This is a genomic window from Dyadobacter fermentans DSM 18053 (assembly GCF_000023125.1).
In the GTDB taxonomy this organism is placed as follows: domain Bacteria; phylum Bacteroidota; class Bacteroidia; order Cytophagales; family Spirosomataceae; genus Dyadobacter; species Dyadobacter fermentans.
On sequence record NC_013037.1, the window covers coordinates 5292168 to 5407510 of the forward strand.

General features: G+C 50.4%; 102 protein-coding genes (1 of these 102 only partly in view). 57 read left to right on the forward strand and 45 right to left on the reverse strand.

Going from position 1 to position 115343, the window contains the following annotated elements:
* The 4 genes from DFER_RS21810 to DFER_RS21825 all read right to left on the reverse strand — a co-directional run.
* Nucleotides 1–240, reverse strand: partial view of a polyphosphate kinase 2 family protein gene (locus tag DFER_RS21810; RefSeq protein WP_015813823.1) — the 5' end (the start) only. 654 nt of this gene lie to the left of the window's left edge; the window shows 240 of its 894 coding nt (coding positions 1–240); it begins with the start codon at nt 238–240; its stop codon lies beyond the left edge, outside the window.
* Between the two features lie 29 nt (nt 241–269).
* The gene (gene rdgB, locus DFER_RS21815) at nt 270–845 is read right to left on the reverse strand and encodes an RdgB/HAM1 family non-canonical purine NTP pyrophosphatase (protein WP_041735401.1); all 576 of its coding nucleotides are present in this window, start codon (nt 843–845) and stop codon (nt 270–272) included.
* Between the two features lie 144 nt (nt 846–989).
* A complete protein-coding gene (locus tag DFER_RS21820) occupies nt 990–1898 on the reverse strand; it encodes an FKBP-type peptidyl-prolyl cis-trans isomerase (RefSeq protein ID WP_015813825.1) in 909 nt (302 codons plus the stop codon).
* A gap of 47 nt (nt 1899–1945) precedes the next feature.
* Nucleotides 1946–2980 carry a DHH family phosphoesterase gene (locus tag DFER_RS21825; protein ID WP_015813826.1) on the reverse strand — a complete coding sequence of 345 codons (1035 nt, stop codon included), beginning with the start codon at nt 2978–2980 and terminating at the stop codon, nt 1946–1948.
* 204 nt (nt 2981–3184) lie between these two features.
* Here DFER_RS21825 and DFER_RS21830 point away from each other — a divergent pair, with 204 nt between their 5' ends.
* Entirely contained in the window at nt 3185–3604 is a 420-nt protein-coding gene (locus DFER_RS21830) for a nucleoside-diphosphate kinase (RefSeq protein WP_015813827.1), read from the forward strand.
* Between the two features lie 75 nt (nt 3605–3679).
* On the opposite strand, the gene DFER_RS21835 is transcribed toward DFER_RS21830, so the two are convergent.
* Nucleotides 3680–4093 (reverse strand): fasciclin domain-containing protein, encoded by a 414-nt coding sequence (locus tag DFER_RS21835; RefSeq protein WP_229206076.1) that lies wholly within the window; start codon nt 4091–4093, stop codon nt 3680–3682.
* Nucleotides 4094–4290: 197 nt separating this feature from the next.
* Between DFER_RS21835 and DFER_RS21840 the strand changes: the two genes are divergently transcribed.
* From DFER_RS21840 to DFER_RS21875, 8 genes are all read left to right on the forward strand, one after another.
* Nucleotides 4291–4926, forward strand: coding sequence for a 3-keto-disaccharide hydrolase (locus tag DFER_RS21840; protein WP_015813829.1), 636 nt, complete (start codon nt 4291–4293; stop codon nt 4924–4926).
* A gap of 198 nt (nt 4927–5124) precedes the next feature.
* Nucleotides 5125–6573, forward strand: coding sequence for a histidine kinase (locus tag DFER_RS21845; RefSeq protein WP_015813830.1), 1449 nt, complete (start codon nt 5125–5127; stop codon nt 6571–6573).
* On the forward strand, nt 6557–7339 hold the full coding sequence (locus DFER_RS21850; RefSeq protein WP_015813831.1) for a LytR/AlgR family response regulator transcription factor: 783 nt from the start codon (nt 6557–6559) through the stop codon (nt 7337–7339). The genes DFER_RS21845 and DFER_RS21850 overlap by 17 nt, the downstream gene beginning before the upstream one ends.
* Before the next feature lie 317 nt (nt 7340–7656).
* The gene (gene uppS, locus DFER_RS21855; protein WP_015813832.1) at nt 7657–8409 is read left to right on the forward strand and encodes an undecaprenyl pyrophosphate synthase; all 753 of its coding nucleotides are present in this window, start codon (nt 7657–7659) and stop codon (nt 8407–8409) included.
* Nucleotides 8410–8415: 6 nt separating this feature from the next.
* Entirely contained in the window at nt 8416–11013 is a 2598-nt protein-coding gene (bamA, locus tag DFER_RS21860) for an outer membrane protein assembly factor BamA (RefSeq protein ID WP_015813833.1), read from the forward strand.
* Nucleotides 11014–11067: 54 nt separating this feature from the next.
* Nucleotides 11068–11703, forward strand: a complete 636-nt coding sequence (locus DFER_RS21865; RefSeq protein ID WP_015813834.1) for an OmpH/Skp family outer membrane protein — start codon at nt 11068–11070, stop codon at nt 11701–11703.
* Nucleotides 11704–11714: 11 nt separating this feature from the next.
* Nucleotides 11715–12359 (forward strand): OmpH/Skp family outer membrane protein, encoded by a 645-nt coding sequence (locus DFER_RS21870; RefSeq protein WP_015813835.1) that lies wholly within the window; start codon nt 11715–11717, stop codon nt 12357–12359.
* 275 nt (nt 12360–12634) lie between these two features.
* A complete protein-coding gene (locus DFER_RS21875; RefSeq protein ID WP_015813836.1) occupies nt 12635–14236 on the forward strand; it encodes a hypothetical protein in 1602 nt (533 codons plus the stop codon).
* A 32-nt stretch (nt 14237–14268) separates the two neighbouring features.
* Here DFER_RS21875 and DFER_RS21880 read toward each other — a convergent pair whose 3' ends face one another.
* On the reverse strand, nt 14269–14991 hold the full coding sequence (locus tag DFER_RS21880; protein WP_015813837.1) for a lipoprotein signal peptidase: 723 nt from the start codon (nt 14989–14991) through the stop codon (nt 14269–14271).
* 51 nt (nt 14992–15042) lie between these two features.
* Nucleotides 15043–16245 (reverse strand): proline dehydrogenase family protein, encoded by a 1203-nt coding sequence (locus tag DFER_RS21885; protein WP_015813838.1) that lies wholly within the window; start codon nt 16243–16245, stop codon nt 15043–15045.
* 188 nt (nt 16246–16433) lie between these two features.
* On the opposite strand from DFER_RS21885, the gene DFER_RS21890 reads away from it, so the two are divergent.
* Nucleotides 16434–17528: a chorismate mutase gene (locus DFER_RS21890; protein WP_015813839.1), complete on the forward strand. Its 1095-nt coding sequence runs from the start codon at nt 16434–16436 to the stop codon at nt 17526–17528.
* A gap of 69 nt (nt 17529–17597) precedes the next feature.
* Here DFER_RS21890 and DFER_RS21895 read toward each other — a convergent pair whose 3' ends face one another.
* Complete coding sequence (locus DFER_RS21895; RefSeq protein WP_015813840.1) at nt 17598–18239, reverse strand: SGNH/GDSL hydrolase family protein; 642 nt, start codon at nt 18237–18239, stop codon at nt 17598–17600.
* Nucleotides 18236–18841 carry a thymidine kinase gene (locus DFER_RS21900; protein WP_015813841.1) on the reverse strand — a complete coding sequence of 202 codons (606 nt, stop codon included), beginning with the start codon at nt 18839–18841 and terminating at the stop codon, nt 18236–18238. Before DFER_RS21900 ends, DFER_RS21895 begins: the two co-directional genes overlap by 4 nt.
* Nucleotides 18842–18944: 103 nt before the next feature.
* On the opposite strand from DFER_RS21900, the gene DFER_RS21905 reads away from it, so the two are divergent.
* Nucleotides 18945–20057: a DUF8457 domain-containing protein gene (locus DFER_RS21905; protein WP_015813842.1), complete on the forward strand. Its 1113-nt coding sequence runs from the start codon at nt 18945–18947 to the stop codon at nt 20055–20057.
* A 58-nt stretch (nt 20058–20115) separates the two neighbouring features.
* Here DFER_RS21905 and DFER_RS21910 read toward each other — a convergent pair whose 3' ends face one another.
* Both DFER_RS21910 and DFER_RS21920 read right to left on the reverse strand, forming a co-directional pair.
* Entirely contained in the window at nt 20116–20961 is an 846-nt protein-coding gene (locus DFER_RS21910) for a hydroxymethylglutaryl-CoA lyase (protein ID WP_015813843.1), read from the reverse strand.
* A 773-nt stretch (nt 20962–21734) separates the two neighbouring features.
* Nucleotides 21735–22796, reverse strand: a complete 1062-nt coding sequence (locus tag DFER_RS21920; protein WP_015813844.1) for an NAD-dependent epimerase/dehydratase family protein — start codon at nt 22794–22796, stop codon at nt 21735–21737.
* Between the two features lie 240 nt (nt 22797–23036).
* Between DFER_RS21920 and DFER_RS21925 the strand changes: the two genes are divergently transcribed.
* Genes DFER_RS21925 through DFER_RS21945 form a run of 5 tightly spaced genes read left to right on the forward strand, consistent with a single transcriptional unit; the run spans nt 23037 to nt 31301 of the window.
* Entirely contained in the window at nt 23037–23765 is a 729-nt protein-coding gene (locus DFER_RS21925; protein WP_015813845.1) for a hypothetical protein, read from the forward strand.
* Nucleotides 23762–26533, forward strand: a complete 2772-nt coding sequence (locus DFER_RS21930; protein ID WP_015813846.1) for a TonB-dependent receptor — start codon at nt 23762–23764, stop codon at nt 26531–26533. Before DFER_RS21925 ends, DFER_RS21930 begins: the two co-directional genes overlap by 4 nt.
* A gap of 14 nt (nt 26534–26547) precedes the next feature.
* Complete coding sequence (locus DFER_RS21935; protein ID WP_015813847.1) at nt 26548–27678, forward strand: DUF4249 domain-containing protein; 1131 nt, start codon at nt 26548–26550, stop codon at nt 27676–27678.
* A gap of 21 nt (nt 27679–27699) precedes the next feature.
* Complete coding sequence (locus DFER_RS21940) at nt 27700–28881, forward strand: DUF4249 domain-containing protein (RefSeq protein WP_229206077.1); 1182 nt, start codon at nt 27700–27702, stop codon at nt 28879–28881.
* A 23-nt stretch (nt 28882–28904) separates the two neighbouring features.
* The gene (locus DFER_RS21945) at nt 28905–31301 is read left to right on the forward strand and encodes a hypothetical protein (protein WP_015813849.1); all 2397 of its coding nucleotides are present in this window, start codon (nt 28905–28907) and stop codon (nt 31299–31301) included.
* Here DFER_RS21945 and DFER_RS21950 read toward each other — a convergent pair.
* Nucleotides 31298–31759 carry an Lrp/AsnC family transcriptional regulator gene (locus DFER_RS21950; protein WP_015813850.1) on the reverse strand — a complete coding sequence of 154 codons (462 nt, stop codon included), beginning with the start codon at nt 31757–31759 and terminating at the stop codon, nt 31298–31300. The two genes, DFER_RS21945 and DFER_RS21950, sit on opposite strands and share 4 nt — an antisense overlap.
* 171 nt (nt 31760–31930) lie before the next feature.
* Between DFER_RS21950 and DFER_RS21955 the strand changes: the two genes are divergently transcribed.
* Both DFER_RS21955 and kbl read left to right on the forward strand, forming a co-directional pair.
* Nucleotides 31931–32881 (forward strand): NAD-dependent epimerase/dehydratase family protein, encoded by a 951-nt coding sequence (locus tag DFER_RS21955; RefSeq protein WP_015813851.1) that lies wholly within the window; start codon nt 31931–31933, stop codon nt 32879–32881.
* 201 nt (nt 32882–33082) lie between these two features.
* Nucleotides 33083–34270 carry a glycine C-acetyltransferase gene (gene kbl / locus DFER_RS21960; protein WP_015813852.1) on the forward strand — a complete coding sequence of 396 codons (1188 nt, stop codon included), beginning with the start codon at nt 33083–33085 and terminating at the stop codon, nt 34268–34270.
* A gap of 67 nt (nt 34271–34337) precedes the next feature.
* On the opposite strand, the gene DFER_RS21965 is transcribed toward kbl, so the two are convergent.
* Nucleotides 34338–35138 carry a transglutaminase-like domain-containing protein gene (locus DFER_RS21965; protein WP_015813853.1) on the reverse strand — a complete coding sequence of 267 codons (801 nt, stop codon included), beginning with the start codon at nt 35136–35138 and terminating at the stop codon, nt 34338–34340.
* A 183-nt stretch (nt 35139–35321) separates the two neighbouring features.
* On the opposite strand from DFER_RS21965, the gene DFER_RS21970 reads away from it, so the two are divergent.
* The 4 genes from DFER_RS21970 to DFER_RS21985 are packed head-to-tail and all read left to right on the forward strand — an operon-like array spanning nt 35322 to nt 38889.
* Nucleotides 35322–35855 (forward strand): YceI family protein, encoded by a 534-nt coding sequence (locus DFER_RS21970; protein WP_015813854.1) that lies wholly within the window; start codon nt 35322–35324, stop codon nt 35853–35855.
* Between the two features lie 10 nt (nt 35856–35865).
* A complete protein-coding gene (locus DFER_RS21975; protein WP_015813855.1) occupies nt 35866–37224 on the forward strand; it encodes a neutral/alkaline non-lysosomal ceramidase N-terminal domain-containing protein in 1359 nt (452 codons plus the stop codon).
* Between the two features lie 12 nt (nt 37225–37236).
* Nucleotides 37237–38322, forward strand: a complete 1086-nt coding sequence (locus DFER_RS21980; RefSeq protein ID WP_041735406.1) for a Gfo/Idh/MocA family protein — start codon at nt 37237–37239, stop codon at nt 38320–38322.
* A 9-nt stretch (nt 38323–38331) separates the two neighbouring features.
* Complete coding sequence (locus DFER_RS21985) at nt 38332–38889, forward strand: acyl-CoA thioesterase (RefSeq protein ID WP_041735409.1); 558 nt, start codon at nt 38332–38334, stop codon at nt 38887–38889.
* Here the strand turns inward: DFER_RS21985 and DFER_RS21990 are convergent.
* Entirely contained in the window at nt 38886–40457 is a 1572-nt protein-coding gene (locus DFER_RS21990; RefSeq protein ID WP_015813858.1) for a helicase HerA-like domain-containing protein, read from the reverse strand. The genes DFER_RS21985 and DFER_RS21990 overlap by 4 nt on opposite strands.
* A gap of 266 nt (nt 40458–40723) precedes the next feature.
* On the opposite strand from DFER_RS21990, the gene DFER_RS21995 reads away from it, so the two are divergent.
* The 3 genes from DFER_RS21995 to DFER_RS22005 all read left to right on the forward strand — a co-directional run bounded on the left by DFER_RS21995 (nt 40724) and on the right by DFER_RS22005 (nt 44675).
* Nucleotides 40724–41683, forward strand: coding sequence for an alpha-E domain-containing protein (locus DFER_RS21995; RefSeq protein ID WP_374754550.1), 960 nt, complete (start codon nt 40724–40726; stop codon nt 41681–41683).
* 362 nt (nt 41684–42045) lie between these two features.
* Nucleotides 42046–43449 carry a phosphoglucosamine mutase gene (gene glmM, locus DFER_RS22000; protein WP_015813860.1) on the forward strand — a complete coding sequence of 468 codons (1404 nt, stop codon included), beginning with the start codon at nt 42046–42048 and terminating at the stop codon, nt 43447–43449.
* A 77-nt stretch (nt 43450–43526) separates the two neighbouring features.
* On the forward strand, nt 43527–44675 hold the full coding sequence (locus DFER_RS22005; protein WP_015813861.1) for a cysteine desulfurase family protein: 1149 nt from the start codon (nt 43527–43529) through the stop codon (nt 44673–44675).
* Between the two features lie 34 nt (nt 44676–44709).
* On the opposite strand, the gene hemH is transcribed toward DFER_RS22005, so the two are convergent.
* From hemH to DFER_RS22060, 12 genes are all read right to left on the reverse strand, one after another.
* A complete protein-coding gene (gene hemH, locus DFER_RS22010; protein WP_015813862.1) occupies nt 44710–45783 on the reverse strand; it encodes a ferrochelatase in 1074 nt (357 codons plus the stop codon).
* A gap of 75 nt (nt 45784–45858) precedes the next feature.
* Nucleotides 45859–46806: an N-acetylornithine carbamoyltransferase gene (locus DFER_RS22015; RefSeq protein WP_015813863.1), complete on the reverse strand. Its 948-nt coding sequence runs from the start codon at nt 46804–46806 to the stop codon at nt 45859–45861.
* A 70-nt stretch (nt 46807–46876) separates the two neighbouring features.
* On the reverse strand, nt 46877–48013 hold the full coding sequence (locus DFER_RS22020) for an aspartate aminotransferase family protein (RefSeq protein ID WP_015813864.1): 1137 nt from the start codon (nt 48011–48013) through the stop codon (nt 46877–46879).
* Nucleotides 48014–48028: 15 nt separating this feature from the next.
* The gene (locus DFER_RS22025; protein WP_015813865.1) at nt 48029–48415 is read right to left on the reverse strand and encodes a type II toxin-antitoxin system VapC family toxin; all 387 of its coding nucleotides are present in this window, start codon (nt 48413–48415) and stop codon (nt 48029–48031) included.
* Nucleotides 48394–48621 carry a hypothetical protein gene (locus DFER_RS22030; protein WP_015813866.1) on the reverse strand — a complete coding sequence of 76 codons (228 nt, stop codon included), beginning with the start codon at nt 48619–48621 and terminating at the stop codon, nt 48394–48396. Before DFER_RS22030 ends, DFER_RS22025 begins: the two co-directional genes overlap by 22 nt.
* A 47-nt stretch (nt 48622–48668) precedes the next feature.
* The gene (argC, locus tag DFER_RS22035; protein WP_041736584.1) at nt 48669–49652 is read right to left on the reverse strand and encodes an N-acetyl-gamma-glutamyl-phosphate reductase; all 984 of its coding nucleotides are present in this window, start codon (nt 49650–49652) and stop codon (nt 48669–48671) included.
* Complete coding sequence (locus DFER_RS30955) at nt 49645–49899, reverse strand: type II toxin-antitoxin system VapC family toxin (RefSeq protein ID WP_083769153.1); 255 nt, start codon at nt 49897–49899, stop codon at nt 49645–49647. Before DFER_RS30955 ends, argC begins: the two co-directional genes overlap by 8 nt.
* Nucleotides 49896–50192, reverse strand: a complete 297-nt coding sequence (locus DFER_RS30375; RefSeq protein ID WP_041735412.1) for a DUF2281 domain-containing protein — start codon at nt 50190–50192, stop codon at nt 49896–49898. Before DFER_RS30375 ends, DFER_RS30955 begins: the two co-directional genes overlap by 4 nt.
* An 8-nt stretch (nt 50193–50200) precedes the next feature.
* Entirely contained in the window at nt 50201–51403 is a 1203-nt protein-coding gene (locus tag DFER_RS22045; RefSeq protein WP_015813868.1) for an argininosuccinate synthase, read from the reverse strand.
* A gap of 49 nt (nt 51404–51452) precedes the next feature.
* Nucleotides 51453–51857, reverse strand: a complete 405-nt coding sequence (locus DFER_RS22050) for a helix-turn-helix domain-containing protein (RefSeq protein WP_015813869.1) — start codon at nt 51855–51857, stop codon at nt 51453–51455.
* Between the two features lie 13 nt (nt 51858–51870).
* Nucleotides 51871–52167: a type II toxin-antitoxin system HigB family toxin gene (locus tag DFER_RS22055; protein WP_015813870.1), complete on the reverse strand. Its 297-nt coding sequence runs from the start codon at nt 52165–52167 to the stop codon at nt 51871–51873.
* A 168-nt stretch (nt 52168–52335) separates the two neighbouring features.
* A complete protein-coding gene (locus DFER_RS22060) occupies nt 52336–53067 on the reverse strand; it encodes a GNAT family N-acetyltransferase (RefSeq protein WP_015813871.1) in 732 nt (243 codons plus the stop codon).
* 384 nt (nt 53068–53451) lie between these two features.
* Between DFER_RS22060 and aat the strand changes: the two genes are divergently transcribed.
* The 5 genes from aat to DFER_RS22085 all read left to right on the forward strand — a co-directional run bounded on the left by aat (nt 53452) and on the right by DFER_RS22085 (nt 58405).
* The gene (gene aat, locus DFER_RS22065; RefSeq protein WP_015813872.1) at nt 53452–54060 is read left to right on the forward strand and encodes a leucyl/phenylalanyl-tRNA--protein transferase; all 609 of its coding nucleotides are present in this window, start codon (nt 53452–53454) and stop codon (nt 54058–54060) included.
* A gap of 117 nt (nt 54061–54177) precedes the next feature.
* Nucleotides 54178–55209: a glutamate 5-kinase gene (gene proB, locus DFER_RS22070; protein WP_041736588.1), complete on the forward strand. Its 1032-nt coding sequence runs from the start codon at nt 54178–54180 to the stop codon at nt 55207–55209.
* The gene (locus DFER_RS22075) at nt 55209–56459 is read left to right on the forward strand and encodes a glutamate-5-semialdehyde dehydrogenase (protein ID WP_015813874.1); all 1251 of its coding nucleotides are present in this window, start codon (nt 55209–55211) and stop codon (nt 56457–56459) included. Before proB ends, DFER_RS22075 begins: the two co-directional genes overlap by 1 nt.
* Nucleotides 56453–57538: a M20 family metallo-hydrolase gene (locus DFER_RS22080; protein WP_015813875.1), complete on the forward strand. Its 1086-nt coding sequence runs from the start codon at nt 56453–56455 to the stop codon at nt 57536–57538. The genes DFER_RS22075 and DFER_RS22080 overlap by 7 nt, the downstream gene beginning before the upstream one ends.
* Nucleotides 57539–57712: 174 nt before the next feature.
* Nucleotides 57713–58405, forward strand: a complete 693-nt coding sequence (locus tag DFER_RS22085) for an enoyl-CoA hydratase/isomerase family protein (RefSeq protein WP_229206078.1) — start codon at nt 57713–57715, stop codon at nt 58403–58405.
* 67 nt (nt 58406–58472) lie between these two features.
* Here DFER_RS22085 and DFER_RS22090 read toward each other — a convergent pair whose 3' ends face one another.
* From DFER_RS22090 to DFER_RS22100, 3 genes are all read right to left on the reverse strand, one after another.
* Nucleotides 58473–60035: an Rne/Rng family ribonuclease gene (locus DFER_RS22090; RefSeq protein WP_015813877.1), complete on the reverse strand. Its 1563-nt coding sequence runs from the start codon at nt 60033–60035 to the stop codon at nt 58473–58475.
* 268 nt (nt 60036–60303) lie between these two features.
* Nucleotides 60304–61152, reverse strand: a complete 849-nt coding sequence (locus DFER_RS22095) for a tetratricopeptide repeat protein (protein ID WP_015813878.1) — start codon at nt 61150–61152, stop codon at nt 60304–60306.
* 30 nt (nt 61153–61182) lie between these two features.
* Entirely contained in the window at nt 61183–61488 is a 306-nt protein-coding gene (locus DFER_RS22100) for an HU family DNA-binding protein (RefSeq protein WP_015813879.1), read from the reverse strand.
* Between the two features lie 234 nt (nt 61489–61722).
* Here DFER_RS22100 and mutY point away from each other — a divergent pair, with 234 nt between their 5' ends.
* The 8 genes from mutY to DFER_RS22140 all read left to right on the forward strand — a co-directional run bounded on the left by mutY (nt 61723) and on the right by DFER_RS22140 (nt 69891).
* The gene (gene mutY / locus DFER_RS22105; protein ID WP_015813880.1) at nt 61723–62730 is read left to right on the forward strand and encodes an A/G-specific adenine glycosylase; all 1008 of its coding nucleotides are present in this window, start codon (nt 61723–61725) and stop codon (nt 62728–62730) included.
* A 105-nt stretch (nt 62731–62835) separates the two neighbouring features.
* On the forward strand, nt 62836–63693 hold the full coding sequence (locus tag DFER_RS22110) for a phytanoyl-CoA dioxygenase family protein (protein WP_015813881.1): 858 nt from the start codon (nt 62836–62838) through the stop codon (nt 63691–63693).
* A gap of 38 nt (nt 63694–63731) precedes the next feature.
* A complete protein-coding gene (locus DFER_RS22115; protein ID WP_015813882.1) occupies nt 63732–64937 on the forward strand; it encodes a Gfo/Idh/MocA family protein in 1206 nt (401 codons plus the stop codon).
* A 66-nt stretch (nt 64938–65003) separates the two neighbouring features.
* Nucleotides 65004–65516 carry a single-stranded DNA-binding protein gene (locus tag DFER_RS22120; RefSeq protein ID WP_015813883.1) on the forward strand — a complete coding sequence of 171 codons (513 nt, stop codon included), beginning with the start codon at nt 65004–65006 and terminating at the stop codon, nt 65514–65516.
* Between the two features lie 129 nt (nt 65517–65645).
* A complete protein-coding gene (locus DFER_RS22125) occupies nt 65646–66962 on the forward strand; it encodes a transporter associated domain-containing protein (RefSeq protein WP_015813884.1) in 1317 nt (438 codons plus the stop codon).
* 76 nt (nt 66963–67038) lie between these two features.
* Complete coding sequence (guaB, locus tag DFER_RS22130) at nt 67039–68511, forward strand: IMP dehydrogenase (RefSeq protein ID WP_015813885.1); 1473 nt, start codon at nt 67039–67041, stop codon at nt 68509–68511.
* Between the two features lie 139 nt (nt 68512–68650).
* Entirely contained in the window at nt 68651–69058 is a 408-nt protein-coding gene (locus DFER_RS22135) for an IS3 family transposase (protein ID WP_015811369.1), read from the forward strand.
* A gap of 8 nt (nt 69059–69066) precedes the next feature.
* Entirely contained in the window at nt 69067–69891 is an 825-nt protein-coding gene (locus tag DFER_RS22140) for an IS3 family transposase (RefSeq protein WP_041734881.1), read from the forward strand.
* Between the two features lie 87 nt (nt 69892–69978).
* Here DFER_RS22140 and DFER_RS22145 read toward each other — a convergent pair whose 3' ends face one another.
* Nucleotides 69979–70635 (reverse strand): DedA family protein, encoded by a 657-nt coding sequence (locus DFER_RS22145; RefSeq protein WP_015813886.1) that lies wholly within the window; start codon nt 70633–70635, stop codon nt 69979–69981.
* Nucleotides 70636–70676: 41 nt separating this feature from the next.
* Entirely contained in the window at nt 70677–71471 is a 795-nt protein-coding gene (locus tag DFER_RS22150) for a phosphosulfolactate synthase (RefSeq protein ID WP_015813887.1), read from the reverse strand.
* Nucleotides 71472–71636: 165 nt separating this feature from the next.
* Here DFER_RS22150 and DFER_RS22155 point away from each other — a divergent pair, with 165 nt between their 5' ends.
* From DFER_RS22155 to DFER_RS22170, 4 genes are all read left to right on the forward strand, one after another.
* On the forward strand, nt 71637–72119 hold the full coding sequence (locus DFER_RS22155; RefSeq protein ID WP_015813888.1) for a PaaI family thioesterase: 483 nt from the start codon (nt 71637–71639) through the stop codon (nt 72117–72119).
* A gap of 24 nt (nt 72120–72143) precedes the next feature.
* On the forward strand, nt 72144–72974 hold the full coding sequence (gene mazG / locus DFER_RS22160; protein ID WP_015813889.1) for a nucleoside triphosphate pyrophosphohydrolase: 831 nt from the start codon (nt 72144–72146) through the stop codon (nt 72972–72974).
* A 107-nt stretch (nt 72975–73081) separates the two neighbouring features.
* Complete coding sequence (locus tag DFER_RS29300) at nt 73082–73486, forward strand: hypothetical protein (protein ID WP_015813890.1); 405 nt, start codon at nt 73082–73084, stop codon at nt 73484–73486.
* A 3-nt stretch (nt 73487–73489) separates the two neighbouring features.
* Nucleotides 73490–74155 carry a thiamine diphosphokinase gene (locus tag DFER_RS22170; RefSeq protein WP_015813891.1) on the forward strand — a complete coding sequence of 222 codons (666 nt, stop codon included), beginning with the start codon at nt 73490–73492 and terminating at the stop codon, nt 74153–74155.
* Here the strand turns inward: DFER_RS22170 and DFER_RS22175 are convergent.
* The 8 genes from DFER_RS22175 to DFER_RS22210 form a co-directional block, all read right to left on the reverse strand.
* Nucleotides 74150–75793 (reverse strand): M1 family metallopeptidase, encoded by a 1644-nt coding sequence (locus tag DFER_RS22175; protein WP_015813892.1) that lies wholly within the window; start codon nt 75791–75793, stop codon nt 74150–74152. The genes DFER_RS22170 and DFER_RS22175 overlap by 6 nt on opposite strands.
* Nucleotides 75794–75821: 28 nt before the next feature.
* Nucleotides 75822–76802, reverse strand: coding sequence for a Kelch repeat-containing protein (locus tag DFER_RS22180; RefSeq protein ID WP_015813893.1), 981 nt, complete (start codon nt 76800–76802; stop codon nt 75822–75824).
* A 132-nt stretch (nt 76803–76934) separates the two neighbouring features.
* A complete protein-coding gene (locus DFER_RS22185; protein ID WP_015813894.1) occupies nt 76935–78314 on the reverse strand; it encodes a glucoamylase family protein in 1380 nt (459 codons plus the stop codon).
* Nucleotides 78315–78342: 28 nt separating this feature from the next.
* Nucleotides 78343–80013: a glucoamylase family protein gene (locus DFER_RS22190; RefSeq protein WP_015813895.1), complete on the reverse strand. Its 1671-nt coding sequence runs from the start codon at nt 80011–80013 to the stop codon at nt 78343–78345.
* A complete protein-coding gene (locus DFER_RS22195; RefSeq protein WP_015813896.1) occupies nt 80013–80855 on the reverse strand; it encodes a LamG domain-containing protein in 843 nt (280 codons plus the stop codon). The genes DFER_RS22190 and DFER_RS22195 overlap by 1 nt, the downstream gene beginning before the upstream one ends.
* Before the next feature lie 20 nt (nt 80856–80875).
* Nucleotides 80876–82369: a RagB/SusD family nutrient uptake outer membrane protein gene (locus DFER_RS22200; RefSeq protein WP_187293399.1), complete on the reverse strand. Its 1494-nt coding sequence runs from the start codon at nt 82367–82369 to the stop codon at nt 80876–80878.
* 13 nt (nt 82370–82382) lie between these two features.
* A complete protein-coding gene (locus DFER_RS22205; protein WP_015813898.1) occupies nt 82383–85415 on the reverse strand; it encodes a SusC/RagA family TonB-linked outer membrane protein in 3033 nt (1010 codons plus the stop codon).
* Nucleotides 85416–85582: 167 nt separating this feature from the next.
* Nucleotides 85583–88453, reverse strand: a complete 2871-nt coding sequence (locus tag DFER_RS22210; RefSeq protein WP_229206079.1) for a triple tyrosine motif-containing protein — start codon at nt 88451–88453, stop codon at nt 85583–85585.
* Between the two features lie 115 nt (nt 88454–88568).
* On the opposite strand from DFER_RS22210, the gene DFER_RS22215 reads away from it, so the two are divergent.
* Entirely contained in the window at nt 88569–89945 is a 1377-nt protein-coding gene (locus DFER_RS22215; RefSeq protein WP_015813900.1) for a hypothetical protein, read from the forward strand.
* 67 nt (nt 89946–90012) lie between these two features.
* On the opposite strand, the gene mdh is transcribed toward DFER_RS22215, so the two are convergent.
* The gene (mdh, locus tag DFER_RS22220) at nt 90013–90942 is read right to left on the reverse strand and encodes a malate dehydrogenase (protein ID WP_015813901.1); all 930 of its coding nucleotides are present in this window, start codon (nt 90940–90942) and stop codon (nt 90013–90015) included.
* 254 nt (nt 90943–91196) lie between these two features.
* Between mdh and DFER_RS22225 the strand changes: the two genes are divergently transcribed.
* The 14 genes from DFER_RS22225 (at nt 91197) to DFER_RS22290 (ending at nt 110396) form a co-directional block, all read left to right on the forward strand.
* Complete coding sequence (locus DFER_RS22225) at nt 91197–91613, forward strand: YkvA family protein (RefSeq protein ID WP_015813902.1); 417 nt, start codon at nt 91197–91199, stop codon at nt 91611–91613.
* 69 nt (nt 91614–91682) lie between these two features.
* Nucleotides 91683–91883: a Sec-independent protein translocase subunit TatA/TatB gene (locus DFER_RS22230; protein WP_015813903.1), complete on the forward strand. Its 201-nt coding sequence runs from the start codon at nt 91683–91685 to the stop codon at nt 91881–91883.
* 93 nt (nt 91884–91976) lie between these two features.
* Entirely contained in the window at nt 91977–93422 is a 1446-nt protein-coding gene (gatA, locus tag DFER_RS22235; RefSeq protein ID WP_015813904.1) for an Asp-tRNA(Asn)/Glu-tRNA(Gln) amidotransferase subunit GatA, read from the forward strand.
* A 273-nt stretch (nt 93423–93695) separates the two neighbouring features.
* Entirely contained in the window at nt 93696–95264 is a 1569-nt protein-coding gene (locus DFER_RS22240) for a lytic transglycosylase domain-containing protein (RefSeq protein ID WP_229206080.1), read from the forward strand.
* 33 nt (nt 95265–95297) lie between these two features.
* A complete protein-coding gene (ruvA, locus tag DFER_RS22245; RefSeq protein WP_015813906.1) occupies nt 95298–95888 on the forward strand; it encodes a Holliday junction branch migration protein RuvA in 591 nt (196 codons plus the stop codon).
* Between the two features lie 100 nt (nt 95889–95988).
* Complete coding sequence (gene sov / locus DFER_RS22250; protein ID WP_015813907.1) at nt 95989–103245, forward strand: T9SS outer membrane translocon Sov/SprA; 7257 nt, start codon at nt 95989–95991, stop codon at nt 103243–103245.
* Nucleotides 103246–103321: 76 nt separating this feature from the next.
* The gene (gene gcvH, locus DFER_RS22255; RefSeq protein ID WP_015813908.1) at nt 103322–103702 is read left to right on the forward strand and encodes a glycine cleavage system protein GcvH; all 381 of its coding nucleotides are present in this window, start codon (nt 103322–103324) and stop codon (nt 103700–103702) included.
* An 81-nt stretch (nt 103703–103783) separates the two neighbouring features.
* Nucleotides 103784–105067, forward strand: a complete 1284-nt coding sequence (locus DFER_RS22260) for a dihydroorotase (protein WP_015813909.1) — start codon at nt 103784–103786, stop codon at nt 105065–105067.
* Nucleotides 105064–105627, forward strand: a complete 564-nt coding sequence (locus DFER_RS22265) for a DUF4199 domain-containing protein (RefSeq protein ID WP_015813910.1) — start codon at nt 105064–105066, stop codon at nt 105625–105627. The genes DFER_RS22260 and DFER_RS22265 overlap by 4 nt, the downstream gene beginning before the upstream one ends.
* Nucleotides 105628–105635: 8 nt before the next feature.
* Nucleotides 105636–106151 carry a DUF4199 domain-containing protein gene (locus DFER_RS22270; protein ID WP_015813911.1) on the forward strand — a complete coding sequence of 172 codons (516 nt, stop codon included), beginning with the start codon at nt 105636–105638 and terminating at the stop codon, nt 106149–106151.
* 37 nt (nt 106152–106188) lie between these two features.
* A complete protein-coding gene (gldF, locus tag DFER_RS22275; RefSeq protein ID WP_015813912.1) occupies nt 106189–106917 on the forward strand; it encodes a gliding motility-associated ABC transporter permease subunit GldF in 729 nt (242 codons plus the stop codon).
* 77 nt (nt 106918–106994) lie between these two features.
* On the forward strand, nt 106995–107705 hold the full coding sequence (locus tag DFER_RS22280; RefSeq protein WP_015813913.1) for an RNA polymerase sigma factor: 711 nt from the start codon (nt 106995–106997) through the stop codon (nt 107703–107705).
* Nucleotides 107702–108595 carry an anti-sigma factor gene (locus DFER_RS22285; RefSeq protein ID WP_015813914.1) on the forward strand — a complete coding sequence of 298 codons (894 nt, stop codon included), beginning with the start codon at nt 107702–107704 and terminating at the stop codon, nt 108593–108595. The genes DFER_RS22280 and DFER_RS22285 overlap by 4 nt, the downstream gene beginning before the upstream one ends.
* 94 nt (nt 108596–108689) lie before the next feature.
* Nucleotides 108690–110396 carry an FAD-dependent oxidoreductase gene (locus DFER_RS22290; RefSeq protein ID WP_015813915.1) on the forward strand — a complete coding sequence of 569 codons (1707 nt, stop codon included), beginning with the start codon at nt 108690–108692 and terminating at the stop codon, nt 110394–110396.
* A 28-nt stretch (nt 110397–110424) separates the two neighbouring features.
* On the opposite strand, the gene DFER_RS22295 is transcribed toward DFER_RS22290, so the two are convergent.
* The 5 genes from DFER_RS22295 to DFER_RS22310 all read right to left on the reverse strand — a co-directional run bounded on the left by DFER_RS22295 (nt 110425) and on the right by DFER_RS22310 (nt 115238).
* Nucleotides 110425–111393, reverse strand: a complete 969-nt coding sequence (locus DFER_RS22295; protein WP_015813916.1) for a putative phage abortive infection protein — start codon at nt 111391–111393, stop codon at nt 110425–110427.
* Nucleotides 111394–111398: 5 nt separating this feature from the next.
* A complete protein-coding gene (locus DFER_RS30960) occupies nt 111399–111611 on the reverse strand; it encodes a KTSC domain-containing protein (RefSeq protein ID WP_015813917.1) in 213 nt (70 codons plus the stop codon).
* Between the two features lie 13 nt (nt 111612–111624).
* Entirely contained in the window at nt 111625–113406 is a 1782-nt protein-coding gene (locus DFER_RS22300; RefSeq protein ID WP_015813918.1) for an ATP-binding protein, read from the reverse strand.
* Entirely contained in the window at nt 113403–114608 is a 1206-nt protein-coding gene (locus tag DFER_RS22305) for an SIR2 family protein (protein ID WP_015813919.1), read from the reverse strand. The genes DFER_RS22300 and DFER_RS22305 overlap by 4 nt, the downstream gene beginning before the upstream one ends.
* A 207-nt stretch (nt 114609–114815) precedes the next feature.
* Complete coding sequence (locus DFER_RS22310; RefSeq protein ID WP_015813920.1) at nt 114816–115238, reverse strand: helix-turn-helix domain-containing protein; 423 nt, start codon at nt 115236–115238, stop codon at nt 114816–114818.
* Nucleotides 115239–115343 lie beyond the last annotated feature (105 nt).

Genomic DNA, 115343 nt, shown 5'->3' on the forward strand with positions numbered 1-115343 from the left:
GTGTTTGATCGTGCCGTCCTTACCGGCCGCGTCCATCGCCTGAAAGATCACCAGCAATCCGTACCGGTTGTGCGCGTACATCATGCTCTGCAACTCGTCCAGCTCCTTCGCCGATTCATCCTGCATGGCCTCGTATTCGGCCTTATCGGCATAAATATCTTTAAAGCGCGTTTTGGCTTTACTGATCTCAAACTTCTTGCTACCGTCGTAGCGATAATCATCCGAATTGAAGTCCGACATGTCCGTATGATGTTAGGTTGAATAATGTGTTAATGCGCCCTCAGAAAGGCTACCAGCTTTGCAAATGCCCTGCCGCGGTGGCTAAGATCGGATTTCTCCTGCATGGTCATTTCAGCGAATGTGCGCGAGTGCCCTTTCGGAACGAACACCGGGTCGTACCCAAATCCATTGCTGCCGCGCTTTTCATTGATAATTGTTCCCTCCACCGTGCCTTCAAACTGGTAATATTCCCCGTCGAGCGACAATGTAATCACGGTCAGGAAGTGAGCCGAACGGTCCGGCTTGTCTGCCAGGCTTTTCACCAGCAGGTCGATATTGTCGTTGGAATCGCGTTGTTCGCCGGCGTAGCGCGCCGATTTCACCCCAGGTTCGCCATTCAACGCCCCGACTACCAGGCCGGTGTCATCTGCAAAGCAATCGATCCCGAAATGTTCATGCACGTAATGCGCTTTCCCGCGCGAGTTCTCGGCAATGGTGTCGAATGGTTCGGGAATGTCGGTGTCGCAGCCGATGTCGCTCAGCGTTACGAGTTCGAACTGATCGCCCAGTAGCGCCTGTATTTCTTCCAGTTTGTGCCGGTTGTTGGTGGCAAAGCAAAGTTTCATGTGTGATATGGTTGTGATCGGAGTGCATTTTACGCAAAAAACGGGAGGGTTAAATGCCACGAAGGCACGAATGTTCACGAAGCGTATCGTGATCATCCGTGCCTTCGGTCCGCGGCTGCGGTGGCATTGTTATATCTGCTTATCCTATTTCGCCGGAGCGGGAGAAGGAAGTGCAGGGCCCGCTGGCTTGGTGCCTTTGGTAATGTCGAGCAATTCCATTTCAAACTGCAATACCGAGTTGCCTGGGATCGGGCCGTATTGATCTGGTCCGTATGCAAGGCCCGACGGAATCAGCAACAAGCCTTTTTCGCCTTTTTTCATCAATGTAAGGCCTTCATCCCATCCCTGGATCACCATTCCGGCTCCTACCTGCATATCAAGTGGTTTGCCTCCGCTCTTCGAGCTGTCGAACTCTTTGCCATCCAGGAACTTGCCGGTGTAATGTACTTTCACATTGTCGCCAGGAGTGGGGCTCGCGCCGGTACCTTCGGTTTGCGGCACGTACACCAGGCCGGAAGCCGTTTTTCTGGCTTTTGCGGTCAGGTTGTTTTTAGCAAGATATTCGTCGATGATCTTGGCATCGATGTCCTTCTGCTTTTTGCCGGCTTCTGCCTGCTGCTTCTGGAATTCTTCCGAAGTAAGTACGCTCACCACTTTCACGGTAAAGCTCAGTTCCGATCCTTTCTTGATCATCGGAGGCATTGGCTGGCCGATTTTCGCGAACAATGTATCCGCATTCACCAGAAACTTAGCGCTATCGCCGGCTGCAAGCAGGGTTAGGCCTTCCTCGAAGCTGCCTTTGTAAGGCGGCGCCTGCAATACCATTTTAACCGGATTATTTTCTTTATATGTGTCGCGGAGCGTGGAGTCGGTACCATTCTTCAACACCAGGTGGAATGTCATGATATTCCCCAGTTCGGCTTTCTTGGCATCGTCCTTATGTTCGAAAAGCGTGTATTTGAGGCCGCTGTCGGTAACCTGTTGGCGATGTTGATTGCAAGCGGCTGCGAGAATAGTTATGCCCATCGCATAACCGATTGTTTTTAAATTCATTGGGATGTTTTTATTATAAGATATTTTACTGATGTTATAATTCAAGTTTAGTCAACGCTCAAAAGTTCTTCCTGGTATGATGGAAGTATGCTTAAAAACCGCGCAACTGTTTCATTCACTGGTTGTTCTGAGCGTCCTCCGGAAGCGTTCTTATGGCCGCCGCCGCTGAAATGCGTGCTGGCAAGGTCCCTCACCGAGAATGCGCCTACCGACCGGAACGAGATCTTAACCTCGCCCTTGCGTTCGATGAACATTGCCGACATTACCACATTTTCCACTTGCAGGCCATAGTTCACAATCCCCTCCGTTTCGCCCGACGCCGAGTTGAATTTTTGCAGTTCAGCCTCCGTCAGCACCATGTACGCCGTGCGGTACTCGGGCAGCACCGTCAGCTTGTTGCAAAGCACGTAACCCAGGAATTGCAGCCGCGAAAGTGGCGCATTGTCGTAAATCAGCCGGTGGACCCGGCTCGAATCGAAACCGGTACGCATCAGGTCGGCCACTGCGAGGTGTACGGCGGGCGTTACGTTGCCGTGACGGAAAGAGCCCGTGTCGGTCATAATGCCGGCGTAGAGGCATTCGGCCATCGGAATATCGAAGATCTGCTCAGCGGGCTGGCCACCTTCCATTTCCTTCACCAGCTCGTAAACCAGCTGCGCCGTCGCGGCCGCGGTGGTATCCCAAACCATCCATTTCGCAAAATGCTCGGGTTCGAGGTGGTGGTCGATCATCATTTTGGGAGCCGCAGCATCCTGGACAACCTTTCCAAGGTCTTTCAGGCGTGACAGCGCCGAGAAATCAAGGCAGCAGATCAGGGTCGCCTGTTCGATCTTTTTCTTGCATTTTCCTTGTTCCGAGGGCTTTTCATACACGAGTACATGCTCCATGCCCGACAGCCAGCGAAGGTTCGCGGCATAGTCGGTAGGGCTGATAACCGTCACTTCATGGCCTTTTTTGAGCAAATAACTGGCCCAGCCCAGGGACGATCCCAATGCATCCGCATCCGGGTCGCGGTGCGTTGTGATAACAATTTTCTGGGGTTGGGATAAAAAAGAGCGGAGCTCTTCAATGATTTGATTCACAGTAACTTAGTTCAAAAGAGGAATTTCCAGGTTGCTTAGAGCCCACAAAATTAACAAAACTGTTGGGATTTGCTTCATAAAGAGCGGTAAAGGCTGGCAATCAGGCGGTGATTTAACATGAGGCGGCTGTTTGAGGACGAAAGGTTCTCGGATTTAAATTATAATATAGTAGCTTGCAGGCAGTAACAATTTAGCCAAGTACGTATGCCAACGAATAAGACATTTACCATGATCAAGCCTGACGCTGTGAAGGATGGTCATTCGGGTTCAATCATCAAGATGATCGAAGCAGCAGGATTCCGGATTGTGGCCCTCAAAAAAACGCAGCTCACTTCCGAGCGTGCCGGCGAGTTTTACGCCGTGCACAAAGAGCGACCTTTCTACAATGATCTTTGCATGTATATGTCGTCCGGGGCGATCATCCCTATGATTCTCGAAAAGGAGAATGCGGTGGCGGATTTCCGTAAGCTGATCGGTGCTACCAACCCGGACAATGCCGAAGAAGGTACTATCCGCAAGCTATATGCCATTTCGATGGAAAAAAACGCGATCCACGGCTCCGATTCGGACGAGAATGCGGCTATTGAAGGGAATTTCTTCTTCTCGTTTACGGATCAGTTTTGAGAAGATTGGTTATAGAAAAGCAAACCCCCGGAGCTGGTGCTTCGGGGGTTTGCTTTTTGTGAAGATCCGGTACGCTTATCTGATAACCTTCACATAAACGCTGTCGAGCACCTGGATGATGCCGTTCGACGCGCTCACATCCTTTCTCGCGATCCTGGCTCCGTTCACAGTGAACGCAGTATCTTTTTTTGCGATTTCAAGTTTGAGCGTTTTATCAATATTGTCATACTTGCCGGCTGTGAAATCGGCGTAGGACACCTGGCCTTTCAGCACGTGCCTGTTTAGAAAAATATCAATGGAGTCGGGCTTGCTGGTGATTACCGAAGCACTGAATATGTTAGCCTTATTGAAAGCGGCGTTCGAAGGCAGGAAAAAGGTCGCGTCCTGAGTTCTGAATGCATCTCCCTTTTCCGCAGCAATAATGATCTCCTTTAACATGCTGAACTCGGGATTTTCGAGAATGACATCCGTGGCGGTCTTTCTCTTCACGAGATCCGCTTCGCTCTCCTTACAAGAAATCAAAATCGTTGAAAATAGCCCTGCTGCCAAAAAAAATGCTGCCCAACGCCCTCCAAAACGGTTTTTTTTCATAGCTTTCCAAGTGGTTAATTTTCGTAAAACTAATGCAAAATGTAATTTCAAAGAATTTGTAACCACAATTTTTTAATCCTAATCCCATCATAACCATGCTTAAACTTAGACAAGTCATTGTCGCCGGAGCGGCTGTCCTGATGCTGAATTCGGCGTTTTTCGCGCTGAATGGGCCATCGGCCGACCCGTTAAAAAAGCCCGTCAAATTATTCAACGGAAAAGACCTCAAAGGCTGGACCGTTCACGGCACCGAAAAATGGTATGTCGACGGCGGCGAGCTCATCTGCGAAAGCGGCCCCGACAAGCAGTACGGCTACCTCACCACCGACAAGTTCTACAAGAATTTTGATCTCACCCTGAAATTCAAACAGGAAGCTAACGGCAACAGCGGCGTATTCTTCCGCTCTACCGTGACCGGCACGAAAGTTTCGGGCTGGCAGGTGGAAGTAGCGCCTCCCAACCACGACACGGGCGGCATTTACGAATCCTACGGCCGCAACTGGCTCGTGCAGATTCCGGATGAAAAAGAAGGATTCCTGAAAATGGGCGAATGGAACACGCTGCGCATCCGCGCGCAGGGCGACCGTACGCAAACCTGGCTCAACGGGCACGAAATGGTAGACCTTACCGATGCTAAAATCGGCGCCGGCCAGGGTTCAATCGCATTGCAAATCCACGATGGCGGCGGCATTAAGGTACGCTGGAAGGATATTATGCTGGAAGAGCTCTAAAACCGGCCGTTTCATTCCGTCCGCCGGTAACTTCATCCACCGGAAACCGGCACTCGTCGGAAAACGCTTAGCAACAGGCTTCATGGCCAATAGATTTGTACCACATAATCTGTTAGCCATGAAGCTTTTTTTATGCACGACCGGACCACTAAGGCATGTGGCCCGTCAAAATGATTTTAACGTTTACGGTTTAACAGCATGGACGACAAAAGAACGAAGCCGCTGCGTATGACAGCCTCATCGCTCGACGGAAGGGATTTCAGTAACATGGATCTGGAAAATGCAGATTTCAGCTTTTCGAGTTTGAAAGACATCAACTTCGACGGCGCCAATCTGCGGAATGCAAAACTTCGTTTTTCGGCCCTCGACCGGACCACTTTCCGGAATGCCGATCTTCGGGACGCAGATCTGAGTTTCAGTAGTTTGTCGGATGTAGACCTGAACGGGGCGAGGGTAGAGGGGGCCAATTTCAGTTTTACTTCACAGGAAAAATCATTCAACTGGCAGGATTTCAGCCTCATAGCCATCATTCAGAACCAGGGCTGGATCGGGACGTTTGTGGCGGCTATCCTCGGCGCGGTGATCCTGTACGGTTTCAATGCGATCGCTTATTTCACGGCGGAGCTCACATTCACTGAGGAGCCGGTGCGGCTTGCTTTTTATAAATACCTGGTCCTGCTCAACATCGCCACGGGCGTTTGTACAATCCTGATCACGCAGGGGCTCACCACCTGGCTCGATGTGATCATCAAAAGCCTGCTCGCCAAGCATATTATCCTTTCTATCATCATATTCCTCACCGACAGTCTGCTGGCAATAGGCCTTCACCAGATCTTCGCAACCGACATTGTGAACGATTACGTGGCGCGCTATCCGTCCGAACCTTCGCAGGATGCGCCCTGGTACTGGTATGCGTGGGCACCCGTGGCCATCGCCAATGTGTTTTACTTCCTGAGTCGCGAAGGCCGCCAGATCTCCCGTAAAATATCCGACCAGGAATACCAGCTCCTCAATCTCGAAAAACTGAAAACACGCGCCGAGCTGGATGCCTTGCAGGCCCGCATTAACCCGCATTTTTTGTATAACTCATTAAACAGCATTGCCAGCCTCGTGCACGAGAATCCCGACAAGGCCGAGGAAATGACGCTGCTGCTCTCAAAACTCTTCCGCTACACCACCGGCCGCAAAACGAGCGACTATTTCGATAGCATTGAAAACGAGCTGGAAATGGTGGAAACGTATTTGCAGGTGGAAAAAGTGCGGTTTGGCGAGCGGCTGCGGTTCACGGTGGAAGTGGAGGACGAAACGCTGAAAGCCCTGCAAGTTCCCAAGTTTATCTTGCAGCCCATTGTCGAGAATGCCATTAAGCACGGTATTTCGCGGATGGCCGAACAAGGGAATATTGTGGTGAAGATTTATGAAAAAGACCAATGGCTGCATTTGTGCGTCCACGATAATGGCCCCGCATTTCCCGAAACGCTGGGGGCTGGCTACGGCATGCGCAGCATTCAGGACAAGCTGAAACTGCTTTACGGCGATAATGCGCGCCTTGAACTGCTCAACGAGCCGCACAAATCGGTTAATATTGCCATTCAGAAATCAGCCATTGAACAACATCAACAATCCAGTCATGCAGTTTCCGCTTAAAACCATTCTTATCGACGACGAACCGCTTGCATTGAGCCGACTCAGGCGCTTGCTCGAAAAGCATACCGACACTTTTACGATCGTTTCGGAAGCCAAAAACGGCGCGGAAGGTCTGGTGGAAATCGACAGGCACCATCCGGACGTCATTTTCCTCGACATCGAAATGCCGCTGCTGAATGGTTTCGAAATGCTCTCCAAGCTCACCAGAATGCCGCTGGTGGTATTTTCTACGGCCTACGACCAATATGCGATCCGCGCATTTGAGGAAAATTCGGTGGACTACCTGCTGAAACCGGTGGAAAACGACCGGCTGATGAAAACCATCGAGAAGATCAGGAACATTACACAGGCCGGCAACGGCCATCCAGGCAGCTTTAACCCTTATTCGGAAAACCTGCTGAGGCTGCTCGAAGAAATGAAGCCGAAGAAGGAAATATTCTCATTGTCGGTGAAAACCGGCGACCGCATTCTGCTGATTCCCATGACCGAGATCACGCATTTCGAGGCAGAAGAAAAATACGTATTTCTTAACACGCTCGACGGCCAGAAATACCTGCTTAACTACACGCTTACGTCGCTCGAAGAGAAGCTTCCCAAGCATTACCTGCGCGTGAGCCGTGCGGGGATCGTCAACTCCCACCATATCAAGGAAATCCAGAAACACTTCAACGGCAAGTACGTGATCGTGATGCGCGATCGCAAGGCTTCGCAGGTCACCAGCGGCAGCACCTATGGCGACGCGATCCGCCATCTTCTTGATAATTAATCGAATTACACCCCGTTTGTACCAGAATATTCATTTTGTAGACCTGATTCTTATTCCTAAATTGCGCCCTCGTTTAAATTTCCATTGGTATTTTGGAGACTAATGCGTTGTTCATCAGGGTGTTCTGATAAGCTGCGGACGGGATAAGGAACGAAATGTGCCCGCATTCGGCACACTTCGGACGGTTGCTGCGTATTTGTTACCGGTAATGAGATTCCTGAATAGCCCGGAGCGGCTTCCGATCATTCACCGATGACAAGGCGCTTCGAAAATGTTGTTTTTGTTTTGTTAAAAAAGGTTAAAAGGAGTCAGGATTAATGAAGGAGCTCATTGATACGGGCAATCTGCCCAAACACATAGCCGTTATCATGGACGGTAACGGACGATGGGCCCAGAATCAGGGAGCAGCGCGTGTGTTTGGCCATCGCAATGCGATCAAGGCGGTAAGGGAAGTGACGGAAGGATGTGCGGAGCTCGGGGTTTCTTTTCTGACATTGTATGCTTTTTCAACGGAAAACTGGGCACGCCCGGAATTTGAAGTGAGGGCGCTGATGGAGCTGCTCGTGCAGTCGATCGGTAACGAGCTGCCGACGATGATGAAGAACAATGTGAAGCTCGATACGATCGGTGATACGGCGAGCTTGCCGCGCAGCTGCCAGAACCAGCTTGCGAAAGCGATTGCAGAGACACGCAACAATACCGGCCTGAATCTCATCCTGGCATTGGGTTACAGCGGCAAATGGGATATTACCCAGGCCGCACGCAAACTCGCCGAAGATGTACGCAACGGCGTTTTGCTGCCCGAAGAAATAAATGAAGAAATGGTGGCAGGCAACCTGTCGACGGAGCACCGCCCGGAGGTGGACCTGATGCTGCGGACAGGCGGCGACCACCGGATCAGCAACTTCCTGCTTTGGCAGCTGGCATATTCTGAACTGTATTTTTATGAAGATCTTTTCTGGCCCGATTTCCGCCGGGAACACTTGTACGAGGCGATACTTTCCTATCAGAACCGCGAAAGGCGCTTCGGCAAAACGGGTGAACAAATCAAAGCGAATGGTGCTAAGTAGAATTATATGAACCCAGTGAAAAATTTGAATAAATCATTAGCACATCTCAAAGGTCTTTCTGCATTAATCCTTTTGTGCTGCTGCTTTTCGGTACAGGCGCAGCGTGTAGGCCTTGGCGGCGCGAAACCGGCCGCCGCCCCGACCAACCTCGGCATCGACCCGGCCAATCCCAAAGAATACACGATCGCGGAAGTGACCGTTTCGGGTACGCAGTTCCTTGATCCCAACTCGATGATCTCCATTTCCGGCCTCAAACCCGGCGACAAGATCCGCATTCCGGGGCCGGCTGTGACGTCGTCTATCAAAAAAATGATGGATTTCGGAACGCTGGACGATGTCGAGATCATGGCTACCAAAATCGAAGGCGAAAAAGTATGGTTGAACATCCATATCAAGGAGCGTCCGCGGCTTTACAAGGTATCTTTCACGGGTATCCGCAAAGGCGAGCGCGAAACGCTGAACGACAAGGTGAAGCTTATCAAAGGCCGCGTGATCACGCCGACGATCATTAAAAACACGCAGCTGGTTATCAAGAAGTATTATCAGGACAAGGGTTTTTATAATACAAAGGTAAAAGTCCTTCAGATCCCCGATTCGACCCGCGGCCAGGCTACTTTGAATTTTGCTATTACAAAGGGCAAAAAGGTTAAGATCCAAAAAATCAATATCGAAGGAAATACGGCTATCAGCGACAAAACGCTGAAACGCAAAATGAAAGGCACGAAGCAGCGTCGCATCGGCCGCCTTTTTAACCCTTCGAAATACATTCCTAAAAAATACGAAGAGGACAAGGAGAAACTCATCGCTTACTACCGCAAAAACGGTTACCGCGATGCCGTGATCGAATTTGATACCATTCGGAATGACGATGAGACGATCAGCATCGACATGAAAATCGAAGAAGGTCAGAAATACTATTATCGGAACATTACGTGGTCGGGTAACTATTTGTATACCTCGCAATACCTGAGCGATCGCCTCGGAGTGAAGAAGGGCGACGTGTATAACCCGGAAGAACTCGATAAGAAGATCAACGGTATCCCGGGATCGGACGTGAGCTCGATTTACATGGACGACGGTTACCTCTACTTCCACATCGAACCGACCGAAAGAGCCGTTGAAGGCGACTCGATCGACGTAGAACTGCGTATGTTCGAAGGGAAACAGGCGACCATCAACCGCATTCTCCTGAACGGTAACACCAAAACCAGCGACCGCGTGGTATTGCGCGAACTCTTCACGTTGCCGGGACAGAAATTCAGTAAAACGGAGATTATCAACACCCAGCGTCAGCTGTCGCAAATGGGTTATTTCGATCCTGAAAAGATCCAGATCAACCCGATCCCTAACCAGGCCGACGGTACGGTGGACATTGAATACACCGTGGAAGAAAAGCCATCCGACCAGATCGAGCTTTCAGGTGGCTGGGGCGGTTACATCGGATTCGTGGGAACGCTTGGATTGGTTTTCAATAACTTCTCCATTAAAAACATCCCTAACCGCGAAACATGGCGCCCATTGCCATCCGGCGACGGGCAGAAGCTTTCGTTGCGCTTCCAGGCCAACGGTAAGCAGTACCAGACTTATTCGTTGTCGTTCAGCGAACCGTGGCTAGGCGGTAAAAAGCCGATCAACTTCGGGGTATCTTTCCAACGTACGGTTTACCGGATGACCGACCTTAGCTCTTATTATGGCTACAACACGAGTGGCGGCGGCGGACGGGTAAGCTATCGCGGCGGTTACTACAACAACGGTATCACGCTTTCGCTCGGTCGCCGTTTGAAAGAGCCGGACCGCAACCTTGTGATGACGCATTCGCTATCTTACCAGCGTTACCGTCTCGACAGCCTCGACATTTTCCGGATTGGTTACAGCAAGGGAGTTTCAAACAACATTTCGTTTAATACAACCATTTCGCGGAACACATTGAGTGATTTCCAATTCCCGAGAAGCGGTAGTAACATCTCATTAAGCGCCACTTTCACACCACCTTATTCGGTGTTCAGAAAGAAAGCGTTTTCAGACAAAACCGATACTTACCGCTGGGTTGAATACCATAAATGGATGTTCGATGCGAGCTACTACGCAACAATCGTGGGCAAGCTGGTGCTGAGCACCCGGGCGCACATGGGTTTCCTTGGCGCGTACGGAGACAAGGTAGGTTACAGCCCGTTCGGTCGCTTTATTCTCGGCGGTTCGGGGCTCGCGGGCCAGGGTACATTCTCGCTGGCTGACCAGGACATTGTCGGTTTGCGTGGTTACCAGGATCAGAAGGTTGGTCCATTGGCTGCTAACGGTTATCCGGCGTCGGGTGGTGGTATTGTTTATAACAAATATGTGATGGAGCTCCGGTACCCGGTATCGCTCAACCCACAGGCGACGATCTTCGTGCTCGGTTTTGCGGAAGGTGGTAACAACTGGGGTACTTACAACGAGTTCAATCCATTCGACTTGAAACGCTCTGCGGGCGTAGGCGCGCGGATTTTCATGCCGGCTTTCGGTCTTCTAGGTATCGACTGGGGTTATGGATTCGACAAAATTCAGGGACAAAATACGAGGAGCGGTCCTCAGTTCCACTTTACGATCGGTCAGCAGATCAGATAATATTCTGGCGGGAACATTCGTTAAGAGGTTTGCAAATTATATTAGCAGCTTGGCATGAAGAAGATCTTTATTTTACTAGTTTTGTCAATTCTATGCAATTCAGCACTATATGCCCAGAAGATCGGGTATACGGACATGGAGTTCATCACCAGTAAAATGCCCGAATACCAGGCCGCGCAGACAGAGATGAAGAAATTCTCTGACAAATGGGCTAAGGAAATTCAGGACAAGTTTTCGGAGATCGACCGCATGCAGCGTGCTTATATGGCGGAGGAAATCTTGCTGACGGACGAACTGAAACGGAAGAGGCAGGGCGAAATCAAAGAGAAGGAGCTCGAAGCCGGAGAGTACAACAGCAAGATATTCGGGGTGGAAGGCCTGATGTTCCAGAAGAAGAAGGAACTGATGAAGCCGGTGCTCGAAAAAGTGCAGCGCGCAGTGACCAAAGTGTGCAGTCAGCGAAGGCTCGATTTTATGTTTGATAAATCCAGCGACATTGGCATGCTCTACACCAATCCGAAACACGATTATTCGGATTATGTGATGGAGGAACTCGGGATCGATCCGAAGGCCAACAAAGCAGGAAGCAATGATAAAACCGGCAAAGCCGACCCTGCGGCCCAGCAACAGTCAGCCGCGCCTGCCGCGAACTCACCAAAACAAAAAAGTACAAACAGTAAACTTAAATAAGTAACAAAGCAATGAAACAAAAATTGATGGCAATTCTGGTCGTGATGACCATTATCACCACCCCTCTTTTAGCCCAGACCACCCCGGCAGGCGGGCCAACTAAGATCGGTTATACTAACGTTGACTATATAATCGGCAAATTGCCAGAGGCAAAAGTGATGCAAAACCAGCTGGAAGTAACCAAAGCTCAGCTGGACAAAGCCATCGGGGAAACTTATAAAGAGGCTCAGGAGAAATACGAAGCATATCAGAAAAACGGTGCGAACATGACCGACGTCATCCGTGCCGACAAAGAAAAAGAGCTTCAAAACCTCTCAACGCGCATCGAAGAAATGCGTAACAATGCGCAGACTTCCCTGCAAACAAAACAGCAGCAGCTGCTCGAACCGATCCTGACGAAGGTGAACAATGCGATCCAGGAAGTAGGTAAAGAAGCTGGTTTCCTCTACATCCTGAACATGGATGCAGGTGCAGGAACTACGCCGATCATCCTTTTCGCGGCATCGGAAGAAAACAATGCAACTAACCTGATCCTTCGTAAACTGGGTGTTGATCCCGACAAAGTAGAAGCAGCAGCACCGGCCGCTACCACACCGGCAGCGAAACCAGCTACAACACCTGCTACCACTCCGGCCACTACCCCGAAGAAAAAATAAGGTAAATATTGAACTTTAAAAACCGGAGCGCAGTCTTAAAAAGGATTGCGCTCCGGTTTTTGCTTTGAGCGTCGGAAGGATTTAGACTTGATTTTATCATAATCCTGCATTGTGCCTGGTATTCGAAAAGTACAAACTAACGCAGCGCCGGTAACGACGTTTTCGAGGGTTTTAAATTTGCAAGTATTCGCAGGGCATTCTATACAGGATTTACTAGTTTTGCGTTAAGATCAAAGTATTCTTTCACCCATGGAATTAATTATATTTTTGATGTCATGCTAACAAGAAAAATTCATAAAATACTGATACTCCTGATACCCGTGTTGTTTGCGTTGAGGGTGCAGGGGCAGGATAATATGAAGGATAAAACTTCAACCGGCCCGTTGCAGCTGGTATTCCCTGCGGAAGCCGAATGGAACGTCCTGTATGAAGGCAAAGAGATCAACTTTCATTTACAGGCAAAAGGCGGGAAGAGTGATTCGGTAAGGTACACGGTGCAGAGCGGCCTGGCGAAGGATATGAAATTTGATTCGACCGGCCATTTCATATGGACGCCCGGATTTGATGTGGCCGACCGCATTAATACCACCAAATCGTTCCCGATCGTATTTGAAGCCCAGAATAATGCCGGCGAAACCGTATCGCGTGAGGTCGTTTTCAAAGTAAACCACGTGAACAGGCCGCCGCAAGTCGACGAGCTGCAACCATTCTACGTACAGTACAAGACGCAAAACGTGTATAAGATCGATATGGGTGCCGTGCGCGACCCTGACGGCGATCCGATCGTGTTCGTGCCGATCCTCGAAGAAATGCCGGAAGGAATGAAACTGTCGGCGGCGGGGGAGATTACCTGGGACCCGTCGGTAACGCAGTTTGGCATCCTCAAAAAGGGTGCTCGTTACATGGAGTTTTATGTGGAGGACCAGCCGTCCAAAGCGCGCACCAAAGGCCGTTTGAAGCTCGATATCACACAAATGGACCTGGCGCCGGATTTCACCATTATTCCGCAGCAGTCGGTGATCCGCAGCGCGGAGAACAACCGCATTAACCTCCGCTTTTCACTTTCCGACCCGAATGGCGAAGACGATATTACTGCCTTCAACTTCATTTCCGAAAACAAAAAGGTACCGCAAAGCGCATTGGTGAAGAACACGCCTACCAGCTACGAATTCATCTGGGAGCCGGGTTATGATTTTGTGAAAGACCCATTTGATACGCTGGCGTTCAATATCACGTTTTACGTGCTCGATAAGGCTCAGAACAAAAAGGAACGCTCTGTGAGATTTGTAATCAAAAACACCGTTGACGAAAGCCTGCGCGACACCTACGTGTACAACCTGTACAGAGGCGCGCTCGTGAATGCGTGGGGACTGATCGAACAAATGACCGAAAAGGAAGGGCAATTGAAAAAGGCCTACTCCCGCGCCAAGAAAGGTAAGCGCAGCAGATCATTGCTTAATGCTTCGCTCGGCGCGACCACCGGTCTGGCCCCGGTAATTGCCAAATCGAACCAGGATACTCGCGGCTATATTACCACCATCGGCGGAACGACTGTTGCAACAGTAGGTACGCTGGAAGCAACCGAGGTAATCGGAAAGTCGGTCAATGGCTTGCTCGATCGTTTTAACTATGTTATGCAGAAGAAAAACGAGCTGCAAAACAAAGGCGACGTGTTTGCACGTGAATACGGCCAGAAATCATCCCGCCGCCAGCCCGATTTTATCAAAAAGCTCGACGAATTCAAAGCATTGATGAACCTCAGCGGCCTTGTGGCATTGGAACTCGATGCGAACTGGGAAAACAAGAAGGAGGCGACCGACGCAGCGATTAAAAAGACCTTTAAAGACTTTGTCCCCTACACTAAGGACGAGAATTGATTGACAAATAAGCCAGATAACAAAAAAGAGAGCTAGATGCTCTCTTTTTTGTTATCGTCCTCTTCGCTAGCAGCAGCAGGCGTGTCGTCGCGCTTTTCTCCATCCTCGATCTCTCCGTCCTTTCTTTCTCCATCCTCCTTTTCTTCATGTTCTCCTTCCTCCGGCTCAGGAGCATGTGACTGGAAACTTCCCTGGAAGATCAGGATGCTGCACACGCCGAGGAAAATGCAGGAATCGGCAATGTTGAAGATCGGGGTCGAGTAATACTGTCCGCCCCATATCGGCACCCAGTCGGGAATGAAACCTTCCCAGAAATCGACGAAAATCATGTCGATCACCTGGCCGTGAAACCACGGGGTGGGAGAGCCATAGGGGGCATTGCCGAGGAACACGCCGTAGAATGTACTGTCGATCACGTTGCCGACCGCGCCGGCGAGTATCATCGCTAATGCCCAAAGCAGCCCTTTGGAAGCCCCGGCGCGGGCAAGGTGGATCATATAGCCGCCAATCGCGACCATCGCCACGAGGCGGAACAATGTCAGGAACAATTTACCATATTCATGGCCCAGCTGCATGCCGAAAGCCATGCCGGGATTGAGCACATAATGCAGTTTCAGCCAATCCCCGATGAGCGCGATCTGCCCCGAAAAGCCGGGTTGCATGTATTTATGAACCAGAAGTTTGGAAGCCTGATCAATGATGATAAGGAGTATGCTTAAAAGTAGGTAAGGCGCTGGATTTCTGGATTGGTTCATTCGGTTTTTAATACAATTGACAAAATTCGGAATGCGAAAGTAATAACTTACTTATAAAGAACCGATTCCTCTTCTCTTCAATTCGCTTTTCACCAGCAAAAACTCCCGGCTGCTCTGGCCGGCAATGGACGTGTTTTCCTCGGCACGGCGGATGAGATAGGGCAGGACGGCATTAATGGGTCCGTAGGGCACGTATTTAGCCACATTATAGCCAGCTTTTGACAGGTTGTACGAAATGTTATCGCTCATGCCGAGGAGCTGGGCAAACCATATCCGGTCGTCGTTGCGGGCGAGGCCGAGCTTCTGCATTTTCAAGGCGCAGTACTGCGAGCTGTATTCGTTGTGCGTGCCGAGGCAAATGGAAACGTGCTCGATGCGGTCGAGGCAGAAGTCGATGGCCAGGTTATAGTCTGCGTCCGTGGCTTCTTTGGAGGTATGAATGGGGTTGAAATACTCCTGTTCCCGCGCGCGAAGCCGCTCCTTTTCCATATAGGCCCCGCGGACGAGCTTGCCGCCGAGGAAATAGCCTTTCTGGCGGGCGGTCAGGAATGCGCTTTTCAATGCTTCGAGCGTTTCGTGGCGGTAGAGCTGGTAAGTGTTGTACACGATGGGCTTCTCACGGTTGAACTGCTGCATCATTTCATACGCCAGGTCGTCGATCACGCCCTGTATCCAGCTTTCTTCGGCATCGATGAAGATCCTCACATTATGCTCGTATGCATGTGCGCACAGGCGTTGCACGCGCTGGCGTGCCCGCTCGAAGGTTGCTTTTTCATCGTCCGACAGCTCATCCTTGCGCTGGACCTTTTCGAGGAGCTCAGACGAGGCCACGCCTGTGATTTTAAACACGGAAAAAGGAATGGTATCCGAGCCGGTCGCCTTGTCGATCGTTTTGAGGATCTCGGCCGTGGTTGCGTCGAAACTGGCTTCTTTATCTTCGCCTTCAACGGAATAATCCAGAATCGTGCCGATGCCGGAGTTGCGCAGGGATACGATGGTAGCGTCACACTCGTTAATCGTCTCACCGCCACAGAATTGTTCAAAAATCGTGACCCGAATGAGATTTTTTATAGGTAAGTTAAGTTTTAGTGCAAGCTTTATAAAAAAAGTGCCTAAATTTACCACTCGAGCCTGATTCATAAGGCTGAATAGCCAGTATGTCTTCCTTAGTTTAGCGTCTGATTTGGAGGCGAAGGCAACGGAAGTATCTTCAAAAAATACAGGTATTTGGTCGTTTGGTGACGGATATGCCATTTTTGATGTACGTTTTTCCTGAGTAACTGTTTAACAATTCATTACCGAACCACAGGAAGAAAGTAATACGCATTAAGAAGTTGATTGACTTTAATGGGGTCAAATGTACGGGCAATCGAAGAAATACGCATAATACCGGATCAAAATATTACAATTATCAATTTTTTATTAAGGACAAGTTTTTGAGTATGAATGCTTCTTTAGATATCCTACCGCTTAGCAGTTGGATCAATACCGAAGGAAAGCCTTTGGTAATCGCCGGGCCTTGCAGCGCAGAGACCGAGGAACAAATGTTAGAAACCGCAACCCAGATCAAAGAGGAAGGATTTGCGCACGTAATCCGTGCAGGGGTGTGGAAACCGAGAACTCGTCCAGGCAGCTTTGAAGGCATGGGAGAGGCAGCTTTGCCATGGTTGCAAGCGGTGAAACAGCAAACAGGCCTGCCTGTGGCTGTGGAAGTAGCTACGCCTCAGCACATCGAGCTGGCATTGAAATACGGCGTTGATATCCTTTGGGTTGGTGCACGTACCACCGTGAACCCGTTCAACGTACAGGAACTTGCTGACGCCCTGAAAGGAATTGATGTACCTGTATTGGTTAAAAACCCTGTGAACCCCGACCTGCAACTGTGGGTAGGAGCACTGGAACGTTTGAACCAGGCCGGCGTGAAAAAACTCGGTGCGATCCACCGCGGTTTCTCGAACGCACAAGAGCACAAATTCCGTAACTCTCCAATGTGGAACATCGCGATCGAACTGAAAACGATTTTCCCTCAATTGCCGGTAATCGGTGACCCTAGCCACATGGCTGGAAAGCGTGCTTACCTGTACGAAATCGCTCAGCGCGCGCTTGACCTGCACTACGACGGTCTGATCATCGAATCACACCGCGATCCGGACAAAGCATGGTCTGACGCTGCACAACAGCTAACACCTGCTGCATTGGGACAAATGCTGCACGACCTGCACGTTCGTAAGGAGTCTTACGGCAGCGATTACGCCTCGCAACTGGAAATTATCCGTGGCAAAATCGATAACCTCGACCGCGAACTGCTCGAAACTTTGGCAAACCGCTTTGCCCTGGTTGAGAAACTGGCCGAATACAAACGCGATAACAACGTTGCAGCATATCAAGTTGACCGTTTCCGCGAAGTACTCGAAACCCGCGCTGGTTGGGGTCGCAGCCTGAACCTGTATCCAAACCTGGTGGACGAATTGTTCAAACTCGTTCACATGGAGTCGATCCGCAAGCAAACTGAGGTGATGAACCAGGTGAATGCCTAATCGGAACACCATATAATGAAGAAAGCCGCTCAGCAATGGGCGGCTTTCTTTGTTTTACGTAAATGTATTTCAAATGCCTTTTTCTTTCAAAACCCTGCTGATTTCCCGCGCCCAAATCTCATAGGCTTTGGCATTCAAATGCGTTTTATCGACGGCATATTCAGCCCGCAGGCCGGTCGAGTCTGAAATATATTGGTTTAGATCAATGCTGGTAATGTGGTTTTGGGTACAAAATGAAACCAGAAACGCATTTAACGCATCAACTTCCCTTTTGCTTGAAGGGTCATGCTGCTCGTAGACGGTGAGCGTGACAACCGGCGTAATGCCGTTTTGCATCAGCATTTCAAGCATGGTCCTAAAATTAGCCTGAATTTTTTCCTGGGACACGCCGACGGTAATGTCATTAATGCCGCCTTTGATGAAACAAACCTTAGGATGCAGGTCGATCACGTGTGACCGGATCAGTTGAAGGAAATGATACGTCGCCTGGCCGGGGAGCGCGTTGTTCATCACATCGGTCCGGCCGAGCAGTTCCACCCATTTGCCCTGCGCGGTAATGGAGTTGCCGTACATGACGATCGTCGGGTTGCCTTTCATACGGACGAAACGCTGCGCAATTTTATCACGGTAAATGAAGCCGAATATCAGAAAGGTTGCGATCAGGACCGCATTCAAGGCAAGCGAGAAGCCAAGCAACCTTTGTTTCTTCATCGCGAAAAGAGTTCGGTCGCTTTTTCACCCAGATTGAAACACCTGCGGCAGCGAGCTTCGTAGTGATCCGTCTCGCCGAGCAGCACCCGTTCGTTCGATGGCGACAGCCGGTAGGAATGCGAAGCCACCTCCCCACACACCATGCATACCGCGTGTACTTTGGTGACATATTCCGCAATGGCCATCAACTGCGGCATGCAGCCGAAGGGTTTGCCCATATAATCCATGTCGAGGCCGGCCACGATCACACGCTTGCCCGAATTGGCCAGCTGGTCGCATACGGCCAGAATTCCCTCGTCGAAAAACTGGGCTTCGTCGATGCCCACCACCTCGCAATCCTGCGCCAGGTCTGATATTTGCTGCGAAGATTGTACGGGTATCGAGGGGATCGAATTGTCATTATGAGAAACAATGTTCTCTTCGTGGTATCGTTTATCAAGCGCAGGTTTGAAAATCTGAATCCTTTGCCGGGCAATTCTGGCACGGTTGAGCAGGCGGATCAGTTCTTCGGTTTTGCCGGAAAACATCGAGCCGCAAATGACTTCGATCCAGCCGGTACGAGGATTTTGGAATTCTCTTCTGTGAGATGGTTCTACAAACATACTTTGGTGCCGAACCGACCCATTGAAAGGTCGATTTTTATTTTATATTTACAAATCAAACATATTTTTCCCAACACTACGTTACCAAAAGCGCTTATTCGTTATGCCGGATAATCTGAATTCAATCGCACTCAACCAGTACTCCGCACGGTTCACAACAACAGTTCTGAACGATGTGTACAGGTCGCAGGACGTCGTTACCGGTGCCGGATTATTAAAACTGACACCCGTACGACAGGTCAACCTGGGCATTCTCAACCGCCTGTTCGAAGAATGGAAAAACAACGCCGAAGCCTTCCGCAGCCCCTATTTTGATTTTTCCAATGAAGAAGTAAAAAGTGCGCTGGAAGAATTCATGAACACGGCGTCTCAGCACATTGCCGTGAAACGTGCCGACCTCGAACCGCTGCTGTCCGAGTCGGTGAAAGAATCGTTGAAGTTGCTGCTGACCCCTGCCAATTATTTCGAGGACAAGATCAGGGCTGTCGCCGACGCGGAGTTTACCCACGCCAAGGCCGAGCAGCTTTTGAAATATACCCACATTCACCGCGGCATTGCCGACGCATTGCTGGGCCGCCTTACCGACAGCGGTTCCGACTCGGTGTACCAAACACAAGCCGTGAGCTGGTTGTACGAGTTCAAGGACAACGCCGATCTGATCGACGATGTGGACCAGCATTTGCTGCAATTCTCGGAGATTTTCCCGATTAACATTAGCGAGCTGAGAATCCAGGAGTCCGGGAAAGCAGGCCAGCAAGCACACAAGCACGAATCGTTCTTCGACTCGGCGTTCAGTCAGCTTGAACCGAGCACCGCCCGCCCGGTAGCGCCGCGTGCCGAACCAGCTTCGGCGGTGATCAGCGAGATCGTCGCGAAGGCAAATGCACAGCCAACGCCGGAAAAGGACTCGCTCAACAATCGCTTCAAAGTGGATTTGCCGAAACCTTCGGATGATCAATCTTATGGCAGCGTGCCGGTTAGGGTCGAAAACATCGCCGGCAGCATCCCGCTAGGTCAGCGTTTCATGTTTGTAAACCAGCTTTTTGACCGCAACAGCGAGCATTTCGACAAGGCCATTTATGAACTGGACCGTGTGAAAAGCTTCGAAGAGGCCGAAAACCTGATCTGGCATCGCTATGCGTCCAAATATGCGTGGGATGTGAATGGGGAGGCGGTTACCGCATTGCTTGCAATCGTGAAGCGTAAATTTGCCTGATAAAGCATTTCAATACTGATGCAGTGCGCCGGAGCAGTTAGCTTCCGGCGCATTTCTTTTATCCAACGATCTGCTGAAACATCGTTCTGGCTTTCTGCAATTCGTCGGCATCAATAGAAAGCAGCTCCTTTTGTTCTTTGGCAAAATCGATGAGCCGTTCGGTGGGCATGTTGCCTACGAGATCGTCCTGCGCCATCGGGCAGCCTCCATAACCGAACATTGCCCCATCGAAACGGCGGCAGCCTGCGTCGTATGCGGCTTGTATTTTAATGCGCCAGTCGTCGGGCCGCGTATGGAAATGCGCCCCGAATTCCAGTTCGGGATAATGCGGGATCAATGCCGTGAACAGCCAGCCAATGTCGCTCGCCTGCGCTACACCCACGGTATCGGCCAGGGAAAACGTGCTCACACCCAGTTTTGACAGTTTCTCCACCCATTCCATTACAATTTCGGGTGCCCAGGCATCGCCATAAGGGTTTCCAAAACCCATTGAAATGTAAATCACCAGCTCCTTTTGGTGCTTCGTGCATAACCCGGCAATGCGTTTCACACGTTCGAACGATTCCGCAATCGTCGCCTGGGTGTTGCGCATCTGAAATGTTTCCGATATAGAAAATGGATAACCGATCTGCCCGATTTGCCCGAAAGTACACGCATCAGCCGCCCCGCGCTCGTTGGCTACAATGGCCAGCAGGCTCGTGCTGCTGCCGGAAAGATCTAGCCGTTCGGTAACCCAGGCAGTATCCTGCATTTGCGGCATAGCCTTTGGCGAAACGAAACTGCCGAAATCAATGGTCTCAAAACCGACTTTCATCAGCTGGTTCAGGTAAGCCAGCTTGGTTTCCGACGGGATAAAGGGGTGAAAGCCTTGCCAGGCGTCGCGAGGGCATTCGATTAGTTTCATGGGTTTAATTTTGAATGATCGAATGAATGAGTGGGCTGGTTTTAAAAACAAAGACTGCAATCAGGTAGTTCTTGGAAGCTCCGTGATTGCAGTCTTGTTTGCGTATTATTTCGGTTGTTGCATCCCTGACGGGATTTTGGCGTCGTTGTTGAGGCGAGGTAGCTACCAGTATTACATCGCTACGCGATTAGGGAAATATCGCCAGGTCTGTAACGCTGGTATCAAAATTCGCCGGACGAATTAGTTAAATGCCGTTAGGCATGTAGTATCGGTATCAAAATTCGCCGGACGAATTAGTTAAATGCCGTTAGGCATGTAATATCGGTAGCAAAATTCAGCTGGACGATTTAATTAAATGCCGTTAGGCATGTAATATCGGTAGCAAAATTCAGCTGGACGATTTAATTAAATGCCGTCAGGCATGTAATATCGGTAGCAAAATTCAGCTGGACGATTTAATTAAATGCCGTCAGGCATGTAATATCGGTAGCAAAATTCGGCTGGACGAATTATTTAAATGCCGTCAGGCATGTAATATCGGTAGCAAAATTCAGCTGGACGAATTAGTTAAATGCCGTTAGGCATGTAATATCGGTAGCAAAATTCAGCTGGACGATTTAATTAAATGCCGTTCGGCATGTAATATCGGTAGCAAAATTCGGCTGGGCGAATTAATTAAATGCCGTTAGGCATGTAATATCGGTAGCAAAATTCAGCTGGACGATTTAATTAAATGCCGTCAGGCATGTAACAACAATACGCTACCTTTTTCTCTATTTCAAAATCGGAGCGAGGTCCGCTTCGTTTTCGGCTAGCCAGGCGGTGATTTCTTCGACGATCTGGCGGATGCTGATCTTTGGTTCCCAGCCTGTTAATGCCGTCACTTTCGTGTTGTCGGTAACGTACAGGCGGATGTCGGCCGTCCGGTTTTCAGGGACTACTTTGATCGGGATCGTTTTGCCGGTTACTTCCTGGCATATTTTGGTCAATTCCTGCAACGAGGCGCTGCTTTGCAAGCCGCCGCCGGCGTTGAGGATTTCGCCATTTACTTTGTCGAGGTTATGCAGCTGCCAGTCGATAAGATTGTAGAGATCAGCCACGTGCAGCATGTCGCGGATTTGCTTGCCGGTGCCGCCGTAGCCGAAGTAGCCGAGCTGCTGCTCGAAGTAATGTTTAGCGATCCAGAGCACCATCACGCCCTGATCCACCTTGCCCATTTGCCACGGACCGGTGATCACGCCGCAGCGGTTAATGACCGTTTTGAGGTCATAAAACTCATTATATTCTTGGATAATCAGCTCCGAGGCCAGTTTGGTAGTCCCATAAAGCGAGCGGGCGCCGTTCAGCGGGAAATCTTCGGCAATGCCTTTTGATGAAACACCCGGTACCGGCTGCTCATCCGACAATGCAAAGCGCGTCTCTTCTTCCACGAAATTCAATGTCTCGATCGTCTTGATCGGGTACACGCGGCTCGTCGAAAGGAAAATGAAACCTGCTTTGTGCTTCAATGCATAGTTGAGGCAGTTGACCGTGCCTACGAGGTTGGTATTGATCAGGTAATCGGGCGTGCCGTCCAGGCCGGCCAGTACCGAAGGCTCCGCGGAGGCTTCGATCACCGTGTCGACCGCCGGGATTGCGTCGAAATCTTCCTTGTTACGGATGTCGCCGTGCACAAACTCGACGCCCACTTTCTTAAGGCGCGAAATGTTCAGCTCCGAGCCTCTTCTTTTGAGGTTGTCCAGCGCGTAAACCTCGTAATCGGGATAGTTTGTTTTCAGGGCTATGGCCAGCGAAGAGCCAACAAAACCGGCTCCACCGGTGATCAGGATTCTCATAAACAGATAGTGAAATGTGTGGTACGTATAAAAGGCCAAAGTTAGGGGATTCGCCGGAACCGTAGCCGGTACATTAGATAAATAGCATTTGATTCTTTGGTGATTAAATTTAATTAATCGAATAAAATAATTAAATTACATTTGAAGTATGTAACTTATGTTCACTTCTTTAAGTACTAGCCCCGGTACTGCAACAAGTCGACAGCCTTAAAACGTATTGCATTAAAATCAGCTGCGTAGATGCGTATTTTTACCATTGCATTATTGCTTCATGCCCTGTTTTCGGGGAATTTGCATGCCCAGGGCCCTCTCACCGACGCTTCGTCGGCGCGAGAGGTGGCGGCCTATCCGGTATCGCTTTACAAAACCGCCACGTCCATTTCCCAGAATCTTTACAATGGCCGCCAGTATTTCGTGTACGACGCGCGCATGGAGGAACACCAGTTTTTCGAACAGCGCCGGTGGCTCAATGGAATGGTGATCTACGACGGTCAGCAGTTCGACAGCATCCCGATGCTTTACGACATTTTCCGGGACGAGGTGGTGATACGCCATTTCAATGGCGACCATGTGCTTTTGCAAACGGTCAAGATCGATTCGTTTGTGGTCGATAACCACCATTTCGCAAGGCTCGAATCGGGCAGGGAAATCAACCCACAAATGCGGACGGGTTTTTACGACATTATTTACGGCGGCAAATCACGCACGCTGGTGCGGCGGACCAAAACCCGCCAGGAAAAGATCGTCGATAAAAAAGTGATCGCCTATTATCCCGAAAAGAATTTCTACTATGTATTCAAGGATGGCCGGTATCATTCGGTCAACAGCAAGAAATCGGCGCTGGAACTGTTTGCCGACCATAAGCGCGAAATGCGCCGCGTGCTTCGGGAGAATAAGTTGAAATACCGCAAAAACCGTGAAATGGCCATTGTGAAGATGGTAGAAACCTACGACAACCTAGCCAAATGAAGAGACTTCTACCTTTAATCCTTATTTGCTGCTGCCTTTTCATCACCCATTTTTCCTACGGCCAGAAGGCGCCCGAAAGAAAGATCACGATGAAACTCGATTCGGCGCGGTTCGATCAGTTTGTGAAGCAGGTGGAAGAACAGACGGGCTACTACTTCTACTACGACGCTACCCGGTTCGACAGCCTCACGCTCGACCTGAATGTGAACAACCTTTCACTGCGCGAAGTCCTCGATCAGGTTTTCAAAGGCTCCGAATTTGAATACGCCATCGACGCGCAAAAGCGCATTTACGTCACGCACGGGCAGAAAATCATCACACAGCTCACGCCCGGCCTGTTCAACCCCGAGCGCGCCGGTGAAAACGACTCCATTGCCTACGCAGGCCCCGAAAATGACCTGAAAGAAAAGCTCCTCTCGACTGCCGAAAGTAAAGTGCACGAAATAGGGATACGAAAGCACCGCATTACGCCCGGCAACTCCACCATCACCGGTTACGTCAGGAACGCCGTTACCGGTGAGCCGGTCATCGGCGCGGCGATCTTCATTACTTCGCCTTCCATAGGCGTCACCACGGACGCGCTCGGGCGGTACGCACTCACGATCCCGCGCGGGAAACAGTTGGTGCATATCAAAAGCACCGGCATGCGCGAAACGCAGCGACAGGTGATATTGTATTCTGACGGCAAGCTGGACATTGAAATGCGCGAAAGCGTGATCGCCCTCAAAGAAGTGTCGGTGAAGGCGGGAATGGACAAAAACGTGGTAGGTACGCAAATGGGAACCGTGAAATTGACGATCAAAAACCTGAAACAGGTACCGACCGTCTTCGGCGAAACCGACCTCCTGCGAACCGTGCTCACATTGCCGGGTATCAAATCGGTGGGTGAAAACAGTACAGGCCTCAACGTTCGCGGGGGCTCCGTGGACCAAAACCTGATCCAGTATAACGACGCCGTGATCTACAACCCGTCGCACCTTTTTGGCTTCTTTTCCGCATTCAATCCCGATGTATTGAAGGATGTGGAATTGTACAAAAGCACGATCCCGTCGCGGTTCGGCGGCAGGCTGGCATCGGTGCTCGATATCAACAGCCGCGACGGTAACAAGAAGAAATTCGTGGCATCGGGAGGCGTCGGGCTGGTTACCGGGCGTGTTACGCTGGAAGGGCCATTGGTGAAAGACAAGGCTTCGTTTCTGCTCGGAGGGCGCTCTACGTATTCAAACTGGGTGATCCGGGCGCTGGATAATGATACTTACAACCGAAGCTCGGCGTCGTTCTACGATGTGAACCTGCATTTCAATTATGAAATCAATGAAAGAAACAGCCTTTCACTGACCGGCTACACCAGCAGCGACAAGTTCAGGCTGTACGGCGATACGCTGTATTCCTACCAGAACCGGCTGGGCTCCATCAAATGGAAGCACACGTTCAATACGCGGCTTTACGGCATATTCACGGCCGCACATAGCAAATACAACTACGCCATGGAGGCCGAGGGCCTTCCGCTCAACTCCTTTGACCTGAAATTTGATATTAACCAGTCGAATTTCAAGGCGGACTTTACTTATGTGCTGCATCCCAAACACACGCTCGAATTCGGTTTGAGCACGATTTACTATAAACTGCACCCGGGTTCGTTCAAGCCGCGCGGCACCGAGTCGCTCATCAGGCCCGACGAACTTGAAGCCGAGCAGGCCACGGAAAGTGCATTGTACCTGGAAGACAAATGGGAGGTGAGCCCGCGGTTGTCGATTTCAGCTGGTTTACGGTGGTCGATGTTCCAATACCTGGGACCAAAGTTGGTGAACAAGTATCTCCCCGGTTTCCCGATCGACTACATTTACCAGGAAGGTGTGGAAGAATACAAATCAGGCAAGAAGATCAAATCCTACGGCGGGCCTGAATACCGGGCATCGGTGCGGTACAGCATCTTCGATAACCTTTCGCTCAAAGCGAGCTACAACACATTGCGGCAGTACATTCACCTGCTCACCAACACGATGACGGTTTCTCCGACCGACATCTGGAAACTGAGCGATCCGTACATCAAGCCGCAGATCGGCGATCAGCTTTCATTGGGTTTGTACCGGAATTTCAGGGGTAACAAAGTAGAAGTATCGCTCGAAGGTTACTATAAAAACATCCGGAACTTCCTCGATTACAAAGGCGGCGACTCGCTGTTTATGAACCACAACATCGAGGCGGCGGTGATCAACACCAAGGCGAAAGCTTACGGGGTGGAATTCATGATCAAGAAAATGACCGGAAAGCTTAACGGCTGGCTCGGCTACACCTATGCGCGTACACTCTTGCGCGCCGTGGACCGCGACTCGCCCGACGCGCCGAATGGCGGTAATTTTTATCCGAGCAATTACGACAAGCCGCACGATTTTACGCTGATCTCGAATTATCGCTTCTCGCACCGGTTCAGCTTGTCGTTCAACTTTACTTACAGCACCGGCCGGCCCTACACCCCGCCGATTGGAAAATACATTATCGACGGCGCGCAACGCGTGTATTACGCCGATCGTAACCAGTTCCGCATTCCCGATTATTACCGGATGGACCTGGCGATGAACATCGAAGGCAACCACCGCATCAAAAAACTCGCGCACAGTTCCTGGACGCTGGCGGTGTACAATCTGCTCGGGCGCAAAAACCCGACATCGGTGTATTTCCAGACAGTTGCCGGAAGGGTTAACGGTTATCAGCTCTCCATTTTCGGCCAGCCGATACCAACAGTTACTTACAATTTCAGATTCTAAAAGAGGAGCCGGCCATGAGATATTGGTTACTGAAAATAAGCTTTTTTGCATTGCTGCTGACCGTCGACGGCTGTATCGAGCCGTTTTCGCCGCCGGAAGTCAATTCGGACGGGAACTACCTCGTGATCGACGGCTTCCTGAATGTGAGCGGTGCGGATTCGACGCGGATTGAGCTCAGGCGAACGCAGAATATCAACGCAAACACTGGGCCCATCATCGAAACAGGCGCACAGCTGGCAGTGGAAGAGGAGAATGGCGAAACGCTGAACCTCGCCGAAACCGGGAAGGGAGTTTATACGTTTCCGCCGCGACAGTTTAACCGCGCAGGGAAATACCGGTTACGGGTGAAAACGCAAAGCGGGGAGGAATATCTGTCCGAATATGTGGGAGTGAGCATCACCCCGGCCATTGATAGCGTAACCTATAAAGTCGATCCGGTGCTGAATGCGGCTGTTTTTTATGTCAACACGCACGATTCGCAGAACAGAACGCAGTTTTATCGCTGGAAATTCGATGAAACCTGGGAGTATGAGGCCACCTATTACTCGGCCCTCATGGTGCGCAACGACTCAGTAGTGCTTCGTCCGGATAATATCAACAGATGCTGGGGAAAACAACGCTCGGCAAGCATTCTGCTGGGTAGCACGGTCAAATTGAGCAGCGATGTGATCAAGGATTTACCCATTAACCGCGTGCCCATTCCGACTAATAAGCTCTTCATTAAATACAGCATTCTGGTTAAACAATATGGCTTGTCACGCGAGGCATTCGAATACTGGACCGATCTGGCCAAAACCACCCAGTTCACCGGCAGTTTATTCGACGTGCTTCCTTCTCAGGTAACCGGCAATATCCGGAATGTGGCTGACCCCCGTCTGCTGGCGTTTGGATATTTCAGCGCCGCAACGGAAGAAACAACCCGCCTGACGATCTCGCCGAGGCTAGGGCTGTTTCCACGCTGCACCGAGCCTGACACGATCCCGATCCGGTGCTCAACGCGCGACGCGGTGGAATGCGCAGCGAATACTCCGAAGCTGCTTCTGACCTACTGGGGCGCCCGCGCAGATTCTTTACTGGTAGCGGCGCATTCGTGCACCGATTGCCGCTTGCAGGGCGGTACAACCGAAAGGCCTTCCTATTGGTAATCATTTTTTGCATTCATAAACGTGAAAGGACCCGACTTCATCATACAGCTTAAAAAACGCATTCATACCGCAATGTGGCCGCGCGGCAAGTGGGCACCATACGGAATGCTGATCGGCGCCGGCGTGCTCATCAATAGCTGCATCGAGCCGTTTTCACCACCCGAAGTGACCAATCCCGGCACCTACCTCGTTGTAGACGGCTTTTTGAATGTAAGCGGCGATACGAGCACGGTGCTTTTGAGCAACACCCAGCCTGTGAATTCCGAGGAATTAGTGCTGAAAGAGCCCGGCGCGATAGTGAGTGTAGATGCTGAAAATGGTGAAAGTTACGTCTTCCGGGATATGGGCGACGGCACCTACAAGCTGCCGCCTGCGGTGTTCAACCAGGACGCCAGGTACCGCCTGCGTGTGAAGCGCTCCGACGGGCGGGAATATGAATCGGAATACGTGGAAGTGAGCAAAACGCCGCCGATCGACAGCATTACGCATCGTGTGGACCCCAGAAAAAACGCCATGATGATTTATGTAAATGCCCACGACGCAACCAATGCGACGCGCTTTTACAGATGGAGCTTCGAGGAAACCTATGAGTACCGCATGCCCTACTATTCAAGCCTTACGCGCGACTATGAAAACAACCAGATCGTTTCGCGCACGGACAATATCAATGTGTGCTGGCGAACGCTCCGGTCGAGGGATATCAAGCTAGGCTCCACGATCAAGCTCAGCGAGGACATTATCCGCGACGTGCCGGTGAATATCGTCGATATTGCCACCAACAAACTGTATTTCGGCTACACGATCCTCGTCAAACAATACGGACTCACGCGGGAAGCATTTGAATACTGGACGGACCTGGCCAAAACCACCCAAGGTACGGGCAGCCTCTTCGACCCGCAGCCTTCCCAGGTAACGGGCAATATCCATGCAACGGCCGACGCGAAGGAACTGGTCTTCGGCTATTTCAGTGCGGCACAGGAGCAGCGGAAGCGCGTATTTATCGACGAAAGGCTAGGGATGTACCCGCGCTGCCAGGCCCCCGATACGCTTGATTTTAAAGACGCATTCACCGGCTCGGCCGTGCTGCTTTACTATTACATGGGCCAACCGAAGAGCGGTTACCTGGGCACATCCGAATCCTGCGCCGACTGCCGGTCGCAGGGCGGGACCACCACCAGGCCATCATTTTGGAACGAACGATAATATTATTGTCTGGAAAACATACCATGAAACTCAGGACATTCATTTACGGTTTGCTGGCGCTCGCTTTTTTGGGGCCGTCGTATGCGCAGGACGACGCCATGCTCGCATCCATGCAGCAGCGGTTCGGGCTTTACACCGAACGCGCCGTGCAGGAAAAGATGTATGTGCACATCGACAGGCCGTTTTATCTCGTGGGCGAAACCATCTGGTTTAAAGCTTACAACCTCAACGGCAGCACCCACAAGTTCCTCGATTTAAGCAAAATAGCTTACCTGGAAGTGCTGGATAGCGAAAACAATGCCGTAATGCAAACCAAGTTTTCGCTCGTAGACGGCCGGGGAAACGGTGTTGCGCTCATTCCGTCGACGCTCGTGAGCGGGAAGTACAAAGTGCGCTGCTACACCAACTGGATGAAGAATTTCTCCGCAGACAATTATTTCGAAACCCCCATCGCCATTGTGAACCCCTTCGTGCGGTTCGATCCCGACAGGGCCTCGAAAGAGGAAACCCGCTATGACGTACAGTTTTTCCCGGAAGGCGGGCGGCTCGTGAGCGGCATCGAGAGCAAGGTGGCATTCCGGGCAGTCGGCACCGATGGTAAGGGCATTCGTTTCAAGGGCACCATTCTGAACCAGCAGAACGAAACGGTGCGCGAATTTGAGCCGGAAATCAACGGCATCGGCTATTTCACCCTCAAACCGGAAGCAAACAACACCTATAAAGCCGCGATTACCGACAGCCAGGGCAAGCGCTTCGAATACGAATTCCCGAAAGTGGAGCCACAGGGCTTTGTGATGGAGGTAAAAGATTCCACATCGGCGCTTGTGAAAGTGACCGTCACCGCACGGATCGAAAGCGATGATCCCGTGATCGTGTACATGCTCGCGCACACCAGGCAGGCGAATGCGGTATTCGGGAAAAAAGGCGTGGGCAAGGGCAAAGCGGTTTTTTTGCTTGATAAAGCCAAACTGGGCGAAGGCATTTCGCAGATCACGATTTTCAACGACAGGCTGAAACCGGTTTGTGAAAGATTGTATTTCAAACGCCCCACGAAGCAGTTAACGATCGACGCGGAGCTGGGAAAAAGCTTCATTGGGCGCGAAAAAGTGGCTATGAACATTTCGGCCGGCGCGGGACAGGCAGCGTGGAGCAATCTGTCGGTTGCGGTGTATCTCGATGACTCTATTCAATACCAGCCGCAGCAGGACATTCACAACTATTTGTGGCTCACGGCCGATCTTCGCGGGGATGTGGAAAATCCCGCTCATTATTTCCAGAACGTAAACAAGGACACCGATCGGCAGCTCGATAACCTGATGCTTACCCACGGCTGGCGGCGTATGAAATGGGACAAGGTGTTTGGCGGCCAGCTCGTCAGTTTCGAGCATTTGCCCGAGTACGACGGCCATTTTATCCACGCCCGCGTGCTCAACAAAGCCGATGGCAAACCGGCTGTGAACAGGGACGCTTACCTGGCGTCGCTGGATGTGCCGGCCCGTTTGTATGTGGACATGAGCGATAAGGAAGGCCGTGTAAAATTTGAAGTACGGCAGTTCACAGGGCCGAAGGAAATTACATTGCAAACCAACCTGGGAATGGACACGACCTACCGTTTCGAGGTGGCTAACCCGTTCTCCCGCCAGTTTTCGACCAATCCGGTGCCTTCTTTTTACTTTGACAAAACGCTTGAAAACCAACTGCTCGCGCGCTCGATCAACATGCAGACGGCCAATGCCTACCTGCCGAGGGTTTATGCCGAAAAGAAAGCCGTGCTCACCGATTCACTACCATTCTTCGGCATGCCCGACGAGAAATATTTCCTCGACGATTTCACCCGATTCCCCACGATGGAAGAGGTTTTGAGGGAATATGTCAAAGGCATTCTGGTGCGCAGGCGGCAGAAAGAATTCCACCTGCGAATGATTGATAAGCTACTCCCCAACACCTATTACACCACCGACCCGCTGATGCTGCTCGACGGTATCCCGATTTTTGACGCCGACAAAATCATCGAAATGGACCCGCTGAAAGTGAAAAAGATCGAACTGCTCAGCTCGCGGTATTTCCTTGGACCGATGACATTCACCGGCATCGTGAGCTTCTCGACCTACCGCGGCGACCTCGGCGGCTTCGAGCTCGACCCCAAAGTGCTTGTGATGCCTTACGAGGGCGTGCAGGCGCAAAGGGAATTTTATGCGCCGCGGTACGACGGCAATAATGCCAACAGCCGCATCGCCGATTTCCGCAACCTGCTGCATTGGGCGCCCAATGTTACCACCGGCAAAGACGGCAAAGCGACCGTCGAATTCTACACGTCCGACCAGGCCGGCCGTTACCAGGTCGTGATCCAGGGCATTGCAGCGGACGGTACGGCGGGTAGCAAAACGGTTTCGTTCGATGTGAAAAAGCGGCCGCTTTAAATGTAAAACTCCGAGGTGTGCTTGATCTCCTTCAACACGAAGGTGCTGTTGAGCACGCCGATGTTGTCGATTTTGGACAACTTGTATTTCACGAAATCATGATACTCGTCGAGGCTGGCGACGTTGATCTTTAACAGGAAATCGACCTGTCCGGCCATGTGGTAGCATTCCTGCACCTCTTGAAGGTTCTGGATTTCCTGTTCGAACTTCTCGATGAAGGCCTCATTATGGTAGCGCATAGACACCTGACAAATGGTCGTCACGTGCCTGTTGATAAGCTTCTTGTCGAGGATAGCTACATATTGTTTGATATAGCCCAGACTTTCCAGCCTTCTGATCCTTTCATAAACCGGCGACACCGTCAGGTTAAGCATCGTCGCGATTTCCTTCGTCGTTTTTTTTGCATCTTTTTGCAGGATGCGGAGGATTTTGGTATCGATTTTGTCCAACTGTTCCATAGGGCAATAATATTTACTGGTACGACTTATTATAGTAGTCTCAAAAAGTAAATTTTGCTTGAAAATTCAAATAGTGTGGTAATGTTTCCTGCAAAAATGTCCATTTGTTGAAAATAATTTTCGCAAATGGGAAATTGCAAGTGATTTATGCTTTACCCAAATGTTGTTTTTATGAAAACGGACTGCGTTTTAGTAATAGGAGCAAACGGACAGATCGGATCTGTGCTGGTGGAATATCTCAGGGAGATTTACGGACTGGGAAAAGTGGTGGCAACGGACATCCGCATGCCCGAAGTCCCTACCGGGATTTTTGAACAACTCGACGCGACCAATGCCGCTGAAATGGCGGCGATCGTGCGAAAATATGGCGTCACGCAGATTTATCACCTCGCCGCGATCCTCTCGGCAAAAGGCGAACAGGAGCCGCTGCGAACGTGGCACATCAATATGCAGACGTATTTCAATGTGCTGGAAGTAGCGCGTGAAAACGGCGTAAGCAAAGTCTTTTACCCTAGTTCCATTGCCGTTTTTGGTGATCGTGTGGATATTTTGGCCGAGCAATGGTCGTATTTAGATCCGGCAACGGTTTACGGCATCAGCAAGGCGGCGGGCGAGAACTGGTCGAATTATTATTTCAAACGCTACGGCGTCGACATCCGCTCGCTGCGTTATCCGGGCATTATCGGCTACCAGTCGATGCCGGGCGGCGGCACTACCGACTATGCCGTCGATATTTACCACAAAGCAGTGAAGGGCGAAGCATTCGAATGCTTTTTAAAACCCGAAACGACTTTGCCGATGATCTACATCAGCGACGCCATGGACGCCACCGTCCGCCTGATGGAAGCCCCGGCCGAAAAAATCTCCGTGAGGACATCCTATAACCTGGCCGGCATGAGCTTTTCGCCCCTCGAAATCGCGCAAAGCATTCAACAGATAATTCCCGACTTCAACATAACTTACAAACCAGACTTCCGCCAGGCCATCGCCGATTCCTGGCCACAGGAAATCGACGATGCCCAGGCCCGGAAAGACTGGGGCTGGCGCCCAAGCTACTCGCTCGATAAGATGACGGAAGAGATGATCAGCGAGTTGCGGAAGCGTTACCATCTGGTTAGCTGAATTTTGAATGAGTGAATGAGTGAATGAGTGAATGTGGGAATGATTGAATGACCGAATGATTGAATGACCGAATATTTTTTCGGAAGTTCCCACTTCAATTGAATTCCATAAGTTTTTCAATTCACTCATTCACTCATTCACTCAATCATGCATTCACCCATTCACTCATTCAATCATTCAATCATTCAATCATTCATTCCCATGTACGGCAACATTCAGGAACAACTTGCCAGCGAGCTCGAAGCGATCCGTTCGGCGGGGTTATATAAGAAGGAACGCGTGATTACCACGCCGCAGGCTGCGCACATTGCTACTACCGATGGCGCGGATGTGCTTAATTTTTGTGCAAATAATTACCTCGGCCTGTCGTCGCATCCCGATGTGATCCAGGCGGGTATCGATGCGATCCATTCGCATGGCTTCGGTATGTCGTCAGTGCGGTTTATTTGCGGCACGCAGGATATTCATAAGGAGCTGGAACGCAAAACAGCCGAGTTCCTGGGAACCGAAGATTGCATTCTCTACGCAGCGGCTTTTGATGCCAATGGCGGCATTTTCGAGCCGTTGCTGAACGAGCAGGATGCCATCATCTCCGACGAGCTGAACCACGCGTCGATCATCGACGGCGTGCGCCTTTGCAAAGCCAAGCGTTTCCGCTACAAGCATAACGACATGGCCGACCTTGAAAAGCAGCTGCAAGATGCGCAGGGGAGTCGCCGCATTCTGGTGGTGACCGACGGCGTGTTCTCGATGGACGGCACCATCGCCCGCCTTGACCAGATCTGCGATCTCGCCGAGCAATATCAGGCCATGGTAATGATCGACGAGTGCCATGCCACGGGCTTCATGGGCAAAACCGGTCGCGGCACGCATGAGTACCGCAACGTCATGGGCCGCATTGATATCATCACCGGCACCTACGGCAAGGCGTTGGGCGGCGCTTCGGGCGGTTTTACGGCCGCCAAAAAGGAGATTGTCGAGATCCTCCGCCAGCGCTCGCGGCCCTATTTGTTTTCCAATACACTGGCGCCTTCCATCGTAGGCGCGTCCATTAAAGTACTCGATTTACTCACCTCATCCACCGCACTGCGCGACAAGCTGGAACGGAATACGCAATATTTCCGCAAAGCCATGACCGACGCAGGTTTCGACATTCTGCCGGGCGAGCACCCCATTGTCCCCATCATGCTCTATGAAGCTACATTAGCACAGGATTTTGCCGCCAAACTGCTTGCCGAAGGCATTTACGTGATCGGTTTCTTTTATCCTGTTGTGCCGCAGGGTAAGGCGCGCATCCGCGTGCAGATCTCGGCCGGGCACGAGCAGGAAGATCTCGAAAAAGCCGTGGCGGCATTTACCAAAGTAGGTAAGGAGCTGGGTGTGATTTAGAAACCGCATTAAACTAAAACCGATTGTATATCGAAGCCGGCAGCCTTTTCGGGCACCGGCTTTTCTTTTATTGCTCAGGTTCAAGTAATTCCACTTCCACGTGCAGCGATAGCAGCGTCGCATTGCCATATTGGGTAACCATCGCCACATCTGCCGCATCGCGTCCGTGGGCGATTTCGATGCGGTAGCCTTCCGTTTTTTCCTGCACGGCATCAAATGCGTACCATTCGCCGCCGATGAACACCTCGAACCAGGCGTGCAGGTCCATCTCCTTCAATTTATCGAGATAGCCCACCGTCATGCGTGTTGGAATGCACAGGTTGCGGCATAATGCGATGGCGAGGTGCGTGAAGTCGCGGCACACGCCTACGCGGCTGCGGGCGGTGTCGAGGGCGGTGGTAGCGGCATTGGAAACGCCGTATTGATAGCGTACATTCTGGTGTATCCAGCTTCGTATCGCCTCCACCTGCTCGTAGCCGGGCGTCATATGTCCGGCGATTTCCAGTGCTAACATATTGATTTCATGCAAATCCGACTGGCAATAGCGGCTCGGCAGGATATAATGCATTACCTCGTCGGGCAGGTCCCCTACCAGCATATACGCAGGCGTTGGATTGGGAATGGGCTTGGTGGGATTCACCTGGGCTTGCACCTCCGTGGATATGACCACACGGCCCACGGGCAGGATCGTGCGCTGGCAGGGATTGCCGTAAAGGTCGGTGTACTCCGAAAACGGCACCGATGGATCAATGTTAAAACCTTCCTGGATGATAGACTGGCCTTCTTGCCGGCGGGGGCGTAACATGGTGGTTACGGTGGTGGGGGCATACACGTCGTACGTGAATATGCTTCTTCCCTTCATTTTCATGTATGAGTCGGATTAGTATTGTGCTTCAATGTAATGATGCTTAGTTACTTAAAAATTACGTGCCATTTATTTTATCGTGAACACGCGTATAGGCTAGAATTAAATTGTTTTTATCGACGTTTATCCGTCAGGAATGTTATTTTTAGAGCAAGTAGTATTTAGTGAAATTTAAATAATACACTTATGGCAGTTACAAAATGGATCGTAGACCCGGCGCATTCCGAAGTGCAGTTTAAAATCAAACACCTTGTCATTTCGACGATCACAGGTTCCTTCAACAACTTTGAAGGCGGGGCCACTTCGGATCTGAATAACTTTGAAAATGCAGAGATTCACTTCTCACTGGATGTGAGCAGTATCGATACCAACGTGGAAATGCGCGACGCCCACTTGCGGTCCGCCGATTTCTTCGATGCCGAGCAATATCCGCATATTACCTTTCAATCCAACTACTTTCACAAAGTAAAAGGCGATAAGTACAAACTCTCGGGCTTGCTTACGCTGAAAGGCATTACCAAGCCCATCGAGCTCGATGCCGAGTATGGCGGCGCCGAAAAGGACGCCGACGGAAATATCCGCATCGGTTTCGAGGTCGAAGGACGTTTGAGCCGTCAGGAATTTGGCTTGAATTACATGCAGCTCACCGATTCGGGCGGACTGGTGATCGGCGAGGATGTGAAGCTGATTGCCAACATCCAACTTGTCAAGCAGGCTTAGCCGGTCAAACATGAAAGTGCTGCGCATTTTTTTGAAAGTCATCGGGATATTCCTGCTGTTGCTCGTACTAGCCATTTCCACCATGATAACGACGATGGACGACACGCCGTATCAGGAAATGGCTTACTATAAAGAGTGGAAAACGCTTATTGGCGGTGTGAAGCCCGTTTCCGGCCCGGCCGACACGACGGGCGCATTGCAAGTAGGTTGGGCAAAAGTGAACATTACACCCGCCTCGCCCACGCCAACGGCAGGTTACGGCAATCGCCGAGGCAAGCATTACACCACCGTGCACGACTCCGTATATGTACGTGCGATGGTGATCGACAACGGCCAAACCAAGGCAGCCATCATCGCCGCCGACCTGCTCATCATACCGCCCACGGTCATCAAATCCTTCAAGAAAAAGCTGAAACCGGGCGATATTCCTTTTGAGCAGATTTTTTTCGGCGCTACGCATAGCCATAATAGTGTAGGCGGCTGGGGGACAGGCGTTTCGTCGCTGTTTTTTTCGGGTAAATATGATCCGGCCATTGTTGAAAAGCTGGCCAATGCATTCCACAAAGCCATTACCGATGCGCAGCAAAAAGTGGAGCCGGTGCAGTTAACCTACATGGAATCGCTCGATTCGCTCGACATTCGCAACCGGCTGGTAGGCGAGGAGGGGAGCATCGATCCTGAAATCCGCTCGGCTGCGTTTGTGACCAAAAGCGGGCAGAAGGCCATTCTCAGCTCATTCGCCGCGCATTCCACGGTTTTGAATTCCAAAAACATCGTCCTCTCCCGCGACTACCCGGGCGCACTCGTGGATTCGCTGGAAAAAGGACGCTATGATTTTGCGATGTACATGGCCGGCGCAGTGGGCAGCATGGGGCCGATCGAGCAGGGAACGGATGATTTTGATGAAGTGAAAAACCAGGCATTCGGCGTGCAGAAAGCATTGCTGTCGCCCGATGCGAAAAAGGAGAACGCGAATAACTCGGTCGTTCAGGCATTGACATTACCATTACCCCTCCGCGAGCCGACGCCGCGGTTGACAATGAACATCGTGCTGCGCCCGTGGGCATTCAAAAAGGCATTCGGCGAATACCCGGTGTTTGTGAAAGCATTGCGCGTTGGCAATATTTTAATGGTTGGAATGCCCTGCGACTTTTCCGGCGAGCTCACCGGCCCGCTCGATGCCTATGCCAAAAGCAAAGGCCTGAACCTGATGGTAACGAGTTTCAACGGCGGCTACATCGGATACATTACCCACGACAAGCATTTCAACCGCGATTTGTACGAAACCAAAACCATGAGCTGGTATGGGCCGTACAATGGTGCCTATTTGCAGGAAGTGATCCGGGACATTATTGATAAATTATCCTAAACCGAAATGATAATGAAAACACTTGTATGCCTCTTTTTTGCTTTGCTCAGCATTTCTTCGATGGCACAGAAACCCGTGCGCGTGGCAGTTGCCGGGCTGAGCCACGGACATGTAGGCTGGATCTTTAACCGCAAAGACAAGACTGATATTCAGCTCGTGGGTATTTGGGAAACCAATCCGGACCTCGTGAAACAGTTTACCGAACGGTACAAGCTCGACCCCAAGCTATTTTATTCAGACCTCAACAAAATGCTCGATGAAACGAAGCCGGAAGCGGTTTCCGCATTCGGGGCGATTAGCGAACACGTGGTGGTCGTGCGGGCATGTGCGCCGCGGAAGATCAGTGTGATGGTGGAAAAGCCGCTGGCGACCACATTCGCCGATGCCAGGGAAATCCAGCAACTCGCGACCAAGAATAACATTCATGTGCTAACCAACTACGAAACCTCCTGGTATGCCAGCAACCAGCACGTGAACCAGCTGATCCAGGACGGGAAACTGGGCGAAATCCGGAAGGTAATGGTGAACGACGGCCACCAGGGACCGAAGGAAATCGGGGTAAGCAAGGAGTTTTTCGCTATTTTGACCGACCCGGCCAAGAATGGCGCCGGTGCATTGGTGGATTTCGGCTGCTATGGCGCCAACCTCATGACCTGGCTCATGAAGGGCGAACGGCCGATTTCAGTTACCGCAGTGACGCACCAGAATAAGCCGGATATTTACAAGAATGTCGACGATGAGGCGTCCATTATCCTACAATATCCGAAAGCGCAATGCATTATCCAGGGCTCGTGGAACTGGTCGTTCGCGAGAAAGGATATGGAAGTGTACGGCAACAAGGGCTACGCGGTGGCCGTGAATGCGACCACCGTGCGCCAGCGTTTGCAGGAAAAAGCACCCGAAGAAACATTGAAACTCGAACCGCGCCCCGCTCCCTACACCGATCCATTCTCGGTGCTGGCCGATGTGGTGCAAGGCGGTTTGAAGCTCGATCAGAACGATTTGTACGGGCTGCCTGTGAATGTGACCGTCGTAGAGATACTGGAAACAGCCAAAGAAGCGGCTAAAACCGGCAAAACCATCTTTTTGAAAAAATAACTCATGCACATGGAGCCCAGGCCCGTCAGCTTTTCCCAAACCACCCTCACCGAACTCATGATCCCTTCCTATGCCAATTTTGGCGGGAAAATCCACGGAGGTATTCTGTTATCACTGATCGACAAGGTCGCGTACGCATGTGCGTCGCGGCATGCGGGAACTTACTGCGTGACGGTTTCGGTGGATGGCGTGGATTTTCTTCAACCGGTGGAAGTGGGTGACCTCGTGTCGCTGCACGCGTCGGTGAATTACGTGGGACGCACGTCGCTAGTGGTGGGCATCCGGGTAATAGCTGAGAACGTGCGTAACCGTACGGTAAGGCATACCAACACTTCGTACGTTACAATGGTCGCCAAGGACGATGATAACAAGCCGACTGCTGTGCCTGAGCTGCTGCTGGAAAATGAAGGCGACGCGCGGCGGTTTCTGGAAGCGATCAAGCGGCGGGAGTTAAGGGAGCAATATCGGGACGCGTTCGACAATGCCAAAACGCGTCTCGATGTGCCGCATAACCTGGATAAGCTCGCCAGGGAGCGTTGTGTTATCGGATTTGACGGGGACGTTTAAAATCCGAACAAACCTCCGCCGCTCTTCCGGGAGCGGGTACTTGTCTTCTTGCCAAACAGCATTCCGAAAACGCCCCGGACTACTTCGCGACCGATCTGCTTGGCCAGTGGGGAGTTGAGCGCGTCGGAGATCATGCTCGTTTGTTCTTTCTCCTTTTTCGCCTCGACTTTCGCCTGTACTTCGGCTTCTTTCGCTTCGGTTTCCTTACGGGCCTGCTCCTCCATCCGCTTGGTCAGGATTTCGTAGGCGCTCTCCGGGTCGATAGGATCTCTGTATTTTGCATATACATCCGACTGCTGCACATGCCGGTCGTAATCGGCTTGCACCATAGGCCCCATTACGGATGCGGGCGGCATTAAATGCGTGGCCGCAACCTCAGTAGGAATACCTTTTTCATTCAAAACCGTAATCAATGCCTGCCCGATACCCAGCGTCGTCAGTACCTGGTCGATCGAATAGAAGTCTGATTTCGGGTAAGTTTTGACGGTTTGTTTCAAACCTTCGGCATCCTGCGGCGTAAATGCGCGGAGCACGTGCTGCACGCGGTTCCCAAGCTGCCCGAGCACCGATACAGGCACGTCCTGCGCCATTTGGGTGCAAAAGAAAATACCTACACCTTTGGAACGGATCAGCCGGACTACCTGCTCGATCTGTTCGAGGAATGCCTTCGGCGCGTCTTTGAAGAGCAAATGCGCCTCGTCGAGGAAGAAAACCAGTTTAGGTTTGTCCAGATCACCCGCTTCCGGCAGTTTTTGGTATAATTCTGCCAGAAGGCTGAGCATGAATGTCGAGAACAATGCGGGGCGGTCCTGCACGTCGGACACGTTCAGGAGACTGATCACGCCTTGGCCGTCGACTTTGTTGATCAGGTCTTCAATATCGAACGAGCGCTCGCCGAAGATGCTGCCTACACCCTGCTGCTCCAATGCGACGATTTTGCGGAGGATCGTGCCGGCTGTGGAGGCCGAAATGGTACCATAGTCGGCTTTGATTTCGGCTGCGCCGGGGCCTTCGGAAAGGTAGTTGAGGACTTTTTTCAAGTCGTTCAGGTCCACCATCGGCAGGTCCTTGTCGTCGGCATATTTAAATAGAATGGCCAGTACGCCGGCCTGCGTTTCGTTCAGTTCGAAGATTTTGGACAGCAATATCGGCCCGAATTCCAGGACGGTGGCGCGCATTTGGGCGCCTTTGTTGCCGCTGAGCGAATAGAGCTCGACAGGAAATCCCCTCGGCTCGAAAACGGTGCCGAGGATCTGGGCGCGTTCTTCGAGGGCTGCATTGGTTTTGCCGGGCTGCGCAATGCCTGAAAGGTCGCCTTTGATATCCGACATAAAAACCGGCACGCCGGCAGCGGAAAGCTGCTCGGCGAATACTTGTAGTGTGCGCGTCTTACCCGATCCGGTCGCTCCGGCCACGAGCCCGTGGCGGTTCATCATGCGCAAGGGAAGGTTCACGCGGGCCTCGCCGATAATCTCGCCGTCGAGAATGGCCGATCCCAAATGAATTACAGGTTTGTCAGTATGATAGGATTTCTGAATCGCTGCAATGAATTGTTCTTTCTTTGACACAGCAAATACGGGTTATGGTTTGATGAAAGGTTAAGTTACAAATTTTAAAGGTTTAAGGAAGAATCCAAGATCGGGCCACAAAATTTGCGGAATAATAATCTTTGAGGAAATAATATTACTTTTTGTATATCCTTGTGTTTGCAAAATAATATTAGGTATTTTGGTGTGATCGCCTAATGATTATTCTGATTTACTAAATTTAGGAACATTACTTTCCATTTATGTTGAGCCGAGTTGCGAATTCTATTTATTGGATGAATCGTTATATGGAACGGGTTGAAAACTATGCCCGTTTTGTGGGAGTTAATTTCAACCTGGCCCTGGATCTTCCGCCCGATGTGGACGAACAATGGGAGCCGCTTCTGATCGCAACGGCCGACCACTTTCTGTTTTACAAATACTACGATAAGCCAACCAAGGAGGATGTCATTCATTTCATGACGTTCGATAAACGAAACCCGAATTCGATCATCAGCTGCCTGTACGAGGCCCGTGAGAATGCGCGGACGATCCGGGAGACGATCTCGAAGGAAATGTGGGAGAGTATCAACACGTTTTACCTCACCATTAAAGGCACCTCGCCCGACGATTTCCGGAATATGGACCACATGCAGTCCTATTTCACCGATATCCGTAAAAACTGCCAGCTGTTCCACGGCGTGGTCGACTCTACGATCACGCGCAATGAGGGCTGGCATTTCGGCCGGCTTGGGCGGCATATCGAGCGCGCCGACAAATGTTCGCGCTTCCTGGATGTAAAATATTTTACATTATTACAGGATTCGGGTACTTCCGGCTCGACATTGGACCTGATGCTCTGGACTGCCGTTCTGAAATCGGTGAGTGCCTATAATATGTACCGGCAAACGCACCGGGCGCTCACGCCGATGAACATCGTGGCGTTTTTGATCCTCGACAAACTCTTCCCGCGCTCGATCGCGTATTGCGTGCGCCAGGCGGAATTGTCGCTGTATGCCATCGCCGGCTCCATTCCCGAGCGGGGTTACACCAATCCCGCCGAGCGTGCATTGAGCAAGGTTCGCAGCGAGCTGGAATTCACGGATGTGGAAGATGTTTTCAAGATGGGCCTGCACGATTATCTCGATAAATTCCAGATCAAAAACAACGAAGTGGACAACCAGATCTTCGATATGTATTTCGGATTGGAAACCGGCCAGGGGCAAAGCCAGAGCCAGGGGCATTTCAAAAGCCAGTGGATGAACTGATCAAAACTTTCCTATCTTAGCGATTCTGTCATTCGGGCCGCGGGAGAACGATGTGTTTCCGGGGCGTTGAAATTTAGTCAGGTGAGGGCCGCTGCGTGCTTAACGACGCGGGGCTGGTGTTCGCCTGTTTCCAATTACGGCGGGCACGTCGGGGCATAAATGGGGCAGATTTCGAGGGCCTAACGGCGTATTTTAAGCTGAGAACGTATACAATGGCTGGTTTTCCGGCAAATCATTGAAGCGGTAGTCATACGAAAGATATAAGTCCAGATACTCAATTGTAGTTTTTTGTTTGTAGAAAAATCTAATTGTGGAGAGGGAATTTTAGTATTTTTGCAACCAAACATAAAGAGGAATTCTACGTGACGTTAATTAAATCTATCTCGGGAATCAGGGGAATAGTGGGTGGAAAATCGGGTGAGGCGCTGACTCCGATTGATGTTGTGAAGTTTGCTGCTGCATACGGGACATGGGTGAGGCGTACAAATCCTCAGAATTTGAAGGTCGTGATCGGCAGGGACGCGAGGCTTTCCGGTGAAATGGTAAGCCGCCTCGTGGCCGGCACTTTGCAGGGTGTGGGGCTGAATGTGCTCGACCTTGGCCTCTCCACAACGCCGACTGTCGAGATAGCCGTGAAAGCGGAAGGAGCGGCGGGCGGTATTATCCTCACGGCAAGCCACAACCCTATTCAGTGGAATGCCCTCAAACTACTCAACAGCGAAGGAGAATTCATTTCAGAAGCGGAAGGAGCGGAAGTGCTGCGCATTGCGGAGCAGGAGGACTTTATTTTCCCGGATGTGAAGAAGCTGGGAAGCTATGCAGCCGACGATACCTACCTTCAAAAGCATATCGAACACGTGCTTTCCCTGTCGCTGGTAGACGTGGAAGCGATTAAGAACGCCAATTTCAGGGTCGTTGTCGATGCCGTTAACTCAACCGGGGGCATTGCGGTGCCCATGCTGCTGGAAGCGCTCGGTGTGGACGCCAAGAGCATCAAAAAACTGAACTGCGAACCCACCGGCAACTTTGCACACAATCCCGAGCCGCTGCCTGAGCATTTGCACGACATTAGCAAAGAGCTCAACAATGGCTCTTACCAGCTCGGTATCGTCGTGGACCCGGATGTGGACCGGCTAGCGCTCATGTGCGAGGACGGAACGCCATTCGGAGAAGAATACACCCTCGTGGCCGTTGCGGATTATGTATTGAAAAATACGCCGGGCAACACGGTATCCAACCTTTCGTCGACGGCCGCATTGCGCGACGTGACTATCAAAGCCGGCGGAGAATACCTCGCATCGGCAGTAGGGGAGGTGAATGTGGTGAATGCGATGAAGTCCAATAAAGCGGTGATCGGCGGGGAAGGTAACGGAGGGGTAATTTACCCTGAAAGCCACTACGGCCGCGACGCGCTGGTAGGCATTGCATTGTTTCTAACACACCTTGCAAAATCTGGTAAGAAGGCGTCGGTTCTGAGAAGGTCATATCCGAATTATTATATTTCCAAAAACAAAATCGAGCTCACGCCAGAGATCAACGTGGATAACATCCTCGACCGCATTCAGACGCGCTACTCCAAGCAGCCGGTGAACACGGTGGACGGCGTCCGCATTGAATTCGACCGCGAATGGGTGCATTTAAGAAGGTCTAATACCGAGCCGATTATCCGCATTTATTCTGAATCGGAGACGCAAACGACGGCCACGAACCTTGCCAATAAAATCATTTCGGATATCAAGGAAATCATTTCGGAACCGAAGAAATAATAAAGCTGTTGCTTAGCTATTCAGGTCACTTGTTGTCGGGAACTGACAATGAGTGATCTTTCTAATTTTATATCCCCATGAAAGTCTATCTGGACAATGCGGCTACGACGCAGCTGGACCCCGAGGTCCTGGAAGCGATGCTGCCGCTGATGACCGAGCAATTCGGCAATCCCTCTTCGATTCACTCCTACGGTCGCGCCGTTCGCTCATCCATCGAGCGCGCCAGAAAAAGCATTGCAGCCACTTTGAATGCGGCGCCTGCCGAGATATTTTTTACATCGGGCGGTACGGAAGCAGATAACACGGCCATTCGGTCGAGCATCGAAACTTTCGGTTTGCAGCATGCTATTACGTCGCGCATCGAGCACCACGCGGTGCTGCACACATTGGAACACCTCAAAAAACTGGGCATTATTGAGCTGAGTTTTGTGAAATTGAATGAGAAAGGGGAGGTAGACCTGGAACATCTGGAATCGCTGCTGGCTTCCAAACCGCGTTCACTGGTGTCCCTGATGCATGGCAACAACGAAATCGGCAACCTGCTCGATCTGGAAGCGGTAGGCGACATTTGCGAAAAATATAACGCGATTTTCCATAGCGACACTGTGCAGACGATGGGCCATTACCGTCACGACCTGCAAAAGCTGAAAACGAATTTCATCGTCGGCGCAGCGCATAAGTTCAACGGCCCGAAAGGCATTGGGTTTTTGTACGTCCGTCCGGGGATTAAGATCAATCCGTTCGTGCACGGAGGCGCGCAGGAGCGTAACATGCGCGGGGGAACCGAAAACATTTACGGAATTGTAGGCCTCGCGAAAGCATTGGAAATCGCTTATCGTGATATGGACGCGCATCAGGCGCACATCGAAGGGCTCAAAGGACGCATGATCGCGAAGCTGAAAGAGGGGATTGACGGCGTGCGGTTCAACGGCAACTCAGCCGAGCTTGGCAAGAGCCTTTACACGGTCCTGAGCGTAAGCCTGCCCCCGTCGGATATCAGCGATATGCTGCTGTTTAATCTCGACATTGCAGGAATCGCCGTTTCAGGCGGCAGCGCTTGTTCCAGCGGTACCGACATTGGCTCGCACGTGTTGAATGAGCTTAAAATCGATGAAAACCGTGCTAATGTGCGTTTTTCGTTCGGGAAGTATAATACCGAAGCCGATATCGACTATGCAGCGGATACGCTGATCGGCCTTTACAAAAAGGAGAGCGTTATTCTGTAATCGTACTATAAAAAGCCAAAACCCGGCCCCTGAATCAGGAGGCCGGGTTTTTTACGATATCTTCCAGACATTCGACCCAGATGTCGCTGTCGTTAAGGCTTTCGACGAGCTGCCAATGCACGCCGCCTTCCTTTTCGAATAGCTCTTTGTATTCTTCGCCTACTTCAATGGTCGTTTCCAAACAGTCGGCAACGAATGCGGGGGAGAATGCCAATGCGCTTTTTACGCCTTTCTTGGTCAGTTCGGGGATTACCTCGTCGGTATAAGGCTTGATCCACGGACTTTTGCCCAGCCGCGACTGGAAGCAGGTGGTGTATTTACCTTCGGGAATGCCTAATCCTTTTACGAGCAAACGCGTTGTTTCAAAGCATTGGGCACGGTAGCAATGCTGATTGCGGTGATCGAGCTTGTCGCAGCAGCTGCCGAACTGGCAAAAGCTGCCCGTCACGTCGCCCTTGGTGATCTGTCGCTCGGGCAGGCCGTGGTAGCTGAACACGAAATGGTCGTAATCGTGCTGTGCCATGTATTTTTTACCCAGATCCACGAAACCCTTGATAAACTTCGGATGTTCGAGGAAACGGTTGACGAAACGGATCTCCGGCAGCACTTCCCAGTCTTTCACCACGCGCATTACCTCTTTGTACACCGAGCCGGTGGACGCCGAAGCATATTGCGGGAAAAATGGCACGACGATGATCTCTGTCAGGCATTCCTTACGCAATGCGACCAGCGCCTTCTCAATGCTCGGGTTTTGGTAACGCATCGCCAGCTCTACCACATAATCACCACCCAGCACCTTTTGTAATTTGTCCTTCACCGAATAACCATAAGTTTTCAGCGGAGAGCCGTCTGGCCGCCAGAGCTGCTTGTACACTTTCGCAGACTTCGGTGCGCGGAATGGAGCGATGACCAGGTTGATCAAAAACCAGCGGTTCACATACGGAATATCGATCACGCGCTCGTCCATGAGGAACTGGCGCAGGTATTTGCGTACATCGGGCACCGACGGGCTGTCGGGCGTGCCGAGGTTTACGAGCAAAACGCCCGTTTTACGAACGTCATTCAGAGTTGTAGTATCGAAGGGTTGAGCCAATGTGGTTGCACTCATTTCATTAACAGTTTCATGATGAAAGCGGCCGACTGTGACCGCTCCCTTTGTATTTCAATCTTGCAAAAATAACAATTACAAGCCCAACAAGACCTCTTTCAATGCCGCCTGCGCCGACCATTCGCGGTTGGCGGCCTGCTCGATCACCAGCGAACGCGGGCCGTCGAGTACTTCGTCGGCCACCTTCATATTGCGGCGTACGGGCAGGCAATGCATGAATTTGCCGTTGTCGGTCAATGCCATTTTTGCCTCGGTAATCATCCAGGAGGGATCAGTATTCAAAACCTGTCCATAGCTGTTGTACGACGACCAATTTTTGCCATAAACAAAATCCGCGCCCTCCAATGCCTTGTCCTGGTCGTAAATCACCTGGCCTTTGCCCACGAAATCGGGTGAGAGATCGTAGCCTTCCGGGTGCGTGATCACGAGTTCCACGTCCATCGGGTTCATCCATTCGCAAAACGAATTGGCAACGGCCTGCGGCAATGCCTTGAAATGCGGCAGCCAGGTCAATACCACTTTCGGGCGTTTTTTGAGCTTAAATTCTTCGATCGTAATGCAGTCGGCCAGCGATTGCAGCGGGTGCCGCGTCGCCGATTCGAGGTTTACGATCGGTACCTGCGCGTATTTTTTGAATTGCTGAAAAACGATTTCCGCATAATCCTTATCACGGTCCTTTAAACCTGCGAACGAGCGGATACCGATGATGTCGCAATAGCTGCCGATCACCGCCGCAGCTTCCTTCACGTGCTCCGCCTTGTCGCCGTTCATGATCACACCCTCTTCCATTTCCAATCCCCAACCATCCTGGCCAACATTCATCGTGATTACGTTCAAGCCAAGGTTTTGGGCAGCTTTCTGTGTGCTGATCCTCGTCCTTAAACTCGAATTGAAAAACAGGAGGCCAATGGTTTTGTTTTTCCCAAGCGCCTGGTCTGCAAACGGGTCCTTTTTGGCCGCGATGCCGCTGGTAATGAGCTGTGGGAGGTCGGTGACGTCTTTAATGGACAGAAAGTGTTTCATTCAGGTTAAAATTTCGGAGATAGGTGTTCCTATGCTCAACTTCGACAAGGATGGTATTAGTTCAAAAAAATCACTCAGCCGCAACAGATACTTCTTTTTTCAATGCTTCGAGGAACAAATCGGCCTCCGCTTTGCCCAATGCGAGCGACGGCAGCAAGCGGATCGTGTTCGCGCCCGCCACGCCCGTGAACATTTTGTGTTCAAACAAAAGCTTATTGCGCAGGTCCTTCACCGGGAAATCGTACTCGATCCCGATCATCAGCCCGCGGCCTCTCAGTTCCTTATAACCGCCAATCGCCTTAATGCCTTCGAACAGGTATTCGCCTATCTCAGCCGCATTCGCGATCAGGTTTTCATCTTTCATAATGTCCAGCACCGCCACGCCCGCCGCGCAAGCCAGGTGGTTGCCGCCGAATGTCGTTCCCAGCAAACCGTAGCTTGCTTTGAATTTAGGGGAAATCAAAATCCCGCCTATCGGGAAGCCATTGCCCATTCCTTTGGCCATCGACATAATGTCCGGCTCGATGCCGCTGAACTGGTGCGAAAAGAACTTGCCCGTCCGTCCGTAGCCGCATTGTACGCTATCAAGGATGAGGATCGCGCCGGTTTCGTCGCATTTGCGTCTCAGTGTTTGTAAAAATTCATCGGTACAAACGTTGATACCGCCTACGCCCTGAATGCCTTCCACGATCACCGCGCATACTTCGTCGGTAATGCCTTCCTCGGCCGCATTCACATCATTGAATGGCAGGAAAGTAACGTGCTCCTTGTAGTTTACCGGCGCTACAATCGACGGATTGTCGGTAGCAGCCACGGCGCCGGCAGTCCGGCCGTGGAAGGACTTGGTGAAGGAAATCACCTTCGTCCTGCCGTTGTGAAAAGAAGCCAGTTTCAATGCATTCTCATTCGCTTCCGCGCCGGAGTTGCAGAGGAACAATTTATAATCCGGGTAACCCGACAGCTCACCCAACTTCACCGCCAGCTCTTCCTGAATGGAGATTTTGACGGAATTGGAATAAAAACTGATCGCATTGAGCTGCTTCGTGAGCTTATCCACATAATAAGGATGGCAATGGCCCACCGAAATCACCGCGTGGCCGCCGTAAAGGTCGAGGTACTTAGTACCGTTCTGGTCCCAAAGGTAGCTGCCTTCGGCTTTTACGGGTTCTATATCGTAGATGGGGTAGACGTCAAAAAGGTGTGACATTTTATTGGTAGTTTATCAGGCCAGTTCCAATGTTTCGATTCGTTGAAAATGGTCCTTGTTCAAGGTTTTGATTGGCAATTGGAAAATGATGGCTGTGGCAGCGATAAATATGTCCCGGAATTCAATCATCAGGTTACGCCTTCGCAGGTTATGATAAATTTCTGCCGCTTTCAGAGAAACTTCCTCGTCGAACGGCAGGATTGAAATTCCGTCAAGAAGGGTTTGAACGTCCTTCTTCTTTTGATCGTTGGTTGCTCCCATCATCAATTCATAAACTGTTACAGCCGAAACAAAAAGCGAAGCGTCGTTTGGTAATGACGCCAGGATTGTCTTTGATTTTTCCGGTTTCCGCAAATACTCGATGAATATTCCGGTATCAATTACCAACCCTGTACTCTCCATGCATTCAGATGTTTAGCATTTTGTTCGAGTGCTTCGATGTCCTCTTCGCTCCAAGTGGAGACGTTGGCGATTTTCTCTTTCCAGTCGGCCAGGTTTCCAGTTGGCTTTTTGGCTTTCTGTTTAAGCAGGAGCAGGTTAGCAAAGGCAACGAGTTGCTTTTGCTGTACATCGCTCAGCTGGTTATATGTTTGAATTAAATCGTTCATAGCAATCGTATCGTTTACACTCCGAACTCAAACTACTTACTCTCTATTTAAAACGCCGGCGCTTTCAATCGCAGGCCTGCATCTTCCGGCAAGCCGAACAGCAGGTTCATATTCTGCACCGCTTGTCCCGACGCGCCTTTGGTGAGGTTGTCGATAATGCTGGTGATGAGCAGCTGGCCGTCGTGCACTTCGAGGTGGACGAAGCATTTGTTGGTATTCACAATTTGCTTCAAATCAATCGGCGTGTCGCTTACGTGCGTGAACGGGTGCGAGGCATAAAAATCTTTGTAAAGTGCCTTGGCTTCTTCCAAAGTACCTTCATAGCGCGTATACACATTGGCAATAATGCCTCGTGTGTAATCGCCGCGGTACGGCACAAAGTTCACCTTCTGGTCAAACCCGGCCTGCAACTTGCCGAAAGTCATTTTGATCTCCGTCAAATGCTGGTGCGTGAATGCCTTGTAAATCGACATATTGTTGTTCCGCCACGTGAAATGCGTGGTTGCGCTCAATGCCTGCCCGGCGCCTGTGCTGCCAGTAACGGCGCTCACGTGCACATCGTCCCGGATCAAACCTGCGTTTGCCAGTGGCAAAACAGCCAGCTCGATGCTCGTTGCGAAACAGCCGGGGTTAGCGATTTTAGTCGCACCTTTAATCGCTTCTTTTTGCAACTCAGGCAAGCCATATACAAAGCCATTCGATTCATTACGGAAATCCGTGCTCAGGTCGATCACTTTCACCGTTTCCGGCAATTGGTATTCGTCCAGAAACTTCTTCGATTCGCCGTGGCCGGAGCAGAGGAAAATTGCATTCAAGCCTTGCTGATCCAGCAAAGGCTGGATGTCGTCGCCTGTGAAAATCAACTCCGTATCGCCCAGCAGATCAGTATGCGTGGCGTAAACCGGCTTACCCGCCTGGCTTTTGCTATGCGCGAATGCGATGTGTGCATTCGGATGGTTGACCAGGATTCTGATCAGCTCACCGCCGGTGTACCCAGCGGCGCCTATGATGCCTATATTAATGTTACTCATTTGTAATCCAGTTTTCAATTTGTAAGCCACCAACCCGTTCAAATTCTTTGACATTGTTGGTGACCAGGATTAACCCGTGGCTCAATGCATGGGCCGAAATCAGCAGGTCGTTTGCTCCAATGATTTTTCCTTTACTTTCAAGATCCGCGCGAATGGAAGCATATGCTTTGGCTGCGTACGTATCAAAATCCAGTACGGTAAATGATCGGAGAAACGCTTCTAAGGCTGCCCGGTTTTGCTCTTTCAGCTGCCCGGTTTTGCTCTTTCAGTTGACTCTTCTCTACGCCATACCATAACTCCGCTACCACAATGGACGAGATCGCTATCTCTGCCGAGTGGGGGCTGGACACGTTGAGTTAAAAAGTCATCAGAAAAATCGGCAATGCCGTTCCACCATTCTTGCAATCCGTCTTTTAAGTCGGACTGCTGTTTTCTTTTTTCCAAAATAGCTTCCAGATAGTCATAAAGCTCCTGAAGAACGTCGGCAGGTAATCCCTGGACCTTCCTTTGGATTTGACTTTGAAGTTCTATTTTGGTCATATTTTCAATTACTGATTTACCGAATCACTCACCTTTCCATAAATCATCACCTGGTTCGAAGCCACTTTTGAGAAGCCTCTCACGTCATCACCAGTCCAAGCATTGTTCATCTCACCATAGCTGCCGAATTTCGATGACATCAGATCAAATGCCGACTCGATACCTTCTACATGGAAGCGGTGTGGGGCAAGGTAAATATGGACTTTACCAGTCACATGTGATTGCGTATCGCCCAGGAATGTTTCGATATTACGCATTACCGGCTCTACAAACTGCCCTTTGTGCAGTAAGCTGCCATACCAGTTGGCAAGCTGCTCTTTCCAGTACAATTGCTGCTCTGTCAAAACATGTTTTTCAAGTGTATGGTGCGCTTTGATGATGATCAGCGGAGCGGCTGCTTCAAAACCAACACGACCTTTGATACCAATAATCGTGTCACCCACGTGGATATCCCGACCGATTCCGAATGGCTGAGCGATTTCCGCCAATTTTTGAATAGCGGTTACCGAGTTTTCAAATGCCTCACCGGCAACGCCTTTCAATTCACCACCTGCAAATTCCAAAGTAACGCGCTCGGGTTCTGTTTTGGTGATTTGGGTAGGCCATGCCGATTCCGGCAGGTATTGGTCTGAGGTCAAAGTTTCTTTCCCACCCACCGATGTGCCCCAAAGGCCTTTGTTGATGCTGTATGCAGCCTTTGTCCAGTCGCGGGCCACGCCTTTGGCGGTCAAATATTCAATTTCAGCCTCGCGGGAAAGTTTCAAATCGCGGATTGGGGTGATGATCTCGGCATCCGGAACGATAATGCGGAATGCCATATCGAAGCGAACCTGGTCGTTACCGGCTCCCGTGCTGCCATGCGCGATCGCACTCGCACCGATTTCTTTGGCATATTCAGCCACTGCCACCGCCTGGAAAATACGCTCGGCGCTTACGGAAAGCGGGTAAGTATTGTTTTTGAGGATGTTGCCGAAGATCAGGTATTTGATACAATCATTGTAATATTCCTTGGTCTTGGAAATCGTGGCATGTTGCTTCACGCCCAAAGCATAGGCATTCGCTTCGATGGTTTTCAGCTCTTCGTCCGAAAAGCCACCGGTGTCAACCAAAACCGAGTACACTTCATAACCTCTGTCTTCGGCTAAATATTTTACACAAAAGGAGGTATCAAGTCCCCCTGAAAACGCTAATACTACTTTGGGCTGTGACATTATATTAATGGTATGGATACTGATTCTATAATTGTTAACTATTCAAATTTCAGCTGGCTGCCAGCAGTGTTTCTGCCGGTATGCCCAGATTCTTACTGATTTCCCTGATCATCTTGATCGTCAGGCTTCGTTTTTTATTCAATACTTCTGAAACCCTGTTTTCACCACCGAAGTACGGAGCAACGTCTTTCCTGCTCAAATGCAACTGCTCCATGCGCTCCTTAATCGCTTCGATCGGATCGGGTTTCGGCATTGGATAATGCTTTTTCTCATAATCGATCGCCAGAACTGTGATGGCTTCCAGGATATCCAGGGCCTTTTTACGTTCCGTCTCGTTTTCCAGCAGATCGGCGTCCATCAGTGCCTCAATCACTTTTCCGGCTTCCTCGAAATCGGCCTGGCTGGTGATCGGCTTGATGGTGATCTCATCTATATTGATTGCTAATGCTTTCATTATCTGTGATCTGCTAGATATTCTTAATGTCTGTTATCTTGTCGTACTCCTTGTGGCTTCCTATGAACCTCACAAAAACCAGTTGCCTTTCGTATTCAAATTTCGCGATCAGCCTGTACTTGTTATGAGTGATATTAAACACAATCCGACTGTTTCCGACTGTATCGGCATTCTTGAAAAACCGGATCACTTCGTTAGGGTTTTGGAAGCTGTTTTTCTCGACAGCGTCATGCCAAAATTCCAGCGCCGGCCTCGCGTCCGGATGATGGTCCCAAAATGTTCGTAGTGTGCCGCGTGTGTATATCCTCATACTGACCGCAAAAGTACGCAAGTTTGCCGGAATCGCGTTCCCAAACCGGGAAAAGCTGCTGACCGCCTGCTCATTGACTTTTACAAAAAATACCCCGCCGCAGTCCTTTTCGGTTGCCGGGCGGGGTATTAAAAATGAGATACGATATCTATCAAAGTGTGCGGCACATTAGTGTACCAGCACGGCCCCGGCGTTTTTCTTTTTGGCGCGTTCTTCCCTTCGCAGCAAAATGCGTTGCTTAATGCGCATCCAGCGCTCGTAAAGGCTCGATTCCTTCAAAAAATCCCAGGTATGGCTTTCGTGCTCAGTACCGCTGGTAGTAGCGGTGCTCGCCGTGTTTTTCTTATCTTCCGGATCGTACATCATACCTGTGCAAAGGCAATGCTTTCTGTTGGTCCGGGTGAGTACGTCGTAATTCACGCAGCTCGCGCAGCCTTTCCAGAATGCGTCGTCGGCGGGCAGTTCGCTGAATGTAACAGGCTCGTAGCCCAGGTCCGAGTTGATTTTCATCACCGGAAGGCTCGTCGTGATACCGATAATTTTGGCATCGGGATATTTTTGCCGCGACAGTTCGAATGCTTTCATTTTAATAGCTTTCGCCATGCCGCTGTTGCGGAAGTCGGGATGAACGATCAGCCCCGAATTCGCCACGAATTTTCCATGCTCCCAGGTTTCGATGTAACAAAACCCTACCCATTCGCCTGTGTCCGTGGTGGCAATGATGGCTTTTCCTTCCACCATTTTCTCCATAATATACACTGGCGAACGTTTGGCTATACCGGTACCACGCTTTTTGGCGCTCTCCTCCATTTCCGCGCAGATTTGTTCGGCGTAATGGAGATGATTTTCATTGGCAGTCTGTACGATAAACTTACTGCCCACTACTTCGGTATTTTTCATTGATGACTATGCTGACAAAATGTTCAAGACAATAATTAACTAACCCAGAGAAAAACGATGGGACGTCTAGAAATTGTAAGAAAATTGCGGGGATTAGATATTTACCACGTAGGTAAAAAGAGATTATGCGGTCCTTGGGGACCTGAATCGGAAAGGCGTAGTATGCAGAACTGTATGTATGCCGTTGTGATTCATTGACTTGCTTGTGCGTCTAAGAGGCTGCAAATTTTCAAAAAAAAAATCTTACAGCAAAGAAACAGAAGATATATTTTTATGGTTCGTTTTGAACGGTAAACTTTCGGAAAAACGACGCTTTCGGGACTGCCCGATTTTGTACTATTCCCACTTCGATCAACAATATTTTTCCCTAATTCAGTGGCTTTCATGTCTGCAATCAGTACCGACGACCTCCTCAACGGCTATATCAACGGCATATTCCCGATGGCCGAGGCCGATGGTACTATTTATTGGTACTCGCCCAATCCGCGGGCAGTTATTCCTATCGACACTTACAAACCATCCAAATCACTCCGGCCGGTAATCAATAAAAAGCATTTCGACATCCGAATCGACACGGATTTCGAGGGCGTCATGCGCGGATGTGCGCTCCCTCGGGCGAGCGAGCCGGGGACGTGGATTTCGGAGGAAATCATTGCTTCCTACACCGCATTGCATGAGCTCGGTTATGCGCATAGCGTGGAGGCATGGCGCGAGGGCCGGCTTGTGGGTGGATTGTATGGGGTTTCCATTAATGGGGTGTTTTTTGGTGAATCAATGTTTACGATCGAGAGTAATGCGTCGAAAGTCGCATTTCACTATTTAATACAGATCTTGAAAATGAACCGGTTTGCCTTGCTGGACACGCAGTTTATTAACGATAATGTGCTTCGTTACGGCGCCATCGAGGTCCCGCGGGACGAATATCTCGACCAGCTTCACAAAGCATTAAAGCTCAGGAGGAGGTTCAACGGTGCTGTTTTAAGCGAATTATAATATGCCAAATGCGCCTCGGTGACGTGCGTAGCATCCGTTTTCGCCTGAAAAGAAGTATTTTTGCCGCCAGATTGATTACCGGGTGCCGGAAATGGCACCGCTTATTTGAATCCCAAAGTGTCAAAACCTATTCTCGTCATAAAGTTCGGGACGGCCTCTATCACGCTTACTTCGGGTGAACCTGATGTCAGGATCATCTCGGAAATAGCCCGGCAGGTTTCGGAAATCCATTCGCAATACCGCATTATCATCGTTTCATCGGGTGCGGTGGGAGCTGGAAAGGCCTATATCAATGATTACAAAGGCACAATGACGCAGCGAAAGGCAGCCGCGTCGGTTGGTAACCCGCTGCTCGTCGGCCTGTATGCTTCCTATTTCGCCCCGAATAATATTTACATTGCGCAAAGCCTTTGCGAGCGGCAGCATTTCGCGAACCGTAATAAATTCCTGCAACTCAAAGAGACTTTTGAAGAACTCTGGTCGAACGGCATTATCCCGATCGTGAACGAAAACGACGTGGTAAGCGACCGTGAGCTGAAATTTTCGGATAATGACGAGCTGGCCACATTACTGGCCGTCGGTTTTGGGGCTGAATCGCTCATGTTCTGCACGTCTGTGGGCGGGTTATTGGATGAAGAGGGGCGAATCCTGCGGAACGTATCCAATGTGAACGAGGTTTTCAAGTTTGTCAGGACTGATAAATCTTTCCTCGGCCTCGGAGGAATGGCGTCCAAGCTGACTTTTGCCAAGCTGGCTTCCAGAATGGCAATCCGCGTGGTGATTTTTGGCATGAATCAGCAAAATGAGCTGCTGAATGCATTGAAAGGCGAAGCAGGGACATTGATTACGCCGGGCAAAAGCACATTATCGGCGCGTAACCGCTGGCTGGGAAGCGGCGGGCTTGTATCCGGCACATTGCGTGTGGATGAAGGCGCGTCGAAAGCATTATTGAAGCGTAAAAGTTTGCTAGCGGTGGGTGTCACCGAAGTAACGGGCGATTTTGAAGCGGGTGAAATCATTGAAATATACTCGCCGGATGACGAAATGATCGCCGTCGCGCGGGCGCGGGAAACTTCCTCGGCGATCCGCAGCAACCTGAAAACAGTGAATTTTGAAGTGGCGCATGCCAATGATATAGTTTTGTTATAATGGAATCGATTGTACCTCAATTAAAGGAAGCGCGGGAGGCCTCAGTGGCCGTTCGCCGGCTGTCGGACAGGCAAAGGGCTGATCTGCTGATCAACCTTTCGGCCCGCGTTCTGGCCAATGCCGAAAACATCATCGCCGAAAACCGGAAAGATCTGGTTTTAATGGATGATGCCGACCCGAAAAAGGACCGCCTGCTGCTGAACGAAAAGCGGATCAACGAACTGGCGCAAAGCCTGGTTGAGGTAGCCGGACTCCCGGACCCGACGGGCGAGGTATTTGTCGAAAAAACCATTCAACAGGGGCTTTCTCTGAAAAAAATCGCCGTGCCGCTGGGCGTGGTGGGCGTTATTTATGAATCGCGCCCGAACGTGACCATCGACGTGGCTTCCCTGTGCCTGCGCTCTGCGAATGCATGTGTACTCAAAGGCGGTAAGGAAGCGCAAAACTCCAATAATTACCTGGTAAGCCTTATTCAAGAATCATTGGGCGAGTTCGGTGTACCTGCGGCGGCTGTGACTTTGCTGCCGACCGGTCGTGAGTTTGTCGGCGAGCTGTTGACGGCCACCCAATATGTGGATATCATCATTCCACGCGGCTCGGAAGGGTTGATCAAATTTGTTCGTCAGAATTCATTGGTGCCTACCATTGAGACTGGCGCGGGCGTTTGCCATACTTACATTGAAAAAACAGGCGACCTTGATAAAGGCGCTGAGATCGTAGTGAATGCGAAGGTGTCGAAACCTTCGGCTTGCAATGCGCTGGACACTGTTTTGGTGGATCGTGCGGTGGCAGGCGAGTTTTTGCCCAGATTGAAGGAAGGTTTTGTGAAATGGAATGTGGAGGTTTTCGCCGATGAGGAATCTTATGATATTCTTCAAAAAGCGGCATATCCGTATTTACAGCATGCCAGCGATGATGATTTTGGCAAAGAATTTCTGGATTTTAAATGCTCGGTTAAGGTCGTGGATGACTTGTCGGATGCATTGAAACAAATTGAAAACTACTCTTCCAGGCATTCAGAAGCCATTATTTCCACCAATGAGGATGCGATTGAAACCTTCTTGAAAGAGGTAGATGCAGCTTCGGTATATGCCAATGCTTCTACCCGCTTTACCGACGGCGGCGTATTTGCATTGGGGGCAGAAATTGGTATTTCAACGCAGAAACTGCACGCCAGAGGCCCATTTGCATTGGAAAAACTGGTGACTGAGAAATGGATTGTGAAAGGAGACGGACAGGTAAGATGGTAAATAGCACTTCGGAAAACATACAAACGCTGTCCGCAGAGGCCATCGCATTGTTGAAAAGCCTGATCGAGACACCTTCATTCAGCAAAGAGGAGGAAAATACGGCAAAAATCCTGGCTGATTTTTTTACCGGCAAGAACATCCCTTTTCATACCAAAAAGAATAATCTCTGGGCTTTCAACAAGCATTACGATGCGAGCAAGCCCACGATGCTGCTCAACTCGCACCATGACACGGTGAAGCCCAATAAGTCGTGGACGCTGGACCCGTTCAGGGCCATTGAGCAGGATGGAAAACTGTATGGCTTGGGAAGTAATGACGCTGGCGGTTGCCTCGTATCATTGATCGCAACATTCGTTCATTTCTACGAAAGAGAAGATATCACCTATAATATCGCCATCGCCACCACCGCTGAGGAAGAAATTTCAGGTAAGGAAGGACTCGAAATCGTAGCGCCGGAATTGGGCGAAATCGCATTTGCCATCGTAGGCGAGCCGACCGAAATGCATTTGGCCGTAGCAGAAAAGGGCTTACTCGTGCTGGATTGCACTGCAAAAGGCGTTTCCGGCCACGCGGCGCGCGAGGAAGGCGATAATGCGATCTACAAGGCGTTGAAGGACATTCAGTGGATTACGGAATACAAGTTTCCCAAAGTGTCTCCAACACTCGGCCCGATCAAAATGTCGGTGACGATTATCAATGCGGGTACGCAGCATAATGTGGTGCCTGACGCCTGCACATTCACGATCGACGTGCGGGTGACGGATCAGTATACTTTGGAAGAGGTTATCTCGGAGATCAAGACGAATATCCAGTCGGAAGTAACACCGCGCTCGATCCGCTTGCGGCCATCCAGCATTCCAATGGACCATCCGATCGTACTGGAAGGTTTGAAACTGGGCCGTAATGCGTACGGATCACCCACCACTTCCGACCAGGCATTGCTCGATTGTCCTTCTCTCAAAATGGGTCCGGGGCATTCCGCACGCTCGCATAGCGCGGATGAATTCATTTACCTGCATGAAATTGAAGAGGGGATTGCGCAGTATATTAAAATGGTAGAGGGCGTGGTGACCCGATAATTTGCTATACTTGCCAAAGCGAACTAACCTGGTTTTGGCATGCGATTCTACTCCGAAGAAGACATTCAAGCTTTTGATAACGTCCGGTTTTTGCACATCAAAACTGCAAAGGCCGGACATCTTTTTACCATCACATTGGCCCGGACTGAAAAGCGCAATGCATTTACGCCTACGATGGCGGAAGAGATTGTTTATGCATTGGCCTATGCGCATTATCAACCGGATGTCCGGTGCGTGGTTTTGAAAGCGGAAGGGCCGGTTTTCTGCGCTGGCGCTGATTTGAATGCTTTTCATGATCCTGCTGCTAACATAGAAAATGTTTCATTGCCACGAATACACGAAGAGGCACGAATGGGGGATGCATTTAACGAACTGCTCAAACCTTGCATTGCGCAGGTGGAAGGGCCGGTGCTGGCGGGCGGATTTCTGATGATATGCGGCTGCACATTCGTTTTTAGTGTGCCGGAGGCTACTTTCAGTTTGCCTGAGGTGAAACGTGGCATTTGGCCGATGCAGGTGATGGCGTCGCTCGCGCCGATTTTATCGGAAAGGAAAATTCTGGAAATGTCGATTATAGGAAAAGCTTATTCCGCGGAAGAAGCGCTGGAAATGGGGCTGATCACGCATTTAGCGGAAAAGGAAAGGATAGCAGACGAAGTGAGTGCATTGGCCAATCAGATTTGCAACAGCGCGCCGCTGGCGATTCAATCAGGAATGCGAAGTTTACAGGAATTGAAGAAAATTCCTCAAAATGAACAGCATACATTCCTAAAAAGCAAACTAGATGAACTCCTGAAAACAGAAGACGCCCAAGAAGGAGCATCAGCCTTCAAAGAAAAGCGGGAACCAATCTGGAGAGGAAAGTAACGACCTGATAACAGGGCCTTACTACAAATGACAATCTATGACCAAGATTGACCAGACCTGACAACCGTCAGTTCACCGGCACGATCTCAATTTCCTCCCCATAGCGGTTATGGAATTTGAAATCCACCACGCCCAGCGACGAGTCTTTGATCAGTTTCACCCAGGTTTTGTAATGGAAGAACCATTTCACCTGCTCTGAAATGAGGCCTTTGGTAAAATACGAATGCAGGAACGGATGGAGCGAAATGGTAATGCCGCGCTCGTTCTGCTTGGTGAGAATGTAATCGAGGTTGTTGGCGATCACGTCGGATACGAGGATGCTCGCCTGGATCGTGCCCGTACCGCCGCAGGTAGGGCAGGTTTCGCGGGTTACGATGTTCATTTCCGGCCTTACGCGCTGACGCGTGATTTGCAGTAGACCGAATTTTGAAAGTGGCAAAACGGTGTATTTCGACCGGTCGCCCTTCATTTCATCACGCATAACGTCGAACAGCGTGCGCTTGTTCTCCGCCTTTTTCATGTCGATAAAGTCGACAACGATGATGCCGCCCATATCGCGCAGACGCAGCTGGCGGGCAATTTCCTTGGCCGCTTCGAGGTTGACACTCAATGCAGTAGCTTCCTGATCCTCTTCGGAATTGGATTTGTTACCGCTGTTGACATCGATCACGTGCAATGCTTCGGTGTGCTCGATGATCAGGTAACCGCCATTTGGAAGGCTTACCGAACGGCCGAACAAAGATTTGATCTGCTTTTCCAGGCCGAATTGTTCGAACAGCTTGTTCTTCCCATTGTGCAGGCGCAGAATGTTCTCTTTTTCCGGCGCAATGTTGTGAATGTAAGCTTTGATATCGTCATAAACCTCCTTCGAATCCACGGTAATGCTATCGAAGGACTCGTTGAGCATGTCGCGGATAATCGAGGATGCACGGTTCATTTCACCGATCACGCGGTCGCGTGGCTTGGCGTCTTTCAGTGCTTTGATACCATTCTCCCACTTGTCGAGGCAATCCTGCAAGTCCTTGTTAAGCTCTTCCACATCCTTGCCCATTGCTACGGTACGGATGATCACCCCGAAGTTCTGAGGCTTAATGGAAGACATCAGCCGTTGCAAGCGGTTGCGTTCCTGCTTGTCGGTGATCTTTTTGGACAGGTTGACTGAATTGGAGAATGGGACAAGTACAATATACCGGCCGGCAATCGAGATGTCGCAGGAAAGTCTGGGGCCCTTTGTAGAAATTGGCTCCTTAACGATCTGGACGAGGATTGGCTGGTTTTTGGAAAGGACTTTATCGATTTTTCCAAGCTTCTCGATTTCCGGCTCCATCTTGAAATTCTTCAAGTTTCCGGAATGCGCGCGCTTGGCAATTACATCCTTGGTGAGCTTATTCAGCGAGTTGATATTGGGCCCCAAATCGAGGTAATGCAGGAATGCATCCTTTTCAAAACCGACGTCAACAAAGGCAGCATTGAGCCCTGCCACCAGCTTTCGAACTGTACCCAGGTAAATGTCACCCACGGTAAAGCTCTGATCCGGTGTTTCTACGTGATATTCTAAAAGACGTTTATCCTGCAAAAGGGCTATACGCTCTCCCTTTTGAGTAGAATTGATTAGTAATTCGTTACTCAATGTTCAACCAACTGAATGGCTCGATAATGTTGATACTTAACTCCCCGCATATCAGACTGTTAGCGGGATACAAACGTGGGGAATAAGGATGACCGGATCTTAAATGCTTAAAACCCGGTCATAGCCAATTATTTCTTCTTATGTCTGTTTTTTCTGAGTCTTTTCTTTCTCTTGTGAGTGGAGATCTTATGTCTTTTTCTCTTTTTTCCGCAAGGCATGATTATGTCGTTTATAAAATAAGTAATGTATTTCCTTAATGATCTGATGATCAGTTACCCAGACGACCTTCCAACTCGCCGATCGCTTGCTGGATTGCCGGATCTTTCTCCTCCTTTTTAACCTCCGACAGAACTTTGCTTGCTTGTTCCTTGTCACCCAATTCGACCAGTGAAACGCCCAGGTAAAACTTGGCTTTCGTGTTGGCGGGATTGTTGGTTAAAATCTGTCTGAACCTGTCAGCAGCTTTTGAATATTGATTAGACCTCATGGACAAGATCCCCAGATTGAACAATGCCAATTCGTTGGTAGGATCTGCGTCGATCACCTCGCGCAACATCATAATACCCTGCATCGGGTTTTCGGTGTTCACGTAAGTCATCGCCATATTGGCTTTTGCAGCCAGCAGGCCAGGATTCTGGTCAATTGCTTTTTGGTAATATTCGCGGGTTTTGGCACCCAGGTTTTTAGATTTCTGCTCGTCCACCGCAAAGCCGTATGCCTCGTAGTAGCGGTCGCCCGCACGCATCAGGTTTTCGTCCGCAGGGGAGAGCAGGGCTACTTTCTCGGCATAGAATGCGGCGCTGTCAAATTTTTGCAGCTTCTCAAATTCGTCCGAAAGCTTAATGCCCGCAGCAACCTTGTCCTTATCACCCGCCTGATTGAAGCCGCTCCTCAGCTGATCCACAACTTTCTGTTGATCAGGGGATAAAGCGGCTCCATCATGCGATTTGGAAGAGGGCTCAGCTGCTGTTTCCGTCGCACTTGCAGCGGCCGCCGACTGGCTCCTTTCTGTGTCCACATCTTTGCCCTTGTTGTTCACAACGACTTTGGGAAGGCTAAACAACGTTCCCACGAGCGCAACTGCAAGCACACAAGAAAGGATAATGGACTTTTTCATACTCTTATAACCCAACCTTTTTGAGGTAAATTACTTTTCAGCGACTGCTTTTAGTTTGTCACTTTCTTTTACCTGCTCAACAAAAACTTTTGCAGGCTTGAAGCTTGGTACAAAGTGCTCGTCAATAATCATGGAAGTTCCCTTCGAAATATTGCGGGCTACTTTGCGCGCACGTTTTTTGTTGATGAAACTACCGAAACCTCTTACATAAAGGTTCTCACCATCAGAAAGTGAGTCCTTTACCACGGTAAAAAACGATTCTAGCGTTTGCTGAACGTCGCCCTTGTCTACGCCTGTTTTCTCAGAAATCTGTGCGATTACGTCTGCCTTAGTCACTTTGATTGTTTACTTTAAGTGGATATTATTTCATTAATTTACTTACTCCTGTAAATTTTGGGAACACAAAGGTACGGTAATTTTAATAAAACTTAAAAGGATGATCTTCCCCTTTTTTATATAATTCATTAAAAAACAGTGCACATAAGTGAAAATAATAGGTTACCCCAGGATTTCGGGGTGATCGATTTTAACAGAAGACTGAAATCCTGGTATCTTGAAAGTCACCGCCCTTTGCCCTGGCGTGAAACCAAAGATCCATATAAAATTTGGTTATCGGAAGTGATCCTCCAACAGACCCGCGTGGCGCAGGGGCTGCCTTATTACGAGCGTTTTACAGAGCAATATCCGACCGTATTCGACCTGGCGGCGGCCGATGAGCGCGATGTGCTCCGGCTATGGCAGGGTTTGGGGTACTATTCCCGCGCACGGAACATGCATTTCACTGCCCGTCAGGTGGTCGAAGATTACAACGGCCGGTTTCCTGAAAGTGCGGAAAAGCTTTTGAAACTGAAAGGGCTCGGGCAATACACCGCGGCGGCCATAGCATCGTTTGCATTCAATGAGGCGGTGCCGGCGATTGACGGCAATGTGTACCGCGTGATGGCTCGCATTTTCGGGATACAGGCCGACATGCTTAGCAATGAGGGAAAGAAGGAGTTTGCGGCCCTGGCAAGGCAGCTGGTGCCGAAGGACGATCCCGCGACCTACAACCAGGCGATGATCGAGTTCGGTGCATTACAATGTGTACCGGCGTCGCCGAACTGCGCGGCTTGTATTTTCAATGACCGCTGTTTCGCCTATGAACACGGCATGCAGGGGCAGTTGCCGGTGAAGATCAAAAAGTTGACCATTAAGCACCGTTTTCTGAACTATTTCATCATTAGGCAAGGAAACAGACTCGCCATGCATGAGCGTCTTGCCCGCGATATCTGGTCTGGCTTATACGATTTTTACCTGATTGAAACCCGGACACCGGCTACCACACTTGATCACCTGACCATCCCTGAACCCATCTTCCAGAACCTGCTTTCAAAAGGAACAATACAGGAGGTCCCGAAAGTATATTCCCACATCCTGACCCACCAGCGCTTGCAGGTACGATTCTGGTGGCTGGAAATTCCGGAAACCGAACGGATAGATTTGCCCCCCGGATTGGCTTTTTACGATGATAAGGAAGTGGAAGTGCTGCCAAAACCTATTCTGATTGATACGGTTTTGCGCGAGGAAAACTATCTCTAACCGCCTGATCATTTCGAATTTAGTTAGCGGTTTGGCGACTGATAACGGATAGGATTGTGTTTTAACTAATATATTTTTGTACTAAACACTTAATGGGATTCAGTCATGGGAAGTTTCAGTTTGAATGCCAGCCAGATCGCCGACTATAACCGCGATGGCTACATTGTGGTAAAAAGCCTGTTTTCGACGGAGGAAATTGAGAAACTATATCATACCGCACTCGAAAACTCGATCATGCAGAAGAATGCAATGGACCTGAACGATCAGTCGGGCAAGAAAACTAAGCTTTCGCTCTGGTTTACGCCCGGCGACGACGTTTTCGGATATCTGATCCGGAGCGAGCGAATGGTCAATTCGGTGTGGCAGCTGTTGCAGGAAGAAAGCCAGGTTTGTCATTTTCATACCAAGCTTATGCAAAAGGAGCCTAAGGTTGGCGGCGCGTGGGAATGGCACCAGGATTATGGTTATTGGTATAAAAATCAATTCATTTTCCCCGATCAGCTCATGAGCGTGATGATCGCGCTGACGCCTGCTAATAAGGAAAACGGCTGTTTGCAGGTCATTAAAGGCTCGCACAAAATGGGCCGGGTAAACCACGGCTTTGCGGGCGAGCAGGTGGGTGCCGACATGGAAATGGTGAACCACGCATTGAAAACAATGGACCTTGTTTACTGCGAATTGGAGCCAGGCGACGCATTGTTTTTTCACAGCAACCTCATGCACCGCTCGGAAGCCAACTTGTCCGATCATCCGCGTTGGTCGCTGATTTCCTGCTATAACTCGCAATCCAACATCGCCTACGCCGAAACGTCCACATCGTGGCGCGTGCCGGTTTCCATCGTGCCCGATCACGCATTGCTCGAATGGAACGCCCAATCGTTTGAAAATGCCGATTTCCTTAAAAAAGAGGACGATCCGGCATTGAAATCCACCGGCTGGGAGAATGAAGTGAAGACCAACTGAGTGTCGATATCCTACCAAACCTTAACCAAGAATCATTTATGCAGAAAATCGCAATGCTCGGCTCGGGCTTTATCGGCCGTTTTTATGCGGAATCCATTCACGGACAGCGCAGTCGCGACCGCGTCGTGGCCATTTACGCGCGGCGGGAAGAAAGCGCCAAAAAATTTGCGGATGATTATGGCTGCGATTTCTGGTCGTCGAACATGGAAGAGGTGATAGCCCATCCCGATGTGAACATGGTTTGCATTGCATTGCCGAACAATGTGCATGAAGAAGCGGTAATGCTTTGCGCCAAACATAAAAAGGCCGTCGTATCCACCAAGCCGCTCGGGCGGAATGGGGCGGAAGCGCTAAGAATGCTGAAAGCCGTGGAAGAGGCGGGCATTTTTGCCGGTTACCTGGAAGATCTTTGTTACACGCCGAAGTTTTTGAAATCACTCGAAAGTGTGAAAAACGGTTCGCTGGGCCGCATTATCTGGGCCAAATCGCGCGAGGCTCACCCGGGGCCGCATAGCGAATGGTTTTGGGACATCGAACAGGCCGGCGGCGGGTGCATTCTGGATCTGGGCTGCCATTGCATTGAAATATCGCGGAATTTTATCGGGAAGGACATTAAACCCGTCGAAGTAATGTGCTGGGCGGATACGCAGGTGAAACCGATCGACGCCGAGGACCATGCCATCGCATTGGTTAAATATGAAAACGGCGCAATCGGGCAGTTTGAGGTAAGCTGGACGTTCCGCGGCGGGATGGATTTGCGGGATGAAGTGATGGGGACGGAAGGCACGATCTGGATCAACAACTTTTTGAGGACCGGTTTTGAAATGTTCACCACAGGCCAGAACCCCGACGGCGCCGGCGAGGAATACGTAGCCGAAAAAGCCGAAAGCAACACGGGATGGCTATTTCCGGTTGGGGACGAAGTGAACGATCTGGGTTATAACCACATGTTTACGGATATGTTCAATTCTGTGGAAAAGGGTAACGAGCCTGCGGAGACTTTCTATGACGGCTACATTGTAAACGCGGTCATCGACGCGGCGTACAAATCGGCGAAATCGAAGCTTTGGGAGAAGGTGGAACTGCCCGTGTGGCGCGGCCGCGAGGGGGTGGAAAAGCCTTCCAACTATGTTTCGTATAATGAAACGCATTACCTCATCAAACAGGAGGTAACACACGACGGGCGGAACAAACTGATCCTGAAAGACAAGGCAACCGGCAAGATTACCGAGCAGGATATTTAACAGAAATCTTTCGGTGAATATGCCTATATTTAAAGTTGCAACAAACATAAACCGCAATAAAAGACAATGGCAGGAAGCGTTAACAAAGTAATTCTGATAGGCAACCTGGGCAGCGATCCGGAGGTTCGTTACCTGGAAAGCGGTTCCGCTGTGGCGAAATTCAATATCGCGACCACGGAAACTTACACCAACAAAAACGGTGAGCGTGTAGACAATACCGAATGGCACCGCATCGAGCTTTGGGAAGGATTGGCCAAAGTAGCCGAGAAATACCTTAAAAAAGGAAACCAGGTGTACATCGAAGGACGTATCCGCACGGACACCTGGACCGACAAGGAAGGCCAGCAGCGCACCGGAGTAACCATCCGCGCGAACAGTATGACATTACTGGGCGGTCCGTCGGGCGGCGGTCCGTCAGGCGGCGGCAATTCTGGCGGCGATTACAACCAGGGAGGCCAGCAAGGCGGTTACCAGCAATCGGGCAATGCACCGCGCTCCAACAACGGCCCGCGACCGTCGGACCCGATACCGCCATCGATGGCAGCCGGCAGCAACGACGACGACGATTTGCCGTTCTGATGCACTCCGACTAAGATAGTGACGAATCCCGCTTCAAAATGTATTTATTCCTGAATTGATACAGTTTATAAGCGGGATTCGCTACATTTAGCTGCTTGAATACCTATTTTGAACATTTTCTGACATTTCGTGAAAGAAACAGAAGACAGTGACGACCCGCTTGCCCGAACGCGTACGGGGATCGATTTTCCCCAGAAAAGTACGCAAACCACTCTGGCAGGGGTGATCATACCCTTTGATTTCCTGGCTCCCTACGACCTCATTCTTGTAATAGTTTTTTTGCTGATATCCCTGTTCCTCTCCGGCATCAGGGCGGCTTATGCGGCTTCCGGTGCGATGGAAAATCCCTGGGAACGCAAGGCGGAAGGCGGAAACCAACTTCCTACGCGTATTCAACAGTTGGCGTTGTCATTGGTGCAGCGCGGCATTACCTTGTTCGCATTGGTGCTGGCGGCGCGTCTGGCGTGGCTGCAAATGCAGGCGGGGAATATGGAAATAGTCCGGTGGGCGGTCCTGGCGTTCGTCGTTGTCTGGATCTGGCTCGATGCGATGGTCCGTTACAACAGCGCACGCAAAGCCCAGGAGCTCATTCCGAAACTGTCCGGGCTGACGCAATTCCTTATCAAAATATGCAAGCCCCTCACACAGCCGGTAATGAAGCTAGGCTATTCGTTTGGTGTGCTTACGCCCGAAGGTGCGGAAATCACCACCGAAATGCTCGAAGCCAAAGCGGAAAGCGAAGAAGAAACCGATTTGCTCCGTGGCCTGGCCAATTTCCGGCAAACTATTGCGCGCAAGGCTATGCAGGCACGCGTGCAGATCACCGCATTCGATATTGAGCTGGATTTCCATGAACTGATGGACCGCATCAATAAATCGGGGTACTCGCGGGTGCCGGTTTACCGGGACGACCTGGATCACGTTGAAGGTATCCTGAATGTAAAAGACTTGCTTCCGCACATTCACCTCGACGAGCACTTTAACTGGCAAAAATTGCTCCGGCCCGTTTATTTCATTCCCGAAAGTAAGCGCCTGGACGACCTGATGAAGGATTTTCAGAACCGCCGGGTGCATATGGCTATCGTGGTGGACGAGTACGGCGGAACGAGCGGGCTGATCACACTCGAAGACATTATCGAAGAAATTTTCGGGGACATTAATGATGAATATGACGAAGACGAGGAAGTGAACTACACGCAGGTGGACGAGCACACATACGTCTTCGAAGGAAAGGTGCTGATTAATGACCTTTGCCGCCTGCTTAACCTTGAAACCGACTATTTTGATGAAGTAAGAGGCAATAGCGAATCTTTGGCGGGGCTATTGTTGGAGCTGTTTTCACGACTTCCACGCACCGGCGAAATTGCCACGCATCGGGAAGTGACGTTCAAGGTTCAGTCGGCCGACAAGAAGCGCATTAAAAAAGTGCGGGTGCTGGTGTCATAAAAAAAATACAATTCGATTTTATTTACTCAGAACTTATTATTAATTTTGCCCGGCAAATAACAATAGTTTATTTGCTATGAGCACAGACCCATCCAAAGTCCTCTTCGAGGCACTCACCTACGACGACGTTCTGTTAATCCCCGGTTATTCAGAAGTCCTGCCTCGTAACACATCAACAAAAACCAAGCTTACCCGTAACATCGAGTTGAACATTCCTATTGTGTCGGCTGCTATGGATACGGTAACGGAATTTGAACTGGCCATTGCCATGGCTCAGGAAGGTGGTATCGGAATAATCCATAAAAACATGTCCCTGGAAGCGCAGGCTGAGCAGGTGAGAAAAGTAAAACGTTCGGAAAGCGGCATGATCCTCGATCCGATCACGCTACTCGACACCGCGACCCTTGGCGAGGCACACCAGATCATGCGCGAGTTCAAGATCGGAGGTATCCCGGTGATCGACAAGGATCACAAACTGGTGGGTATCCTGACCAACCGCGACCTTCGCTTCCAACGCGAAATGGCCAAGCCGGTAACCGAAATCATGACGAAGGACAACCTCGTTACGGCTTCGGAAGGCCTGTCGCTCGACGACGCAGAGAAAATCCTCCAAGAATACAAAATCGAGAAACTTCCTATCGTAGATGCAGACTACCGTCTCACGGGCCTGATCACCTACAAGGACATTCTGAAACGCAAATCACACCCGAATGCATGTAAGGACGAATACGGCCGCCTGCGCGTAGGTGCGGCCATCGGCGTTACGCCCGACGTGCTGAAACGTGTGGAAGCGCTGGTGAAAGCCGGTGTGGACGTGGTAAGCCTCGACACCGCTCATGGACATTCCAGAGGCGTGATCGATGCATTGAAATCCATCAAAGCAGCATTCCCGAAACTGGACGTGATCGCTGGAAACGTGGCAACCGGCGAAGCGGCAAAAGCATTGGCAGAAGCCGGTGCGGATGCGGTGAAAGTGGGTGTGGGCCCTGGCAGCATTTGTACAACGCGTATCATCGCGGGTATCGGCGTTCCTCAGCTGACCGCCGTGATGTGGGCAGCGGAAGGACTGAAAGGCACTGGCGTTCCGGTTATCGCTGACGGCGGTATCCGTTTCTCCGGCGATATGACCAAAGCATTGGCCGGCGGAGCAAGCACCATCATGATCGGCTCGATGCTCGCTGGTAGCGATGAAGCACCGGGCGAGGTGGTGATTTATGAAGGACGTAAATTTAAGGCATACCGCGGGATGGGCTCTGTGGAAGCGATGGAAGATGGCTCGAAAGACCGCTACTTCCAGGATGCTGAGGACGATGTGAAGAAACTGGTTCCGGAAGGTATCGTGGGTCGCGTACCGTTCAAGGGCAAAGTTTCCGAGATCATTTATCAGATGGTAGGCGGTTTGAAAGCGGGAATGGGCTACTGCGGCGCAGGTGATATCGAATCGTTGCAGAATGCACAGTTCGTGAAAATCACTTCGGCCGGTGTGAAGGAAAGCCACCCGCACGATATCATGATCCAGAAAGAAGCACCGAATTATTCGAGATCTTAAATGTACTTCGGCTGTCGGCTATCGGCAGTCGAACCTTTTTATTATAGTAAAAGATAAGGCGTCGCATTCACTTGCGACGCCTTATCTTTTTATACTTCTGTCCCGTCCTGATATAGGTTGACACAATCAAAGTCAACTAATGGAAGAACAAGACTTTAAGTGTTACAAGAAGCGTACTCAGAAAGATTACAGTTTGGCCTTCAAACTATCGATTGTGGATGCAGTCGAAAAAGGTGAGTTGACCTACAAGCAAGCCCAGCTCCGGCATGGCATTCAGGGAAGGAGTACTGTTTTGGTTTGGCTCAGAAAACATGGTAGATTAGATTGGAAAGAATCTGAAACCATGAAAAAAGACACACCCAATAAAAAGATCCGGGAACTGGAAAGGAAGCTGAAACGGCTTGAACAGGAAAAACATGTGCTTAATACGGCCATCGATATTGCTGACAGCCAGTTTGGTACCGACATCAGAAAAAAGTATTTGAGCCTGTTGTCAGAAGCTGCGGATCAGGCTCAAAAAGAGAGCGGCTCCCCGTCGGATTCGTAGCGAAAGTACTGGGTTATAGCCGCCAGTACTTTTATAAACATTGTAAATCAGCACAGTTACGGGTGCAACGAGAATCACAAGTGAAGACCTTGGTTGAACGAGAGCGAAAGCTTTTGCCACGTTTGGGTACCAGAAAGCTTTATCATCAGCTCAGGGAGTCCCTAAGCGCATCCCAAATCAGGTTCGGGCGTGATCAACTGTTTGATTTAATGCGAAAACATAGGATGCTGATCGTTCCTAAGCGGAGATATGTGCAAACAACGATGTCAAAACACTGGCTTAGAAAGTATCCAAACCTGGCCAAAGATTTGAAGGTAACCAGGCCCGACCAGCTATGGGTAAGTGACATCACCTACCTGAAAACCGATGAAGGGAATTGCTACCTAAACCTGGTAACAGACGCATATAGCAGGAAAATAATGGGCTATGCAATTGCTGATAATATGGAAGCGGTTGAAATGAAAAAGGCTTTCCAAATGGCTGTTAAGTGCAGTATGAATGGACTTGAAGGTCTTATCCATCATTCTGACAGAGGATTACAGTATTGTAGTGCCGAATACACCAGTATTGCGAGGTTTAACCATATCAATATCAGCATGACCGAAAACTCTGACCCATACGAGAATGCATTAGCAGAAAGGATGAACAAAACGATGAAGGAAGAATTTGGACTAGGAAATATTTTACCTTCCAGGAAACTGGCAGGTCATCTGGTCGATGAAGCCGTTCAGCTTTACAACAATTACAGACCACATCTGTCCTTACAAATGCAAACACCTGAATACATTTACAAACAAAAATCCCAGTCACAGAAGCAACTGGGATCATTATAAAACCTGTCAACCTATTTCAGGACGACTCATTCGTAGAAAATATCACAACAAATAAAGCCGATAGCCGATAGCCGACAGCCGAAGTCTTTAAGCCGCGCTCGGCTTTGCGAAGCGGGTTTTCAGGTAGGAGAAAATCATTGGAAGGATTGAAATTCCGATGATGCCGAAAATGACTAGTTCGAAGTTTTGTTTAACAACTTCCATATTTCCAAAGAAGTAGCCAAGCAAAGTCAGCGAGGGAACCCAAAGCAATGCGCCCAGGATGCAGAAAATGATATATTTCGAATAGTTCATGCTTCCCGCGCCGGCTACGAAAGGTGCCACTGTGCGCACGATGGGAATAAAACGAGCCATGATAACGGTGCTGCCGCCGTGTTTTTCGTAAAACGCCTCCGTCTTTTCGAGGTATTCCCTTTTGAGGAACAGGATTTTCTCGCGTTTCTTGATCTGGCCGCCGAACGTTTTACCCATGAAATAGTTGACATTATCGCCAAGCAATGCTGCAATAATGAGGATAATGATGATCAGCCACACATTCAGGCCGGTGGTTTCGTTGGCAGCGATGGCGCCCGCAGCGAACAGCAGCGAGTCGCCGGGTAACAGCGGCATGATTACCAGGCCGGTTTCGGTAAATACAATTAGAAACAGAATGACGTAAGTGAGTGTACCATATTCTTCCACAATATTGAACAAATGCTTGTCCAGATGAAGGAAGACATCAATGAACTGAGTTAAAAATTCCATAGCTATTCGTTAAGTTGACAATCTGTTTTACTAGTCCTGACTTATTTGGAATCTATTTTCCACTTCTGCTTGGTTTTGGCATTCAGGAAGTGGTTGAAAGTATCGCCGCGGAGGCCCAGGCGGATCGTTTCAAGCGGGATGAGTTCGCTGGGTGCGATGTTGCCCAGGTTGACATTGGCGCCCAGGAGCTTCACAAACCACACTTGCTGTGATTTCTGAGGGGCTTCCCAAATCATGTCTTCAAATGCGATTTCTGTAAGGATTTCCTCCACAAGCCCCTGCCGCACCTCGCCGCTCGCACGGAAAAGCCCCACATTCCCCGACTCGCGGGCCTCACCGATCACTTTCCAGGCACCGGCCTGCAATTCTGATTTGATCAGCTGAATCCATTTGTAGGGCGGGATGATCTTGTTCTCATCCTTCGAGCCCACTTCTGACAAAACGGTTACCTGCTGGGAAAGCTTATGAATGTACTCGCATTTCACATCCTGGGGCATTTCAATGGACCCGTCGGAAACTTCTGCATGCGTGAGCTGGTACTTATCGAGCAATTTGCGGTAATCATCGAACTGATTACGGACAACGAATGCTTCGAACAATGTTCCGCCGAAGTACACCGGAATATTGGCATTTTTATATACGGCAAGCTTTTCGTCCAAATTCGGGCTAACGAAAGAAGTGGCCCAGCCAAGTTTTACGATATCAATGTAAGGGGATGCGGTAGAAAGCATATCTTCGGTTTCCCTCACACTCAGCCCTTTGTCCATCACCATGGTAAGTCCTTTTGTTCTGGGTTTCTGGGAACGCTCGGGAACCTGCGATAACGTAAAATTCATATATGAGTAAGCATTTATCTCTGGCAAAAACTCCGGCAAAGGTAGTAATAACCTTCGATACGTAACAATAAAATCCATAGCATTGACTCCTAGTCCTCAATTTTTCTACGATAATTACTATTTTTAAAAACTTCATTCATCACGTCGCAAACCTTTTGGAAATCCATGGACACACACGCACCAACTAACCCGCAAATGGAAAACATGCGGCTCTCTTTTCTTCGCCAATTCATCGGTCGGCCGATGGACCGGCATTTCTCGCCGGTGGCCAAATGGCTGAATGGCATCCTCGTCGCAATTGGAGAAGGTGAAATGGAAGTGGAATATGTTGTGCGGGAGGATATGTGTAATCCGATGGGCACATTGCATGGCGGTATTGCCGCTACTATTCTCGATGATATCGTCGGAACGATGGTTTACGCAATGGGCGGTGAGTTTGGCTTCATATCCGTGAACCTGAACTGCGATTTCCTGAATCCGGCGGTAGTGGGCGACGTGCTCACGGCCAGATCGGCGGTGATCCGTGCCGGAAAGAACATTGTTCATGTAGAAGGCAGGCTGGTGAATGCCCAGGGGCGGATCGTTGCGAAATGTACAAGCAACCTCATCCGGACAGCCTTTAAATTACCGCTCGTGCCGGGGCAGTAACCGGTTTCGCTGTATCTTTGCGGTATGGAAAAACAATTCAGTGACCTGCCTGAAAGCCGCCAGCAACAGCTCATGGCCTTCGACCGTTTGTTGACAATCATGGACGAACTCCGGGAACAATGCCCGTGGGACAGAAAGCAGACAATGGAAAGCCTGCGCCACCTGACGATCGAGGAAACTTACGAGCTATCCGATGCAATACTGAACAACGATTTGCAGGAAATCAGGAAGGAGCTGGGCGATGTGCTGCTGCACATTGTTTTTTATGCCAAAATCGGCTCGGAAGAGGAAGGTAAGGACTATACTTTTGATATCAAGGACGTGCTGCACGGCATATGCGATAAGCTGGTAGCGCGTCACCCGCACATTTACGGCGATTTCGTAGCCGATACGGAAGAGGCTGTGAAGCAGAATTGGGAGAAGCTGAAACTGAAAGAAGGCAACAAATCGGTCCTCTCGGGTGTGCCCGCATCCTTGCCCGCGCTTGTGAAAGCCATGCGCATTCAGGAGAAGGCGAGGGGCGTCGGCTTCGATTGGGATGAAAAGCAGCAGGTATGGGCCAAAGTGGAGGAAGAGCTGCATGAGTTTAAGGAGAATTTCAACATAGAATCGGCTGACGTTATTGATCAAAAGGAAGCCGAAGGCGAGTTTGGTGATTTGCTGTTTTCGCTCGTAAACTATTCAAGATTTGTGGATATCAATCCCGAAACGGCATTGGAGCGGACCAATAAGAAATTTATCAGCCGCTTTCAGTATCTTGAAGAAGCATCCAAGGCAGACGGCAAATCGCTGTCCGATATGACGCTGGAAGAAATGGATATCTACTGGAACCGGGCAAAAGCGCTCGGGGTTTAAAACTGACTCACGTTTCTCGTTACTTTTTTGATTAATGGACGTCTAAACAGACGGGGGCGCTACACAGGGTAGTGCCTATCATTGATTCACATATAGCGAGATTATTTATGTACTTTGAAGAAAGACTGGCGAAGCTGGAAAGCATTACCAACCAGCACGGAAAACAAATCGAAATGGTAGCAGACGGATTAGCGACGTTGACGAGTCGCGTGGATCGCGGTTTCGTCGAAATGCGGGAGCAGTTTCAAAAGGTCGACCAACGTTTCGAGCAAATCGATCAGCGTTTCGAGCAAATCGATCGTCGTTTCGAGCGGCTTGAAGAAAGGGTCGATACGCTTGAAGTCAAAGTCGATCGCATTGAACTAAAACTTGCTGAGCACGACGAACGGTTCGATCGCATCGATCAACGTTTCGAGCAGGTCTATGAGAATTTTAAGCAAGTCAACCAACAAATTCTCGAAGTTCATGGCGTCCTAAGAGAGCTGGTTACCCTCGTCAAGAATAAACAGTAATTAATGTCATCACACCACATCGTTCGGGAGAAGCAGGAGCCTGCTTTGATTATTGCTAATGGGGAAGCCTGCTCTCCGGAATTGTTGGGTCAGCTGCTGGAATGGAGCCCGTTTATTGTCGTGCTCGACCATGCTATTTACCGGGTCCTGGATCTGGGGATCAAAATTGATGTCTGGATGGGCGATTTCGATCAGCCGCACGACGTCGAAGCGATCCGCGAGCGGCAGCATCCACTGGAAATCATCAATACGCCCGACCAGGAGAAAACGGACTTAAACAAAGCCATCGAATTCCTGATCGAGAGAGGTTTTCCGGCCGCCAATATCGTTTGGGCTACGGGCCGTCGTGCGGATCATGCGATCACGAATATCACGGATCTGGTGCGTTACAAGGAGAAAATCAAACTGGTGTTGCTGGACGATTATTCCAAAATTTTTCCGCTCACAGGCACCTTTGAAAAATGGTACACCGCCGGCACGCCCATTTCGCTCATACCAATCGGGACGGTGGATGGCATTGAAACGAGTGGATTAAAATACAACCTTCACAAAGAAACCCTGACGATGGGGCATCGGACCGGCAGTAGTAATGAGGCCGAAACCGATGGCATGGTCAGGGTGTCCGCGCAGAATGGCGATCTGCTGATTATGGAGTGCTGGGATTTATAACGAAGCCTGCTTCGATTCCTTCGCTTCTACATAAAAATTCCGGTCGATCGTTAAGGCTTTGTCACCTTTTACTTTCAGGGTTTTCCAGTCGGTTGTCGGGTTAAGCATCTCCTCTTCGCCGCTGGCGAGTTTCACCTTCACAGGCATATCAAAGCCATTTACCACATTAGTCCAGCGGTATTGCAGGCCTTTACTGCCGAATGCATATTCCAGAACCGGTATCCGCACATCACGGAGATATTGATCGAAGACTTTCGAAAGATCCCTTCCTGCGTGCTCGCTTACGTACTGCTCAATCTGGGAGCCGTACACGGTTTGATGATAAAACGTCTTATTCAGGCCACGGAGGATCTGGCGCCATTTCTCATCGTCGTTCACTACTTGCCGGATCGTGTGCAGCATATTGCCGCCTTTGTAATACATATCCTTCGATCCTTCCTTGTTCACGCCGTAAATTCCCACAATGGGAATGTCGTTGGCGATGAGCCCCCTCGTGCCGATCACATAATCTTCGCCGGCTTTTTTTCCAAAGTAAAATTCCGTGTATAGGTTTTCGGAGTAGTTGGTAAAGCTTTCGTGCACCCACATATCGGCCACATCCTTGTAGGTGATGTTGTTGGCAAACCACTCATGACCGCTTTCGTGGATGATAATGAAGTCCCATTTCAGTCCCCAGCCCGTGTTCGACAAGTCTTTGCCGCGATAACCCATTTTGTATTCGTTACCATAGGTCACCGAGCTTTGATGCTCCATGCCGAGGTAAGGTACTTCCACAAGCTTGTAACCGTCTTCGTAAAATGGATAAGGCCCAAACCAGTGTTCGAACGCTTTGAGCATCCTCGGAGCCTGTTTGAACTGCTCTTTCGCCTTTTCGAGGTTCTGCGGAAGTACGTAATAGCTCAGTTGCAAATCGCCTTTTTCGCCCTTGAATGTCTCTTTCCAGCTTACATAGTTGGCTACATTCATGTTCACCCCGTAATTGTTGATCGGGTTGTCCACATACCAGTTGAAAGTATGCGAATTGTCGCTGTTTTCCACCACCGACCGCAGGTTGCCGTTCGAAACGTCCATGAGATTCTTCGGCACGGTGATGCTGATGAGCATGCTGTCGGGTTCGTCGTACATATGGTCCTTGCAGGGCCACCACACGCTGGCACCCAGTCCCTGGCATGAGGTTGAAATGATGGTATTGCCTTTTCCATCAGGTACCCATTGCACGCCGCCATCCCACGGCGGACGCTTGGCAAGGCGTGGCTTTCCGGTGTAAAATACTTCAACCGACTCTGCCTTGCCGGTTTCCTGGGTTTTCTTTAACGTAATGAAAAATGCATTACCATCCCGGCGATAAGTCAGCGTTTCGCCGTCCTGAACCACCCGGGTAATGTTCAGAGGTTCCTGCAAATCCACCTGCATGGTCTGATAGGGCTTCAAAACCTTGTATCGGATAACGGTACTGCCGGTGAGCGTGCTGTCTTTTTCGTTGGGCCGCACACTGAGGTGGTAGTAAGTAAGGTCCCACCAGGAGCGTTCGGGTGTGATCGACCCGCGCAGGGTGTCGGCATGTGTAAATTCGCCCTTCTGAGCGAATGCATTGAATGAAAAGAGCAGTAAACTGATGCCGGCGAGTATTCTGAGCATTGGATTTTGGGCTAAACTATGAAGTGTATTATTTATCGAGTATTTCCATGTCGTTAAGCTCCGGCCCGCCGCCGCGGTTGGCCGAGCCTGCGGCAATGTAGACTTTCCGGTTGAGCGAGACGGCCTGTGTGCCGTGGCGTCCCTGATGCAGCGAAGGCAGTTTTTCCCATTTCTGGCTTTGCGGATTAAACGCCTCCACTTCGTTATGCGCTTCGAGATGCGCATCACTTTCGCCGCCGATTACCAGTATTTTGTTATTGAAAACAACGGTTGTATTGCCGGCACGCAGCGTAGGAAGGTTGTTGGATGCGTCCATCGTCGACCATTTGCCGGTTTTGAAATCATACACATCCACTTCCTTGATAACGGTATTCAAAACCTGGTTAATGCGCGCCGTGGACAAGCGCCCGCCCGCAACATAAAGTTTACTGTCCAGCACCGCCACCTGCACGTGGTCCCGCGGGCGGGGCGCTTCGGGGAGCGTTTTCCAGGTACCAGTTGCCGGATCGAACTCATCGAACCAGGTCACGTGGCCGTCCCAGTGGCCGTCCTGAATGCCGCAAACGAGGTAAATTTTGTCATTCAGCACAAATGCACCCGCCGCGCCACGCCTTCTGTTCTCAGGGATGGCGGCACCTTTGCGCCATTCATTTTTGATGGGATTGAAAATGTAAATATCCGGGATCGGCACTTCGTGGGGATAGCCGCCCGTGAATGCACCGAGCACATAAATCTCGTTTTTATAAGTTACCGCTTGGAAATGGCTCATTTCGATCGGCGATGGCGCCAGGCTCTTCCAGGAGTCTTTTTTCAGGTCATATTCATCCACCGGCTTGACACCCCGGCCGCCGAGCAGGTATAGTTTTCCGTTGGCCGTTGCCATCGCATTCTCATGTCTTTTTTCAGGGAGGTTTTCGGGCTCCGAAACCGTCCATATCTGCGCCTGTGTCCGAATCGCGAATGCATTCAGCGCGATCAGCAAGGCAGCTTTGTAGTAGAGTAGTTTCATGATGATTATCGTTTGAAAGGCTGGATACCCATGATTTTGCTTGCAAAAACGGTATCAAGGTACAATTATATTCTATAAAATAGAAAGACCGGCGTGCGGCCGGTCTTTCAGTGAATTTTAGGCAAAAAGCGGTTAATTTTTGCTGGATGCGCCCAGTGCCGGGCTTTCGAAACCGAGCTTTTTCAAACCGGCCTGCACCTCAGGATCTTTCATAAACAGCTTCCAAAGCAAGCCCGACCGGTAGTTTTCGATCATCACGATAATCGGTCCCTGGTCGATCGCCAGGTGCGATGTGGCATACCAGTTCTGCGATTCGTTGAATGCATCGGTAAAGCCGTATTCCGACCAGATCTTATCGCCCAAATCATCATAAAAATGGCGTAATGCCTTCATCGACTGCTCCGGCGTGTAGGGGAACGACGACAATGCCGCAGTAGGGGTGATCGTCCCGAAATCGTTTGTAGGGGAATGCGCATTGTAGCCATTGTAAGTATCGCTGGCCGTAAGCCCCCAGCTGTTTTCACCATAGCCTTTGAACTTGCCCGGGTTGGCTACGCAATGCTTGTAGTTAATCAGCGAATGGTTCACATTTTGCTCCCAGTAATCGGCATACTGATCTTTCAGGTTGCGCGGATCGAGGCCAAGGTACGAATAGTGCGCGAAAAACAGCGGTCCGCCGCCGTCGAAACCGAGCGGCAGTTTTACACCATAAAACTCCCTTCCGTTGCGGAAATGGTCGCTTTGCGCCCAGCATTTGTCGTACACCTGGCGGGTAATCGGGTAGCGCGGCGAGGCGGCTCCCATGATGTAGGTAATGAGCGTTTCATTATAGCCGCGCAGCTCGAAGTTCATCGCCCAGCCATGGTTGGGGCTCCAATGCCAGTAAAGCTGGTTCGGATTGCCGCGGGTGTACCAGTCCCATTCCGCCTCGTTCCATATCCACGTAATGCGGCTGCGCAGCTCGCGTTCAAGTGCAGTGTCGCGGTCGAAATACTGTCTTACCGCCAGAAGTCCCTGGAACAGGAACGACGATTCCACGAGGTCGCCGCCATCATCTTTTCGCCCGAACGGAACGATCTTGCCTGTGGCGCCATTGAGCCAGTGGGGGAAAATCCCGTGGTAATGGTCGGCTTTCGAGAGGAATTTAACCATTTTCAATAACCTCGCGGCAACAGAATCGCGGGGCTGCCACTTTCTTTCCGCGGCCACCACCATTGCCATCACACCAAAACCGGTGCCGCCGATCGTGCACACTTCGTCGCCGTAATCGAATGCGATATTGCTTCGCTCGCGGGCGAGGCCGCTTACGGGGTGACCGAAGTCCCAGAAGTAACGGAATGTCTGTTTCTGAACCAGTTCGAGCAATGCGGTGTCGGAGAGGTTCTTAGGCCGGTCGGCCGGATTGAATGCCGCCGGTTTTGCAGCTGCCTGTTTTTTCTTTTGCGCCCGGCAGTCAACCTGGGTGCCGGCAAACAGCGCGAGGCATAGCAGTAGTTGGAAGTATAGCTTCATAGTCGAGTAATGTTTTAATGGAAATAAATTAAAGCGCAGGGCTACTGAACCCGAGCTTTTTGAGACCGGTCTTCACCTCCGGACTGCTCATGAAGAGCTTCCAGGGCAGGCCGGTGCGGTGGTTTTCGATCATGACCACGATTGGTCCCTGATCAATGGCGAGGTAGGAATCCGCGAACCACAGCTGGTCCAGCGAGAACGCGTCGTGAAAACCGTACTCGCCCCACAGCTTGTCGCCAAGTTTGTAATAGAAGAATTTCAAAGCTTTCATCGATTCCGCAGGCGTATACGGGAACGCCGATAATGCGGCCGTAGGCGTGATCACCCCCCGGTCGTTGGACGGCGAGTTGGCATTGTAGCCGTTCGGGATGTCGCTTGCGGTAAGGCCCCAGCATTGATCGCTGTAACCGTAATGTTGCTGCGGATTGGCCTTGCAGTAGTTATAGTTGACGAGGGTATGCGCTTTGTTTTGGGTAAAATAATTGGCAAAACGGTCGGTAAGTCCCGTTGGGTTCAATCCTAAAAACGAATAATGCGAGAAGAACAGCGGCCCACCCAGCGGCTCGCCCAGTGGTAATGTGATGCCATAATAGTCTTTGCCGTTCGCAAATGTGCCGTTGCCGGCCCAGCCATTGTCATACACCGTCTTGTCGATCGCGTGCTTAGGAGAGGAGGCTGCCAATGCGTAGGTAATCAGGCATTCGTTCCAGCCGCGGATCTGGTGGTTCATGTCCCAGCCGAAATTAGGGCTCCAATGCCAGTAGAGCACATTTTCATTGCTTTTCCTGAACCAGTCCCATTCCACCGCTTCCCAAATCGCATTGATATCTGCCCTTAAAGCGGTTTCAGCGGCGGTGTTGGCATTGAAATACTGGCGGACCATGAGCAATCCCTGCACGAGGAAAGAGGTTTCTACCAAATCAGCGCCATTGTCCTTCTCGCTGAACGGCACCGCGACGCCGGTAGCGCCATTGAGCCAATGCGGGAATGCGCCGTGAAACGTCTGCGCGTTTTTGAGGAAACCCACGATCTTTTGCATCCGCTCCAAACCCTGCGCATGGGTGATGAACTTACGTTCGATGGCAATGGGGATGGTCATGATACCAAAACCGCTGCCGCCGGAGGTTACCACGTCGCCGGAAGTGTTGCGCTCGCGGGCGAGCCCGCTCACCGGGTGCGCGAAATCCCAAAAGTATTTGAATGTTTGTCGTTGGACCAATGTCAGCAATGCTTCGTCGCTGATCACCGGGAATTTGTCCGCAGAGTCCAGCGTAGTAACGAGTTCCACTTTCGCTTCACTCAGGAGCATTCCGCCGGCTTTAGATTTCAATGCTTTGGAGGCTGTGACCGAATAGCTGGTCAGGTAATCCAGATCGGCAGAAGGCGTAATCACCACCGCACTGTCACTCTTTTCAAGGGTGGAGGAGAACGCAACGGCCTCGCCCGCAGCGCTGCGGAACACGATGCCGTTCGCAATGGTCGCATTATTAAGGGGAGCGGAAAATGTAAACCTGATTTTAGGTTTCAGGTTTACATCATTGTATTTGAACCCCGAATACGCGCCGTTCACTTCCAGTGAATTGAAACCGAACGACGACGGTATTCCGGGAGTGGATGGCCCGGGGGCTTCCTTTTCCGATTTACAGGAAACCCCGAGCCAGATAAGCGTACAAAAAATAAGAAGGTGTTTAAAAGGCATTATTTTCCTCTTGATTCCAGTTTGACGAGTGCATCCACTTCGGCATCTTTCAAGGCAACATTGTAAATCCGCACTTCATCGAGCAGGCCCGTGAGGTAGCTCGCCCAATCCTGCCCGGAAGCGCCGGAGGTAAGGCTGGGCTTGGTCTGGAACTGCACCGTTCCGAACACCATTTTGCCCGGCTTTTGCCATTTCAGGTCACCAAAACTGGCTACCGTGGTGGTAGCCGTTTTGGAGCCGTTTAAGTAAATGGAGAATGTGGATGAAGTGGCATCGTATGACAATGCAATATGGTTCCATGAGTTGTAAAGGTTTACAATTCCTTCTTTGCTAACCCATGTGTCCTTTTTGTCATTCTGAATATGCGCTTTGAAAATTCCGTCGGTCTCGGTGCCGCCGTTTTCAAAGAATGTTTCGATGTTGCCCCAGAAACCATCCGTTTGGGATAACCCCACGAGCCCGATGATGCCGCCCTGCGCTTTTGTCGACGGGCTGTTCACCCAATAAGTCATCGTAAAGCTTTTCAGGCCCAGGATGGCGGCAGTCGGGTCGAAAAGCACGTAGCCGTCCTTTGCGCCTTTCATGGCCTGGCCTTTTAATCCGTTGGCGAACGTGGTGCCGGTGTTGGCGCCTGCGGTGTTCGATACGACATCGTTATAGGTGCCGTCGAAAGGGAAATGCGCCACCAGATTGGGTTTCGCGATCTCGTCAGAACTTGTGAATCCGCCGATTGTGACATCAGGGGCATAACTTTCGGGATCGAACTTTTCGTAGCAGGATGTTACCCCGAACATCGTTGTCGCACACAATGCCACGGCCAGTTTATTCTTTAAAGTTTTCATCGATAGATCGTGGTTTTGGATTAATAACCTGGGTTTTGGGTCAATACACCTGCACTAATGTCGATTTCGTTCTGCGGGATCGGCCATACTTCGTTTTTACCCGCTTTCCAGCCTTTCGGTCCAAAGATCTGCGCAGCGCGGCCCTGGCGGATCACGTCGAAATAGCGGTCGTTTTCCATTGCGAGTTCGTAATGGCGTTCGTTCCAGATGGCCGTGCGCAAAGCAGCCTTGTCGGTGGTCGTAATTTTCGGCAGGATCGTTTTGCTGGCTCCGCGGGCACGGGCACGCACCAGTTCGAGTGAAGCGAGCGCCTGAGTGGTGTTTCCGATCTCATTTGCCGCTTCCGCATTCATCAGCAACACGTCGGCATAGCGGATCACCCGCACATTCTGCTGCGCACCTTCGTTAAAACCTGTTACAAACAGTTTGAACGGCACGTAGGATTTCTGGTTGTACATCGGGTTATCGCCGGTTGCCGCAATCGCATCACCCGAAGGAGTGGTTTCGCCGCGGAAGATAATGGTCGCATCGCGGCGCGGGTCGCCCGCTTCGAATGCTTTGGAAAGCTCTTCCGTAGGCACATTAAAGCCCCAGCCGCCGCCTTGTACGCCTCTTACCCCCTGCACCTGCGAATATTGCGAGTTCGAAGCGTCTTTGTTAGAAGGGACAAGCTCGTTCTGAATTTCAAAAACCGACTCTCTCGAATTCTCATTCTGAATGCGGAACAATGCTTCGTAATCGGCTACCAGCGAGTACTGGCCGGAGCTGATCACCTGTGTGGTGAGGTCAAAAACCTGCTGCCACTTGGCCTGGTACATGGATACCTTGGCGTGCAGTGACTGCGCAGCACCTTTGGTCGCACGGCCAAGGTCGGCGGCGCCATAATTAGCCGGGAGCACAGCCGCAGCTTCCGTCAGATCTTTCTCAATAGCCGCATACACATCCGCTTTGGGTGTGCGCGGCAGGTTGTACTCTGTCGCATCCTTCGGCACCGTCAAACGCAAAGGCACATCACCGAATGCCCTTACGAGGCGGAAGTAGGAGTATGCACGAACGAATTTCGCTTCTGCCAAATACCGCGTTTTCAGCGTTTCGTCCATGCTGATCGCCGGAATGTTGTCCAGCACTTGATTGGCGTAGTTGATATTCTGATATTGGCCTTCCCAGAAACCGCCCAGCTGGCCTTCTGTGGAGCCCACGGTGAAGGTGTCGTATTGGTTAAAGAACGTCGCGTCGGAAGCCGTGCTGCCTTTTTCGGCATCGTCCGAGCCGATGCTTTCGATGGCAATGGCCGCGAATGCGGTATTGTTCCAGCTGCGGAGATTGGCATACATCGCATTCACCGCTTTCGTGGCGTCAGCCTCGTTTTGCCAGAACACCACGCCCGGCTGCTTACCCTGCGGGTCCACGTCGAGGAAGCTGTCGCTGCAAGAGGAAGGGACGATCAGGAGCGCTGCCAGCCCCAGATAAAGCCCTTTTTGCTTCAAATTGGTTTTAAAACTTATATTTTTCATATCGCTTGTGATCTTAGAAAGTGACATTAATACCAAAGTTGTAAGTCGCTGAAAGCGGGTACACATTGGCGTCGATATTGGCTTGTGTCGGTTTGTTTTCGTTGGCTCTCACCTCCGGCGACAGGCCTTTGTATTTAAAGAAATTCAAAGGGTTTTGCGCATTCGCGTACAAACGCAGCTTACGGATTTTCAGCTTTTCGTTGAATGCCTGCGGGAAAGTGTAGCCGATTTGCGCATTTCTTACCCGGAAGTAGCTGCCGCTTTGTACGAAGAAGGTGTTCGGCAGGTAGTTCTGGCCGCCTCCGATGTTAGCCGAAGGATAGGTGTTCGAAGTACCTTCGCCGTGCCATCTGTTTTCGTAGAAATCCTTGGTAAAGTTCTCGTTACCATAGCGCCAGCCGAGGTTGGCATTGTAGATATCCACTTTGGCAACGCCCTGGAAGTCGAGCATCAGGTCCACATTTTTGTAATTCCAGCTGGTGTTGATACCGTACGTGAATTTCGGGTTCGGGTTACCGATTACCTGGCGGTCCAGACCGGAGATGTTGCCGTCCGGGGTTCCGTTCGTTCCGCTGATGTCGCGGTATCTGAAATCGCCCGGTTTCGCGCTTGGCTGTGCCGAGTTTCTGATTTCTTCTTCATTCTGGAAAATACCGTCCACCACATAGCCGTAGAATGAGCCGATCGGGTCGCCTACGCGGGTACGTGTGGCGAGCGCGCCGCTCGTGAGGCCCACGCCACCGTCATAAATCGGGTTGGCTCCGGAGGTTACAGAAAGCACTTTGTTGTTGTTCATCGCACCATTCACTCCGACGCTATAAGAAAGACCGTCGCCGATGTCGTCACGCCAGTTCAATGCGAATTCAAAACCTTTATTCTGGAAGTCGGCCTGGTTACCCACGATGCGGCCAGAGCTTGTACCGATGGAAGTCAGTACCGGAATGTCGAAAATCGCACGTTCGGTTTTCTTGATATAATAATCCAATTCAACCGTCAACCGCGATTTCAGGAATGAAGCTTCGATACCCGCGTCGGTACCTACACCGCGCTCCCAGTAAGTGGTAGGAGGGATGATCGTGTTAATGCTCGCACCGGTATTCAGCTGCCCGCCGAAGATCGCCGCCAGGCCGCCGCCAGTGGCTACGGTCAGTGTAGAAAGGTTGGAAGGCACGGATGCATTACCGATCTTACCCCAGCTACCGCGGATTTTCAGGTTGTCGAAAATCGTCTGGCCTTTCATGAAGTCTTCATTGCTGATCACCCAGCCTGCACCCACCGAAGGGAAATAACCCCACGCATTGCCGCCCTGGAAGAACTTCGAAGAACCATCGGCACGAAGTGACGCGTTCAGCAAGTAGCGCTCACCGAAAGAGTAGTTTACCCGACCGAAATATGAAGCATAGGTTCCGAGATCGCCTTCGTCGGTGATGTTACGGCTGTCGGCGCTACCTAATGCCAGGTATAAATCGCCTTCGCTGCTGTATGGCACGTTTAATGCATTGGCCGTAACCTTGTACGACTGGTCGCGCTGTGCGGATTGACCGAGCAATGCAGTAATGCTGTGCTGACCGAAATCTTTGGTGTAGGTCAATGTATTTTCAAAAATCCAGTAGCGGGTCTGCGGACGAACGAATTCCAGGAAGCTGGTCGTATTGCGCTGCTTGAATGTCGCCACGTATTGCGGCACATAAGTGCGGGTTTCGTCCTGTCCGTAACGGCCGCCGAGGCTGCTGCGGAATGTCAGGCCTTTGAAAAGCGAAAGTTCTGCGTAGGCATTACCGGTAAGCAGCGTTTTTTTGGTGTTTTGATTATAAAAATCGACTGTTACCTGTGGGTTGAAGTTATTACCGTCCCCAAGGCTGAAATCGTTGGGATCACCATAAGTACCATCGGCGTAGTATACAGGAACAACCGGGCCAGCCGCGTACAACTGACGGAAAATGCCGCCTGCTTCATCTTTCGATTTGCTGTAAGAAGCGGTTGCAGAATAGCCGACTTTCAGGTTTTTCAGCACCTGGAAATCATTTTGCAAACGTGCCGTGTAGCGCTTGAAATTGTTTCTCTCCACGATACCGTTCTGATCCAGGTAACCAAGTGAGAAGTTGTAGGTTGATTTTTCACCGCCACCGCTGATCGAAAGCTGGTGGTTGGTCAGGAATCCGTTACGCAGGATCTGGCGGTACCAGTCGGTGCCTTCGCCGAATTGCGCGGGGTCGAGAATGTCCGGTTTACCGTTAATGCGGCTCAGCTCGTTGATCATCGTGGCGTACTCGTTTCCATTCGCCATTTCGATCTGGTTGGTCACTTTCTGGTAACCCACAAAACCATTGTAATCGATGACAGCCTGGCCTGATTTGCCCTTTTTGGTTGTAATCAGTACCACCCCGTTTGCTGCGCGCACCCCGTAAATGGATTGGCTGGAAGCATCTTTCAGGATGTTCATGCTCTCGATGTCGCCTGAGTTGAGGAAGCTGATATCGTCGAACCACACACCGTCCACCACATATAGCGGGTTGGCGCTGCCGTAAGCTGTTCCTACACCGCGGATGCGGATCTGCGGCGCCTCGCCCGGCTTACCGGAGTTGTTGATCTGCACACCGGCAACCTTACCCTGCAAACCGCTGACGGCATTCATAGAAGGCTGTTTCGCGATTTCGGCACCCTTGATTTGCGTGATAGCGCCCGTTACGTCAAGTTTCTTTTGGGAACCGTAACCCACCACCAGCACTTCATTCAATGCTTTGGCGTCTTCGGCCAGCGCAACATTCACAGTGGTTTGGTTGCCCACTGTGATTTCCTGGGGTGTCATTCCGATCATCGAGAATACGAGGGTGGATTGCGTGGACGGGACTTTTATGGCGTAGTTACCCTCGGCATCGGTAGGAACACCGGTGGTGGTGCCTTTGATGAGCACACTGGCGCCCGGCAGCGCCGAATTATCTGCACTCGATGTGACTTTCCCAGTCACATTTATTTCCTGTGCGAAGGCGATATTCCCTACCGCCAGGAAAACGAGCATGTACAGTAATCGTACAATAGTTTTCATCAGTTTCAAATTGGTGATTGAATTATTATAAGAATTTATTGACTTCAAAATTAAGTTCCAAGTCGGGGAGGAATCAAATAATGCACTACATCACCACTACATCAATGAGAATAATGCAAGGTTTGGTGGTACAATAAAGGGGTCGGGAATGGATTAGTGCAATTGCGTCAGATGTCCATCATAAATTGGGCCAGGTTCGCATCGTTGTCCAAATCCAGCTTTTTGCGGAGGCGGTAGCGCTTGATTTCCACACCGCGGACGGAAATCCCCAGCACGGGCGCCATTTCCTTTGTCGAAAGATTCATGCGAAGGCATGCCGCGAGCCGCAGCTCGGAAGGGGAGATGGTAGGATAAATCTGACGGAGCCGTTTGAAAAAGTGCTCGTGTACCTCGTCGAAGTTCTGTTCGAACAAAACCCAGTCGTCCTTGCCGGCGACGTTGCGTTCGATACTGTTCAATAATTTCTGGTAATGGATGTTGGGGAGTTGATGCCCCATGTCGGCTTTCACCTGTTTCAGCTCGTCGCGGATTTCTTCCAGGATTTCGTTTTTCTTAACCACGTTAATGGCCACATTGGATAGCTGCTGGCTTTTGCTCTGGATTTCGCTTTGTAATTTCTCGTTCTGGATTTGCATGATCTGCCGCTCGCTCGACAGCCGTTGCTGCCGCAGCTTTTCTTCCTGCTCCTCAATCAGCTTCCGGCGGTGGCGCGTCAGGCGTTTTTCCTGATACACGATCAGCGCAGCGAGGGCCAGCGCAATCACCACGGCGAATAGGATTTTAGCAAGCAAGGTTTCGCGCCAGAAAGGTTTTACGCTAAAATGATAGGTCGCGATTGTATCATTAAGGCTGCTGCGGATCTCGAAAATGTAGTCGGTCGATTCGAGGTTGGTGAATTCCACAAAGCTCTGGTCCGTCCATTCCGACCATTGATCGGTAAGTCCTTTGAGGCGGTATTTGTATTGTACGTTCTGCCCGTACACCGGCAATGCGAACGCGATCCGCAATGCACGCACTTCCGAGGGAAGCGACGGGCTGCCCGAAATGGCGAATGTCTCGTTCAGATTGCGCAGGTTGGCGACCTTCCGGATCACCGGCGCGCCGTCGTCGTCGTTGTGCTTGTCGGGTGATTTGCGGTTGTATAGTGCATAGCCATTGTCGAGACAAAAGAAATAGTAATCTTCCGAAAGCGGCACCACGGTTTCGCTGTTGCGCACGAGCGTGAGCGGAAGGCTCCGCGTTTCTTTCCCCGGTTGATAAAATACGACGCGGTTCATGAACACCTTGAACCAGTCGCCATGCAGGCCGGTCCTTACTTTATAGTTTTCCTCTTCTTTCGAAAAATCCTGGCTCGCTACGAGCTTCCCGAAGGCATCGGGCTGGAAAAACGCGTTGCCGGAACGGACGCGTACCTGCCCATTCAGCCATTGCACCACCTCCACCGAAAATTCACTGGGCAGTTCCTGCGGCGCTTTAAATTCCTTCCATTGGTATGCCGAATCGAGGGCGGGAGTGAGTTTGGTTTGAAACAGTCCTTTGTAAGCATGCCCGAGCCAGAATGCCCCCGAACGGTCGCGCACGATCTGCCGGATCGGGATCGGTACCGAGTTTTTGACGGGGTAGGCGTAGGTCCAGATGCCTTTTGCATCTTTTTTATACACGTGCAATCCCACATAGGCGCCTTGCAGTAAAAGCGTATCCTGCCCGTTCCGCACCGGAAGGAACACCCAGCCGCCATTGATATTCGAAATTTTGGTAACCCCGTTTTCTTCAATGCGATAGGTAGCATCATTGTGGCCGCACAGGAGCTGTCCGTCGATCACTTTAAGCGCCCAGGTCTGGCCTTCGAGCCCCCATACCGGCCGGAAAGGTTCGGGTGAGAGCCATTTTTTAACAAATACTCCCTTGTTGGAACCCACATACAGCTTCCCGTGCCAGATCGCCGCCGCGTAGGTTGAGCCAAGCGGGTTGTCGCTGGTTTGGTAAGCTATGATCGGCGACGACATTTTAACCATATCAATGCCCTGATCAAGCCCGATCCATAGTTGTTGTTGCGAATCTTCTTTCAGCGCAAGCACCGTATTGTTTTGCAGGCCGGTTTCCTTGTTGAACTGGTAGCGCAATGCCCCATTTTTTGAAACTACATACACCCCATTTTGTATCGTACCGAACACCAGGCTGCTGTCGCGGGTCATGACGATCGCCCGGTTGATGATGTTACGTTTCAGCTCGCCGGAAATGCCGATGGTCCAGGGCGTCAATGTGCCGTTTTGCCAGATGTACAGCCCGTTTTTGGTGGTTGTAATGAGAATACCGCCGTTGCGGAAGGGGAGGATCGAGGAGACGATCGCGGGCGAGAGACTTTCCGTGCCGTGCAAGGGTTCGAATTTTTCGCCTTTTAGCTCATAAATGCCCTTTCCGATCGATTGCACAAGTACCCGGTTTTGGACAAACCGCATGAACATGATATTGCCGGGACTCTTGATTTCTTTCAGGTTTTTGCCGTCGTAACGATAGATGACTGAAAACGATTGGAAATAGATGTATTTCGGGGTTTTGAGGATGTGCCAGATCTCTTCGGTTCGCAGGCTGGCGAAACCTGCTTTTTTGCTCAGTGAATAATAGCGCAGCTGGCCGTCCTGTTCTTTTTTCCAATATCCGAACTCCGAAAATCCGCCTACGTAAATGCGCTGTTCGGCCTGTGCGGTACGGTTGAGGACTTTTCCTCCGGCCGGAGCGGATGGTTGTTCATCGTACAATGCCGCGCGGACGATCTGGCCGTCGGGCAACGGGTACAGTTTCCACGAAGCGCCGTCGTGTTCCAGCAGCCCGTCGGAATTGGCGGAATAAATGACGTCGTCGGCGCTTTGGGAGATGTCCCAGTTCTGGTTATGGGCCTTGTAAAGTGTGGCCGGATAGTTGATCAGCGGGGGCGTTTCCTGGGCCAGGGAGGGGAGGAAGATTGTGAGTAAAAAGAGTATGGCAGTACCGCAACCCGCCTTATATTTGAAGGCCCGGCCTGGTAAATGACTTTTCATGAGTCGGTTTGCCGCCGTGTTCACTATCATTTTCAAATTAACTGTTAATGTCGTTTTTAGCTCTTTCAGAAGGGTTTGTTCGGTGTTAGTCGGTAAAAACTCAATAGTATTTTCAATGAAAAAATTCCTTACCCTTATGCTCCTCGGCTCGTCGGCCGTTACGGCACCCGTGATGTCCCAGGACGACAACAAGCGAAATGATATCCGTTACAATCTTAACGAATCCGGTTCACATTATGTGAAATTCACTTTCACGAACCAGGTATGGCTCCGGCTCAACGATAACAATCCCGGAACCACCGTCTTGAGCGATGCCGAAAGCAATACATTCGATATCGGCCTGCGGCGCACGCGCATGCAATTGTTTGGCCAGCTCACCGACCGGATTTTCTTCTACACGCAGTTCGGGATGAATAATTTTAACAAAGTGAGTGCATTCCCGGGCTACAACACAGCGGGAACGCCCAGCCAGCGCAAGATCGCCGCGTTTTTCCATGACGCGGTTGGTGAATACGAAGTGCAGCGGAAAGGAAACAGTTTCATCCGTTTCGGGGGCGGGCTTACAATCGTGAGTGGCTTCTCGCGGTTTTCGCAACCCAGCATTGGCACGATCATGACGATGGACGTGCCCGTTTTCGCGCAGGCCACCGTGGACCAGACCGACCAGTTTTCCAGAAAACTCACCGTTTACAGCCGCGGCCAGATCGGCAAGCTGAATTACCGCATCGGCATCGCCGACCCATTCCCCGTCGAAACGAGCGGCTCCACGCCGGCAGCGCTTAACCAGAACTCCGTTTTTGCGCAACGGAAGCATGGCAAGCAGTTCCAGGGACTCTTCATTTATAATATTTTTGACACCGAAGATAACACCACACCGGGCTATATGACAGGAACTTACCTCGGTAAACGTAAGGTGCTGAACGTCGAAGCGGGCATCACTTCCCAAAAGAATGCGATGTGGCGGAAGGAAGCGGTGGACACGCTTTACAGCAATATGACGCTCTGGTCGGTGGCTGCTTACCTGGATATGCCGGTAAATGCCGAAAAAGCAACGGCGGTATCAGCCTACCTCGGCTATTTCGGTACGGATTATGGCAAGGGTTACCTGCGTTACAACGGCATTATGAATCCCGCTACGGGCACCACGCAGCCGATTGCGGGCGTAGGCGGCACGCAGGGGAATGCCTACCCGATGTTCGGGACGGGCAATGTGATTTACGCGCAGGCTGGTTACAAGCTAAAAGACGGTCTGCTGGGCAATCAGGGAACGCTGATGCCCTATGCGTCGTTGCAGCGCGGCGATTATGATCGTTTGCAGGATGCGGCCCATATTTTCAACCTGGGCGTGAATTGGCTGATGAAAGGCCATAATGGAAAGTTGTCGCTCAATTACGAGGACCGGCCCGTTTACAGAAATGCTTCGGTAGCCAACGAGTTGGAGAAAAACGGCCGCCGCGGCAGCTGGACATTGCAATACCAGATATCCATTTAACCCGCATTTAACCAACAAAAAAAGGTATCCGACGCCCGCCGGATACCTTTTTTTGTTGAATATTGAATTAAGCCAGGTTCAAAGCCGCATTCATTGAACGAACGGCTTCGGCAGACTTTTCAAACGCTGCTTTTTCAGCATCGCTGAGGCGCAGGTTGATGATCTTTTCCCAACCATTGCGGCCGAGTACCACAGGCACACCCATACAAATGTCTTTCTGGCCGTATTCGCCATTGAGGTACACGCTGCATGGCACAATGCGTTTCTGGTTGCGCACGATGCTTTCTACGAGCATCATCGTCGCAGCCCCGGGCGCGTACCACGCCGAAGTTCCGATCAGCTTGGTGAGCGTTGCACCGCCTACCATCGTGTCGGCAGCTACTTTTTCGAGCTGGTCGGCGGAGAGGAAGCGGCTTACGGGGATACCATTGTAGGTCGCCAGGCGGGTCAGTGGGATCATGGTCGTGTCGCCGTGGCCGCCGATCACCATGCCGTGAATGTCGAGCGGTGATACGTCCATGGCCATGGCCAGGTAGGTTTTGAAGCGCGCGCTGTCCAATGCGCCGCCCATCCCGATGAGGCGTTTTTTAGGAATGCCCGATTCTTTCAGCGCCAGGTACGTCATGGTGTCCATGGGATTAGAAACGACGATGACGATGGCTTTGGGCGAGTATTTCAAAAGGTTTTCAGTAACTCCCTTTACGATTCCTGCATTGATACCGATCAGCTCTTCGCGGGTCATTCCGGGCTTACGAGGCAGTCCCGAGGTGATCACTACCACGTCCGAGCCTTTGGTTTTCTCGTAATCATTGGTCGAGCCGATAGGCTTGGTGTTGAATCCCAGCAACGCGGCCGTCTGGTACATATCCAGTGACTTACCTTCGCTGACACCCTCTTTGATATCCAGCAACACCACTTCTTCTGCCAGCTCACGACGAATGATATTATCGGCAGTGGTTGCGCCTACCGCACCCGCACCTACAACAGTAATCTTCATAGGGAAATATGGTTAATTGAATAGAAATTGATGCTTTTTATATTTTTCCTAAAAGTATGATACATAATTTGTTTAATCCAAGCGGAAATTGATTTTTTGCCTTAAATGGTCCCGCTGGAAGCCCGGCTGGAAACGCGGTAAGGGTAAGGCTGGTAGCCTGGCCGACATCCGGCACGCAATTTTTTCCGTAAGTTGATAGTTATAATGGCTTTGTTAACCACTTTTTCCTGCTTTGTACGATGAATGACCAATCAATGATTTCGCGGATTTTAGAGTCGATTTTTTTCAAAAAAGCTACTGGAAAAGCAGGACGGTACGCCAGAAACTCCACCCGGTTGTTCGAACTACTCAAAGAGGTGGTAGGTAAGCTGCAGACCGTCGGCGTGAAGGAAAACCTTTCCGATTTTCAAACCAATGTACTGCTCCTGATGCGCATGGTGAGGGCCTACGCTTCCGGCGAATATAAACAGCTTCCGTGGAAAAGTTTGGTGTCGATAGTCGCTGTGCTCATTTATTTCGTATCTCCCATAGACCTGATCCCTGACTTCCTGCCGGTTATCGGTATTACCGACGACGTGGCGCTGGTGGTGTGGCTCGTGAAAACGCTGGGCGGCGATATCCGGAAATTTGCCGATTGGGAGAAGGCCAGCAAGACAATTAATATCGGATAAAAACGGCCGCGGGGCTGGTTGTTGTAAAAAAGAATAGTTATTTTTGTAAACATTATAAAAGAAACAGATATGGAATCAATAACCGTTTTAGGAATTATGGGGTTGGGTGGTCAGGAGATCTTCCTGGTTGCTCTGTTCGTGTTGCTTTTCTTCGGAGCAAAGAAAATCCCAGAACTTATGCGCGGTTTGGGGCAAGGTATCAATGAGTTCAAGAACGCTACTAAAGACGTTAAGGAAAATATTGAAAAAAGCATGGAAGACCCCAAATAACGCTTCCATCTTATTTGAAGGTTTGATCCAGAGCCATTAAGCTACCACTTAACGGCTCTGATTCTTTATTTACAACCCCACAAAAAAATTACCTTGAAAGAGTATCTGACGCTGACCGAAATTCAGAGAGATCTACGTGAAGAAGGTTTGACGTGCGTCAAGTTGGTTGACCACTATTTGGAAAAAATAGAGGCTAACAAGCATCTCAATGCTTTCGTTGAAGTTTATACAGAGGAAGCAAAAAAGGCCGCTCTGGCCGTGGATGCGAAGATCGCCAACGGCACCGCCGGAAAGCTGGCAGGCATGGTGATCGGTCTTAAAGATGTGCTTTCGCTCACTGGCCACGGCTTGCAGGCCGGAAGCCAGATCCTTCAAAATTATACGGCACCTTACACCGCAACGGCCGTGCAGCGGCTGCTAGATGAAGACGCGATCATCATCGGGCGGCAAAATTGCGACGAGTTTGCGATGGGTTCCTCGAATGAAAATTCTTCGTTCGGACCGGTGCTCAATGCCATTAACAACGCAAAAGTGCCCGGCGGCTCGTCGGGTGGATCGGCGGTGGCCGTGCAGGCGGGGCTTTGCCATGCATCGCTGGGGAGCGACACTGGAGGTTCGGTGCGCCAGCCGGCGGCATTCTGCGGGGTGATCGGCGTGAAGCCGTCTTACGGACGCATTTCGCGCTACGGCCTCATTGCCTACGCTTCGTCATTTGACTGCATCGGTCCCATTACCAAAAGCGTGGCCGACGCTGCGTTGCTTCTGGAAGTAATGTCGGGTGCCGATGATTTCGATAGTACCGTTTCGGAACGTCCGGTGCCGGCTTACACAGCCGGTCTGGAATGGAAAGGCAAAGCAAAAATCGGGTACATCCGCAGCGCGGTGGAAAACGAGGCCATAGCGCCGGAAATCCGCCGGCAAACTTCCGAAGTGCTCGATCGCCTGCGTGCGGAAGGGCATGAGGTGACGGCCATTGATATGCCGCTGCTGGATTCGCTCCTGCCCACCTATTATATCCTTACTACTGCCGAGGCAAGTTCCAATCTCTCGCGTTTCGACGGCGTGCGGTACGGCTACCGCAGTCCCGAATCCGTAGATCTTGAAAGTATGTACAAAAAGACACGTACAGAAGGTTTTGGAGATGAAGTAAGGAGAAGAATACTATTGGGTACTTTCGTGTTAAGCGCAAATTATTACGACGCATACTATACCAAGGCGCAACGCGTTAGAAGATTGGTGCGGGAAGAAACGAACCGGTTTTTCGAGCAGTTCGATTTTCTGATTTCCCCGGTTACACCTACCACAGCCTTTACCCTTGGAGAAAAAACCGAAGATCCATTGCAAATGTATCTGGCGGATATTTTCACAGTGCAAGCGAATGTCGTGGGCAATCCTGCGGTGTCCATCCCGAATGGGCTGGACGATCAGGGAATGCCGATCGGGATTCAAATCATGGCGCCTTATTTCGGTGAGGAAAAGATGCTGGCGTTTGCCAATTATCTTACAGCGTTGAATCAGGAAGCCGTAGCATACAACTAAGGCCGCTAGTGCAGAGAATTTTTCTCTTTTTTTGCATGCTCTTGCCCCGGGTCGTATTTATAACCCATGTTTTGAAGAAAATTATCATGCCAGAATAACAGGCGACCAGGTTACGTTATTCTGAGTGAGGATTTTGTGTGAATTTTAAGAATGTATTAGAGATTATTCTGATTCATCAGGCCAAAAGGACCTTTTTATCTGTCAGTAGGTACCATCAACAGGTATAAGCCATTGAAAACCGTGAATTGATTAACCTTCAAAAAACATTTATTAATGAGGATTTCGAAAAGAGTATTGTGGCTCGGAGCCATGTGTGCAGGATTATGGAATGCGCCTGCTGGGGCGATGGTTCCACAGGAGAGTTTGACTTCCGGGCAGGATACAGTTGAGAGTATTGCTCAGGAAGAAGGTGATTTGATGCCGTCACTTCCGGAGGTTGAGGAGATCGGACCGAACCCCGCGGTTCCGGAGCAGCTTTTGAAAGAACGCTTCGCAAAGCTCGAAAAGTCGATCCCGCTCACTTACCACAAATCGTCCCATGAATTCGTAGAGTATTTTATCTACAAAAAAGCGCATTTCACACGGACGATGATGGAGCGTATGCCGCTCTACTTCCCGCTTTTTGAAAAAGCATTGGCCAAACACGGCCTGCCTACCGAACTGAAATACCTTTCGATGATCGAGTCGGGATTGAACCCGACTGTGATTTCCCATGCCCGTGCAGGAGGTCTCTGGCAGTTTATGCCGGCTACCGGACGGGAATTCGGTCTTTATCAGGATAAATACATCGACGAGCGTTTCGAACCGACCAAAGCTACCGAAGCGGCTTGTTTGTATCTGAAACAGCTTTACAAGATCTTCGGCGACTGGGAGCTTGCATTGGCTTCGTATAATACCGGCCCGGGCAATGTGAAACGCGCCATGCGCCGCTCGCGCGGGACGACCTTCTGGACGATCTACAACGTCCTTCCCCGCGAAACCCGTTCCTACGTGCCGCAATATGTGGCTATGAACTACATGATGAACTACGGCTACGACCACGGCATTTTCCCCGAAAACACAGAATTCCAGATCCCGAACGATACCATTCACATCAATGGCTACATTGATCTCGCCACATTCTGCGACAATGCAAGCATTGATTTTGAAATCCTTAAAAAACTGAATCCGCAAATCACCAAAAAAGTCCTCCCGGACCAGACGCGTGATTTTGTGCTCAAAGTGCCGAGCGTACGCTTTACCTACCTGATGAGCAACCGCGCCTCGATCATGGACTCCTGCACCAGAAGGCTTCTGTCTAATGGCGTAATGGTAGCCAAGGCCGACAGCACGAAAACTGACTCGATCGGAGGCAACGGCGCATTCCCTTACGTACTCGCTTCCAATGTCCAGAATGTGTCGGACGACGAATCCTATGACGAAGAAGGCGAAGAAGAGGTAGTTCAGCGCAGCCGCACCAAACGCGTGTCATATACCGTGCGCCGTGGCGACAATGTGGCGAGCATTGCCCGGAAATACGGGGTTTCGGTGGCATCACTGAGAAAATGGAACCACATCCGCCGCAACATGATCCGCCGCGGACAACGGCTCGTCATTTACAAGGAAGTGCGCGAAACTGCACCAGCAGCCCGCATTGCGGCGAAGCCCCGGCCACAGCAGAAAGAAGAGCAGGTGGCCAACCAGCAGCGTCATACCCGGAAACGTTATCATACCGTACAAAAAGGAGATACATTATGGATTATTTCGCAGCGCTACGGTCTGGAAATCGGTCAGCTAAAGAAACGGAACAAAATCAGGGGCAACTCGATCAAGCCGGGCCAGAAATTGATTATTTCTACCTAGAAAACAACGCTTCAACATACACATACTATTTTTATGATTGCCTACGTTAACGGGATTGTAACTTATAAAGACCCAGCGTACGCTATTATCGATGTCAACGGGGTGGGTTACGAGGTCAGGATTTCATTGCAGACCTACACTTCTCTCCCCGACATTGGTGCCCGGTGCAAGCTGGTAACGTTTCTCAATATACGGGAAGATGCCCACGTCCTTTACGGGTTTTGGGGGAATGATGAAAAGAAGCTGTTCCTGGATCTGACAAGTATTTCAGGAATCGGGCCGTCTACCGCGCTCGTAATGCTTTCGTCGCTCTCCTCCTCCGAAATCCGGCAGGGAATTATCGATGAAGACCTGCGCCTGATCCAGTCGATCAAAGGCATAGGGTCCAAGACTGCTCAACGCGTAATCCTCGAACTAAGAGACAAAATTCGAAAGGAAGAGCTCGTTTCAACAGGCCCCAGGTCTGTGGAAGCGTCGTCTAACACTCTGCGGAGTGAAGCGTTGGCTGCGCTCGTTACTTTGGGTATTCCCAAGGCTACGGCGGAGAAAAGTCTGGATGCCATCATCAAGCGTGAGGGCCCGTCTATTAGCGTTGAAAATCTAATCAAACTGGCGTTACGATAACCTGAACCGGCAATGATATTGGGTGAAAAATTTTACGATTCTAAAATCGTGTTGACAGATTTGTTTGTAAATACAACCTTCTCTAAATAAGCATATTACCTTGTCATCAACGATTTACTCTTATCTTTTCAAGGTACTAAGCATTTCGGCCGGAGCGGTATTTCTCGTAAACGTTTCGGGCGGCAAGGGGGAACCGTATTCGGAGCAGGCAGAAGAATGGGCCATTATCGCCGATACGCTTAGGGAGGATACCACCAAAAAGAACATCGACAGATCGGGCTCGCAGCTCATCATGCGATGGAAGGACTACTATTCCAACCGGATTTCCGAACCCAGGCCGCGCTCACCATTCTACCTGCGCGAGCCGAACAATATCTCTACCAACATTATACTCGACAGTACCGGAAAAATTTCGGTAACCGAGAAAATTCAGACGCCTGGCGCTCCGGCACCAGGAGGAGCGAATGATGCTGGCGTGGCGACACCAGGTGCACCGGCGCCCGGCGGCCCGGCGCCTGGCATCTCAATGCCCGGCGGCGCATTGAACTACCGCCTGCCTGAGCGGATGGACCTTGCCACCTACGACAAGATCCAGGAAGAACGCGCATTTAAAAGCCTCCTGCGGGAATACGCGGGCAGGCAGGACGGCAACAGCGCCATGGGCGCGCGCGGCCTGCTGCCCAAGCTCGACCTTCCGCCCGGCCTCACCAAACTGCTGGGCGACGATTTTATCAATTTTAAACCCACAGGATTTGTAGCGCTGGACCTGGGGCTCATGCACCAGTTCCTCGATAATCCGGCCATCCCGATCCGTCAGCGCCGCAACACGCAATTCATATTCAACGAGCAGATCAATATCAATTTCGACGCAAAACTGGGAGATCAGCTCGGTTTTCAGACGAACTTTGACACGAAGGCGAACTTCAACTTCGAGAATGCGATCAAGCTGAATTATAAGAATCCCGAAGAAAGTTTTATCCGTAAAATCGAAGCGGGTAATATCAACTGGGCCATTAACAGCCAGCTCATTCCGGGCGTGCAGAACTTGTTCGGTTTGAAAACCGACTTGCAGTTCGGCCGTTTGAGCGCCACGTTCGTCGCTTCGCAACAGAAATCGAGCAAGGAGCGGATCACGCTGAGAGGCGGTGCGCAAAGCCGGGACTTCGAATTGCGGGCCGATACTTACGACGAAAACCGCAACTTTTTCCTCTCGCAATATTTCAGGAACATTTACGAAAGTTCCCTGCAAAACACGCCCACCATCACCTCAGGTGTGACGGTAACGCGCCTCGAAGTGTACGTAACCAACCGGACCACCACCACCGAGTCGCTTCGGAATGTAGTCGGTTTTGCCGATCTCGGCGAGCCCGCACCCTACCGCGCCGGCAACCCGAACGTGCAGCCCGTCCGCTCCACGTCACCAGCGAGCAACGACGCCAACGGTCTGTATAAAACTTTAACCGGCAACAATGCATTCCGGCAGGTAGATAATGCCAACACCGCCATTACAGGCCTGGGTTTGGAAAAAACCACCGATTATGAGTTGCTCCGCGGAGCCAAACGCCTTATCGTGGACCGTGACTTTACATTCCATCCACAGCTGGGGTACATTTCACTTACCAATGCGCTCCGGAACGACGAGGTGCTTGCGGTTTCCTATGAATATACGCTCAATGGGCGCGCATTCAAGGTGGGTGAACTTACAGAGGATTATCAGGCGAGAAAAGACAACGAGGTAATTGCCCTGAAACTCCTTAAATCATCGACCATCCGCAACAATACCAAGCTGCCGATGTGGGATTTGATGATGAAAAACATTTATACGCTCGGTACCAGCCAGATCGACAAGCAAGGGTTCCAGTTGCGAGTAATTTATAAGGACGACCAGACCGGTATCGATAACCCGAACTTGCAGGAAAGCAGCATTGCCAACATTCCGCTCGTGCGCCTGGCCGGCCTCGATCGCCTGAACCCCGTTAACGACATCCAGCCCGACGGTAACTTCGACTTCGTGGAAGGCATTACGATCGACAGCAAAACGGGCCGCATTATCTTCCCCGTACTCGAACCGTTCGGCAGCAACCTTTCCCGGAAATTTGGTCCCGGCGAGGACGTTTACCGTAACAAATATGTGTTCAATGAGCTGTATCGCACGACGATGATCGACGCGCAGCAGGTCTCGGAACGCAACAAGTTTTTTATCAAAGGCTCCTACCAATCGAGCGGCGGTGCGGAGGTGCAGCTGCCGTTCGGGGTGCTCGAAACTTCGGTAACCGTCACGTCCGGCGGGGTGCCGCTTTCGCCGGGCTCGGATTATATCGTGGAGGCGCAGATCGGCCGCGTGCGGATTCTGAACACGAGCGTGCTGAACTCGGGACGTGAAATCGTGATCGAATATGAGCGGCCGGATATGTTCCAGAACCAGATCAGAACGCTCGTCGGAACGCGGCTCGATTATGTAGCCAACCGTAACCTGAGTGTCGGTTTGACGGCCATCAAATACAAAGAGCGTACTGCGGGCTTCCTTTCCCGGGTGTCCATCGGTAATGAGCCGGTCAACAACACCATGCTCGGATTTGACGTGAATTTCCGCAAGGACGCACCATTCCTGACCAAATGGCTGGATGCATTGCCATTGATCCAGACGAAAGAAATGTCGACCATTCAGTTCAAAGGTGAATTTGCCAAATTGCTCCCGGGCGTTTCGAAGGACGTGAACAACCGCTCACTGGTGGATGACTTTGAAGCGGCGCGTACCATTTACGACCTTTCGCGCCAGCCGCAGAAATGGCGCCTCGCAGCGGTGCCAACTAAATTCAGGGATGGTTATGACGGTAAAAACCTGAATTACGGCTACAAACGTGCTAAAATCTCCGCTTATACGGTCGATAACATCTTCGGCGGCGCGCAAGGACTGGGAGGAGGCTATCAGCCACCGGCCAACTTCAACGAGAAAGATCGCGAAAACTATTACGAACGCCTTTATCTGCCCACCGACATTTTCCCGAAACGGCCTATCGCAGGGTTGGTGACATATCCGCAGCAAATCCTCGACATCGCGTACTTCCCGAATGAACGGGGGATGTACAACTACAATACCGATCTCGACCAGAATGGCCGGATGAAGAATCCGAGAAACAATTTCGGGGCACTTAGCCGCGCGATCACTTCGGATAACGACTTTGATAATGCCAACATCGAGAGCATTGAATTCTGGGTGTTGGATCCATTTATCAACGACGATAACGGTAAGGTACGCGACGGTTTCTCTAATGTGCCCAACACAACCGGAGGAAAGCTGGTGTTCAACCTGGGTGATATTTCCGAAGATGTGATCCCTGACGAACGTTACAACTTCGAGAACGGCCTTCCGCTTGTGCCGAAGCAGGTGGGCGTCAATGTAGATTCAACCGCGTGGGGTTATGCTACCAAAGCGCAATACCTCATCAACGCATTCAGTAATGAGGACGGAGCCAGAGAAAAGCAGGACGTGGGTCTCGATGGTTTGACCAACGAAGAAGAGCGCGCATTCTTCAAAAGCTTTATCGACCGTCTGCCCGCCAACCTTACCGCCGAAGCACGCGCCAAGATCCTGGCCGACCCTTCCGGTGACGACTTCCAGTTCTTCCTCGGCGCGGACCTCGACAGCGCGGACCTGAAAGTACTGGAGCGCTACAAAAACTACATCGGGATGGAGAACAACTCTCCCGAAAGCCAGGGAAGATCGGTGGACGTAACGCCGGCTTCGACTAACATTCCCGACGGCGAGGATATGAACGTCGACAATACCATTAACGACAACGAATCTTACTACGAATACGAAATTGACCTGAAGCCCGGCCAGCTGGAAGTAGGGAAGGGATATATTGTTGATAAAACGGTTAACACGAAAGACAACCAGAATTGGTACCTCTTCCGCGTCCCTATCAAGGAATTTACGGGTGTGGTGGGTAATATGAATGGATTTAAATCAATCCGTTTCATGCGCATGTACCTGACCGACTTCCAGCAGCCGGTGGTGCTGCGTTTCGCGCAATTGCAAATGGTGGGTCAGCAATACCGGAAATATACCTATAACCTCGACTCTCCCGGTTTGCAGGAAGTTCCTGAACCTTACGACGCCAAGTTTACTGTCGGAACGGTGAGTATTGAAGAAAACAGCCAGGCCAATAACAGTGCGAACAAATACGTGTACGACATGCCCCCGGGCTGGATACGCGACCTGGACAATACCCAGCGCCCGCCATTGCAGCTGAACGAGCAGTCGATGAGCCTTTGTGTGACCGAACTTCGCGATGGTGATTCGCGCGCGGTTTTCAAAAATGTGAACCTCGACCTATTGTTCCGCAAGCGCCTCCGCATGTATGTACACATGCAAAACGAGCAGAGCGAGGACAACATGGTGGGTACATTCATGCGCATTGGAACTGACCTTACCCAAAACTATTACGAGATCGACTTGTCGGCTTTGAAGGCTACCCGCCCTAACCAGAGCGCAAGGGAGGAAATATGGCCGGAAGGCAACGAGATCAACATCGCGCTGTCGGACCTGATCAATGCGAAGGCGCAGCGTAACCAGCAGATCGACAAAAACCTGAGCGTGCCGTACACCATTACCACAGCCGACGGACGATACAAACTGACCGTGGTGGGTAACCCCGACCTGAGTGCCGTAAAAGTGATGATGATCGGTGTACGCAACCCGAAGTCGGTGGATGAGCGTGCGAAGTCGTTTTGTATCTGGGTAGATGAAATGCACGTGGAAGGTTTTGACGATACGGGCGGTATGGCGGCGATTGCGCAGCTGAATGCCAAGCTGGCCGACTTCGCGACATTGACCGCCTCGGGGCGCATCGAGACATTCGGCTTCGGAACGGTGCAGCAGCGCATCGGCGAACGTTCGCGTAACTTCACATCCGAATATGGTTTCTCTTCCAACATTGCATTGGATAAGCTGCTTCCGGCGAACTGGGGCTTCCAGATACCATTGTTTGTGAGCTATGACAGGCGGAATGTGAAGCCGCATTTCGACCCGCTTGACCCGGATACGCCGCTGAGCACGTCGCTGGACAACCTCCGATCGGACGAGGAGCGGAACGGTTACCGGCGCATGGTGGAGGAAAATGCAGTGAAACGAGGATTTAACTTCTCCAACGTCCGGAAAGTCAAAACGAAGCCCGGCGCCAAAAATCATTTCTACGATTTTGAGAACTTCGCATTCACCTACGCATTCAGCGACGACAAGCGCCGGAACATCCTGACGCAGGAATACAACCAGCGGGCTTACAAGGCAGGCATTGCCTACATGTACGCCAGCCAGCCGAAGGCGATCGAGCCATTCAAGAAGTGGAAGGCGACAGGCCGCTGGGCGGAGTTTATCAAGGAATTCAATGTGACGCTGCTGCCGAACATGGTATCGCTGCGAACGGATGTGGACCGCCGCTTCCTGAAAACACAGCTCCGCAACGCCGACCTCACGACCGACGGCATGCAGCCATTGTACGAAAAGTATTTCTGGTTTAATCGCTACTACGATTTCGGCTGGAACCTGACGCGCAACATGACTTTGACCTACGCGGCATCGGCCAACTCGATCATCGACGAGCCGGAAGGCGATATTGATACGGGAGAGAAAAAGGATTCGCTCTGGACTAACTTCAAAAAGCTGGGCCGTATCAAGAATTTTGACCAAAAAATTGACCTGACTTACCGCCTGCCGCTTGACAAAATTCCGGTGCTCGACTGGATGTCGGCCGATTATAAACATTCGATCGGCTATCAGTACCAGGCCAATGCGTTGAACCTGAAAGATACTACAGGTCTGCCATTTGGCGATATTATCCGCAACAGCCGCGAGCGGGGCGTTACGGGCAAGGTGGATTTTGTATTGCTTTATAACAAACTCCGCTACCTGAAATTCGCGAACACGCCATCCGTGGCAAGAAAGAATTTTGCCCGTAGCCCGGGTGATATCGAGGACATTGATATGCGCACTACCGACGTTGTCAAAGCGCTGACGAGGGCATTAATGACGGTTCGCGGGATTAATTTCAGCTATTCGGTTTTGGAAACGACGGCACTGCCGGGCTATCTGAGAGCGCCTAAATACTTCGGTCTGGACAATGCGAATGCGCCCGGATTGGGCTTTGTGCTGGGCCAGCAGGACAGGAATTTCCAGGTGAAAGCGGCGGAAAAGGGCTGGATCACCAAGAGTCAGCAGCAGAATATGCCGTTCCAGCAAACCATCGCGAAGAACTTCTCGGCCAATACCACATTGGAGCCATTCAAGGATTTCAGGCTGATCATCGAGGCGCGGCTTACGCGGCAGGATGCTTACCAGGAATTCTACCGGCCCGATTCTAGCGGAAATTTCATATCCCAAAGCCCGCTGCGGAATGGCCAGTTCAGCATGTCGTTCATGTCATTCCGGACGGCATTTGCTAAAATGCGCCGCGATAATTCCTCGCCTGTGTTTGACAAATTCCGCGCATACCGCGCCATCCTCCGCGACCGCCTGAATGCGGAGAACAACAGTGGCGGGGAGTATAATGAAACATCGCAGGACGTACTCATTTCATCCTTCTTTGCGGCCTACACCGGCAAGGATCCGAACACGGTACGTACCAACCCGTTCCTGAAATTCCCGATGCCGAACTGGGACCTGAGCTATTCGGGACTTTCGCAGCTGCCGGCATTCAAGCGCTTTTTCAGCTCGTTTACATTGCGGCACAAGTATATGTCCAATTATAGTGTAGGTAACTTTACTTCGTCGCTGGATTATGAGGCGTTGTATGTGAACCTGGCCGTAACCGGCTATCCATTATCGTCGCGCTTGAATGATTTGGGCCAGTACATTCCGGTGTTTGCGATGAGCACCATTACACTTTCGGAGAAATTCCAGCCGCTCGTGGGCGTGGAGGTGCGCACGCAGAGCCGTGTGACCGCACGTTTAGAGTACAATCGCGACCGTACGATCGCATTGAACCTATCGAACTCCCAACTAGCCGAGCTCTTCAATCAGGACATTACGGTGAATATTGGTTTTACCAAAAACAATGTCCCGCTGCCGTTCAAGATCAATGGCGTGAAGAAGAAACTGAAAAACGACATGACGATGCAGCTCGCGATGACGTTCCGCGATACCCGCTCGATCCAGCGGAAGTTCGACGGCGAGAACATCCCTATCGCCGGTAACATCAACTTCCAGCTGCGCCCGACGGTGAATTATATGGTCAACAACCGGTTGAGCGTCCAATTCTATTTCGACCGCACGTTCAACGACCCGCTGGTTTCGAACTCGTTCTACCGTGCCAATACGGCTGGCGGCGTGCAGCTGAAATTCAATTTGGCGGAATAGCATTTTGATTTGGAAAATACAGCTTACATCGTGTAATTTGCGCTCCAAAGATGTTCACTACTTACCTGATTTTATCATGAATTTTCCATCAGAACTGAAATACACAGAAGATCACGAATGGATTCGTATTGAAGGAGATACGGCAATTATCGGAATCACCGACCATGCTCAGAACGAATTAGGTGACATTGTGTATGTGGACATTAACACGATTGGCGAAGCACTCGGCAAAGGTGAGGTTTTCGGATCGGTGGAAGCGGTGAAAACGGTTTCAGATCTTTTTATTCCCGTAGCAGGAACAGTACTCGAAGTGAACCCTGAACTGGACGGTGAACCCGAGCTCGTAAACACAGATCCTTACGGCCGCGGCTGGATGGTGAAAATCAGCCTGGCTAACCCCGGCGATGAAGACGGATTGCTGTCTGCCGAGGATTACCAGAAATTTATAGGTGCCTGATATTAGGTTTGAAGCTCCATTCGGAGCTTTTTTTTTGAAACCGGGGCCATGCTGCATTCCGGTGTTTAGTTTGAAATAAATATGAAATTGTTAGTTAGCTCGGTTCGGGTAATTGATAAAAAATCGCCCTTCAATGGTCAGGTGAAAGATATCCTGATCGAAGGCGGGCGCATTCAGCAAATTGGCGATGGCCTCGACGCAGGCGATGCGCAGGTGATCGACGGCACGGGCCTGCACGTATCCGCAGGCTGGGTGGACATGCGCGTACAAGGCCGCGACCCCGGTTTCGAGCATAAGGAAGACTTGCGCTCGGTACGCGAAGCGGCGGCGCACGGCGGGTTTACGGAAATTGTCCTGTTGCCGAATACGCAGCCGGTAGTTGATACGAAAGACACGCTGAATTACATTCGGCACAGCGGCTTCGGCGGGCTGGTGACACTGCACCCGGCCGCGGCGGTAACCAAGAAAGCCGACGGCGTGGACTTCACCGAAATGATGGACCTGCACCAGGCAGGCGCCATTGCATTTACAGATGGTGAAAACCCGGTGCAGAATGCGGACTTGCTTTTAAAAACCATTCTATACCTCCGCCCGCTGAATGCATTGCTCATCAACCGCCCGGAGGACCGTGAGCTCACGCTGTACGGGCAAATGCACGAAGGCGTCACCAGCACGCTCGTAGGCATGAAGGGAATGCCAGCATTGGCAGAAGAAATGATGCTCATCCGCGATTTGAAGTTGCTGGAATATGCATTGGAAAAAAACACCTACGACACTTCGGCACCAGTACTCCACGTTTCGCTGCTATCCACTGTGCGGGGTGTGGAACTGATCCGCGAAGCAAAAGCGAAAGGCCTGCCCGTTTCGGCCGACATTGCCGCGCACCAGCTCGCATTCGAAGACAAAGACCTCATTAGCTTCGATACCAACCTGAAAGTAAACCCGCCATTCCGCTCAGCGCAAGACAATGCGGCATTGCGGCAAGGTTTGGCGGACGGTACCATCGACGCTATCGTTTCCGACCATAACCCACACGACGAGGAAAGCAAAAACCTCGAATTCGACCATGCAGATTTTGGCATAACCGGTCTCGAAACGGCATTTGCATTGTCGGTCATGCATTCAGGGCTCGCATTGGAAGAGGTGATTGAAAAACTCACGGCACAGCCGCGCCACATCCTGCGCCTGCCGGAAGTAAGCATTGCAGAGGGCACGGCAGCGAACCTGACGTTCTTTGATCCGAATGCGGAGTGGGTGTTTGGAAAAACGTATTCCAAATCCAAAAATACGCCGTTCCTGGGCCAGACGCTGAGAGGGAAGGTAAGAGGGGTGATTAACAATGGTAAACAGGAGTGGTTTCAATGAATTCGATTATCGCATATTTTAATAAACCGATTTTAAAGTACTCGCTGCTGTTCGGGTTGGTGCTGGGCATATTGGTGTTTGCGTTCTTCCTGGGCTTGTATGCGATGGACATTGTGCCGCTGGGCAACAACAAGGTGCTCGACATCGGCATCCACATTATCCTCATCGCCGGCGCGTGCTGGTACTACCGCAAGAAAGTCGGGAACGGCTTTTTGCATTTGTGGGAAGCTTTAACCATCGGTTACGTTGTAAATACCATTGGTGCATTGATTGCCGGCTGGCTGATCTATTTTTTTGTAACTTACATTGACCCTTCTGTTTTCGCAGGATACATTGCCCAGATGAAGGACCTGATGATGCAGGGTAAAGCCGAGCTCGTCAAGAACATCGGGGAGGCCGAATTTCAGAAAATGTACAATGGCGTTGGGGAAATGAAGACCTCGGAGATCATCACCGACGAAGTAGGGAAGAAAACAGTCATGGCGATCATCCCGATCCTGGTGATTTCATTGATTTTGAGAAAACAGGATTACAGTATCCTTCAAAACAACAAATCTTAAACCTTCACATGGAAGAAAAAACCTCTACCGCTCGTGTTGCCTTGAAATATGGCCTCGTGGTCGCCGTTGTAACGATGGTGTATTCCACGATCCTGTATGTGGCCGGGCTCGGCTCGAACAGAATGCTGGCCTCGCTGACGTACGTGTTCATGATCGTCGCGATTGTGCTTGCCATGAAGGATTTTCGCGAGAAAAACGGAGGTTTTATCAGCTATGGCGAAGGGCTCGGGCTGGGCTCGCTCACTTCGGCGGTGCTGGGGCTGCTGAGTTCTGCATTCACTATTTTCTATCTGCAATTCATTGACTCTAACATGCTGACCCAAAGTCTAGACCAGATGCGCGAGGAGCTGGAAGGCAAGGGAATGGACGATGCGCAGATTGAGCAGGCGATCGAAATGTCCCAGAAATTCATGTCGCCCGGCATCATGTTTGTCACGGTGATTCTGGGCTACCTGGTGATGGGCTTCATTTTTTCGCTCATCATCGCGGCCATTATGCGCAAGGAAAAGCCGGTTTTTGAATAAGAATCCCGGAAAAGACTTTTAAAATAATCCCCGAATAGTGTTAGCAATCTTCCGAAAAGAGGTAGCCAGTTTTTTCAACTCATTGATCGCCTACATTGTGATGGCGGTCTTTCTGACGGCTATCGGCCTGATCGTCTGGGTTTTTCCCGATTCCAATATCCTCGACTACGGTTACGCCGACCTCGGCTCGTTTTTCGGCCTTGCGCCTTATGTGCTCATTTTCCTGATACCGGCCATTACCATGCGGTCGCTGGCCGAGGAATCGCGGAATGGCACGCTGGAACTGCTGCTTACCAAGCCCATTCGCAATATTGACCTCGTACTCGGCAAGTTCCTGGCCAACTGGGTGCTGGTAGTGCTTACATTGCTGCCGACGCTCATTTATTATTATAGTGTATATCAATTGGGAAACCCGGTCGGCGACGTGGACTCTGCGGCTGTGGCGGGCTCTTACCTTGGGCTGCTGCTGCTGAGCGGCGTGTTGGTGGCGATGGGCGTGTGGGCTTCCTCGCTGAATGACAACCAGATCGTCGCATTCATTCTCGGCGTGTTTCTGGCATTCATCTGGTATGTCGGTTTTGGCGCGGTTTCGGGGATGTTTGGAGATGGGTTCGCGGCCAATCTGCTTTCCGGTATAGCCCTGGACGTTCAGTACCAGGCATTGGGCAAGGGGCTTATCGACTCCCGCAATGTGATCTACCTGCTCAGTCTGATCATCTTCTTTATCTTCCTGACGCTCTGGCGGGTAGAAAGTATGCGGAAGTGACATCTTATCATGCAATCATTTTGTGCCGTCAATCCAAGTGCGTGTGTTTGTTCGTATATCATTAAAAGCACACTACGATGAGCAGCACTTACACACGGACCGGGGCACCAAAGATTCCACCTTCTCTGCTGATATCTTTTTCGTACGGAAACGCGGCTATAATTTGTTACAGTCCGTCGAGCCATACCGGAAATTTTATTAGATTGCCAGTAAGTAATTTACAATTAACTATTAAGCAACTCTTGGCGACCAGCAAGGTAAAATACTCGGAAGAGGAATTGGTGTCAGCTCTGAAAAAAAACGAGCGAAACGCCTTTGAATTCCTGTACGACCATTACTCAGGAGCTTTGTTTAATATCATTTCAAAGACGTTGAGGGACGAGGAGAAAGCCGCAGATGTGTTACAGGAATGCTTTCTTAAGATTTGGAAAAATATAGAATCCTATAATCCGGAGAAAGGACGATTGTTTACATGGATTATGAATATCGCGCGGAACGGTGCGATAGACGCAGTCAGGGCGGAGGGCCGGAAGCCGGCAATGGATGATATTGAAAACACGGTGGTCCTTAATGAGAAGGATACGTACGAAGATTCACAGACAATCAGTTCGGACATGAAGGCGATTGTCGACATGCTCAGGCCCGAACGGAAAATACTCATCGACATGGCCTATTTCCAGGGCTACACGCATGAGGAAATATCCGAAGAGCTCAGCATTCCGCTCGGCACCGTGAAATCGCGCATCCGAACCGCATTACAAGAGTTAAAACAATACTTTGCAGTATGAATATCCAAGCCTATATAGAGTCCGGTATATTGGAGGAATATGTATTGGGCACTGTCTCTCCCCAGGAGAAACAGGAGGTGGAGTGTATGTCGCATATTTACCCTGAGATCAAGGAAGAGCTGTTGCGTACCGAAAGTGCATTGGAAGAATATGCACTGAAACACCAGGCAACGCCGCCCCCTTCATTGAAGGATTCGATTTTTGCGCAGATGAATTTCGACGCTGCGCCGGAAGGAGAAGAGCAGTCCGAAGAAACCGACGAAAAGATTATCCCGCTCGCCGACGGCACCGCCACCGTGCAGCCGGCACCCGTGGAAGCGCCCGTGATCGACCATGCGTTCGACCGCGTGGAAACGCAGGTCGTGACGCCCACCTGGGCCAAACTGGCCGTAGCGGCTGCGGTATTGCTCGCATTGTTTGCAGGATGGTCGGCCATGCAGATGACCGACATGAAGAGCGCCAACAACGAAGCCGTAGCCAAAGTGGAAAGCATGGAGGCCGATATGGCGGCGATGAAAGCGCAGACCGAATACAACGAGGCCGTAGCCGCGCTGTTCCGCAGCCCTACTTACAAGCACGTGCATTTGGCAGGCTTGCCCAAGTCGCCCGAAAGCGCCGTATCCGCATTCTGGAACACGCAGACTAACGAAGTGCTGCTGGACGTGCAAAACCTCCCTGCCGCGCCCCAGGGCAAGCAATACCAGCTTTGGAGCATCGTGGACGGCAAACCGGTAGACATTGGTATGCTGGACAATGCATTCACGGGCAAAGTTTTGAAAATGAAAAACACCAAAGCCGGTTCCGCCGCATTCGCCATTACTTTGGAAAAAGAAGGCGGCAACCCGACCCCGACGATGGAGGAAATGTATGTGATGGGGAAAGTGGTGTAGTAAATTGATTTGTAAAATAATACGCGCTCATTGCGGGGTGAAAGCCTTGCAATGAGCTTTCTTTTTTTGATTCCTAAATCACATTTTAACTTTTATGAAACGCCGTAATTTCCTGGGAAGCGTCGCGCTTGGCGGCAGCTTGCTTTCCCAACCTTCCACTGAAAAGTCTGTACAAGCCACTCCCGGCCCGGATAACAAAGCAAAAGCCACATTGAGTGCCGACCTCGTGATCGCGGGCGGAGGCCTGGGCGGATGCGCGGCCGCATTGGCGGCATTGCGCAATGGTCTGTCGGTAATCCTCACCGAAGAAACCGACTGGATCGGAGGCCAGCTCTCGCAGCAGGGCGTTCCGCCCGACGAGCACCAGTGGATCGAAACGCACGGCGCCACGAAGGCTTACCGTGATTTCCGCACCGCCGTGCGTGAATACTACCAGAAAAACTACCCGCTCACCGCCGAAGCCCGCAGCCGCAAAAACCTCAACCCCGGCGACGGATCCGTGTCCAAGCTCTGCCACGAACCGCGTGTAGCCGTAGCCGTGCTCACCGACATGCTGAACCCGTACCTCAGCACCGGCAAGCTCACATTGCTTTTGGAACATAAAATCGTGGCTGCCGACGTAAAAGGCAACAAAGTACAAGCCCTCACCGCCCAGAACCGTCGCAACAAAGCCTTGGTAACCCTCACCGCGCCCTATTTCGCGGACGCTACCGAGCTCGGCGACCTGCTGCCCATGACCGGCACCGAATACGTCACCGGCGCCGAATCCAAAGCCGAAACCGGCGAATTCCACGCCCCCGAAAAAGCCGACCCGAACAATGTGCAGGCATTCACCGTCTGCTTCGCGATCGACTACCGCCCGGGCGAAAATCATGTGATCGAAAAGCCGCGCGAATACGATTTCTGGAAGAACTACGTGCCCAAAATGGGCAAACCCTGGTCGGGCAGGCTGCTGGACCTTTCCTACTCCAACCCCAAAACCCTCGAACCGAAACAGCTCGGCTTCCACCCGGAAGGCATCCCGACCGGCAATAATCTCAACCTCTGGCTCTACCGCCGCATCATCAACAAGGCCAACTTCGCCCCCGGTACCTATGCCGGCGACATTACCATCGTAAACTGGCCGCAAAACGACTACACCCTCGGCAACCTCATCGGCGCCAGCGAAAAGGACTTCGACAAGCATTTCGAACGCGGCAAGCAGCTCAGCCTCTCGCTCCTGTACTGGCTCCAAACCGAGGCCCCACGCCCCGACGGCGGCAAAGGCTGGCCCGGCATCCGCCTCCGCAAAGACGTCATGGGCACCGAAGACGGCCTCGCCAAATACCCTTACGTCCGCGAATCGCGGCGCATTAAAGCGCTATTTACCATTAAGGAAGAGCACGTCGGCGCCGAGCAGCGCGCTGCTGTCACCGGGCAATCTGCGGGCGTGAAAGCGGCTGCTTTTGAGGATAGCGTCGGGATTGGCTATTACCATATTGACTTGCACCCCAGCACCGGCGGGGATAATTACATTGATTTCGGGTCATTGCCGTTTCAGATTCCGTTGGGCGCGCTGCTGCCGGTGCGGATGGAGAATATTCTGCCTGCTAACAAGAATATTGGTACCACGCATATTACAAATGGATGTTACCGGCTGCATCCGGTGGAGTGGAGTATTGGGGAGGCTGTGGGGTTGTTGGTGAAGTATGCTTCTTCGAAGAATGTGCTTCCGCGTGCTGTAAGGGGGGATAAGGGGTTGTTGGCGGGGTTTCAGGGGTTTGTGAAGGGGGAGGGGATTGAGTTGGAGTGGAAAGGGTGAGGGAGAAAGATTTTTTATGCTATCGATGTTATTCTTGAAATATACCCTCTATGGCATGGTCTAGACTGATTAATTGCCTCTTCATAAGACTGTCAAGTAAATTGTATTTTTTTACGAGTCTCATCATATTTGAATTAGCTAGACAATGGTAGTATAGTAGCATTAACTCCGGGCCTGACATTTGAGAGTGAATATATTGGCCATATTTAGCATATCGATAAGTAATCGTTACTTGCTCGTCGTTTGTGCCAGAATTTGAAGCTTCCTGATGTTCGGTCGTTTCTAGAAAATTCAGAATATGCAATATGTTCCTAAAATAGTGGCCAACTATGTAGTGGTATTTTTGATGATAAATCTGATAACATAAAATTGCTTTTTCTATTGGCAACGAGTGTCCGTACTCTTCCCAAATATCCTTGCTTATCTTGTAGTAGGTAATCGCAAATTCTCGTTGAGCGTCAGGCCACAGATGTCCGTCGGCTTTTTCAGCTTCTTCGGCTGTTGCATAGCCTATTGCGGGTATACTTGCATAATACCCTTGATCATAAATTTCGTACTTTTCACGTTCTAACGCTTGGCGAATTCGCTTCAATTCACGTTTGCTAAAATGAAAAAACTCTCGACCCTTTACTGACACAGTACGGATTTTGCTAATTGTGTGGAGTTCGTCTATCGACGCGATATTAGTATTAGTGATATCTTGTTGGTTTCTAAGGAGATTAAAAAAAACGTTTTCAAAGTTCTGCTGCTTAAATTCATTTCGCGTTGCGGTCAGCTCTTGTCGTTGTAATGCTAGTTCTTGTTTTTGCATAGACAACGAATATATAATTCCCGCTAGTGCAAGACCGGAAAATAACGCATTTACAGCGCCAAATTTATCACCAAAAATTCCTTGATCTTTTACTTCGACAAAAGTGTCAATACAAATCCAACTAATGACCCATATTAGCGTGATTACAAGAGCTAAAAGACCAAATGATTGTTCTGATTTTTTCATTTATTCTAAACCCGTGAGTAACTGTATCCGCCTTTCTTTATATATAAATTATGAAATTGCCCTTTAGATGGTGCGGATATGAAGGCGAGATAAATTTCACTGGGGACTAAATAATACTCGTAGGTCCCGCTCTTTAGAAAGACAACACGCAATGTGCCAGTTGCTTCATCATAGCCTATCGCCTGCACTGTGCTGGACGATACATCAATCATTTCCATATCGTTAGACAAATTATATTTTTTGTTTTCTCCAATTAGTTAAAGCCATTGAAAAATTTGGCTTGGCAGGCTCGACTTTATTCCAAGTTTCTGAAGGAAGTGGGTCTCCACTATCCGGACGCGGTGTAACCTCATAAATAGCTACTCGACTTGGAATCTTTATAGCCTCACCAACTACTATTGCTTCTCCTGTCCTAAGTGATGGCAGATAGTCAGACAAGTTGCCGGAGTTATCTGGTAGGTAAGACTTTATAATTGATTGGTCATCGGACGTTGATAAACGTAACGCGATGAAGGTCCCGCATTGGGATAGAATAGATGTATCTAAATCAGATGGACGCTGACTAATGATTATAGCCCCAATTCCGTATTTTCTCCCCTCTTTACAGACTCTTTGTACCGCAGAAGTGGCATAGCCCTGAACATGTACCCCTCCACCCCCATGAGGCAAGTAGGAGTGTGCTTCTTCAAAGACTAGTAGGAGCGGCCGCTGCCTACCGATACCATCAATTTTACGTCCCCAAAACATTGTCTCGTACGTAAGTCTCGTAATTTGTCCAACAGCCAAATCAATGATATTGTAGGGGATTCCTCCTAGATCAAGAATGGTTATCGGCTTGTCATGGTTCAGCCAATCATTTAGAAGTGAATTCAAATCAATATTTATTCCGTCGTATTCTGCGCAATCGAATAAAAATCCCAGTCGGTTGTCCAATAATTTTCCTCTAAGCTTTCCCAGATATGACAACATCAGTTTGCTCGGATCATAAATAAAAGGTGGTGATGAACCCGTACCAGCGGGATTAAATTGAGGTAATTCCAGTGTTTCTTTACTGCCAATTATTGGTTCTCCATTTTCGTCTACTTTAAAGGAAATGGTGCTGAGATCACTCTTAACTTGAACGGTACAGTTCGTCTCGATATATAGTTCATACCAAATCTTCTTTAAATCAAACGGGATTGGTGAATCAACTGTTATTTGGTTTTCCGGGATAGCTCCACTTAGTAACTTACTTGCATTTTCTATTTTCTGCTTCAAAATCTCCTGTTGAAGTTTAAGGTCTTGCGCTGAATCCATAGCCTGCTTTTTATCAAACAGGATTAACGCTAATTCATTATATGATAAGCACCAATAGGGTATCTTAAGGGGATTTTTGCCGCCAATTGAATAAACTTTGCTTTGGTTTTGTAGAGCCGTGTGATATTCAGAGTGTGGATCAATTAATATTATTTTTGCTTTTGGATAATTTCCTGTATTTATAGATTGGAGCAAAGCAGAGACAGAATTAGATTTTCCAGATCCCGTAGAACCAACAACTGCACAATGACGGGTTACAAGCTTGTCGATGTCTAGAAGGGCTGGTATGGAGTCAGAATTTGCAATACTTCCAATATTAATATAATTTACATTAGAAATTTTTCCATAAATATTTTCCAAGTCACTTTCGGAAACCAAGTGTACTTCGTCGCCAATGGTTGGGAATTGGCTAATTCCTTTCTGAAATGTCTTTGTAGTTGAGCCCTCACCTACAAGTTGAATAGTCATCCACCTAGTACCATACGGGAGTTTGTCAACTAAGTTTTCAGGAACGGCGCTTGCGCCAACCTGCACGATGATACCATACAATAGCGAGAAGCCAAGGGGAATCTTGATGAAGGTACCTATTTGTCCAATTCTGTATCCATGTCCATCAACATAAGCTAGTCCTGACAATGAGTCGTTCGAGAGTAAAACTTTAACTGTTGACCCCTTTACATCTTCGATAGTGCCAAGTAGTGTTGCTTTTTGTTTCATTTTGCAGGCTGATTATCTTGGACGACAAGATGGTGGAGAAAGTTTCCGAAATGTCGAAAATCTCCTAGTTGAAGCTTCCATGTCTTCAGAGTTTTCGAACCATCGTTTGGGTCCTGAATATCCTCGGTTTGGATAACCCCAGCTATATTATCTTCTGGATTATACTTGACTACTTTCCATTTTCCTCGCTTCGTGCCAATCATAGCCTCGTCGAGTGCCCAAAGGCCTATGTTTGGCCTTGATTTTGCCATTGCCAATGCTTTGGGATAACCTTCCAAATTTCCGAAAAGTAGAGCTACTATCATTGAGGATGGGTTGGCTACTAACGCGTTAAGCATTGCATCATTGATATGGTCATCATTAAAGGAATAACCTGACGTAATAAGTACGCTTGAATCATTTTTTATAGATCTTGTAAGGTGATCCAATAGAGCCAAGTAGGGCATTTTGCGGCTCTGATCGTATTTAAGATGAGAGGGATAAATAAGGGGCGAATTTATCGAGTCGATTTTGACGCCGGTGCTCCTGTGAATTTTCGAGTCGGACTTATACCAATTAAGGGAGCCATGGATTTTCCAAACCCTTGTCCAATGCTTTGGAATTTGGTTATCTTCAACAGCCTTCAAGTCAAAAAATGAGTTTCTTGACCCAACGAATCCATCAAAATAAGGGATCAATGATTCTTCTAGTGCTTGCTCAAGAAGAAGGTCATAATTTGTAGTAAATATATCGACTGCTTGTTCCCGGTCGATTGAGGCAATCCAAGCAGATAACTGATGATATGGAGTTTCACTATCGGGTAAAGCTACATCTATTAAATCAACGATTTTGTGGCATATCACCTTTTCAATTTCCGCTAGGTCATTTTGTGAGAACCCCCTTACCTTTCCCTTCCCCGCAACATGACCAAGTGCTCTGATGAAACTTAATACTTGTTCTATGTTTTCATGGTCAATGCCATCTGAGCTAATTTCTTGTAGTAAATCTTGATATCTATGAGAAATGTTGCCGGGTTCAGCGAAGTGTACATTGACTTTCTGCGACAACTCCTTTATTGCCGGAATAAGTGGCCAAGCACCAGCAGGCATGGTTACACCTAATGGACAACCAGCAGATATGAAAAATGCCAACGGCTTTTTCCCGTTGGATAATATTTGACTTAGGAAATTTATTTGTTTTGAAGGATCATGAAAGATTTGCATTGTGAATTGGGAGGGTTTGAATTCTACAATACAATTACTTAAATAAATTTATTTATCTAAAATATTTAACAAAAAATATTGACGACGTAATGTTTGTGGTAGCGAAATAAGCCAGTAGCTCTGTACGCTGCCATTAATTGATCCTAATAATTCTCACATCTCTGGACAACCTACGATACCTACTTTGGCATGGGTCATTAGATATGTTTATGGCCCCTCAATCAACCGCTCCAACCGCCCCATCATCTCATCCTTCTCCTTCAACATCCGCTCGTACAAAGCAATCTTCTCTTCATGAAGCTGCATTAATTTATCAATAGGATGAAAAGTCGGGTTGTTGTTAACCGCATTCAACATAGCATTGTCATTGAATGTATTAGAAATCACATTCACCGCCTTTTCCTCATCAAAATTCCGAATCGCTTCCACAGGTATTTTCAGTATCGCCGCTACTTGTTCCAAAATGTCGGAATCGATCTTTTCGCGCTGTTCGAGCGTGGAGATTCTTTGCTGGTTCCAATCGCTGCCGAGCTCGAAGGCGAGCATGTCCTGTTTGATTCCGAGCATTTCGCGGAACCGTTTCACGTTGCGGCCTTCGTGGATCTTCGGGTTGGAGGTAGTATGTGTCATACCGGGGCTATTTCGTTGAAAAGGCAATTTATATAAATCCATCGGGAAGTGTTCCGGTAATTTACAGGTATTTCGGCGTAAGTTACGCGGCCCGCGGGTTGGGTA

Coding starts and splice junctions, on each gene's coding strand:
- mazG (WP_015813889.1), top strand. CDS start 72,144: ATGGAAAAACAATTCAGTGACCTGCCTGAAAGCCGCCAGCAACAGCTC.
- DFER_RS22060 (WP_015813871.1), bottom strand. CDS start 53,067: ATGAAAAATACCGAAGTAGTGGGCAGTAAGTTTATCGTACAGACTGCC.
- DFER_RS21905 (WP_015813842.1), top strand. CDS start 18,945: ATGCCGGATAATCTGAATTCAATCGCACTCAACCAGTACTCCGCACGG.
- DFER_RS21995 (WP_374754550.1), top strand. CDS start 40,724: ATGGAACGGGTTGAAAACTATGCCCGTTTTGTGGGAGTTAATTTCAAC.
- DFER_RS30960 (WP_015813917.1), bottom strand. CDS start 111,611: ATGGAAATGATTGATGTATCGTCCAGCACAGTGCAGGCGATAGGCTAT.
- rdgB (WP_041735401.1), bottom strand. CDS start 845: ATGAAACTTTGCTTTGCCACCAACAACCGGCACAAACTGGAAGAAATA.
- DFER_RS22005 (WP_015813861.1), top strand. CDS start 43,527: ATGAAAGTCTATCTGGACAATGCGGCTACGACGCAGCTGGACCCCGAG.
- DFER_RS22150 (WP_015813887.1), bottom strand. CDS start 71,471: ATGAATTTTACGTTATCGCAGGTTCCCGAGCGTTCCCAGAAACCCAGA.
- DFER_RS21910 (WP_015813843.1), bottom strand. CDS start 20,961: ATGAAACTAATCGAATGCCCTCGCGACGCCTGGCAAGGCTTTCACCCC.
- DFER_RS21880 (WP_015813837.1), bottom strand. CDS start 14,991: ATGAACCAATCCAGAAATCCAGCGCCTTACCTACTTTTAAGCATACTC.
- DFER_RS22145 (WP_015813886.1), bottom strand. CDS start 70,635: ATGGAATTTTTAACTCAGTTCATTGATGTCTTCCTTCATCTGGACAAG.
- DFER_RS22205 (WP_015813898.1), bottom strand. CDS start 85,415: ATGAAAACTATTGTACGATTACTGTACATGCTCGTTTTCCTGGCGGTA.
- uppS (WP_015813832.1), top strand. CDS start 7,657: ATGAAGGAGCTCATTGATACGGGCAATCTGCCCAAACACATAGCCGTT.
- DFER_RS21935 (WP_015813847.1), top strand. CDS start 26,548: ATGAGATATTGGTTACTGAAAATAAGCTTTTTTGCATTGCTGCTGACC.
- DFER_RS22080 (WP_015813875.1), top strand. CDS start 56,453: ATGGTAAATAGCACTTCGGAAAACATACAAACGCTGTCCGCAGAGGCC.
- kbl (WP_015813852.1), top strand. CDS start 33,083: ATGTACGGCAACATTCAGGAACAACTTGCCAGCGAGCTCGAAGCGATC.
- mdh (WP_015813901.1), bottom strand. CDS start 90,942: ATGAAGATTACTGTTGTAGGTGCGGGTGCGGTAGGCGCAACCACTGCC.
- DFER_RS22055 (WP_015813870.1), bottom strand. CDS start 52,167: ATGAGGATATACACACGCGGCACACTACGAACATTTTGGGACCATCAT.
- DFER_RS22015 (WP_015813863.1), bottom strand. CDS start 46,806: ATGAAACACTTTCTGTCCATTAAAGACGTCACCGACCTCCCACAGCTC.
- DFER_RS21925 (WP_015813845.1), top strand. CDS start 23,037: ATGCGTATTTTTACCATTGCATTATTGCTTCATGCCCTGTTTTCGGGG.
- DFER_RS22135 (WP_015811369.1), top strand. CDS start 68,651: ATGGAAGAACAAGACTTTAAGTGTTACAAGAAGCGTACTCAGAAAGAT.
- DFER_RS21980 (WP_041735406.1), top strand. CDS start 37,237: ATGAAAACACTTGTATGCCTCTTTTTTGCTTTGCTCAGCATTTCTTCG.
- DFER_RS21845 (WP_015813830.1), top strand. CDS start 5,125: ATGGACGACAAAAGAACGAAGCCGCTGCGTATGACAGCCTCATCGCTC.
- DFER_RS21830 (WP_015813827.1), top strand. CDS start 3,185: ATGCCAACGAATAAGACATTTACCATGATCAAGCCTGACGCTGTGAAG.
- DFER_RS22285 (WP_015813914.1), top strand. CDS start 107,702: ATGAATATCCAAGCCTATATAGAGTCCGGTATATTGGAGGAATATGTA.
- DFER_RS22225 (WP_015813902.1), top strand. CDS start 91,197: ATGATTTCGCGGATTTTAGAGTCGATTTTTTTCAAAAAAGCTACTGGA.
- DFER_RS21965 (WP_015813853.1), bottom strand. CDS start 35,138: ATGAAAATGAAGGGAAGAAGCATATTCACGTACGACGTGTATGCCCCC.
- guaB (WP_015813885.1), top strand. CDS start 67,039: ATGAGCACAGACCCATCCAAAGTCCTCTTCGAGGCACTCACCTACGAC.
- DFER_RS21875 (WP_015813836.1), top strand. CDS start 12,635: ATGCTAACAAGAAAAATTCATAAAATACTGATACTCCTGATACCCGTG.
- DFER_RS21955 (WP_015813851.1), top strand. CDS start 31,931: ATGAAAACGGACTGCGTTTTAGTAATAGGAGCAAACGGACAGATCGGA.
- DFER_RS22195 (WP_015813896.1), bottom strand. CDS start 80,855: ATGAAAACTTTAAAGAATAAACTGGCCGTGGCATTGTGTGCGACAACG.
- DFER_RS22300 (WP_015813918.1), bottom strand. CDS start 113,406: ATGAAACAAAAAGCAACACTACTTGGCACTATCGAAGATGTAAAGGGG.
- DFER_RS21970 (WP_015813854.1), top strand. CDS start 35,322: ATGGCAGTTACAAAATGGATCGTAGACCCGGCGCATTCCGAAGTGCAG.
- hemH (WP_015813862.1), bottom strand. CDS start 45,783: ATGAGTGCAACCACATTGGCTCAACCCTTCGATACTACAACTCTGAAT.
- DFER_RS30375 (WP_041735412.1), bottom strand. CDS start 50,192: ATGACCAAAATAGAACTTCAAAGTCAAATCCAAAGGAAGGTCCAGGGA.
- DFER_RS22265 (WP_015813910.1), top strand. CDS start 105,064: ATGAATTCGATTATCGCATATTTTAATAAACCGATTTTAAAGTACTCG.
- DFER_RS22170 (WP_015813891.1), top strand. CDS start 73,490: ATGTCATCACACCACATCGTTCGGGAGAAGCAGGAGCCTGCTTTGATT.
- DFER_RS21820 (WP_015813825.1), bottom strand. CDS start 1,898: ATGAATTTAAAAACAATCGGTTATGCGATGGGCATAACTATTCTCGCA.
- DFER_RS21975 (WP_015813855.1), top strand. CDS start 35,866: ATGAAAGTGCTGCGCATTTTTTTGAAAGTCATCGGGATATTCCTGCTG.
- DFER_RS21840 (WP_015813829.1), top strand. CDS start 4,291: ATGCTTAAACTTAGACAAGTCATTGTCGCCGGAGCGGCTGTCCTGATG.
- DFER_RS21895 (WP_015813840.1), bottom strand. CDS start 18,239: ATGAAGAAACAAAGGTTGCTTGGCTTCTCGCTTGCCTTGAATGCGGTC.
- DFER_RS22190 (WP_015813895.1), bottom strand. CDS start 80,013: ATGCCTTTTAAACACCTTCTTATTTTTTGTACGCTTATCTGGCTCGGG.
- DFER_RS22155 (WP_015813888.1), top strand. CDS start 71,637: ATGGACACACACGCACCAACTAACCCGCAAATGGAAAACATGCGGCTC.
- DFER_RS21850 (WP_015813831.1), top strand. CDS start 6,557: ATGCAGTTTCCGCTTAAAACCATTCTTATCGACGACGAACCGCTTGCA.
- DFER_RS22200 (WP_187293399.1), bottom strand. CDS start 82,369: ATGAAAAATATAAGTTTTAAAACCAATTTGAAGCAAAAAGGGCTTTAT.
- bamA (WP_015813833.1), top strand. CDS start 8,416: ATGAACCCAGTGAAAAATTTGAATAAATCATTAGCACATCTCAAAGGT.
- DFER_RS21900 (WP_015813841.1), bottom strand. CDS start 18,841: ATGTTTGTAGAACCATCTCACAGAAGAGAATTCCAAAATCCTCGTACC.
- DFER_RS22030 (WP_015813866.1), bottom strand. CDS start 48,621: ATGAACGATTTAATTCAAACATATAACCAGCTGAGCGATGTACAGCAA.
- DFER_RS22295 (WP_015813916.1), bottom strand. CDS start 111,393: ATGAAAAAATCAGAACAATCATTTGGTCTTTTAGCTCTTGTAATCACG.
- DFER_RS22215 (WP_015813900.1), top strand. CDS start 88,569: ATGAAAAAATTCCTTACCCTTATGCTCCTCGGCTCGTCGGCCGTTACG.
- DFER_RS22180 (WP_015813893.1), bottom strand. CDS start 76,802: ATGAAACTACTCTACTACAAAGCTGCCTTGCTGATCGCGCTGAATGCA.
- DFER_RS22260 (WP_015813909.1), top strand. CDS start 103,784: ATGAAATTGTTAGTTAGCTCGGTTCGGGTAATTGATAAAAAATCGCCC.
- DFER_RS22095 (WP_015813878.1), bottom strand. CDS start 61,152: ATGAAAAAGTCCATTATCCTTTCTTGTGTGCTTGCAGTTGCGCTCGTG.
- DFER_RS22280 (WP_015813913.1), top strand. CDS start 106,995: ATGAGCAGCACTTACACACGGACCGGGGCACCAAAGATTCCACCTTCT.
- DFER_RS22050 (WP_015813869.1), bottom strand. CDS start 51,857: ATGAAAGCATTAGCAATCAATATAGATGAGATCACCATCAAGCCGATC.
- DFER_RS22110 (WP_015813881.1), top strand. CDS start 62,836: ATGGGAAGTTTCAGTTTGAATGCCAGCCAGATCGCCGACTATAACCGC.
- ruvA (WP_015813906.1), top strand. CDS start 95,298: ATGATTGCCTACGTTAACGGGATTGTAACTTATAAAGACCCAGCGTAC.
- DFER_RS22210 (WP_229206079.1), bottom strand. CDS start 88,453: ATGAAAAGTCATTTACCAGGCCGGGCCTTCAAATATAAGGCGGGTTGC.
- DFER_RS21985 (WP_041735409.1), top strand. CDS start 38,332: ATGGAGCCCAGGCCCGTCAGCTTTTCCCAAACCACCCTCACCGAACTC.
- DFER_RS22270 (WP_015813911.1), top strand. CDS start 105,636: ATGGAAGAAAAAACCTCTACCGCTCGTGTTGCCTTGAAATATGGCCTC.
- DFER_RS22020 (WP_015813864.1), bottom strand. CDS start 48,013: ATGTCACACCTTTTTGACGTCTACCCCATCTACGATATAGAACCCGTA.
- DFER_RS29300 (WP_015813890.1), top strand. CDS start 73,082: ATGTACTTTGAAGAAAGACTGGCGAAGCTGGAAAGCATTACCAACCAG.
- DFER_RS22175 (WP_015813892.1), bottom strand. CDS start 75,793: ATGCTCAGAATACTCGCCGGCATCAGTTTACTGCTCTTTTCATTCAAT.
- DFER_RS22185 (WP_015813894.1), bottom strand. CDS start 78,314: ATGAAGCTATACTTCCAACTACTGCTATGCCTCGCGCTGTTTGCCGGC.
- DFER_RS22310 (WP_015813920.1), bottom strand. CDS start 115,238: ATGACACATACTACCTCCAACCCGAAGATCCACGAAGGCCGCAACGTG.
- DFER_RS22045 (WP_015813868.1), bottom strand. CDS start 51,403: ATGTCACAGCCCAAAGTAGTATTAGCGTTTTCAGGGGGACTTGATACC.
- DFER_RS22290 (WP_015813915.1), top strand. CDS start 108,690: ATGAAACGCCGTAATTTCCTGGGAAGCGTCGCGCTTGGCGGCAGCTTG.
- DFER_RS21870 (WP_015813835.1), top strand. CDS start 11,715: ATGAAACAAAAATTGATGGCAATTCTGGTCGTGATGACCATTATCACC.
- DFER_RS22115 (WP_015813882.1), top strand. CDS start 63,732: ATGCAGAAAATCGCAATGCTCGGCTCGGGCTTTATCGGCCGTTTTTAT.
- DFER_RS21890 (WP_015813839.1), top strand. CDS start 16,434: ATGAATGCTTCTTTAGATATCCTACCGCTTAGCAGTTGGATCAATACC.
- DFER_RS21865 (WP_015813834.1), top strand. CDS start 11,068: ATGAAGAAGATCTTTATTTTACTAGTTTTGTCAATTCTATGCAATTCA.
- argC (WP_041736584.1), bottom strand. CDS start 49,652: ATGAGTAACATTAATATAGGCATCATAGGCGCCGCTGGGTACACCGGC.
- DFER_RS22230 (WP_015813903.1), top strand. CDS start 91,683: ATGGAATCAATAACCGTTTTAGGAATTATGGGGTTGGGTGGTCAGGAG.
- aat (WP_015813872.1), top strand. CDS start 53,452: ATGTCTGCAATCAGTACCGACGACCTCCTCAACGGCTATATCAACGGC.
- DFER_RS22240 (WP_229206080.1), top strand. CDS start 93,696: ATGAGGATTTCGAAAAGAGTATTGTGGCTCGGAGCCATGTGTGCAGGA.
- DFER_RS22085 (WP_229206078.1), top strand. CDS start 57,713: ATGGCGGAAGAGATTGTTTATGCATTGGCCTATGCGCATTATCAACCG.
- DFER_RS22075 (WP_015813874.1), top strand. CDS start 55,209: ATGGAATCGATTGTACCTCAATTAAAGGAAGCGCGGGAGGCCTCAGTG.
- DFER_RS22120 (WP_015813883.1), top strand. CDS start 65,004: ATGGCAGGAAGCGTTAACAAAGTAATTCTGATAGGCAACCTGGGCAGC.
- DFER_RS22305 (WP_015813919.1), bottom strand. CDS start 114,608: ATGCAAATCTTTCATGATCCTTCAAAACAAATAAATTTCCTAAGTCAA.
- DFER_RS21920 (WP_015813844.1), bottom strand. CDS start 22,796: ATGAGAATCCTGATCACCGGTGGAGCCGGTTTTGTTGGCTCTTCGCTG.
- DFER_RS21950 (WP_015813850.1), bottom strand. CDS start 31,759: ATGGAACAGTTGGACAAAATCGATACCAAAATCCTCCGCATCCTGCAA.
- DFER_RS21930 (WP_015813846.1), top strand. CDS start 23,762: ATGAAGAGACTTCTACCTTTAATCCTTATTTGCTGCTGCCTTTTCATC.
- DFER_RS21945 (WP_015813849.1), top strand. CDS start 28,905: ATGAAACTCAGGACATTCATTTACGGTTTGCTGGCGCTCGCTTTTTTG.
- gcvH (WP_015813908.1), top strand. CDS start 103,322: ATGAATTTTCCATCAGAACTGAAATACACAGAAGATCACGAATGGATT.
- DFER_RS21885 (WP_015813838.1), bottom strand. CDS start 16,245: ATGGCATATCCGTCACCAAACGACCAAATACCTGTATTTTTTGAAGAT.
- DFER_RS22025 (WP_015813865.1), bottom strand. CDS start 48,415: ATGGAGAGTACAGGGTTGGTAATTGATACCGGAATATTCATCGAGTAT.